99 protein-coding genes, 8 tRNA genes, 1 other RNA gene and 4 pseudogenes (2 of these 112 running past the window's edge) are annotated in these 111,810 nt (G+C 72.1%); 59 read left to right on the forward strand and 53 right to left on the reverse strand.

Going from position 1 to position 111,810, the window contains the following annotated elements; all coding sequences use genetic code 11:
- Positions 1–1,228 carry the 5' portion of an amidophosphoribosyltransferase gene (gene purF / locus ACIPPS_RS19100; RefSeq protein ID WP_401433263.1) on the reverse strand. Its footprint begins 299 nt before the window's first position, so the window shows 1,228 of its 1,527 coding nt (coding positions 1–1,228); the start codon lies at positions 1,226–1,228; its stop codon lies beyond the left edge, outside the window.
- 423 nt (positions 1,229–1,651) lie between these two features.
- Here purF and ACIPPS_RS19105 point away from each other — a divergent pair, with 423 nt between their 5' ends.
- Both ACIPPS_RS19105 and ACIPPS_RS19110 read left to right on the forward strand, forming a co-directional pair.
- Complete coding sequence (locus ACIPPS_RS19105; protein ID WP_385143774.1) at positions 1,652–1,744, forward strand: putative leader peptide; 93 nt, start codon at positions 1,652–1,654, stop codon at positions 1,742–1,744.
- A 169-nt stretch (positions 1,745–1,913) separates the two neighbouring features.
- The gene (locus ACIPPS_RS19110; RefSeq protein ID WP_401433266.1) at positions 1,914–3,356 is read left to right on the forward strand and encodes a sulfatase; all 1,443 of its coding nucleotides are present in this window, start codon (positions 1,914–1,916) and stop codon (positions 3,354–3,356) included.
- Between the two features lie 33 nt (positions 3,357–3,389).
- Here ACIPPS_RS19110 and ACIPPS_RS19115 read toward each other — a convergent pair whose 3' ends face one another.
- Positions 3,390–4,247, reverse strand: a complete 858-nt coding sequence (locus ACIPPS_RS19115; protein WP_401433268.1) for an META domain-containing protein — start codon at positions 4,245–4,247, stop codon at positions 3,390–3,392.
- Between the two features lie 74 nt (positions 4,248–4,321).
- The gene (locus ACIPPS_RS19120; RefSeq protein ID WP_401433271.1) at positions 4,322–5,110 is read right to left on the reverse strand and encodes a sterol carrier family protein; all 789 of its coding nucleotides are present in this window, start codon (positions 5,108–5,110) and stop codon (positions 4,322–4,324) included.
- Between the two features lie 72 nt (positions 5,111–5,182).
- On the opposite strand from ACIPPS_RS19120, the gene ACIPPS_RS19125 reads away from it, so the two are divergent.
- Complete coding sequence (locus tag ACIPPS_RS19125; protein ID WP_401433273.1) at positions 5,183–5,587, forward strand: nuclear transport factor 2 family protein; 405 nt, start codon at positions 5,183–5,185, stop codon at positions 5,585–5,587.
- On the opposite strand, the gene ACIPPS_RS19130 is transcribed toward ACIPPS_RS19125, so the two are convergent.
- The 5 genes and pseudogenes from ACIPPS_RS19130 to purS form a co-directional block, all read right to left on the reverse strand.
- A complete protein-coding gene (locus ACIPPS_RS19130) occupies positions 5,575–6,054 on the reverse strand; it encodes a hypothetical protein (RefSeq protein WP_401434595.1) in 480 nt (159 codons plus the stop codon). The two genes, ACIPPS_RS19125 and ACIPPS_RS19130, sit on opposite strands and share 13 nt — an antisense overlap.
- 31 nt (positions 6,055–6,085) lie before the next feature.
- A pseudogene (locus ACIPPS_RS19135) lies at positions 6,086–6,367 on the reverse strand (ArsR/SmtB family transcription factor); the annotation flags it as partial.
- Positions 6,368–6,436: 69 nt separating this feature from the next.
- Positions 6,437–8,686, reverse strand: coding sequence for a phosphoribosylformylglycinamidine synthase subunit PurL (gene purL / locus ACIPPS_RS19140; RefSeq protein ID WP_401433275.1), 2,250 nt, complete (start codon positions 8,684–8,686; stop codon positions 6,437–6,439).
- Complete coding sequence (gene purQ / locus ACIPPS_RS19145) at positions 8,686–9,393, reverse strand: phosphoribosylformylglycinamidine synthase subunit PurQ (protein WP_401433277.1); 708 nt, start codon at positions 9,391–9,393, stop codon at positions 8,686–8,688. The genes purL and purQ overlap by 1 nt, the downstream gene beginning before the upstream one ends.
- 23 nt (positions 9,394–9,416) lie before the next feature.
- Positions 9,417–9,686: a phosphoribosylformylglycinamidine synthase subunit PurS gene (purS, locus tag ACIPPS_RS19150; RefSeq protein WP_260230829.1), complete on the reverse strand. Its 270-nt coding sequence runs from the start codon at positions 9,684–9,686 to the stop codon at positions 9,417–9,419.
- Positions 9,687–10,008: 322 nt separating this feature from the next.
- Here purS and ACIPPS_RS19155 point away from each other — a divergent pair, with 322 nt between their 5' ends.
- The 8 genes from ACIPPS_RS19155 (at position 10,009) to ACIPPS_RS19190 (ending at position 14,768) form a co-directional block, all read left to right on the forward strand.
- Positions 10,009–10,362, forward strand: a complete 354-nt coding sequence (locus tag ACIPPS_RS19155) for an Lsr2 family protein (protein WP_401433280.1) — start codon at positions 10,009–10,011, stop codon at positions 10,360–10,362.
- 112 nt (positions 10,363–10,474) lie between these two features.
- Positions 10,475–10,546, forward strand: a tRNA-Gly gene (locus ACIPPS_RS19160).
- 80 nt (positions 10,547–10,626) lie between these two features.
- Positions 10,627–10,699 (forward strand) — tRNA-Gly (locus ACIPPS_RS19165).
- A 140-nt stretch (positions 10,700–10,839) separates the two neighbouring features.
- Complete coding sequence (locus tag ACIPPS_RS19170) at positions 10,840–11,907, forward strand: ABC transporter ATP-binding protein (RefSeq protein ID WP_401433283.1); 1,068 nt, start codon at positions 10,840–10,842, stop codon at positions 11,905–11,907.
- The gene (locus ACIPPS_RS19175) at positions 11,904–12,668 is read left to right on the forward strand and encodes an ABC transporter permease (protein WP_401433286.1); all 765 of its coding nucleotides are present in this window, start codon (positions 11,904–11,906) and stop codon (positions 12,666–12,668) included. The genes ACIPPS_RS19170 and ACIPPS_RS19175 overlap by 4 nt, the downstream gene beginning before the upstream one ends.
- A gap of 17 nt (positions 12,669–12,685) precedes the next feature.
- Positions 12,686–13,918: a sensor histidine kinase gene (locus tag ACIPPS_RS19180; protein WP_401433289.1), complete on the forward strand. Its 1,233-nt coding sequence runs from the start codon at positions 12,686–12,688 to the stop codon at positions 13,916–13,918.
- A gap of 155 nt (positions 13,919–14,073) precedes the next feature.
- Positions 14,074–14,670, forward strand: a complete 597-nt coding sequence (locus ACIPPS_RS19185) for a response regulator (protein ID WP_401433291.1) — start codon at positions 14,074–14,076, stop codon at positions 14,668–14,670.
- Positions 14,671–14,692: 22 nt separating this feature from the next.
- Positions 14,693–14,768 (forward strand) — tRNA-Gly (locus ACIPPS_RS19190).
- A 56-nt stretch (positions 14,769–14,824) separates the two neighbouring features.
- On the opposite strand, the gene ACIPPS_RS19195 is transcribed toward ACIPPS_RS19190, so the two are convergent.
- From ACIPPS_RS19195 to ffs, 6 genes are all read right to left on the reverse strand, one after another.
- Positions 14,825–15,736, reverse strand: coding sequence for a phosphoribosylaminoimidazolesuccinocarboxamide synthase (locus ACIPPS_RS19195; RefSeq protein WP_401433294.1), 912 nt, complete (start codon positions 15,734–15,736; stop codon positions 14,825–14,827).
- A gap of 106 nt (positions 15,737–15,842) precedes the next feature.
- The gene (locus tag ACIPPS_RS19200; protein WP_401433296.1) at positions 15,843–17,303 is read right to left on the reverse strand and encodes a N,N-dimethylformamidase beta subunit family domain-containing protein; all 1,461 of its coding nucleotides are present in this window, start codon (positions 17,301–17,303) and stop codon (positions 15,843–15,845) included.
- A gap of 262 nt (positions 17,304–17,565) precedes the next feature.
- The gene (locus ACIPPS_RS19205) at positions 17,566–19,689 is read right to left on the reverse strand and encodes a hypothetical protein (RefSeq protein ID WP_401433298.1); all 2,124 of its coding nucleotides are present in this window, start codon (positions 19,687–19,689) and stop codon (positions 17,566–17,568) included.
- 217 nt (positions 19,690–19,906) lie between these two features.
- Entirely contained in the window at positions 19,907–21,157 is a 1,251-nt protein-coding gene (gene purD / locus ACIPPS_RS19210; protein WP_401433301.1) for a phosphoribosylamine--glycine ligase, read from the reverse strand.
- A gap of 61 nt (positions 21,158–21,218) precedes the next feature.
- A complete protein-coding gene (locus ACIPPS_RS19215) occupies positions 21,219–23,450 on the reverse strand; it encodes a DNA polymerase III subunit gamma and tau (RefSeq protein WP_401433303.1) in 2,232 nt (743 codons plus the stop codon).
- Between the two features lie 36 nt (positions 23,451–23,486).
- Positions 23,487–23,585, reverse strand: an RNA gene (ffs, locus tag ACIPPS_RS19220) — signal recognition particle sRNA small type.
- Positions 23,586–23,693: 108 nt separating this feature from the next.
- Here ffs and ACIPPS_RS19225 point away from each other — a divergent pair.
- Positions 23,694–23,781, forward strand: a tRNA-Ser gene (locus tag ACIPPS_RS19225).
- Between the two features lie 339 nt (positions 23,782–24,120).
- Here the strand turns inward: ACIPPS_RS19225 and ACIPPS_RS19230 are convergent.
- On the reverse strand, positions 24,121–24,666 hold the full coding sequence (locus tag ACIPPS_RS19230; protein WP_401433306.1) for a hypothetical protein: 546 nt from the start codon (positions 24,664–24,666) through the stop codon (positions 24,121–24,123).
- On the opposite strand from ACIPPS_RS19230, the gene ACIPPS_RS19235 reads away from it, so the two are divergent.
- The 4 genes from ACIPPS_RS19235 to ACIPPS_RS19250 all read left to right on the forward strand — a co-directional run bounded on the left by ACIPPS_RS19235 (position 24,641) and on the right by ACIPPS_RS19250 (position 28,548).
- Positions 24,641–24,961 carry a hypothetical protein gene (locus tag ACIPPS_RS19235; protein ID WP_401433309.1) on the forward strand — a complete coding sequence of 107 codons (321 nt, stop codon included), beginning with the start codon at positions 24,641–24,643 and terminating at the stop codon, positions 24,959–24,961. The two genes, ACIPPS_RS19230 and ACIPPS_RS19235, sit on opposite strands and share 26 nt — an antisense overlap.
- A gap of 206 nt (positions 24,962–25,167) precedes the next feature.
- Positions 25,168–25,581, forward strand: coding sequence for a hypothetical protein (locus ACIPPS_RS19240; RefSeq protein WP_401433313.1), 414 nt, complete (start codon positions 25,168–25,170; stop codon positions 25,579–25,581).
- A gap of 37 nt (positions 25,582–25,618) precedes the next feature.
- On the forward strand, positions 25,619–26,278 hold the full coding sequence (locus ACIPPS_RS19245) for an ABC transporter ATP-binding protein (protein ID WP_401433316.1): 660 nt from the start codon (positions 25,619–25,621) through the stop codon (positions 26,276–26,278).
- A 68-nt stretch (positions 26,279–26,346) separates the two neighbouring features.
- On the forward strand, positions 26,347–28,548 hold the full coding sequence (locus ACIPPS_RS19250) for an FtsX-like permease family protein (RefSeq protein WP_401433319.1): 2,202 nt from the start codon (positions 26,347–26,349) through the stop codon (positions 28,546–28,548).
- A gap of 11 nt (positions 28,549–28,559) precedes the next feature.
- Here ACIPPS_RS19250 and ACIPPS_RS19255 read toward each other — a convergent pair whose 3' ends face one another.
- Positions 28,560–29,756 carry an MFS transporter gene (locus ACIPPS_RS19255; RefSeq protein WP_401433322.1) on the reverse strand — a complete coding sequence of 399 codons (1,197 nt, stop codon included), beginning with the start codon at positions 29,754–29,756 and terminating at the stop codon, positions 28,560–28,562.
- A 99-nt stretch (positions 29,757–29,855) separates the two neighbouring features.
- On the opposite strand from ACIPPS_RS19255, the gene ACIPPS_RS19260 reads away from it, so the two are divergent.
- The 5 genes from ACIPPS_RS19260 to ACIPPS_RS19280 all read left to right on the forward strand — a co-directional run bounded on the left by ACIPPS_RS19260 (position 29,856) and on the right by ACIPPS_RS19280 (position 35,218).
- Positions 29,856–30,890, forward strand: coding sequence for a DUF5937 family protein (locus tag ACIPPS_RS19260; protein WP_401433326.1), 1,035 nt, complete (start codon positions 29,856–29,858; stop codon positions 30,888–30,890).
- Positions 30,891–31,071: 181 nt separating this feature from the next.
- Positions 31,072–31,809 carry a VOC family protein gene (locus ACIPPS_RS19265; RefSeq protein ID WP_401433329.1) on the forward strand — a complete coding sequence of 246 codons (738 nt, stop codon included), beginning with the start codon at positions 31,072–31,074 and terminating at the stop codon, positions 31,807–31,809.
- A 75-nt stretch (positions 31,810–31,884) separates the two neighbouring features.
- Positions 31,885–33,081 (forward strand): winged helix DNA-binding domain-containing protein, encoded by a 1,197-nt coding sequence (locus tag ACIPPS_RS19270; protein ID WP_401433331.1) that lies wholly within the window; start codon positions 31,885–31,887, stop codon positions 33,079–33,081.
- Between the two features lie 292 nt (positions 33,082–33,373).
- Positions 33,374–33,799, forward strand: a complete 426-nt coding sequence (locus tag ACIPPS_RS19275) for a YciI family protein (protein WP_401433333.1) — start codon at positions 33,374–33,376, stop codon at positions 33,797–33,799.
- A 210-nt stretch (positions 33,800–34,009) separates the two neighbouring features.
- Positions 34,010–35,218 (forward strand): RNA polymerase sigma factor, encoded by a 1,209-nt coding sequence (locus tag ACIPPS_RS19280; protein WP_401433336.1) that lies wholly within the window; start codon positions 34,010–34,012, stop codon positions 35,216–35,218.
- Between the two features lie 204 nt (positions 35,219–35,422).
- Here the strand turns inward: ACIPPS_RS19280 and wrbA are convergent, their stop codons facing one another.
- The 3 genes and pseudogenes from wrbA to ACIPPS_RS19295 form a co-directional block, all read right to left on the reverse strand.
- A complete protein-coding gene (gene wrbA, locus ACIPPS_RS19285; protein WP_401433339.1) occupies positions 35,423–36,034 on the reverse strand; it encodes an NAD(P)H:quinone oxidoreductase in 612 nt (203 codons plus the stop codon).
- A gap of 152 nt (positions 36,035–36,186) precedes the next feature.
- Positions 36,187–37,068, reverse strand: a pseudogene (locus tag ACIPPS_RS19290) (RNA polymerase sigma-70 factor); the annotation flags it as partial.
- 374 nt (positions 37,069–37,442) lie between these two features.
- A complete protein-coding gene (locus ACIPPS_RS19295; protein ID WP_401433342.1) occupies positions 37,443–38,642 on the reverse strand; it encodes an NAD(P)/FAD-dependent oxidoreductase in 1,200 nt (399 codons plus the stop codon).
- Positions 38,643–38,868: 226 nt separating this feature from the next.
- Here ACIPPS_RS19295 and ACIPPS_RS19300 point away from each other — a divergent pair, with 226 nt between their 5' ends.
- Complete coding sequence (locus ACIPPS_RS19300) at positions 38,869–39,498, forward strand: TetR/AcrR family transcriptional regulator (protein WP_401433344.1); 630 nt, start codon at positions 38,869–38,871, stop codon at positions 39,496–39,498.
- A 145-nt stretch (positions 39,499–39,643) separates the two neighbouring features.
- Here the strand turns inward: ACIPPS_RS19300 and ACIPPS_RS19305 are convergent, their stop codons facing one another.
- Positions 39,644–40,429: a TetR/AcrR family transcriptional regulator C-terminal domain-containing protein gene (locus ACIPPS_RS19305; protein WP_401433346.1), complete on the reverse strand. Its 786-nt coding sequence runs from the start codon at positions 40,427–40,429 to the stop codon at positions 39,644–39,646.
- 98 nt (positions 40,430–40,527) lie between these two features.
- On the opposite strand from ACIPPS_RS19305, the gene ACIPPS_RS19310 reads away from it, so the two are divergent.
- The 5 genes from ACIPPS_RS19310 to ACIPPS_RS19330 all read left to right on the forward strand — a co-directional run bounded on the left by ACIPPS_RS19310 (position 40,528) and on the right by ACIPPS_RS19330 (position 47,291).
- A complete protein-coding gene (locus tag ACIPPS_RS19310) occupies positions 40,528–42,798 on the forward strand; it encodes an ATP-binding cassette domain-containing protein (RefSeq protein ID WP_401433349.1) in 2,271 nt (756 codons plus the stop codon).
- Positions 42,799–43,111: 313 nt separating this feature from the next.
- Positions 43,112–43,690 carry an RBBP9/YdeN family alpha/beta hydrolase gene (locus ACIPPS_RS19315; RefSeq protein ID WP_401433351.1) on the forward strand — a complete coding sequence of 193 codons (579 nt, stop codon included), beginning with the start codon at positions 43,112–43,114 and terminating at the stop codon, positions 43,688–43,690.
- A gap of 10 nt (positions 43,691–43,700) precedes the next feature.
- Entirely contained in the window at positions 43,701–44,636 is a 936-nt protein-coding gene (gene pip / locus ACIPPS_RS19320; protein ID WP_401433354.1) for a prolyl aminopeptidase, read from the forward strand.
- A gap of 159 nt (positions 44,637–44,795) precedes the next feature.
- Positions 44,796–45,407, forward strand: a complete 612-nt coding sequence (locus ACIPPS_RS19325) for an HhH-GPD-type base excision DNA repair protein (protein ID WP_401433357.1) — start codon at positions 44,796–44,798, stop codon at positions 45,405–45,407.
- A 321-nt stretch (positions 45,408–45,728) separates the two neighbouring features.
- A complete protein-coding gene (locus tag ACIPPS_RS19330) occupies positions 45,729–47,291 on the forward strand; it encodes a M28 family metallopeptidase (protein WP_401433359.1) in 1,563 nt (520 codons plus the stop codon).
- 140 nt (positions 47,292–47,431) lie between these two features.
- On the opposite strand, the gene ACIPPS_RS19335 is transcribed toward ACIPPS_RS19330, so the two are convergent.
- Complete coding sequence (locus tag ACIPPS_RS19335; RefSeq protein ID WP_401433362.1) at positions 47,432–49,009, reverse strand: helicase HerA-like domain-containing protein; 1,578 nt, start codon at positions 49,007–49,009, stop codon at positions 47,432–47,434.
- 97 nt (positions 49,010–49,106) lie between these two features.
- On the opposite strand from ACIPPS_RS19335, the gene ACIPPS_RS19340 reads away from it, so the two are divergent.
- Both ACIPPS_RS19340 and ACIPPS_RS19345 read left to right on the forward strand, forming a co-directional pair.
- Positions 49,107–49,403, forward strand: coding sequence for a type II toxin-antitoxin system VapB family antitoxin (locus ACIPPS_RS19340; RefSeq protein ID WP_009067182.1), 297 nt, complete (start codon positions 49,107–49,109; stop codon positions 49,401–49,403).
- Positions 49,404–49,648: 245 nt separating this feature from the next.
- Positions 49,649–50,287, forward strand: coding sequence for a LytR C-terminal domain-containing protein (locus ACIPPS_RS19345; RefSeq protein ID WP_401433365.1), 639 nt, complete (start codon positions 49,649–49,651; stop codon positions 50,285–50,287).
- 18 nt (positions 50,288–50,305) lie between these two features.
- Here ACIPPS_RS19345 and upp read toward each other — a convergent pair whose 3' ends face one another.
- The gene (gene upp, locus ACIPPS_RS19350; protein WP_401433368.1) at positions 50,306–50,941 is read right to left on the reverse strand and encodes a uracil phosphoribosyltransferase; all 636 of its coding nucleotides are present in this window, start codon (positions 50,939–50,941) and stop codon (positions 50,306–50,308) included.
- 83 nt (positions 50,942–51,024) lie between these two features.
- Here upp and ACIPPS_RS19355 point away from each other — a divergent pair, with 83 nt between their 5' ends.
- From ACIPPS_RS19355 to ACIPPS_RS19395, 9 genes are all read left to right on the forward strand, one after another.
- Positions 51,025–51,222, forward strand: coding sequence for a hypothetical protein (locus ACIPPS_RS19355; protein ID WP_401433370.1), 198 nt, complete (start codon positions 51,025–51,027; stop codon positions 51,220–51,222).
- 228 nt (positions 51,223–51,450) lie between these two features.
- Positions 51,451–51,984 (forward strand): hypothetical protein, encoded by a 534-nt coding sequence (locus tag ACIPPS_RS19360; RefSeq protein ID WP_401433372.1) that lies wholly within the window; start codon positions 51,451–51,453, stop codon positions 51,982–51,984.
- A gap of 155 nt (positions 51,985–52,139) precedes the next feature.
- Entirely contained in the window at positions 52,140–52,568 is a 429-nt protein-coding gene (gene tadA, locus ACIPPS_RS19365; RefSeq protein WP_401434598.1) for a tRNA adenosine(34) deaminase TadA, read from the forward strand.
- Between the two features lie 56 nt (positions 52,569–52,624).
- Positions 52,625–52,709: transfer RNA gene (locus ACIPPS_RS19370), tRNA-Ser, on the forward strand.
- 418 nt (positions 52,710–53,127) lie between these two features.
- Entirely contained in the window at positions 53,128–53,292 is a 165-nt protein-coding gene (locus ACIPPS_RS19375) for a hypothetical protein (RefSeq protein ID WP_355110869.1), read from the forward strand.
- Between the two features lie 23 nt (positions 53,293–53,315).
- Entirely contained in the window at positions 53,316–53,609 is a 294-nt protein-coding gene (locus ACIPPS_RS19380; RefSeq protein ID WP_401433375.1) for a Dabb family protein, read from the forward strand.
- A gap of 210 nt (positions 53,610–53,819) precedes the next feature.
- The gene (locus ACIPPS_RS19385; protein WP_401434601.1) at positions 53,820–54,851 is read left to right on the forward strand and encodes an RNA polymerase sigma factor SigF; all 1,032 of its coding nucleotides are present in this window, start codon (positions 53,820–53,822) and stop codon (positions 54,849–54,851) included.
- A gap of 235 nt (positions 54,852–55,086) precedes the next feature.
- Positions 55,087–56,019, forward strand: a complete 933-nt coding sequence (locus tag ACIPPS_RS19390; protein WP_401433378.1) for an RNA polymerase sigma factor SigF — start codon at positions 55,087–55,089, stop codon at positions 56,017–56,019.
- Positions 56,020–56,584: 565 nt separating this feature from the next.
- Positions 56,585–56,821 (forward strand): hypothetical protein, encoded by a 237-nt coding sequence (locus tag ACIPPS_RS19395; protein ID WP_401433381.1) that lies wholly within the window; start codon positions 56,585–56,587, stop codon positions 56,819–56,821.
- Here the strand turns inward: ACIPPS_RS19395 and ACIPPS_RS19400 are convergent.
- Complete coding sequence (locus ACIPPS_RS19400; RefSeq protein ID WP_401433383.1) at positions 56,802–57,191, reverse strand: hypothetical protein; 390 nt, start codon at positions 57,189–57,191, stop codon at positions 56,802–56,804. The genes ACIPPS_RS19395 and ACIPPS_RS19400 overlap by 20 nt on opposite strands.
- Before the next feature lie 118 nt (positions 57,192–57,309).
- Between ACIPPS_RS19400 and ACIPPS_RS19405 the strand changes: the two genes are divergently transcribed.
- From ACIPPS_RS19405 to ACIPPS_RS19420, 4 genes and pseudogenes are all read left to right on the forward strand, one after another.
- Complete coding sequence (locus ACIPPS_RS19405; protein WP_401433386.1) at positions 57,310–58,251, forward strand: Scr1 family TA system antitoxin-like transcriptional regulator; 942 nt, start codon at positions 57,310–57,312, stop codon at positions 58,249–58,251.
- A pseudogene (locus ACIPPS_RS19410) lies at positions 58,220–58,324 on the forward strand (DUF397 domain-containing protein); the annotation flags it as partial. The gene ACIPPS_RS19405 and the pseudogene ACIPPS_RS19410, both read left to right, overlap by 32 nt.
- A gap of 18 nt (positions 58,325–58,342) precedes the next feature.
- Positions 58,343–58,531, forward strand: a complete 189-nt coding sequence (locus tag ACIPPS_RS19415; RefSeq protein WP_401433388.1) for a DUF397 domain-containing protein — start codon at positions 58,343–58,345, stop codon at positions 58,529–58,531.
- Positions 58,528–58,926: a hypothetical protein gene (locus ACIPPS_RS19420; protein ID WP_401433391.1), complete on the forward strand. Its 399-nt coding sequence runs from the start codon at positions 58,528–58,530 to the stop codon at positions 58,924–58,926. Before ACIPPS_RS19415 ends, ACIPPS_RS19420 begins: the two co-directional genes overlap by 4 nt.
- Positions 58,927–58,934: 8 nt before the next feature.
- Here ACIPPS_RS19420 and ACIPPS_RS19425 read toward each other — a convergent pair whose 3' ends face one another.
- On the reverse strand, positions 58,935–59,273 hold the full coding sequence (locus ACIPPS_RS19425; RefSeq protein WP_401433394.1) for a DoxX family protein: 339 nt from the start codon (positions 59,271–59,273) through the stop codon (positions 58,935–58,937).
- A 266-nt stretch (positions 59,274–59,539) separates the two neighbouring features.
- Positions 59,540–59,842: a heavy metal-binding domain-containing protein gene (locus ACIPPS_RS19430; RefSeq protein ID WP_401433396.1), complete on the reverse strand. Its 303-nt coding sequence runs from the start codon at positions 59,840–59,842 to the stop codon at positions 59,540–59,542.
- 111 nt (positions 59,843–59,953) lie between these two features.
- On the opposite strand from ACIPPS_RS19430, the gene ACIPPS_RS19435 reads away from it, so the two are divergent.
- Positions 59,954–60,622 (forward strand): class I SAM-dependent methyltransferase, encoded by a 669-nt coding sequence (locus tag ACIPPS_RS19435; protein WP_401433399.1) that lies wholly within the window; start codon positions 59,954–59,956, stop codon positions 60,620–60,622.
- 1,121 nt (positions 60,623–61,743) lie between these two features.
- On the opposite strand, the gene ACIPPS_RS19440 is transcribed toward ACIPPS_RS19435, so the two are convergent.
- Positions 61,744–61,974 (reverse strand): hypothetical protein, encoded by a 231-nt coding sequence (locus ACIPPS_RS19440; protein ID WP_393487827.1) that lies wholly within the window; start codon positions 61,972–61,974, stop codon positions 61,744–61,746.
- A gap of 495 nt (positions 61,975–62,469) precedes the next feature.
- Between ACIPPS_RS19440 and ACIPPS_RS19445 the strand changes: the two genes are divergently transcribed.
- The 3 genes from ACIPPS_RS19445 to ACIPPS_RS19455 all read left to right on the forward strand — a co-directional run bounded on the left by ACIPPS_RS19445 (position 62,470) and on the right by ACIPPS_RS19455 (position 66,382).
- Complete coding sequence (locus ACIPPS_RS19445; protein WP_401433402.1) at positions 62,470–62,931, forward strand: MarR family winged helix-turn-helix transcriptional regulator; 462 nt, start codon at positions 62,470–62,472, stop codon at positions 62,929–62,931.
- 15 nt (positions 62,932–62,946) lie between these two features.
- A complete protein-coding gene (locus ACIPPS_RS19450; RefSeq protein ID WP_401433404.1) occupies positions 62,947–65,475 on the forward strand; it encodes a DHA2 family efflux MFS transporter permease subunit in 2,529 nt (842 codons plus the stop codon).
- 103 nt (positions 65,476–65,578) lie between these two features.
- The gene (locus ACIPPS_RS19455; RefSeq protein WP_401433407.1) at positions 65,579–66,382 is read left to right on the forward strand and encodes a YceI family protein; all 804 of its coding nucleotides are present in this window, start codon (positions 65,579–65,581) and stop codon (positions 66,380–66,382) included.
- A gap of 114 nt (positions 66,383–66,496) precedes the next feature.
- Here ACIPPS_RS19455 and ACIPPS_RS19460 read toward each other — a convergent pair whose 3' ends face one another.
- The 4 genes from ACIPPS_RS19460 to ACIPPS_RS19475 all read right to left on the reverse strand — a co-directional run bounded on the left by ACIPPS_RS19460 (position 66,497) and on the right by ACIPPS_RS19475 (position 72,745).
- Positions 66,497–67,285 (reverse strand): TetR/AcrR family transcriptional regulator, encoded by a 789-nt coding sequence (locus ACIPPS_RS19460; protein WP_401434603.1) that lies wholly within the window; start codon positions 67,283–67,285, stop codon positions 66,497–66,499.
- Positions 67,286–67,330: 45 nt separating this feature from the next.
- Positions 67,331–68,983 (reverse strand): MFS transporter, encoded by a 1,653-nt coding sequence (locus ACIPPS_RS19465; RefSeq protein ID WP_401433410.1) that lies wholly within the window; start codon positions 68,981–68,983, stop codon positions 67,331–67,333.
- A 76-nt stretch (positions 68,984–69,059) separates the two neighbouring features.
- Positions 69,060–71,381, reverse strand: coding sequence for an ArnT family glycosyltransferase (locus ACIPPS_RS19470; protein WP_401433412.1), 2,322 nt, complete (start codon positions 71,379–71,381; stop codon positions 69,060–69,062).
- Positions 71,378–72,745: a glycosyltransferase gene (locus ACIPPS_RS19475; RefSeq protein WP_401433414.1), complete on the reverse strand. Its 1,368-nt coding sequence runs from the start codon at positions 72,743–72,745 to the stop codon at positions 71,378–71,380. The genes ACIPPS_RS19470 and ACIPPS_RS19475 overlap by 4 nt, the downstream gene beginning before the upstream one ends.
- A 62-nt stretch (positions 72,746–72,807) precedes the next feature.
- Between ACIPPS_RS19475 and ACIPPS_RS19480 the strand changes: the two genes are divergently transcribed.
- Positions 72,808–72,933 carry a hypothetical protein gene (locus ACIPPS_RS19480; RefSeq protein WP_401433416.1) on the forward strand — a complete coding sequence of 42 codons (126 nt, stop codon included), beginning with the start codon at positions 72,808–72,810 and terminating at the stop codon, positions 72,931–72,933.
- Positions 72,934–72,984: 51 nt separating this feature from the next.
- On the opposite strand, the gene ACIPPS_RS19485 is transcribed toward ACIPPS_RS19480, so the two are convergent.
- The 4 genes from ACIPPS_RS19485 to ACIPPS_RS19500 all read right to left on the reverse strand — a co-directional run bounded on the left by ACIPPS_RS19485 (position 72,985) and on the right by ACIPPS_RS19500 (position 77,579).
- On the reverse strand, positions 72,985–74,625 hold the full coding sequence (locus ACIPPS_RS19485; protein WP_401433419.1) for a sensor histidine kinase: 1,641 nt from the start codon (positions 74,623–74,625) through the stop codon (positions 72,985–72,987).
- A 9-nt stretch (positions 74,626–74,634) separates the two neighbouring features.
- Positions 74,635–75,372: a response regulator transcription factor gene (locus tag ACIPPS_RS19490; protein ID WP_401433421.1), complete on the reverse strand. Its 738-nt coding sequence runs from the start codon at positions 75,370–75,372 to the stop codon at positions 74,635–74,637.
- A gap of 151 nt (positions 75,373–75,523) precedes the next feature.
- Positions 75,524–76,423, reverse strand: a complete 900-nt coding sequence (locus ACIPPS_RS19495) for an amidohydrolase family protein (RefSeq protein WP_401433424.1) — start codon at positions 76,421–76,423, stop codon at positions 75,524–75,526.
- Positions 76,424–76,490: 67 nt separating this feature from the next.
- Complete coding sequence (locus tag ACIPPS_RS19500) at positions 76,491–77,579, reverse strand: DUF2797 domain-containing protein (RefSeq protein WP_401433426.1); 1,089 nt, start codon at positions 77,577–77,579, stop codon at positions 76,491–76,493.
- 52 nt (positions 77,580–77,631) lie between these two features.
- On the opposite strand from ACIPPS_RS19500, the gene ACIPPS_RS19505 reads away from it, so the two are divergent.
- Positions 77,632–78,021, forward strand: coding sequence for a hypothetical protein (locus tag ACIPPS_RS19505; protein WP_401433427.1), 390 nt, complete (start codon positions 77,632–77,634; stop codon positions 78,019–78,021).
- 70 nt (positions 78,022–78,091) lie between these two features.
- Here ACIPPS_RS19505 and ACIPPS_RS19510 read toward each other — a convergent pair whose 3' ends face one another.
- The 5 genes from ACIPPS_RS19510 to ACIPPS_RS19530 all read right to left on the reverse strand — a co-directional run bounded on the left by ACIPPS_RS19510 (position 78,092) and on the right by ACIPPS_RS19530 (position 81,872).
- A complete protein-coding gene (locus tag ACIPPS_RS19510; RefSeq protein WP_401433430.1) occupies positions 78,092–78,973 on the reverse strand; it encodes a Bro-N domain-containing protein in 882 nt (293 codons plus the stop codon).
- 119 nt (positions 78,974–79,092) lie between these two features.
- Positions 79,093–80,568: a serine/threonine-protein kinase gene (locus ACIPPS_RS19515; protein WP_401433433.1), complete on the reverse strand. Its 1,476-nt coding sequence runs from the start codon at positions 80,566–80,568 to the stop codon at positions 79,093–79,095.
- 32 nt (positions 80,569–80,600) lie between these two features.
- A complete protein-coding gene (locus ACIPPS_RS19520; protein ID WP_401433435.1) occupies positions 80,601–81,008 on the reverse strand; it encodes a hypothetical protein in 408 nt (135 codons plus the stop codon).
- 460 nt (positions 81,009–81,468) lie between these two features.
- A tRNA-Arg gene (locus tag ACIPPS_RS19525) sits at positions 81,469–81,541 on the reverse strand.
- 240 nt (positions 81,542–81,781) lie between these two features.
- Positions 81,782–81,872: transfer RNA gene (locus tag ACIPPS_RS19530), tRNA-Ser, on the reverse strand.
- Positions 81,873–82,111: 239 nt separating this feature from the next.
- Here ACIPPS_RS19530 and ACIPPS_RS19535 point away from each other — a divergent pair.
- Both ACIPPS_RS19535 and ACIPPS_RS19540 read left to right on the forward strand, forming a co-directional pair.
- Complete coding sequence (locus ACIPPS_RS19535; RefSeq protein WP_401433437.1) at positions 82,112–82,549, forward strand: SSI family serine proteinase inhibitor; 438 nt, start codon at positions 82,112–82,114, stop codon at positions 82,547–82,549.
- A 161-nt stretch (positions 82,550–82,710) separates the two neighbouring features.
- Entirely contained in the window at positions 82,711–86,745 is a 4,035-nt protein-coding gene (locus tag ACIPPS_RS19540; protein WP_401433440.1) for a PAS domain-containing protein, read from the forward strand.
- Positions 86,746–86,897: 152 nt separating this feature from the next.
- Here the strand turns inward: ACIPPS_RS19540 and ACIPPS_RS19545 are convergent, their stop codons facing one another.
- From ACIPPS_RS19545 to ACIPPS_RS19580, 8 genes and pseudogenes are all read right to left on the reverse strand, one after another.
- Positions 86,898–88,544, reverse strand: a complete 1,647-nt coding sequence (locus tag ACIPPS_RS19545; RefSeq protein WP_401433443.1) for a long-chain fatty acid--CoA ligase — start codon at positions 88,542–88,544, stop codon at positions 86,898–86,900.
- A gap of 272 nt (positions 88,545–88,816) precedes the next feature.
- Positions 88,817–89,485 carry a SigE family RNA polymerase sigma factor gene (locus ACIPPS_RS19550; protein ID WP_401433445.1) on the reverse strand — a complete coding sequence of 223 codons (669 nt, stop codon included), beginning with the start codon at positions 89,483–89,485 and terminating at the stop codon, positions 88,817–88,819.
- Between the two features lie 205 nt (positions 89,486–89,690).
- A complete protein-coding gene (locus tag ACIPPS_RS19555; RefSeq protein ID WP_401433448.1) occupies positions 89,691–90,857 on the reverse strand; it encodes a lipid-transfer protein in 1,167 nt (388 codons plus the stop codon).
- A gap of 185 nt (positions 90,858–91,042) precedes the next feature.
- Positions 91,043–91,429 (reverse strand): annotated as a pseudogene (locus ACIPPS_RS19560) (MaoC family dehydratase); the annotation flags it as partial.
- Positions 91,426–92,562 (reverse strand): acyl-CoA dehydrogenase family protein, encoded by a 1,137-nt coding sequence (locus tag ACIPPS_RS19565; protein ID WP_401433451.1) that lies wholly within the window; start codon positions 92,560–92,562, stop codon positions 91,426–91,428. The pseudogene ACIPPS_RS19560 and the gene ACIPPS_RS19565, both read right to left, overlap by 4 nt.
- A 1-nt stretch (position 92,563) precedes the next feature.
- The gene (locus tag ACIPPS_RS19570; protein WP_401433454.1) at positions 92,564–93,808 is read right to left on the reverse strand and encodes a bifunctional MaoC family dehydratase N-terminal/OB-fold nucleic acid binding domain-containing protein; all 1,245 of its coding nucleotides are present in this window, start codon (positions 93,806–93,808) and stop codon (positions 92,564–92,566) included.
- Entirely contained in the window at positions 93,805–95,112 is a 1,308-nt protein-coding gene (locus ACIPPS_RS19575) for an acyl-CoA dehydrogenase family protein (protein ID WP_401433457.1), read from the reverse strand. The genes ACIPPS_RS19570 and ACIPPS_RS19575 overlap by 4 nt, the downstream gene beginning before the upstream one ends.
- 361 nt (positions 95,113–95,473) lie before the next feature.
- Positions 95,474–95,782 (reverse strand): hypothetical protein, encoded by a 309-nt coding sequence (locus ACIPPS_RS19580; protein WP_401433460.1) that lies wholly within the window; start codon positions 95,780–95,782, stop codon positions 95,474–95,476.
- Between the two features lie 383 nt (positions 95,783–96,165).
- On the opposite strand from ACIPPS_RS19580, the gene ACIPPS_RS19585 reads away from it, so the two are divergent.
- Entirely contained in the window at positions 96,166–97,161 is a 996-nt protein-coding gene (locus ACIPPS_RS19585; protein WP_401433463.1) for a bifunctional DNA primase/polymerase, read from the forward strand.
- 43 nt (positions 97,162–97,204) lie between these two features.
- Here ACIPPS_RS19585 and ACIPPS_RS19590 read toward each other — a convergent pair whose 3' ends face one another.
- The 4 genes from ACIPPS_RS19590 to ACIPPS_RS19605 all read right to left on the reverse strand — a co-directional run bounded on the left by ACIPPS_RS19590 (position 97,205) and on the right by ACIPPS_RS19605 (position 99,624).
- Positions 97,205–97,531, reverse strand: a complete 327-nt coding sequence (locus ACIPPS_RS19590) for a DUF6422 family protein (protein WP_401433466.1) — start codon at positions 97,529–97,531, stop codon at positions 97,205–97,207.
- Between the two features lie 115 nt (positions 97,532–97,646).
- Positions 97,647–97,889, reverse strand: coding sequence for a hypothetical protein (locus tag ACIPPS_RS19595; RefSeq protein ID WP_401433468.1), 243 nt, complete (start codon positions 97,887–97,889; stop codon positions 97,647–97,649).
- Between the two features lie 221 nt (positions 97,890–98,110).
- Positions 98,111–98,195 (reverse strand) — tRNA-Ser (locus ACIPPS_RS19600).
- A 46-nt stretch (positions 98,196–98,241) separates the two neighbouring features.
- Positions 98,242–99,624, reverse strand: a complete 1,383-nt coding sequence (locus tag ACIPPS_RS19605; RefSeq protein WP_401433471.1) for a S1C family serine protease — start codon at positions 99,622–99,624, stop codon at positions 98,242–98,244.
- A 177-nt stretch (positions 99,625–99,801) separates the two neighbouring features.
- Between ACIPPS_RS19605 and ACIPPS_RS19610 the strand changes: the two genes are divergently transcribed.
- The 3 genes from ACIPPS_RS19610 (at position 99,802) to ACIPPS_RS19620 (ending at position 102,882) form a co-directional block, all read left to right on the forward strand.
- A complete protein-coding gene (locus ACIPPS_RS19610) occupies positions 99,802–100,635 on the forward strand; it encodes a glycerophosphodiester phosphodiesterase (RefSeq protein ID WP_401433474.1) in 834 nt (277 codons plus the stop codon).
- Positions 100,636–100,819: 184 nt separating this feature from the next.
- Complete coding sequence (locus tag ACIPPS_RS19615; RefSeq protein ID WP_401433477.1) at positions 100,820–101,422, forward strand: ATP-binding protein; 603 nt, start codon at positions 100,820–100,822, stop codon at positions 101,420–101,422.
- Positions 101,423–101,913: 491 nt separating this feature from the next.
- Complete coding sequence (locus ACIPPS_RS19620; RefSeq protein WP_401433480.1) at positions 101,914–102,882, forward strand: DUF5926 family protein; 969 nt, start codon at positions 101,914–101,916, stop codon at positions 102,880–102,882.
- Positions 102,883–104,318: 1,436 nt separating this feature from the next.
- On the opposite strand, the gene ACIPPS_RS19625 is transcribed toward ACIPPS_RS19620, so the two are convergent.
- Complete coding sequence (locus tag ACIPPS_RS19625) at positions 104,319–104,999, reverse strand: bifunctional DNA primase/polymerase (protein ID WP_401433483.1); 681 nt, start codon at positions 104,997–104,999, stop codon at positions 104,319–104,321.
- A 381-nt stretch (positions 105,000–105,380) separates the two neighbouring features.
- Between ACIPPS_RS19625 and ACIPPS_RS19630 the strand changes: the two genes are divergently transcribed.
- Both ACIPPS_RS19630 and ACIPPS_RS19635 read left to right on the forward strand, forming a co-directional pair.
- Entirely contained in the window at positions 105,381–107,054 is a 1,674-nt protein-coding gene (locus tag ACIPPS_RS19630; protein ID WP_401433486.1) for a PP2C family protein-serine/threonine phosphatase, read from the forward strand.
- A gap of 234 nt (positions 107,055–107,288) precedes the next feature.
- Positions 107,289–108,746 (forward strand): aminopeptidase P family protein, encoded by a 1,458-nt coding sequence (locus ACIPPS_RS19635; protein WP_401433489.1) that lies wholly within the window; start codon positions 107,289–107,291, stop codon positions 108,744–108,746.
- A gap of 189 nt (positions 108,747–108,935) precedes the next feature.
- On the opposite strand, the gene ACIPPS_RS19640 is transcribed toward ACIPPS_RS19635, so the two are convergent.
- Positions 108,936–109,400: an ATP-binding protein gene (locus ACIPPS_RS19640; protein WP_401433491.1), complete on the reverse strand. Its 465-nt coding sequence runs from the start codon at positions 109,398–109,400 to the stop codon at positions 108,936–108,938.
- Between the two features lie 220 nt (positions 109,401–109,620).
- On the opposite strand from ACIPPS_RS19640, the gene ACIPPS_RS19645 reads away from it, so the two are divergent.
- The 3 genes from ACIPPS_RS19645 to ACIPPS_RS19655 form a co-directional block, all read left to right on the forward strand.
- Positions 109,621–110,424, forward strand: a complete 804-nt coding sequence (locus ACIPPS_RS19645) for a hypothetical protein (RefSeq protein ID WP_401433493.1) — start codon at positions 109,621–109,623, stop codon at positions 110,422–110,424.
- Between the two features lie 494 nt (positions 110,425–110,918).
- Positions 110,919–111,686, forward strand: coding sequence for a YcnI family protein (locus ACIPPS_RS19650; protein WP_401433496.1), 768 nt, complete (start codon positions 110,919–110,921; stop codon positions 111,684–111,686).
- A gap of 45 nt (positions 111,687–111,731) precedes the next feature.
- Positions 111,732–111,810, forward strand: partial view of an SCO family protein gene (locus ACIPPS_RS19655; RefSeq protein WP_401433499.1) — the start only. The gene runs 650 nt beyond the window's last position; 79 of the gene's 729 nt are visible here — the first part of the coding sequence; the start codon lies at positions 111,732–111,734; its stop codon lies off the right edge, out of view.

The raw sequence follows: 111,810 nt of genomic DNA on the forward strand, positions 1-111,810 counted from the left end.
CGGGCGGGGAGGAGATCCGGATGTGGACCTCGGCGGCGCCCGCCTCGCGGAGCATCCGGACGAGGGCGCGCTGGGTGTTGCCGCGGACGATCGAGTCGTCGACGACCACGAGCTTCTTCCCCTTGATGACTTCCTTGAGGGGGTTCAGCTTCAGCCGGATGCCCAGCTGGCGGATGGTCTGGGACGGCTGGATGAAGGTACGGCCCACATAGGCGTTCTTCACCAGGCCGGCGCCGAAGGGGATACCGGAGGCCTCGGCGTAGCCGATCGCGGCCGGCGTGCCGGACTCCGGCGTCGCTATGACCAGATCGGCCTCGACGGGCGCCTCCTTGGCGAGGCGGCGGCCCATCTCGACGCGCGAGAGGTAGACGTTGCGGCCGGCGATGTCCGTGTCCGGGCGGGCCAGGTACACGTACTCGAAGACGCAGCCCTTGGGCTTCGCTTCCGCGAAGCGCGAGGTGCGGATGCCGTTCTCGTCGATCGCGATCAGCTCGCCCGGCTCGACCTCGCGGACGTAGCTGGCGCCGCAGATGTCGAGGGCGGCGGACTCCGACGCGACGACCCAGCCGCGCTCCAGTCGGCCGAGGACCAGCGGGCGGATGCCCTGCGGGTCGCGGGCCGCGTAGAGGGTGTGTTCGTCCATGAAGACGAGGGAGAAGGCACCCCGGACCTCGGGGAGGATCTTCGCGGCGCCCTGCTCGATGGTGAGCGGCTTGCCGTCCTCGTCGACCTGCGCGGCGAGGAGCGCCGTGAGCAGGTCGGTGTCGTTGGTGGCCGCGACGCGGGTGGTGCGGCCTTCCTGCTTGGGAAGGTCGGCGACCATCTCGGCGAGACGGGCCGTGTTCACCAGGTTGCCGTTGTGGCCGAGCGCGATCGAGCCGTGGGCGGTGGCCCGGAACGTCGGCTGCGCGTTCTCCCACACGGAGGCGCCGGTGGTCGAGTAGCGGGCGTGACCGACCGCGATATGACCCTGGAGGGAACCGAGAGAGGTCTCGTCGAAGACCTGGGACACCAGGCCCATGTCCTTGAAGACGAGGATCTGGGAGCCGTTGCTGACCGCGATACCCGCGGATTCCTGGCCCCGATGCTGGAGGGCGTAGAGCCCGAAGTACGTGAGCTTTGCGACCTCTTCACCCGGAGCCCAGACACCGAAGACGCCGCAAGCGTCCTGGGGGCCCTTCTCGCCGGGAAGCAGATCGTGATTGAGTCGACCGTCACCACGTGGCACGTTCCCGAGTGTAGGGGAGGTCGACCACTGGTCCGAATTGGGGAATTGCGAGGGGTCTCGTATTCGTGTGATCGTACGAGATGATCCACAACCCCTCGTCGGGACGTCCGTGAGGTGCCCGGGACCCAAGGGGGAGACGGGCTCCGGGGGATCGACGCCGACGCCCGGGCGAGGGCCTACCAGCGGGTAGGGAGGGGCCGGGAAGGCTCTGGATGTGACGGAGTTCGCAGGGATTGGGCCTCCGGGGAGCGCCGAAGCGGCGCGAAGGGGGCGGTGGGGACGCATGCGGGACGGACGCCGGGCGGGTGCGTCCGGACGTGCGTCCGGACGTGCGTCCGGAACTGCGGGCCCGCTCGCGGTCCGCGTCCACGGGGCGGGACGGGCGTTGACAGGGGCATGAGCCTTCGGCCAGCATCCAGCCTCATGCAGCCTGTGCGTGACCGCTCGGTCACCCTCGTGGCGCGCCGACACGTCGACCTGGTCCGTGTCGCCGGCGCGCTCTGTCGCTGCGCCTAGCCACACCACCGGTCCGACCCTCCGCGCCCGCCGCCCCTGATCACCGGGGTACGGGCGCCCCTTCCCGAGCCACGGCCCGGCCCCTGCGCGGGCCGCACCGCCCCACTGCCGTGCGCCCTCGCGCGCCCGCTCGGCCTTCACGCACCCCCGCACCTTCCGAGGAGCCCCCATGCCCACGCCCAAGATCCCCCTGTCCCGACGCGCCTTCGGCGGGGCCGCCGTCGGGGCGGCCGCCGTCACCTCGCTCGGCTCCGGAACGCCGGCCGCGCAGGCGGCGACCGCGCACGCCGAGGCCGGGCAGCCCGGAGAGCGGCCGTTCCGCGCCGCCCACGGCCGGAGCTCCCGGCGGCCGAACATCCTGTTCATCCTCGGCGACGACCTCGGCTGGGCCGATCTATCCTCGTACGGCTCGACCCACATCCGTACCCCGAACCTCGACCGGCTCGCCCGCGACGGCGTCCGCTTCACCGACGCCTACTCCGGCTCGGCCACCTGCTCGCCGACCCGGTTCAGTCTCTACACCGGCCGCTTCCCCGGCCGTACGAAGGGCGGGCTCGCCGAGCCGATCGCCGACAAGTCGGTCGGCCTGGACCCCACGCACCCCACGCTCGCCTCACGGCTGCGCGAGGTCGGCTACGCCACCGCGCTCATCGGCAAGTGGCACTGCGGCTACCTGCCCGACTACTCGCCCACCCGGTCCGGCTGGGACGAGTTCTTCGGCAACTTCGGCGGCGCCCTGGAGTACTACTCCAAGCTCGGCCTCGGCGGCGAGTACGACCTCTACGAGGGTGACGCGCCCTACAAGGACCTCCGCTACTACACCCGCATCCTGACCGAGCGGGCGAGCGAGTACGTGTCCCGGGACCACGACCGGCCCTGGCTGCTCAACCTGAACTTCACCACCCCGCACTGGCCGTGGATAGCCGACGGCGACGAGGAGACGAGCGCCGAGATCGTCCGGCGGATCAAGGCCGGCGACCGGAGCGCGCTCTGGCACCAGGACGGCGGCTCCATCGAGAAGTACAAGGAGATGGTCGAGGACCTCGACCGTTCGGTCGGCAAGGTCCTCACCGCGCTGAAGCGGTCCGGGCGGGAGCGCGACACCCTCGTCTTCTTCGCCAGCGACAACGGCGGCGAGCGCTTCTCCTACAACTGGCCGCTGGCCGGCAACAAGGGCTCGCTCCAGGAGGGCGGCATCCGCGTCCCGTCGATCCTGCGCTGGCCGGCCCGGATCGACGGCGGCCAGGTCAGCGACCTGCCCGTCTACACGCCCGACTGGACCGCGACCCTCCTCGAACTGGCCGGCGCCCGCCCCCACCCTGCGTACCCGCTGGACGGCACCAGCCTCGCCGGGCACCTGCTGCGGGGCGAGGAGGTCGCCGAGCGGGACCTCTTCTGGCGGGTGCGGGGCGAGCGGGCGCTGCGCCGCGGCGAGTGGAAGTACTACCGCGGCACCAGCGGCCGCGACCAGCTCTTCCACCTCACCGAGGACGTCCGCGAACAGGCCGACCGGGCGCCGTTCGAGCGGGAGCGGCTGGCCGAACTGCGGGCCGCCTGGGAACGGACGGACGCGGGGCTGCTGCCGTACGGGAGCCAGGGCCGGACGCCCTAGCTTCGGGGCGGTGGGGGCGCCGGATCGGAAGCCCTAGGGCTTCGGGGCGGTGGGCGTCTCCTGCGGCTTCGCGGTCGCGGTGGCCGCGAAGCCCTCGCCGTCGGCGCCCGTGAGGGTGAGGGAGCGGTGACCGAGTTCGTACGAGAGCGGTCCGTCGAGGAGCTCGTGCAGCTTGGTCTCCAGCTGCATCTGCGGGGACGAGCAGATCATCCGCGTGGTCACGACCGGGCCGGTGACGGTGAGGGTCGTGGGGGTGACCTTCGCCGTGGCCGTGAACCGGTTGCAGCCCAGGTTGCCGCGGACCTTGCCGTCCTTGTCGACCACGAAGGTGGCCTTGCCCTCGCTGCCCTTGGGCAGGGAGGCGGCCGTCTGGTCGGAGAGCAGGGAGTCGACGGTCCAGGTGGTGCCCTGGAGGGGCGCGGGCGGTTCGGAGGTCAGCGCGACGACGTTCTTGCCGTCGGGCGAGGTGAGGGTGAGGCGGTCGCCCTCGACCTTGGCCTTCATCGCGCCGGCGAGGGCCTTCTGGAGCACCGCCTCGAAGGCGCCGCGCTCACCGGGGCACGCCATCTCGGTGCCCTGGCCCTGCTTCACGGTCACCGTGTCCCCCTGGACCGACACCTCGGCCCCGAAGCCGTTGCAGCCGCTGTTCCCCGACGCCCTGCCGCTCGCGGCGATCTCGATGTGGGCGCCGTCGGGCGCCCGGCTCTCCTTGCCCGCCACCGTCACGGTCTCGAAGTTCCAGTGCACTCCGGTGACGGGCACGTCGGGGGCGACGGTTCCGGCGCCGGACCCGGAACCGGGGTCGGCGCCGGACTTCTGCGTGCCGCACGCCGAGAGCACGACGAGCGAGGCCAGGACGGCGGTGGCTGCGGTGGTGCGTGTCTTCAGCATGGGGATGGGACGTGCGAACGGTACGGACGGTTCCGCCCCTCCCCCGGGGCACGGACCGAACTCCGCCGCGCCGCTCAGCCCATCAGCGGCAGCAGGGCGGCGAGATCGGCCCGCTCGCCGCTCGCCCCGACGCGCGCGGCCTGCAGCTCCTCGGCCCAGCGCGTCCGGCCGGTCGCGAGCCGGAGCCAGGTCAGCGGGTCGGTCTCCACGACGTTGGGCGGGGTGCCCCGGGTGTGCCGTGGCCCCTCCACGCACTGGACGACCGCGAAGGGCGGGACCCGCACCTCGACCGCCCCGCCCGGCGCCTTCACCGCGAGCGCGTCCGCCAGCAGCCGCGTACAGGCGGCCAGCGCCTGGCGGTCGTACGGGATGTCCAGGCCGGTCGCCGCGTTCAGGTCGTCGGTGTGGACGACGAGTTCGACGGTCCGGGTGACGAGGAAGTCGGCCAGCCGCATGGCGCCGAAGCTGACCGGAAGCAGCCGCTCGTCGGAGGCGTCGGCGATCCGCTCCTCGTACACCTCCAGGGTCCGGGCGTACAGGCCCGGCAGGTCGGAGGCCTCGATCCCGCGGGTGTGCTCGTCGATCCGCCCGGCCCCGGACGCGGTCACGAACGGCCAGTCGAGCAGGGCCAGTTCCTGCTTGGCCGGCTCGGGCTCGGCCAGCAGCCGCGGGACGGAGTCGGCCATCCAGGCGATGTGCGCGGCCAGCTCCCGTACGGTCCACTCCCCCAGCCGCGTCGGCCCGTCGAGCTGCTCCGGGCCGAGCCCCGCCACCGCCTCTCGTACGTTCCGGAACTGGGCGAGCACGGCCGCCCTGATCTTGGCGGAGTCGTAGCTGCGCGTGCGCTTCTTGGCCGGTGGCATGGGGGCGAGGGTAGTCGGAGACTGGAGGGGACGACCATCACCGACCGCACGGACGAGAAGGGCGGAACGACCATGGCCATGCACCCCGACGCGGCCGTGGTGCGCCAGGGCTACGAAGCGTTCGGCAAGGGAGATCTGGCGACCCTCGCCGAGATGATGACGGCCGACTGCACGCACCACGCACCGGGCGAGAGCCAGGTGTCCGGACACTTCAAGGGCCGGGAGAACATCCTGGCCATGTACCAACAGCTGTCCGACCTGTCCCACGGGACCATGCGGGTGGAGCTGGAGGGCGTCGCCGTGGACGGACGCGGACACGCCATGTCCACGCACACCTACTTCGCCGACCGCGGAGACCGCGGCCTGGAGATGAAGGGCGGTCTCTTCTTCACGATCATCGGCGGCAAGATCTCCGACATCGACGAGTGCGTCGCGGACATCGACGAGGCGGACGCCTTCTGGGGTCAGCCGGAGTAGGCGCCGGTGTCTCCCGCGAGGAACGTCTCGCCGTTCTTCGGCACCCCCACGCCCCGCCAGCTGAACGGCACGCCCCGGGCCGTGTCGAGGTCGGGGCCGTCCATCAGCTGGAAGTGCACGTGCGGTTCGGTGGAGTTGCCGGAGTTGCCGCACCGGGCGAGGAGTTGGCCCGCCGTCTGGCCGTACTGGTGCGTTCCGTGGCTGGGTGTCCGGTCCGCCGGGCTGTTCAGCGCCGACCAGCGGCCGGTGACCGGCGGACCCACCTCGACCGGGGGCCGCGAGCCCGCCGCGTCACGCCTGCGGCCCGTCCCGGCCAGCGTGACGCCGACCGCCATCGCGGCGAGCGCGGGCAGCCAGCCCGCCCAGTACGGATAGGGCAGGTCGACGAGGACCGAGGCGAGCGCCTGCACGGCGAACACCAGCCACAGTCCGCGATGGAGCACCGTCGCCGCCTTGCGCGCCATGATCACTTCCCCCTGGACGTCGTGGATGTCGTGGTCAACCACGGGCCGCGGTGAGGACCACCAGGAGCGGGACGACCCGGGCTCCCGGCACCGCGTAGCGGCCGCGTCCCGTGGTGTGGAGCCAGCCCGCGCCGGTCAGTCGGCGCAGGTGGTGGTAGATCTGGCCGGTCGTGCCCAGGTCCGCCGGCTCCGCCAGTTCGGCCGCGGTGCGCCGGCCGCCGAGGATCTCCCGCAGCAGCCGGAGCCGTACGGGATGGCCGAGCGCGGCGAGGGAGTCGGCGGTCTCGGCCCAGTCCGCGTCGAGCAGCCGCTCGGTCGAAGAAGAACGAGAAAACCCCCGCCCGGACCCGAAGGTCCGGACGGGGGCTCCCGTGCTGCTCCGTAATCAGGCCAGCAGGGCCGGGATCGTCGCCTCGTGGGCGGTGCGCAGCTCGCTCAGCGCGATGGCGAACTCGCCCTGCACGTCGATCTCCTCGCCGTCCACGACACCGATCCGCGTCGCCGGGAGACCCCGCGCGCCGCACATGTCGGTGAAGCGGAGCTCCTCGCTGCGCGGGACGGCCACGACCGCGCGCCCGGCCGACTCGCTGAAGAGGAACGTGAACGCGTCCAGACCCTCCGGGACGACCAGCCGCGCGCCGGTGCCGCCCCGCAGGCAGGACTCGACGACCGCCTGGACCAGACCGCCGTCGGACAGGTCGTGCGCCGCGTCGATCATGCCGTCGCGGGAGGCGGAGATCAGGATCTCGCCGAGCAGCTTCTCCCGGTCGAGGTCCACGGCCGGCGGCAGGCCGCCGAGGTGCTGGTGGATCACCTCGGACCAGGCGGAGCCGCCGAACTCCTCACGCGTGTCGCCCAGCAGGTAGAGGAGCTGGCCCTCTTCCGCGAAGGCGATCGGCGTACGGCGGTTGACGTCGTCGATCACACCGAGCACGGCCACGACCGGCGTCGGGTGGATGGCGACCTCGCCGGTCTGGTTGTACAGCGAGACGTTGCCGCCGGTCACCGGGGTGCCGAGCTGGAGGCAGCCGTCCGCGAGACCACGGGTGGCCTCGGCGAACTGCCACATCACGGCCGGGTCCTCGGGCGACCCGAAGTTCAGGCAGTCCGAGATCGCCAGCGGCTTGGCACCGGAGGCGGCGACGTTGCGGTACGCCTCCGCCAGCGCGAGCTGCGCACCCGCGTACGGGTCGAGCTTCGCGTACCGGCCGTTGCCGTCGGTCGCCATGGCGACGCCGAGGTTGGTCTCGTCGTCGATCCGGACCATGCCCGCGTCCTCGGGCTGCGCGAGCACCGTGTTGCCCTGCACGAACCGGTCGTACTGGTCCGTGATCCAGGACTTCGACGCCTGGTTCGGGGACGAGACCAGCTTCAGGACCTGGTCCTTGAGCTCCGCGCCGTCCTGCGGCCGGGGCAGCTTGTTCGCGTCGTCGGCCTGGAGCGCGTCCTGCCACGCGGGGCGCGCGTACGGCCGGTGGTAGACCGGGCCCTCGTGCGCGACCGTGCGCGGCGGCACGTCGACGATCTGCTCGCCGTGCCAGAAGATCTCCAGACGCTCGCCCTCGGTCACCTCACCGATGACGGTGGCGATGACGTCCCACTTCTCGCAGATCTCCAGGAAGCGGTCGACGTGCTCGGGCTCGACGATCGCGCACATGCGCTCCTGCGACTCGCTCATGAGGATCTCCTCGGGCGAGAGCGTCGCGTCGCGCAGGTGGACCCGGTCGAGCTCGACGCGCATGCCGCCGGAGCCGGCGCTCGCCAGCTCGGAGGTGGCGCAGGAGAGACCGGCGCCACCCAGGTCCTGGATGCCCGCGACCAGCTTCTCCTGGAAGATCTCCAGGGTGCACTCGATGAGGAGCTTCTCCTGGAACGGGTCGCCGACCTGGACCGCCGGGCGCTTCGTCGGCTTCGTGTCGTCGAAGGTCTCGGACGCGAGGACCGAGACGCCGCCGATGCCGTCGCCGCCGGTACGGGCGCCGTAGAGGATCACCTTGTTGCCGGGGCCGGAGGCCTTGGCCAGGTGGATGTCCTCGTGCTTCATGACACCGATGCAACCGGCGTTGACCAGCGGGTTGCCCTGGTAGCACGCGTCGAAGACGACCTCGCCGCCGATGTTCGGCAGGCCCAGGCAGTTGCCGTAGCCGCCGATGCCGGCGACGACACCGGGAAGCACGCGCTTGGTGTCGGGGTGGTCGGCCGCGCCGAAGCGCAGCGGGTCGACGACCGCGACCGGGCGGGCCCCCATGGCGAGGATGTCGCGGACGATGCCGCCGACGCCGGTGGCCGCGCCCTGGTAGGGCTCGATGTACGAGGGGTGGTTGTGCGACTCGACCTTGAAGGTGACCGCGTAGCCCTGGCCGACGTCGACGACGCCCGCGTTCTCGCCGATCCCGACGAGCATGGCGTCGTTCTCCGGGACCTTCTCGCCGAACTGCTTCAGGTGGACCTTGCTGCTCTTGTACGAGCAGTGCTCGGACCACATGACGGAGTACATGGCGAGCTCGGCACCCGTGGGGCGGCGGCCGAGGATCTCGCGGATACGCGCGTACTCGTCCTCCTTGAGGCCGAGCTCCTTCCAGGGCTGCTCGCTGTCCGGGGTCCCGGTGGCGTGCTTGACGGTGTCGAGGCTCATCAGGCGTTGACCAGCTTCTTGAGGATCGAGGTGAAGAAACCGAGCCCGTCGGTACGGCCCGTACCGATCAGCGGCTCGACGGCGTGCTCGGGGTGCGGCATGAGGCCGACGACGTTCCCGGCGGCGTTGGTGATGCCCGCGATGTCACGGAGCGAGCCGTTGGGGTTGACGTCGAGGTAGCGGAAGGCCACCCGTCCCTCGGCCTCCAGCTCGTCGAGCACCCGCGCGTCGGCGACGTACCGGCCGTCCATGTTCTTGAGCGGGACCTGGATCTCCTGACCCTGCTCGTAGTCGGACGTCCAGGCGGTGTCCGCGTTCTCCACCCGCAGCTTCTGGTCGCGGCAGATGAAGTGCAGGTGGTTGTTGCGCAGCATCGCGCCCGGCAGCAGGTGGGCCTCGGTGAGGATCTGGAAGCCGTTGCAGATGCCGAGGACGGGCATGCCCGCCTTCGCCTGCTCGATGAGCGGCTCCATCACCGGCGAGAAACGGGAGATGGCTCCGGCCCGCAGGTAGTCGCCGTAGGAGAAGCCACCCGCCAGGACCACGGCGTCGACCTGCTTGAGGTCCCTGTCGCGGTGCCAGAGCGAGACGGGCTCGGCGCCCGCCAGGCGGACGGCGCGCAGCGCGTCCTGGTCGTCCAGCGTTCCGGGGAACGTGACGACGCCGATTCGAGTGTTTCCGCGGCCCGAAGGGCCTCCGTCACGCATGGTGGTGGGTGACGGGCGGGCGGTCACGAGGAAGCCCCGGCGGTCTCCGTGGACTCGACCTTGACGGTGAAGTCCTCGATGACGGTGTTGGCGAGAAAGGTTTCGGCCATCTCATGGATGCGGGCGAGGGCGGCCTCGTCGACCGGTCCCTCCACCTCCAGCTCGAAGCGCTTTCCCTGGCGGACGTCGGCGATTCCCTCGAATCCGAGGCGGGGCAGTGCACGCTGCACGGCCTGGCCCTGGGGGTCGAGGATCTCCGGCTTGAGCATGACGTCGACTACGACGCGTGCCACTGGCACTCCCGGTGGTGTGTTGCGTGGGCGGTTCCCTCAGCGTACCTGTCTCCAAATTCTACGCGAGTAGACAACTGGAGGACCCTACAAAGGCACCCGGAGATCCCCACGGAAAATTCAAGTGAAATATTGCGCGGCCCATTGCGGGAGACACGCTGATGTAATTGGCTGGGCTTCACAATGCGAGGCCTACCGCTGTACAAAGGAATACAGAGGAAAGCAGCATTGCCCCGGGGTAGCCGTAAAGCCGGTGTCGCCGCACGTCAGAGCCGCTTCACACGCCGAGACGATCATGGCACACCGCAGGAAAGGACCGATATCCGTGGCTCAGCGAGTAGTGGTCACTCTCTCCGATGACATCGACGGAGGAGAAGCGGCGGAAACGGTGGCGTTCGGCCTGGACGGGAAGACGTACGAGATCGACCTGAATCCCGCCAATGCAAAGAAACTGCGCAAGGCGCTGGCGCCCTACCTCGCGGCCGGTCGGAAGCTGACGGGTAAGGCCGCCACCGCCCGGGCCGGCGGAGCTCCCGCCACGGTGGCTTCGTACAAGCACACCGCCCTGGCCCCCGACCCGGCGGCGGTCCGCGCCTGGGCGCAGTCCAACAAGATGGACGTGCCCGCCCGCGGCCGCATCCCGAAGCGGGTCTACGAGGCGTTCCGCGAGGCCAGTTGAACCGGCGGCCCGGACGCGCGTCGGCTACCGAGTTGCACTGCACCCCTGTTGATCGGCTAGAGTCTGGATCACGCCGAGGGGCAAGGCCGCAGGGCCGAACCTCACGCAGCGTGCGGGTGTAGTTCAGTAGTAGAACATCCCCCTTCCAGGGGGAAGGCGCAGTGTGCAATTCCTGTCACCCGCTCTGCATCGCATTACCGAGCACTCCGGTGCATCGGGTACAGTGGTGCTCGCACCGCCCAGTGAGAGCTGAGCGGCAGCAATGCGGACGTGGCTCAGTTGGTAGAGCATCACCTTGCCAAGGTGAGGGTCGCGAGTTCGAATCTCGTCGTCCGCTCGTTGATCGAAGGCCCCGGTTCTCACGAACCGGGGCCTTCGTCGTGTCCGCCCATGGCGGGGCCCCGTACTGACATTTGTCATGTGCGGTGATGACAGCACGCACTGCCGACCGCCCCCGTCCGGCGGAAGGCTGAAGCCATGACCAACGTGATCGAGGCCGACGACCTCCGCCGGACCTACTCCGGTGGATTCGCCGCCGTAAACGGGATCTCCCTCGCCGTCCCCCGAGGCGAGATCTTCGCCCTCCTCGGGACCAACGGAGCCGGCAAGACCTCCACGGTCGAGCTCCTGGAGGGCCTCGCCGCGCCCAGCGGCGGCACGGTACGCGTCCTCGGCCACGACCCGTACCGGGAACGGACCGCCGTCCGTCCCCGGATCGGGGTGATGCTCCAGGAGGGCGGCTTCCCGTCCGACCTGACCGTGGCCGAAACCGTACGGATGTGGGCCGGCTGCACCACCGGCGCACGGCCGACCGGCGAAGCCCTCGCGGCCGTCGGGCTCGGCTCGCGCGAGAAGGTGCGGATCAAGCAGCTGTCCGGCGGCGAACGGCGTCGCCTCGACCTCGCTCTCGCGCTCCTCGGCCGTCCCGAGGTCCTCTTCCTCGACGAGCCGACCACGGGACTCGACGCCGAGGGCCGGCGCGACACCTGGGAGCTGGTGCGGGCGCTCCGCGACGAGGGGACGACGGTCGTCCTCACCACGCACTACCTGGAGGAGGCCGAGTCCCTCGCGGACCGGCTCGCGATCATGCACCAGGGGCGCATCGTGCTCTCCGGGACGCCCGCCGAGGTCACCGCGGCCCGACCCTCCCGGATCCGCTTCACCCTCCCCGAGGGCGTCGAGCCGGGCCGGCTCCCGCTCACGTTGAAGGCCGCCGCGCAGGGGCGGCGCGTGGAGATCCGTACGCACGCCCTCCAGGACGCGCTCGGCGAACTCCTCGACTGGGCCCGGGAGACCGACGTACGGCTCGGCGGGCTCGACGCCCGCTCGGCCACTCTCGAAGAGGCCTTCCTCGAGATCGCCTCCCGCACCGACGCCCAGGGCCTGGGCCATGACCTGGGCCTCGACCTGAACACCGGCCTCAACACCGGCCCGAGCACCCGCCTGAACACCGGCCCGAGCACCGGCCCGAGCACCGGCCTGAACACCGACCCGAACGCGGACCCGAACGCGGACCCGAACGTGGACCTGGAGAACGCCCGATGAACGCGACCGCACGCCGGATGACCTCGCTCGGACGGGCCGAACTCACCCTCCTCGGGCGCAACAAGAACAACCTCTTCATCGCGCTCCTCATGCCGCTGCTGATGATCTTCGTGCTGCGGTCCTCGCTCGGGCAGATGAGTACGGACGATCTGCCCGGCGGCATGGCGGGAACCACCCTCATCGGCGGCACCGGGATGGTCCTCGTCCTCGTCGTCTACATGGGCCTGGTCTCCGCCCTCGTCGCCCGGCGCGAAGAACTCGTCCTCAAACGGCTGCGCACCGGCGAGGCGACCGACCTGGAGATCCTCGGCGGCGCCGCGCTCCCGTCCGCCGCCATCGCGCTGGCCCAGTGCGCCGTCCTCACCGTCGGCGGCGCCCTCGCCCTCGACGTACCCGCGCCGCGCAGGCCCGACCTGCTCGTGCTCGGCCTGGTCGCCGCCGTCCTGCTGCTCGCCGGCCTCGCCGCCGCGACCACCGCCCTCACCCGGAACGTGGAGAGCGCCGGCCTCACCACCCTGCCGTTCTTCCTGATCTCCGCCATGGGCTCGGGGCTGATGGTGCCCCGCGACGTCCTGCCGGACCTGGCGGCGAGCCTCACCCAACTGCTGCCGTTCAGCGGGGTCATGGAGTTCGTGCGGGCCGGCTGGCTCGGCGTCGGGGACACCAGGGAGCTGGTGACCGCCGCACTGACCACGCTGGCCTGGGGCGTTCTCACCGTGTTTGCTGTGCGGAAGTGGTTCCGCTGGGAGCCGCGACGCTAGAGAGGGGGCCGGGGCACATGTCCAGGCTGACGGGGTGGTGGAGCGGGCGCGGGAGCGCCGCCAAGGTCGAGCTGTACACCCGGTGGAGCTTCCACTTCTTCATGGTGATCGAGATCGGCGCCATCGGTCTGGTGCCGATCGCGGACTCCGGCCACAACCCGCTCGGCTCCTCCCTCGGCCTCGCCCTGACGCTGCTGGTCTGCGCACACGCCGTGCTGAACGCCGTGCTCTCCTCACGCGCGCTGGACTGGGCCCTGGACCGGCGCGACCGGCCGGTCCGGCTCGCGACCGCCATGGTCGTGCTGACGACGGCGGGTTCGCTCGCCGTGATCGCGCTGCGGGCCACGGGCGCCGTCGAGGACCCGGCGACCGCCGCCGCCCTCGTCACCGGCCTGGTCACCTTCGCCCTCGGCGGCGTGGTGCTCTGCGTACGGCGGCGCCGACGCATGCTGTACATCGTCCCGGCCACCGCGCTCGCGATCGGCGCCGCCGTCGTCGCGACGGGCGCGCACCCCGGCGAGGGCGCCGGCTACGCGGTCGCGATCACCCTGGGCGGGGGCGGCCTCGCCGCCGCCTGCGGGTTCTCCGCCTGGTTGATGAAGATCGTCTGGGAGCTGGAGCGCTCCCGCGACCTGAAGGCCCGGCTCGCCGTCGCCGAGGAGCGGCTCCGCTTCGGCCGCGACCTGCACGACGTCATGGGCCGCAACCTGTCGGTGATCGCCCTCAAGAGCGAGCTCGCCGTTCAGCTCGCGCGGCGCGAACGGCCCGAGGCCGTGGACCAGATGATCGAGGTGCAGCGCATCGCGCAGGAGTCCCAGCGGGAGGTGCGGGACGTGGTGCGGGGATACCGGGAGGCGGACCTGCGCGTCGAGCTGGAGGGCGCGCGCGGGGTGCTCGGGGCCGCAGGCATCGACTGCGCGGTCGACCTGGTGCCGCTGGAACTCCCGGCCGGCGTCCAGTCGGTGCTCGGCTGGGTGGTGCGGGAGACGACGACCAACGTGCTGCGGCACGGGGACGCGCGGAGTTGCGCGATCTCGCTGCGTGAGAAGGACGGTTCGGTGCTGCTGACGGTACGGAACGACGGTGTACGGGAAGGGGCGGTGATGGGGCGTGGTTCGGGCCTCGCGGGACTGCGGGAGCGGCTCGCGACGGTGGACGGGACCCTGGAGGCGGGGCCGGACGACGGCGGTACGTTCCAGGTGACGGCGCTCGTACCGGTCGCGGCGGCGGAGCGGGGGCGGGTGGGATGACCGTACCCGTACCGCCCGAACCGTCCGAACCGCCCGTACCGTCCGAACCGCCGGCACCATCCGAACTGCCCGTTCCATCCGTCACATCTGTTCCATCCGTTACATCTGTTCCATCCGTTCCATCTGTTCCGCCGGAATCACCCCCTTCCGTACGGGTGCTGCTCGCCGACGACGAGCATCTGATCCGGGGCGCGCTCGCCGCGCTGCTCGCGTTGGAGGACGATCTCGTGGTCGTCGCCGAGGCCGCCACCGGGCCGGAGGCGCTCGCCATGGCCCGCGCCCACCGGCCCGATGTCGCCGTCCTCGATCTGCAGATGCCGGGCCTCGACGGTGTGAGGGTCGCCACAGCGCTGCGGGACGAACTGCCCGGCTGCCGCACCATGATCGTGACCAGCCATGGCCGCCCCGGGCACCTCAAGCGGGCCCTCTCGGCCGGCGTGCGGGGCTTCGTGCCGAAGACCGTCAGCGCCCAGCGACTGGCCGAGCTGATCCGTACCGTGCACGCCGGAAACCGGTACGTGGACCCGGAGTTGGCCGCCGACGCGATCGCCGCCGGGGACTCCCCGCTGACCGCGCGCGAGGCCGAGGTGCTGGAAATCGCGGCCGACGGCGCGCCGGTCGCGGAGATCGCCGAGCGGGCCTCGCTCTCGCAGGGGACCGTCCGGAACTACCTCTCCTCGGCCGCCGCGAAGCTCGGTGCCGAGAACCGTCACACGGCGGTGCGTCTCGCCCGCGAGAAAGGTTGGGTATAGTTGGCCCCGCGCTACGGCGCATGCGGACGTGGCTCAGTTGGTAGAGCATCACCTTGCCAAGGTGAGGGTCGCGAGTTCGAATCTCGTCGTCCGCTCCATGAAAGAAGCCCCCAGTCTCTCGGACCGGGGGCTTCTTCGTGTCGTCGGGACCGTCCTACTGCCAGGTGTTGCCGGTCAGCAGCTCGTACGCCTCGATGTACTTGGCGCGGGTCGCGGCCACGATCTCCTGCGGGAGCGCGGGCGGCGGCTGCTCGCTCGCGCGGTCCCAGCCGGAGGCCGGGGAGGTCAGCCAGTCGCGGACGAACTGCTTGTCGTACGAGGGCTGGGCGCGGCCCGGCTCCCACTGCTCGGCCGGCCAGAAGCGGGACGAGTCCGGGGTGAGGACCTCGTCGGCGAGGATCAGCCGCTCACCGTCCTCGGTCGACACGAAGCCGAACTCGAACTTGGTGTCGGCGAGGATGATCCCGCGCTCGCGGGCGATGTCCCGGGCCCGGCCGTAGACGGCGAGGGTCGTCTGGCGCAGCAGCGCGGCGGTCTCCGCGCCGACCTGGCGGGCGACCTCCTCGTACGACACGTTCTCGTCGTGGTCGCCGACGGCGGCCTTGGTGGCCGGGGTGAAGATCGGCGCGGGCAGCTCGGAGCCGTCGCTGAGCCCCTCGGGAAGCCCGATGCCGCAGACCGTGCGGGACTCGTTGTACTCGACCAGGCCGGAGCCGGTCAGATAGCCGCGGGCCACGCACTCGACCGGGACCATCGCCAGGGACTGGCAGACGAGGGTGCGGCCCGCCCAGTCGGCGGGGGCGCCGGCCGGGACGTCGGTGGAGATGACGTGGTTGGGGGCGAGGTCGGCGAGCCGGTCGAACCACCACAGGGAGAGCTGGGTGAGCACCCGCCCCTTGTCGGGGATCTCGGTCGGCAGGACCCAGTCGTACGCGGACATGCGGTCACTGGCCACCATCACGAGGTCGCCGGCCTCGTTCTGGTAGAGGTCACGCACCTTGCCCGTGTGGAGGTGGGTCAGGCCCGGGACCTGGACAGGCTCGGGCTTTTCTACGAATCCGGACACGGTTCCTCCGCGTAGGTTGATCCAGGAACGCTTCGATTCTCTCGCACGCGAGCGGATGCGCGACGCGCGGCCCCTCGAACGCCCTGGTCAGTTCCGCTTCCGGCGGTCAGTCCCTCTTACAGATGCGGTCCAGGAGGTTCGCGGTGGCGCGCTGGATCCGGGGGTCGACATGGCCCGGCCGGTCCAGGGCGGGGGACCAGGCGAAGGTGCCCGACGCGAAGACCCACGCCCCGGACGGGGCCCGGTAGAGCGAGGTCTCCTGGTGGCGCAGGGCGCCCTCGCTGTCCCGGTAGGGCGAGTGGGCGAGCAGGATCCTGGCCTCGTGCTCGGGGAGCGCGGTGCGCGGGAAGTAGCGGTCGGCCTCGCCCGCGACCAGCCCGGGGATCTCGTCCCCGTCCCCGGCGCCGGTGGCCTCCCAGAGCCAGTGGTCCGCGTTCCGTACGACCAGCGGGTGCGGCTCGGGCACCCGGCCCGCGTACTGGATGCCGAGCAGCTGCTGCTCCGGGCGGTCGACCTCGCGCCAGAGGGCCGGACGGCCGGGGCCCCGGCGCTTGCGGCAGGTGAGGAGCCGGTCGGGCACCCCGGACGGGGAGGGGCCCAGCTCCACCTGCCAGTACATGGTGTTGGCGGAGAGGAAGACGAGGGAGGTGCCCTGCTCGCGGGCGAGTTCGACGGTCCGGCGCATGGGGACGGACCAGTACTCGTCGTGACCGGGGAAGACCAGGCCCCGGTAGCGGGTCGGGTCGACGCGGCCGGCGTGCAGGTCGCGGGTCTCGGCGTAGGCGAGGTCGTAGCCGTACCGCTCGGCCCAGCGGATGAAGTCGTAGGCGTGGCCCACGTGCAGGGGGAGACCCGCGCCCGCGTAGGGGCGGTCGAAGGAGACCGTGATCGCCGCGTCCTCCTCGCCGAGGAGCCGGCCCTGCTCGTCCCACGCGTGGTAGAGGCTGGCGCCCGTCCGGCCGTCCTCCGGGTAGAGGTTGTACGCCTGCCAGGTGATGTCCGGGAGGACGAGGAGGAGGTCGGCGGGGTGGTCGTCCCGGACGGTGAAGGGGATGTGGGAGCGGTAGCCGTCGGCGGTGGTGAGCACGGCGACGTACGCGCCGATGGACCAGTGCGCCGGGATCTGCAGCCGCCAGGACTGCCACCAGTGGTGGCAGGAGACCGTGCGGTCGGCGGTGAGCGGGGCGGGCTGGACGATGCCGGCGAGGCGGGGGCTGGTGGTGATCTTGGTGGCGCCCTCGCCCGCGTAGTGACCGATCCGGTAGATGTCGACCGAGAACTGCTGCGGCGGGTCCACCGTGATGTGGAAATCGATCGCCTCGCCGGGGGCCACGGCCCCGTTGGAGACGAAGCCCTTGATCTGGCTCCGTACGTCGTCCGCGGTGCGCGGACCTCCGCTGCCGCCGCGGGCCAGCGTCTCGTCGGCGTACCAGGGGACGACCTGGCCGGTGTCGTCGAAGTAGTTCTCCGACCCGCGCAGCCAGGGCAGGGGCCCTTGGCCGAACGGGTCCGTGACGGCGTGGGCGAGCGCGCCCGATTCCCACCGCCTGATCTGATCCGCCCCCATGCCGCGCCCCTCCCTCGACTCCCCCGCGTGCCGTCTTCCGTCGTCCGCACATGAAGCTGTCGTGCGCTGTCATGTGCTGCTGTCAGTGCCGGTCTCCAGCACATCACATAACGCACGCACTCCGTCACCGTTCGTCGCGAATTGACGTGAACGGAAGGCGGGGTTCCGGGGGTTGGGGGGCTGGGGGCGGGCTCCCGGGGGCGCCTCGCTCCCGGGGGGACTGGCTGCCGGGGGCGCCTTGCTCCCGAGAAACCCGTCCCCCTCAGACGAGGCGGACGGGTTTCTCGGGGCGTACGCCGGTCTCCGCGAGCCAGGCGCGGAGGGGGTCGGGGTCGCCGTCCTCGACGAGGGCGAGGACGCGGGCGGTCAGGTCCGTGCTCCGTACGCCGCCGACGAGAAGCGCGGGTCCGTCGAGCCAGTCGAGGCCGGGGGCGGCACCCGCGGTGTCCACGGCCGCGCAGCAGACCATCGCCGTGACGTGGTCGGCGAGCAGATCGCGCCCGGTCCGGGGCGGCTGCAACGGGAAGAGCGGCAGCGCGTCGTCGGCGAGGGCGGCGGTGTGCGGCGCCGGGACGGGCGCGACGGGCCGGGCAGCCTCCTCGCGCGCCACACGGGCGGTGAGAGCGGCAGCGAGGGTATCGGCGACGGGGTTGGCGGCGAGAGGCCGCTCACCGTCGCCGAGGACCCCGAGGTCGGCGTCGGAGGCGGGGGGCTGGGGGGTGGGGGCGGCCGGGGCGGGGGGCTCCGGGGTGGGGGCGGCCGGCTCGGGGGTGGGGGCAGCCGATGACGGGGCCACCGGGCCAGGGGTGGCCGGCTCGGGGGGCGTCGCGGCGTGGGCGTCCGACCCGGGTGTCTCCGGGGGCGCCGTCGCCGTCGTGTCCGCCGTCGCCGGGGCGGCCGGCTCGGGGGTCGCCGCGCCGTGGGCGTCCGACCCTGGCGGCCCCGAAGCGGGGGCAGCCGATGCCGGGGCCACCGTGCCAGCGGCGGCCTGCTCGGGGGGCGTCGCGGCGTGGGCGTCCGACCCTGGTGTCTCCGGGGGCGCCGTCGCCGTCGTGTCCGCCGTCGCCGGGGCGGCCGGGGTGGACAGGTGGGTCAGGATTCGGGTCAGGGTCGGGCCGTTGGTGGGCGGGAGCTCCGGGCGGGCGGCGGATCGCAGCTCGTCGGCCGCCGTGCTCGTCGGGCGGACGCCCAGGTCGTCGAGGACCTCGTGGAGGCGGGCCGCGTCGCTGCGCCACTTCCGGTCCACGACCTCCTCCGGGTACTGGCTCCAGTCCACCGGGGACCAGTCCGGGCCGGGCTCCGCCGGGCCGCCGTGGAAGAGCCGGGCGGCGAGCAGCGAGGCGGCCTCGTCCACGGTGCCGGGCTCTTCGAGCAGGTCGCAGGCCGGGCGCTCGGCGAGCCGGGAGGTGAAGCTCTCGGCCAGGCGGTCCCGGCGGGAGAGCTCGGTGAGGGCCGCGACCACGCCGACGTCGAGGCTGGCCGGCCAGCGACCCATGCGCCACGCGGGCAGCGCGACCCGGGTGAGCAGCCGGTCCCAGCCCGCGTAGGCGAGGCCGACCTGCTCCTGGGCGACGATCCGGATGCCGTAGTCCACGGCCTGTGCGCGCTCCGAGCCGGCCGCGGCGACACCGCGCTCCATCTCGGCGGCGTGCCCCCGGCACAGCCGCAGCAGGACCCGGGCGACCCGGGCGATCCCCCGCGCGCCCAGCCGGCTGACCGGGTCCAGCCCGGGGGTGCGGGGAGCCGCGACGGCCGCGTCGAGGCCCTGCACGAAACGGCGGGCCGCCGCTATGTCGGGGTGCGCCGCCGGAGCCGTACCGGCGACGACGGGGGCGAGGACGGCGCGCAGCTCGCCGACGCGCATCCACCACAGGAAGGGCGAGCCTATGACCAGGACCGGCGCGTCGGTGGAGCGCCGCAGACCGGGCGGACGGCCGGAGGCGGGCGGGGCGTGCGCCGGATGCGTACGGTCCTCCAGCCAGCTGTCGCAGTCCGGGGTCAGGGCTATCGCGGAGGGCGCGGGGACTCCGAGCCGGTCGGCCAGGTCCCGCACCATCCGGTACAGATCGGGGGCGGCCCGCTCGGAGAGCTCGACCGTCGGCGTGACGGCGGGCCGGGAGCGGGCGATCACCACGGCGACCGCCGCCGCCGCGAGGAGCACGACCACCGCCGGCACGGTCGTGACCCAGCGGGCCGCGTCCCAGCCGGGCCCGGTCATGTGACCCGTGGCCCCGCCCGCGTAAAGGATCACGGCCGCGGCCGCGGGGAGCAGCGCGAGGCCCAGTGCCCTGCCGCGGACACGGAGCACGGCGAGGGCCCGGGCGCGCGCGGCGCGCGCACCCATCTCCTCGCCGACAACGGAACCGGTACCGGACACGCCGTACATCACCCCCTCCTGCCCTCGTCGGGACTGCCTGTGGCGGTGTTGCTCACTCCCCCACTGTGGCACCCGCCACTGACATCGCAATGCCGGTGGGCCAAGTGCCGGAACGCCTGCGCCGCACCCTAGTTGGGGCTTCGGCGGGCGTCATCCGGATGGCTCAGTCGTCACTCGATGGAATGGCTTTGGGTAAAGGTGATGACGGGTCGGGGCGGTTAGGGGTTCACTCCCCCGCGGCCTTGCGTGCGATGTCCGTACGGTGTTGCGAACCGTCCAGACGGATCCGCCCGACCGCCTTGTACGCCCTCTCGCGGGCCCCCGCCAGATCCTTTCCGGTCGCGGTGACCGACAGGACACGGCCGCCGGCGCTGACGATCGCGTCGCCGTCCCGCCTGGTCCCGGCGTGCAGGACGTACGCGTGCGGGGCATCCTGCGCCGCGACCTCGTCCAGACCCTCGATCGGGTCGCCCGTCCGCGGGGTGGCCGGGTAGTCGTGCGAGGCGATGACGACGGTCACGGCCGCGTCCTCGTGCCAGTTCAGCGGCGGCTCGCTGTCGAGGGTGCCGTTGGCGGCGTTCAGCAGGACGCCGGCCAGCGGGGTCCGCAGCCGGGCCAGGACGACCTGGGTCTCCGGGTCGCCGAAGCGGGCGTTGAACTCGATGACCCGTACGCCACGGCTGGTGATCGCCAGACCCGCGTACAGCAGGCCCTGGAAGGGGGTGCCCCGGCGGCGCAGCTCGTCGACCGTCGGCTGGAGGACGGTGTCCATGACCTCGTCGACCAGCTTGGGGTCGGCCCAGGGCAGCGGCGAGTAGGCACCCATGCCGCCGGTGTTCGGGCCCTCGTCGCCGTCGAGCGCGCGCTTGAAGTCCTGCGCGGGGGTGAGCGGGAGGACGGTGACGCCGTCGGTGATCGCGAAGAGGGAGACCTCGGGACCGTCGAGGTACTCCTCGATGACGACCCGACCGCAGGCCAGCGCGTGGGCGCGGGCCTCCGCGAGGTCGTCGGTGACGACGACGCCCTTGCCGGCCGCGAGACCGTCGTCCTTGACGACGTACGGAGCGCCGAAGGCGTCGAGCGCCTCGTCGATCTCCTCGGCGGTGGTGCACACATAGCTGCGGGCGGTCGGGACGCCGGCGCCGGCCATGACGTCCTTGGCGAACGCCTTGGAGCCCTCCAGCTGCGCCGCCTGCTCGGACGGGCCGAAGCAGGGGATGCCGACCGCGCGGACGGCGTCGGCGACACCCGCGACGAGCGGGGCCTCCGGGCCGACGACGACCAGGTCTGCCTGGAGGTCGGCGGCCAGCCGCGCGACGGCGTCGCCGTCCAGCTGGTCGACGGGGTGCAGCTCGGCGACCTCCGCGATTCCGGCGTTGCCGGGCGCGCAGTGCAGAGCGGTGACGTCGGGATCGAGGGAGAGAGAGCGGCACAGGGCGTGTTCGCGGGCGCCGCCGCCGATGACGAGGACCTTCACGCCAGCCAGGGTAGCCCGCGTGGCCGGATGCCCCTTGTGCGGGCCACCGAGCGAGACGTCCCTACTCGTTCGTGTATTCCTCCAGCACGGTCGCCCCGAGCTCGCGCACGATCAGGTCGTGGCCCGACAGGGCGGAGTCGACCAGGTCCGGGTCGTCCTCCTCGGGCACGTCGTCCTCGGGCGCGACGGGCGGCGGGGCGTGGTGCACGGGCGCCTGGGGCCGCGCCTGCGGCGCGGGGGAGGGCGCCTGCTGGACGGGCGGGGCGGACGGGCCCTGGTGACCGGGGGTGCTCTGGTGGCCCTGCGGCGCCTGCTGCCCCGGCGGGGGCTGCTGCGCGGGGGCCCACGGCTGCTGGGGCGGAGCCGAGGCCTGGCCGGCCGGGCGGCCGCCGCCGAAGCCGGTCGCGGCGGGCGGCGGACTGGCGCCGCCCGACGGGTCGATGATCGCCTCGATCTTCCACTGCACCTGGAACTGGTCGGCGAGGACCTGGCGCAGGACGTCCTCGCTGCCGCTGCTGGCGAAGTTGTCGCGCGCGCCCGCGTTGAGGAAGCCGAGCTGGAGGGTGGTGCCGTCGAACCCGGCGACCTGGGCGTTCTGGCTGAGCAGGATCCAGGTGAAGCGGCGCCGGTTCTTGACGGCGTCGAGGATCGACGGCCACATGTTCCGCACCTGGGCGGCGCCTTGGGCGGCGTCCCCGCTGGGAGCGGGCGCGCCGGCCTGCGGGCCGGGGCTGGACGTGGGCGAGGGCGCGGCGGGGGCTGCCGGGGCGGCCGGGGAAGAGGCACCGGGCCAGGCACCGGGGGCGGGAGCACCGGCGGGAGCACCGGGCGTCGCGGCACCGGGCCAGGCACCGGGCCGGGGCGCACTCTCGGCCTGTACGGGTGCGGGCGCGGGCTCCTGGGCGGGTGCCGGGGCGTGAGTCGGCGCCTGAGCGGGGGCCGGCGCCTGGGCGGGGGCCGGCGCCTGAGCGTGACTCGGCGCCTGAGCGTGAGTGGGCGCCTGCTGAACCGGATGCTGCTGGGGCGACGGCGGGAGCGGGGGCGGGGCCATCGGCGTATGGGCGTCGGGCCCGGGGACGTACCCCATGGCGGGCGCGGGCGAACCGGCCGTGAAGACGGCCGGGGGCGCGGCGGCGGCGCCGCGCTCGAGGCGGTCGATCCGGGCCTGGAGCGACCGCTCGTCGTCGAAGGCGGCGGGCAGCAGCACGCGCGCGCAGATCAGCTCCAGCTGGAGCCGCGGCGAGGTGGCGCCGCGCATCTCGGTCAGCCCCGTGTTGACGAGGTCGGCCGCGCGGCTGAGCTCGGCGGCGCCGAACACGGACGCCTGCGCCTGCATGCGCTCCACCACGTCGACGGGGGCGTCGATGAGCCCCTTCTCGGCGGCGTCCGGCACGGCGGCGAGGATCACGAGGTCGCGCAGCCGCTCCAGGAGGTCGGCGACGAAGCGCCGCGGGTCGTTGCCGCCCTCGATGACCCGGTCCACGACCTCGAAGGCGGCGGCGCCGTCTCCGGAGGCGAAGGCGTCGACGACGGAGTCGAGCAGGGACCCGTCCGTATAGCCGAGAAGAGAGGTCGCCATGGCGTATGTCACACCGTCTTCGGCGGCACCGGCGAGCAACTGGTCCATCACGGACATCGAGTCACGCACCGACCCGGCGCCCGCGCGCACGACGAGCGGCAGCACGCCGTCCTCGACGGGGATCCCCTCGTGCCCGCAGACCTCGCCCAGGTACTCCCGCAGGGTGCCGGGCGGCACGAGCCGGAAAGGATAGTGGTGCGTACGCGACCGGATCGTCCCGATGACCTTCTCGGGCTCGGTGGTGGCGAAGATGAACTTGAGGTGCTCCGGCGGCTCCTCGACCACCTTCAGCAGGGCGTTGAAGCCCGCCGAGGTGACCATGTGGGCCTCGTCGATGATGTAGATCTTGTACCGGCTGGAGGCGGGCCCGAAGAAGGCCTTCTCCCGCAGGTCACGGGCGTCGTCCACACCACCGTGGGAAGCGGCGTCGATCTCGATGACGTCGATGGATCCCGGCCCGTTCCGCGCCAGGTCACGGCAGGACTGGCAGGTGCCGCAGGGGGTCGGGGTGGGACCCTGCTCACAGTTCAGACAGCGGGCGAGGATGCGCGCACTGGTCGTCTTGCCACAGCCCCGGGGCCCGCTGAACAGGTACGCGTGATTGACCCGGTTGTTGCGCAGGGCCTGCTGCAACGGGTCGGTCACATGCTCCTGCCCGATGACCTCGGCGAAGGACTCGGGGCGATAGCGGCGGTACAGCGCGAGAGACGACACGTATACGAGGTTATAGGCGCCCACCGACAACCCGGGAACGCAAGCGCCCCTCACGCACCCGCCAGAGCCGACCTACCCTTGCTGCCTTCCGGCCCTGGGGGAGTTCAGTCAGATAGCGCCACGTGAGGGGCTCCGCCAAGGGTACCCGATCCCGGACCCCCCGCGGTCCCCCGATCCCGATCACGCGAAGCCGTTCTGGATCACGTTCGCGAGCACCCCTCAGCGTCTTGTATTGTTTGCGGCGGAGGATTCGCCTAGTGGCCTAGGGCGCACGCTTGGAAAGCGTGTTGGGGGCAACCCCTCACGAGTTCGAATCTCGTATCCTCCGCCAGTGCCTCACCGGGCACGATGTCGAAGGGCCCCACCGCTTGCGGTGGGGCCCTTCTTCGTTCTCGGGTTCAGCAGGCCGGGAGGGTCCGTACGTAACCGTCGGCGTCTCGTCGTCCGTGCCGAGGACCGTCTCGCCGCTGCCGGCGCGGGGGGCGTCGCCGGGGGTCTGGGGGGGGCGTGGGGGACGTCGGGGGCGGGGGGGCACTCCACCGCTTCGATCTTGTAGTGCGGGAAGGTTCCGAGGACGGTCGGGGGCGGGGCGAGGGTGACGCGGACGCGGCTCGCCGACGAGACCGTCACGCGGCCCGCGTCGGTGAGCGCCGAGTCGAAGGGGCCGTCGTCACCGGCGTCCGCCGCCGAACTCACGACGATGCGACCCGCGTCGGTCACAGAGAGGTCGGAGATGTGCCGCGTGCCGCCGTCGACCGGGTACGGCGCCCGGTAGGCCCGGGTCGTCACGGCGCCGAACAGGGGCTGCCCCCAGGCGGCGAAGGTGAGGGGCGCCGCGTACGGGGTGGCGGGGCGGTCCGGGCCCGTTCCGCGGTCCGCGGTCCGCCCAGAGGGCGGCGAGCTTCCCGTTCTGCGCGACGAGCGCGAAGCTCTCGAAGTCGTCGCCTTCGTCGATCGCCGGGAGCGGGGCGTAGTCGACGACGGTCGCCCGAGTGCCGACGACGGCGAGGCGGTAGACAAGGCCCCGCGCGGCCAGCGCCACGTACTCCCCCGGCGTCCCGGGCACGGCCTCGATCGCCTCCAGGTCGACGGGTTCCGCTCCGTCCCAGGTGAGCGGGGTGACGGCGTCGGTGCCGTCGTCGTGGTGGGTGATACGGGAGAGCCGTGGCTGGCCGGGGCCGCTTGTGGTCGTGAACGGCCAGCAGGCTGACGCCACTCCCGTCCGCCGTACGCCCTTCGTACGCCGACCCGCTGACACCGCCACGGGCGTCGCGGCCGAACCTCTGCCACCCCCCGCCCGCACCCGCCGCCGGGCCACCGTCCGGACCGACGTCCGCGCCACCGTCGGCACCGACGCCCGCACCGGCCGCCGGGCCGCCGCCCAGCACGGCCAGGAGGGCGACCGCCGCCGCAAGCGAGGAGGCGGTGCGCCGCACCATCGGGAGCTCCACTGGTCGCTCATCTTCGGTCCGATCAGACGCGCGCTCCCGCGCCGGACGTCAGGCTATTGATCATGTCCGCCCCGGCCCCAGCGGCACGCGCCGCCTGGATCAGCGCTACCGGCGCGTGAATTTCGGCGGACGTCCCCACTCGTGTGCTGATGTCACCGGATCGGGGGGTCCATGCCGGGAGTGACGTTCCGCCCGCGCGTGCGGTGTGTAATCACTGGAACACTTTCAGCTACACCCAGTCGGGGTGCTCTCAAGCTGGAGGAAACGTGCGGAAGTTGGCGACGGTCGCGATGGCGGCGGGGTTGTTCCTGGGTGGGATGGGGGTGGCGGTCGCGGACGCGTGGCACTACCCGGAGCGGCTCGAGACCACGGGAGCGTGGCTCTCCGACTGGTCGTACACCTGGGAGCCCAGGGGGCGGAACCACGGTGGCTTCCACTTCAAGGGAGACCTGATCGACAGGAATCACCGGGACGGACACAACGTGTACGTGCAGGCGAGGGTCGAGGGCTACAGCTGGAATCGCTTCAACGGCGTCCAGATGAAGACTGTCCGACTGGACAAGATCGTCTACGACGGCGCCGCCCAGTACACGAGCACGGCGGACATTCGCGTCTGCCGCGATCGCGGCTCCCTGCGCCCGGACAACTGCTCGTTCACGAAGCCGTTCAAGCGTCGCTAGTAGTCCCACAGCCACCCCCTCAGGGAGCAGAAGCAGAATGAACGCCATCCTCCGCGCCGACAGCGTGGATCTCTTCTACGGGACGCACCAAGCCGTCAGCGGTGTGGACTTCTCGCTGAGGCGCGGGGAGGTGGCGGCCATTATGGGGACCAGCGGGTCCGGGAAGTCGTCGCTCCTCTACTGCCTGGCCGGGGTGCTTCCACCGACCCGCGGCGCGGTCACCTTCGACGGACTCAAGTTGCCGTCCATGAGTGACGACGAACTGAGTGCCCTGCGACGCGAGCGGTTCGGTTTCGTCTTTCAGTACGGGGAGTTGTTGCCCGAGCTGACGGTCCAGGAGAACGCGGCGCTCCCTCTGCGCCTCGCCGGCCAGCGGAAGGCGCCCGCGCACGCGGCGGCCGGTGAGGTTCTCGGGCGGCTCGGCATGACCGAGCTGCTCCAGCGCAGAACCTCACAGCTGTCCGGTGGGCAGAGCCAGCGGGTGGCCGTCGCCCGGGCGCTCGTCCACCGGCCCGACGTGGTGTTCGCGGACGAGCCCACCGGCGCGCTGGACAGCGTCAACGCCTCGGCCGTGCTGGAGGAGTTCCTACGGCTCGCGCGCGACCAGGGCACCGCCGTGGTCATGGTCACCCACGACGCGTCGGTGGCCGAGCACGCCGACAGTCGGTACACGATGACGGACGGGATTCTGAAGTGAACCCTTTCCTTCTGGGAGTACGGCTGCTGTGGCGTGGTGGGCGTAGGAATCGGGTCCGCTTCCTCTTGATGACGATGGGCTGCGCCGTCGGCGTGGCCTGTTTGGCCGCAGTGCTGTCGATTCCCACGATCCTCGATGCTCACGACGCCCGATCGGCGGCTCGTGAACCTGAGACCGAACTAGAGCTGAAGGACGGCTGGTCCACCTCCGACACCATCGAGCACACCTACGAGGATGCATACGGGTCGCAGCCGTTGCGTCGTGTATTCGTTGCGAGGTCCCTTTCGGGCCCCGCGCCGGTGCCGCCCGGCATCGAAGGGTTGCCGGCCGCAGGTGAAGTGATCGTCTCGCCGCGACTGCGCGAGGTGCTGACTGAGGAGCCGGGAGTCGCCGGGCTGCTCCCCGGCAAAGTGACCGGCACGATCGCACCGGAGGGGTTGGCCGGCCCCGACGAGTTGTACGCGTACATCGGCAGCTCCCATGCGCAGGTTCCGGACCCTCAGCGTGTGGACCGCTTCGGCTCCTGGTACTCCCGGTTCGAGGTCGTCGACGAATCGACTCTCGGCATCCTGCGGTTCACATTGGGATCCGTGGTCCTGCTTCCCCTTGCCGTTTTCCTCTCGGTGTGTGCACGCCTGTCTGCCGAGTCTCGGGCTCGTCGGCTCGCATCACTGCGGCTCGTCGGGCTCAGCGTGAGGGACACTCTGCGAGTCAGCGCAGGCGAGACTGTGACTGCGGCTTCCCTTGGGGCTCTCTTCGGCATCGGCGGATACCTCGTCGTCAACGAGATCATGGCAAGGATTGGACTACCGGGGCTCCACTGGTACCCCGCCGACGGACGTCCGGAGGCAACGACACTCATCGCCTGCCTGGTCGTGTGCCCGACGCTCGCCTGGGTGGTCGGACGGCGGGGGGCACAGGCAGCCGCACTCACCCCCCTCAACGTCCGCCGCTCAGCGGAACGCAAGCCTCCCAGGCTGTACGGGACGCTGCTGCTGATTCCCGGCCTCGGGGTCATCGGCGGCTACTGCGTGCTCAGTGTGTTGGGCAGGGACCCCTCCGGTGGTTCCGCCAACAACCTCCTGATCCCCGCTGCCGTTCTCCTGACGGGGGCCGGGTTGGTCTTCGGACTTCCGCCGATCACCATGTGGCTCGCCCGCCGCCTCGCTGGAACCGCCCGGTCACTACCGCTGGCGCTCGCGATGCGCCGTGCAGAAGTCGAGCCGGGCGCCTCCTTGCGAGTGGTCACCGGTCTCGTCCTCTTGATCTTCGCTACGTCTCTCACTCAGGGCGTTCTGATCGAACTCGACCAGGTCAGCCGCCGCACCGCGCCCGTACAGGAGTACCAGGTGCCGCGCGACGGACTCACAGCACTACAGGTCGAAGACCTGAAGAAAACCGAAGGCGTGCTGGCGCACGCCACCACCATGACGTCTGCGCGCAACTCCGCTGACGATGGCACGGCTTCATCCGTCTTTGCCGTCGTCGCTACGTGCGATCAACTCATCGCTTTCGTGACGTCGTCGAGCGGCTGCAAGGACGGCAAGGTCCTCCGCCTGCGCAACGACGAGCTCATGGGGAGCGTCCACGCGAAGCCCGCACGCAGCGTTTCCTTCCACCTCAGGAGCCGGGACCTCATGGTGACCCTCCCGAACGAGCAGGTTCAGGTCCGAGGATTCGATCCTTCCGCCTTTGGTGCGGACGTGCTGATCCCGCCCTCACTCGTTCCTGCCGACGAACTGCCGGACGACTCCGAGCTCGTCCTCGTCAGCAAGTCCGACCCCCAGACCGTCCGCACCGTCCTGGACGGGATCGGGGCCATTGCTCCCACCGCCGAGGTCGAGCCCGTCGGGATTGTCGTCTCGTCGCTTGCTCAGTTGACCGTCATCCGTAGTCTGCTCGCCGCCGGGATGGTCCTCGGGCTCGTCATCAGTGTCGCCGCGTTCGTCGTGTCCGTGGCCGATCGGGCCATGGAGCGGCGGGGGCAGGTCGCCGCGCTTGTGTTGTTGGGGGCTCGGGCCGGGACCTTGCGGGTCGTGCAGTGCGTGCAGGTGGTGCTGCCGCTCGCGGTGGGGTTGGCCGCCGCCGTCGTGACCGGGTGGCTTGCCGAGTCGAGTTATCTGATCACCGGCGGCGGGGCCGTGCACTGGGACTGGAGTGGGTTGCCGCTGCTGCTCGCCTGCTGTCTCGGAGTCCTCCTCGCCGCCGGAGTCTCCGCGCTGCCCCTCGTGCGCCGGCACGTCGACCCCGAGCACATCCGGCGCGACTAGCCCGGCCCGCCCTACGCCGCCAGCCCGTGCGTCGTGCGGCGTTCCACCCGGTCGCGGAGCGCCCACGTGCCCGCCGCCGCCAGGACGCCGCCGACCAGGGCCGTGCCCCACAGGAGCGCCGGGCCGACGGCCGTGTACACGGTCACGCCCAGAGTGAGTGCCCCGAAGCGGGCCAGGCCCCAGGTCCAGCCGAACGCGCCCTGGTAGCGGCCGCGCGCGTGGGGCGGGGCCAGGTTGGCGACGATCGCGGCCGCGATGCCCGCGACGACCACCTCACCCAGCGACCAGACGACCACCGACACCGCGTACCCGACCACCCCGTCCGCCAGGCCCGTCAGCGCCACCCCCACCGCGATCAGCACCCCGCCCGCCGACTGGACCGCGAGCTGCGGCAGCTTCGCGAGCCTGGCCGTGACCAGCGGCTGGAACGCGACCACCAGGATCGCGTTGACCGCCGCCATCCCGCCGTACACCGCCGGGGACAGACCGCTGTCCCGGATCGCGAGGGGCAGCGCCACCTCGGTGAGCGAGTAGACGAAGAGCTGGACGCCCAGGAGCGGGAGCAGCACCATCGCCAACCGGTCCCGGAACACCACCCCGTACCCGACGCCGTCCTTCGAACGAGCCCCCGCCGGCGCCCTCTCCACCCGCGGCTCGCTCAGCCGCGTCGCCACGATCGTCGCGTAGACCAGCATCGTCCCGGCGTCCACCGCGAACAGCAGCCAGTACCCCTGCGCCGCCAGGAACCCGCCGAGCACGCCCGCCACCGCCGTACCGATGTTCACGCCCCAGCCGAACAGCGCGTACGCCCGCTGTCTGCGCTCCGCGTCCACCGAATCGGCCATCAGCGCGTACGCCGCCGGGCCGACCATCGCGCCCGTCGCGCTGATCAGCAGCGCCGCCGCCGCCATCGTCCACACCCCCGGGGCCACGAACAGCGCGCCGTGCGCCGCCGCCGCGCCGAGCAGCCCGATCAGCATCGTCGGGCGGCGGCCGATGCGGTCGGCGAGGACGCCTCCGAGCGCCGGGCCGAGCAGGTTGCCCGCCCCGAGGGCACCGAGGACGTACGAGGTGTCGGTCCCCGTGACCCCGCGCGCGGCCAGGAAGAAGACGAGGAAGGGCGTGACCAGGTACCCGAGCCGATTGACGATCGTCCCGGCGAAGAGGGTCCAGACGGTGGGCGGCAGGCCGCGGAAGGAGGAGAGCATGCGAGGAGACTCGCCCCCGCCGACCCCGGTCAGCCATTGATTAAGCTCAGGCTTAATCCGTCACGGCTTGATCCGTCACGTTGTTCTTAGGGGTGGAATGTGGAATCCGGGCTCAGTTTCTCCGCCGCCGACCTCGCCCAGACCCGGTTCGCCGTCTCCCCCATGTGGGAGGTCGTCACCAGTTTCCGGCTGCTCCGCGAGGCCACCGACCCGCCCCTGCACCGGCGTTGGGCCGCGCAGGTACGGCCCCGGCTCAGCGGTGCCGGTCTCGACAGCGGCTGGCTCGCCGAGCTGATCCCCGGCCACGGCTTCCTCGCCGACTTCCTCAACCCGACCCCCGCCACCCCCTTCCCCACCCTCGCCGCCGAACTCCACGCCATCCGCGCGACCCCGCACGAGCAGGTCATCCACGACCTCGACATCCTCGCCGCCAAGGAGCCGGGCGACCGACGGCCCTCTCCCTCTCCCTCCCCCGACCGGGCGCAGCTCCGGCTACGCCTGCTGCGCGAAGCGCCCGACGTCGCCCTGGAGAAGGTCACCGACGAGATCGAGGCCTACTGGGAGATCGCCCTCGCCCCCTACTGGGCCCGGATCCGCCGACTCCTCGAAGCCGACGTCTTCCACCGCGCCCGGCAGGTCGCCGAGCACGGTTCGGCACGGGTCCTCAGCGAACTGCACGAGACCGTACGGTGGGACGACGGCACCCTGCGCCTGGTCCGGCGGCACTGCGCGCTGACCCGGGACGAGGTCGGCTCGGGGTTGCTCCTCGTCCCCTCCGCCTTCGCCTGGCCCCGCGTCCTGACCCGCGCCGTCGCCCCCGACCCGCCCCAACTCGCCTATCCGGCGCGCGGGATCGGCTCCCTCTGGGAGCCGCGCACCAGCTCCGCCACCGACGCCGTCGCCGCCGTCATCGGGCGCTCCCGCACCCTGCTTCTCGCCGAACTCGACACCCCCACCTCCACCACCGAACTCGCCGCCCACTGCGGCCTGTCCGCCGCCGGTGTCTCCCAGCACCTCACCGCGCTGCGCAACGCCGGCCTCGTCACCGCCCACCGCGCCGGGCGCTCGGTCCTCTACGCCCGTACCTCCGTGGCGGACGCCCTGCTCACGCCGCCGGGAGGGGAGGGTGGGTAGGGAGCGGGTGGGCGCGTAGGGAGGGGAGGGAGGGAGGGTAGTTAGGTAGGTAGGTAGGTAGGTAGGTAGGTAGGGAGCGGGTGGCGCGTAGGGCGAGTGGCACGTAGGGCGGCGTGCGGCGAGTAGGCCCGGGTGCGGCAGGAGCGCCCCCCGGTCCGCGGCAGCTTCTAGGATTTGTGGCATGGCTACGCGACTTGTGCAGATCAACATGAAAGCTCTGGACGACTCCGTGCTCGGCCGGTTCTGGGCGGAGGCGCTCGGCTGGGGTGTCGACAGCGAGGGGCCCGGCGTGACCAACCTCGAACCCCTGGGCTTCGCCTACCCCGACCCCGTGGCCGTCTGCATCGACCTCGTCGCCCGCCCGGAACCCAAAACGGTGAAGAACCGGGTGCACCTTGATCTGGCCACCACCTCGACCGCCCACCAGGCGGAGTTGGTCGCGCGCCTGAAGGACCTCGGCGCGACGCTCGCCGACGTGGGTCAGGGCGACGTCCCCTGGACCGTCATGGCCGACCCGGAGGGCAACGAGTTCTGCGTCCTGGAGCCCCGTCCGGTCCACCAGGACACCGGGCCGGTCGCCGCGGTGGTGGTCGACTGCACCGACCCTCGAAGGATGGCCCGGTTCTGGGGCGAGGCGATGGACTGGACCCTGCACGAGGTCACCGACGACCACGCGACCATGCGATCCGCCCAAGGCGTCGGCCCCTACCTGGAGTTCCTCCGCACCCCCGACACCAAGAGCGTGTGGAACCGCGTCCACCTCGACGTCTGCCCCTACCCCGGCGACGACCTGAAAGCAGAGGAAGCCCGCCTGCGCGCCCTGGGCGCCACCGACCCGGGTATCGATCAGTCCACCATCTCCTGGTCGATCCTGGCCGACCCGGAAGGCAACGAGTTCTGCCTCCTCACCCCACGCTGACCTCGCGCGACAGCTCCGGCCGGACCGCGAGGACGTAGCCGACCCCCGGCAGGCGGCGTGCGCCATCCTTGGCCCATGGGGAACACGGCTCACCGCCGCATCGAGGCGGACGAACGCAGGGCCCGGCTGGGCGTACGGCACCGGCTTGCCGGGGCGGCGCGGGCGACGAGTGCGGAGGAGGTCGCCGGGGCGCTCGTGGCGCTGCACGCGACCGACCCGGCGACGGTCTTTCTCGCCGTCGGCGCCCGACTGGCCGGGGCGCGGGGCGTCGAGGGGCCGGTCGCGGGGCTTGAACGGGCCCTGTACGAGGAGCGGACGCTGACCCGGATGCACGGCATGCGGCACACCCTCTTCGTCTTCCCGACCGACCTCGTCCCCACCGTCCACGCCTCCACCACCCGCGACGTCGCCACCCGCGAACGCGCCCTGCTGCTCAAGGACCTGGCCAAGGGCAGCGAGTACGACGAGGCCTGGCTCGCCGAGACCGAGCGGCTCGTCCTGGCCGAGCTCACGCGACGGGGCGAGGCCACCGGGGCCGAGCTGAGCACGGCCGTGCCACGGCTGCGCGCGCAGTACGTGTACGGGGTCGGCACCCGCCAGGAGGGGCCCCAGGCGCTCTCCAGCCGGCTCCTGCGGATCCTCGGCATGGAGAGCCGGATCGCACGCGGACGCCCTCAGGGGGCCTGGACCTCCAGCCGTTTCCGCTGGGCCGCGACGCCCGAACAGCCCGACCCCTCCGGCGAGTTCGCCCACGCCGATCTCGTACGGCAGTGGCTCGCGACCTTCGGTCCTGCGACCGAGGCGGACCTGAAGTGGTGGACCGGGTGGAAGGTCACCGACGTACGGAAGGCCCTCGCGTCGATCGGCGCGGTGCCGGTGGAACTGGCCGAGGGCAGGGGTCACGTCCTGCCGGACGACCTCGAACCCGTACGGGCCGACCCCGAGCCGTGGGCGGCGCTGCTGCCCGCGCTCGACCCGACGGCGATGGGCTGGCAGTACCGCGACTGGTACACCGATCCCGCGCACAAGGCCGCGCTCTACGACCGCAGCGGCAACATCGGTCCGACGGTCTGGTGGAACGGCCGCGTCGTCGGCGGCTGGGCCCAGCGTCCGGACGGGGAGATCGCGCTCCGGTTCCTGAGCGACGACGGTGGCACGGAGGCACGGGCGGCCGTCGAGGCGGAGGCGGAGCGGTTGCGCGGCTGGGTGGGGGACGTACGGGTCACGCCGCGTTTCCGTACGCCGCTGGAGCGGGAGCTCGCGGGAGGCTGAGCCTCCGGAGCCCCTACGGGTTCCTCGGGTCCTGGTTTCCCCGGGCCCTGGTTCGCCCGAGCCCCGGTTTCCTCGGGCCCTGGTTCCCCAGGCCTTGGTTCCCCCGGGCCCCGGTTTCCCCCGGCCCTGGTTCCCCCCGGTCCTGGCTCCCCCTCGTCCTGGTTCCCCTGGGTGGAATCTCGAAGAAATCCTCACCGGGCCCCGGCGAGGTGTCGAGAATCGGAAGGCCGCTCCGACGTCCCCTGTGAAAGGCAGCACGAAGCCCGAGGCACAGACACCGAAGGAGATCGTCATGAAGTACCTCGTCATGGTGCAGGGATCCCAGGCCGACTACGACACCATGTCCGGCAAGGCCGGCGGGCAGGGCCCGGCCTGGAGCGAGAAGGACCTCCAGGCGATGTTCGAGCACATGGGGTCGATCAACAACGACCTCGCCGAGTCCGGCGAGCTGGTCGACGCACAAGGGCTCGTCGAGCCCGGGCGGACCCGGCACGTGAGCGTCGACAAGGCCGGGCAGCCGGTGATCACCGACGGCCCGTACAGCGAGACCAAGGAGTTGCTGGCCGGCTACTGGGTGCTCGACTGCGCGAGCCTGGACCGCGTCACCGAGATCGCGGCGCGCGTCGCCCGCTGCCCCCAGCCCGCCGGGGCGCCGGAGTACCCGGTCGTGATCCGGCAGATCGACGAGCGCTCCGAGTCCGAGCTGTTCAACGACTGAGTCGAGCGTGTAGCCGGGGGCCCAGAGCCGAGCCGAGCGTGAAGCCCGAGCCGAGCGTGAAGCCCGAGCCGAGCGTGAAGCCGGGGGCCCAGAGCCGAGCCGAGCGTGAAGCCCGAGTCGAGCGTGAAGCCCGAGCCGAGCGTGAAGCCCGAGTCGAGCGTGTAGCCGGGGCCCAGAGCCGAGCCGAGCTGGAGTGAGGGCGGAACGGGAATGAGCGAGGAGGAGAGCGTCGAAGGCCTGCTGCGCCGACACGCGCCGCAGGTCCTCGGCGCGCTCGTACGCCGGTACGGGCACTTCGACGCCGCCGAGGACGCCGTGCAGGAGGCCCTGGTGGCCGCCGCCCGGCAGTGGCCCGAGTCCGGTACGCCCGCCAATCCGCGCGGCTGGCTCATCCGGGTCGCCTCGCGGCGGCTCACGGACCAGCTGCGGGCGGAGGAGGCGCGGCTCCGACGGGAGGAGACGGCCGCGCGTCTCGAACCCCGCGAGGCACGGGCCGCCCCCTCCGACGACGACACGCTGACGCTGCTCTTCCTCTGCTGCGACCCGTCGCTCGCGCCCGCCACCCGGGTCGCGTTGACGCTGCGCGCGGTCGGCGGTCTGACGACGGCGGAGATCGCCCGGGCCCATCTCGTACCGGAGGCGACGATGGCGCAGCGGATCAGCCGGGCGAAGGCGAAGCTGCGGGACCACCGCTTCCGGCCGCCGGGTCCTGGCGACCGGGACGCCCGGCTCGCCGCCGTCCTCCAGGTGCTGTACCTGATCTTCAACGAGGGGTACACCGCGACCTCGGGCCCCGCGCTGCACCGCGCCGACCTGGCCCGCGAGGCGATCCGGCTGACCCGGGCCGTGCGCAGGCTGCTGCCGAGCGAGGCCACGGTGACCGGGCTGCTCGCGCTGATGCTGCTCACCGAGGCCCGCAGCGCCGCCCGTACCGGCCCGCACGGCGAACTGATCCCGCTCGACGAACAGGACCGGACGCGCTGGGACCGGGCCGCGATCGCCGAGGGCACGGCGCTGGTGGAGGAGGCCCTGACGGGGGGCCCGCCGGGCCCGTACCCACTCCAGGCGGCGATCGCCGCGCTGCACGACGAGGCCGGTCGGGCCGAGGACACGGACTGGCCGCAGATCCTCGCCCTGTACGACGTCCTGGTCGCCGACTGGCCCGACCCGATGGCCGAGCTGGGCCGCGTCGTCGCGGTCGCGATGGTCCACGGCCCCGAAGCGGGGCTCGCCGAACTCGCCGCCCTGGAGCCCCGGCTGAAGGGCCACCACCGCCTGTCGGCGGTCCGCGCGCACCTCCTGGAACGCACCGGTGACCGCGCGGCGGCCCGCGAGGCCTACTACCAGGCGGCCCGCCGCACCCTCAGCGTCCCGGAGCGCCACTACCTCCGCATAAAGGCGGCGCGCCTGGCGCCGTGAAGGCCCCGCGGCCCCGGCGGCGTGGGCCGCCCGGGCCGCGGGCTGGGCCGCCCGGCCGGCGTCGTCAAGGCCGCGCGCCTGCGCCGGGAAGGCCGCGCACCTGCGCCGGGAAGGCCGCGCGCCTGCGCCGTGTGCGGCGCCGCACCAGCCCTACGCCCCGTACGGGGCCGCCCTCGGCCCTGCGCCCCGCCCTCGGCTCGCCGGTCAGGACTCCGCGAGGCCCTTCAGGCGCTTGGTGATTTTGGTGAGGCGGGCGCCCTGGTAGCGGGCGGCCTGGAGGATGTTCTCCTCCGGGGCACCGGTCCCGCCGGCGTGCGAGGTCCCGTAGGGGTTGCCGCCCGCCGCGTAGACGACACCGTCGGTGAAACCGGGGGAGACGATGACCGAGCCCCAGTGGTGGAAGGTGTTGTAGAGCGCCAGCAGGGTCGACTCGTTACCGCCGTGCACGTTGTGGGCGCTGGTGAAGGCCGTGGCGGGCTTGTCCCAGAAGACGCCGCGCTGCCACAGACCGCCGGTGGTGTCGATGAACTGCTTCAGCTGGGCGGCCACGTTGCCGTACCGCGTCGGCGAGCCGAACGCGTAGGCGTCGGCCCACTCCAGGTCGTCCAGCGTGGCGACCTCGACGTCCGCCGCCGTGGCGTCCACGTGGGCGCGCCAGGCCGGGTTGCCGTCGATGGCCGCGTCGGGGGCGAGTTCGGTCACGCGCCGCAGACGTACCTCCGCACCGGCCTTCTCGGCTCCTTCGGCGACGGCCTGGGCGATCTGGTGCACGTTTCCGGTGGCGGAGTAGTAGATGACAGCGACGTTCACGGACATGGCGAGCTCCCCTTGAGCGGATTCCGTTCCGTTTCATCCGACTCGGCCGAGACTAAACGGATAGTCATCCACTTCGCAAGGGGAGCCCGCCGGTCGCGGGCCCGTGTCACCTCAGGGGTCGCCTAAGGTCGCCTCAGGGGTCGCCTTAGAGGTCACCTCAGGGTGAGCGTCGTCTCCGACTCCACGCGGGTCAGCTTCTCGGGGTTGCGGACGTAGTAGAGGCCGGTGATCTTCGCGTCCTCAAGGCGCACGGCCATCACGCCGTCGATCTCTCCGTCCAGGTGGATGACCAGCGCCGGGCTGCCGTTGACCACCGTGAGGCCGACCGCGAGCTTGTTCTCGTGCCTGCCCGAGCCACCGATGATGAAGCGCGCGACCTTGTCCGAGCCGATGACCGGACGCCGTGCGGCCTGCTTGACGCCACCGCCGTCGCTCAGCAGGACCACCTCGGGGGCGAGGACGTCCAGCAGGCTCTGCAGGTCCCCGGTGGCCAGCGCGCGCTGGAACGACTCCAAAGCCGCCCGGGTCTCGGTCGCGGAGACCACCGCGCGGGGGCGGCGCGCGTCGACATGCCGGCGCGCGCGGTGCGCGATCTGGCGCACGGCCGCCGGGGTCTTGTCGACCGCGGCCGCGATCTCGTCGTAACCGACGTCGAAGACCTCGCGCAGCACGAACACCGCGCGCTCCGTCGGCGACAGCGTCTCCAGCACGAGCATCAGCGCCATCGACACGCTCTCGGCGAGCTCGGCGTCCAGGGCCACGTCGGGCGCGGTGAGCAGTGGCTCGGGCAGCCAGGGTCCGACGTACGCCTCCTTGCGACGCGACATCGTGCGCAGCCGGTTGAGCGCCTGCCGGGTGGTGATCCTGACCAGGTACGCGCGCTGCTCCCGCACCTCCGACAGGTCGACCTCGACCCACCGCATCCAGGTCTCCTGGAGCACGTCCTCGGCGTCGGCCGCCGAGCCGAGCATCTCGTACGCGACCGTGAAAAGCAGGTTGCGATGCGCGACGAAGCTGTCCGTCGCGGGGTCCGTCGAGGTGGAGGGGGCGGTGGGCGAGGTGGCCGCGGGGGTGGTGGGTGAGGTGGTCGCGGGGGTGGTGGGTGAGGTGGTCGCGGGGGTGGTCGGTGAGGTGGTCGCGGGCGCGGCGGGCGGCGCCGAGTCCGCCGACGCGGAGCCCGCCGACGCCGAGTCCGCCGACGCCGAGTCCGCCGACGCGGAGTCCGCCGACGCGGAGTCCGCCGTCGGGGCGCCCGCCGTCGGGGCCGGTCTGCTGTGCTCGGTCATGCCCCGGCTCCTCGTCCGGGCCCCCGGCCCCATCGGCCGGAGGCGTTCACACGTGCGTCCACAGCTCGGTCCCTTCTTGCCGGTCGGCGACCGACGATCAACTTTGTCGCGCAGGGCCCAAGTTAAGCCGCCTGCTCGGCGACCGCAGGGACTTCCGCGCGCTCGGTCGCCAGCAGCCGCTCCCGGTCGGCGTCCTTGCCCCACCACTGGCGCGCGCCGGGCTTGCGGGCCTCGTAGCCCAGCTGCCACGGGATGCCCTTGCAGATGAGCTCCTTGATCAGCGCGCCCGCGCGCCCGCCGACGTAGGTCTTCTTCGCCGTGTCGTTCTTCTCGGTGAGCTGGAAGACACCCGCGCTCCGGCCGAGGCTGAGGCACTGCGCGACGAACCCGACCTCGGCCGCCGCGGGCTGCTCGCCCGCGATCCGGCTCAGGACCGTCCGGGCCGCCTGCGGGCCGAGCTGGACCGCGGCCTGGCAGCTCATCCGGTACGGAAGGCCCGACGGCGCCGCCGCGTCACCCGCCGCCACGACCCGCTCGTCGTCCACGCTGGTGAGCGACTCGTCCGTGAGCAGCCGGCCCAGGGAGTCGGTGCTCAGACCGCTGCGCGCCGCCAGGTCCGGCACGGTGAACCCGGCCGTCCACACGGTCACCGCGCTCGCCACCTCGCGCCCGTCCGCCAGCAGCACGGCGTCCCGGGTCACCTCCGCGACCCTCGCGCCCGGGCCCTCGACGACCGTCACCCCGAGCTTGGCCAGCCGCTTGGCGACCGCGCGCCGCCCCTTCGGGTGCAGGGTCGGGGCGAGGACGTCGCCGCAGACCAGGGTCACCTTCCGGCCCACCTCCGCCAGTTCGGCGGCGGTCTCGATCCCGGTCGCCCCGCCACCCACGACCGTCAGCGCGGCCGACACGGGCGCGGCCTCGACCGCGTCCCGCAGGCGCTGCGCCTCCTCCCAGCCGCCGATCGGGTAGGCGAACTCCGCCGCTCCCGGCACCCGCGACTCGGCGCTCGCGCTGCCCACCGCGTAGACGAGGTAGTCGTACGCGACGGTGTCACCGGACGCCAGGGCCAGGCTCCGCCCGGCCACATCGATCTCCGCCACGGTGTCCACCACCAGCCGCACCCCCGCGGCCAGCACCTTGCCGTACTCCACGACCCCGTCGTGCGAGCCGCCCACGAACTGGTGCAGCCGGATCCGGTCGACGAACGACGCCCGCGGGTTGACCAGCGTCACCGCCACGCCCTCGCGCAGCGTCAGGCGGTTGGCCGCCATGACTCCGGCGTACCCGCCACCGATGACGACCACCGCGGTGTTCCCGGTCATGATGTCTCCCTCGTCCGTCGCTTCGGTGAGCTTCGAAGCCTCGACGCCCCGGGGCTTCCTTCGCCCCAAAGCCTTGTTCGCCCTCTAGACACCGCGGGGCCCCCGGTTGTGACATACGTGAGCCAGATCACGTGACGCCGCGCACCGCCTCGGTAACCGGATAGCGCTCCGTTATGCTCGTGAGCAGGACGGACCGAGGGGGGCCGGCACGAAAGGGCAGGCGGAGATGGACAGCGCGAAGGACCCCGGGTCGGCCGACCTCACCCTGCTGCCCACCGCCGGGCGCGTCGTGCCCGAGCGCGCCGACGCCGCGCGCAACCGGCGGAAGATCCTCGACGCCGCCGCCCGGATCGTCGCCGAGGCCGGGCCCGCGGGCGTCACCATGAACCAGGTCGCCCACGCCAGCGGCATCGGCGTCGGCACGGTCTACCGCCGCTTCGGCGACGTCTCCCAGCTCCTGTGGGCGCTCCTCGACGACCGGGAAGTGCAGTTCCAGGAGGCGTACATGGGCGGCCCGCCGCCCCTCGGCCCCGGCGCCCCCGCCGACGAGCGGCTGCACGCCTTCCTCGACGCGCTCGTGGACCGGGTCATCGAACAGCGCGAGCTCCTGCTCGCCGCCCAGGCCGCCGCCCCCAGCGCGACGTACGCCAGCGGCGCGTACCTGGCCATGCACACGCACGTCACCATGCTGCTCGGCCGGCTCCGGCCGGCCGGGACCGACAGCGCGCTGCTCGCCCATCTCCTCCTCGCGCCGTTCACCCCCAGCCTGGTGAACCACCTCACCACCGAGCGGGACTTCGACGCCGACGCCCTCAAGGCAGGGGTCGACGCGCTGCTCAACCTCGGCAACCCGTAGGGCCGGACGGCACGGACGGCACGGACGGCACGGACGGCACTGAAGGACCGGAGAGCCCGGAAGGACCGGAGAGCCCGTAAGGGCCGTAAGGACCCGGAAGGGCCGTAAGGGCCGTCCGTCCCTGAGTGTGGCGCCGGACAAGCCCCTAGATGTCCGCGCCCGGGCGAGCCAGTGCCGCCAGGCCGTCCAGGACGCGCGCCAGGCCGAACCCGTAGGCGTACTCCGGGCTGTACATCCCCTGGTACGCCACCGCCGCCGCCTCCCCGACCCGGGCCGCCAGCGGGTATCGGGCCGCGTCGAACATCCGGTCCAGCAGCGGCGCGTGCGCGTCCCACCACTCGTGGTCCGACATCGCGCTCTCCCGGTCCACGGCCCGCGCGTCCAGTTCCGTACGGGCCGCGGACTGCACGAACCCCAGGACGTGCGCCAGGGCCGAGTCCATGGCCACGTCGTCCAGGCCCATGGACTCGAAGGCGCCCAGCTCGTACTCGTACTTCGCCATCACCCCCGGCCCGAGCGGCGGCCGGTGGATCCGCAGCTCCGCGAGCCACGGGTGGCCGAGGTACAGCGCCCGGTTGGCGTCGGCCACCGCCGTCACCCGCTCCCGCCACGACGCGCCGGGCGCGAACGGCACCCGCTCCATCCGCAGCAGGACGGAGTCCAGCATCAGGTCGAGCAGCTCGGCCTTCCCGGGGACGTAGGTGTAGAGCGTCATCGGGGTGACCCCGAGGCGCTGCGCCACCGCGCGCATGGTCAGCGCGTCCAGGCCGCCCGCGTCCGCGAGGGCCACGGCCGCCTCCACCACCGCGTCCACGGTCAGCCCCTGGCGCGGGCCGCGACGGTTCTCGCCGACGCGCCCCGCCGCGTCCCGCCACAGCAGCTCCAGCGTCCGCGCCGGATCCCCCGCCCCGCTGCTCCGCTCCTTCGTCATGGCACCCATTCTCGCAGGTCAGGATCGTTTCTCATTACTTTGTACGCTGTATAGAGTAACGTGTCCTGGGTACGGGACCACTATCGGAGGGCGCACCCATGACCACCCCCGCCGCAGCGGACAACCACCACGTCATCCAGGTCCGCGGGGCCCGCGAGAACAACCTGCGGAACGTCGACGTCGACCTCCCCAAGCGCCGCCTCACCGTCTTCACCGGCGTCTCCGGCTCGGGCAAGTCCTCGCTCGTCTTCGGCACCATCGCCGCCGAGTCGCAGCGCCTGATCAACGAGACGTACAGCGCCTTCCTCCAGTCCTTCATGCCGGCGCTCGGCCGCCCCGACGTCGACGGACTGCACAACCTCAGCGCCGCGATCGTCGTCGACCAGGAGCGGATGGGCGCCAACTCCCGTTCCACCGTGGGCACGGCGACCGACGCGTACACGATGCTCCGCATCGTCTTCAGCCGCCTCGGCACCCCGCACGTCGGCACCTCCGGCGCCTTCAGCTTCAACCTGCCCGAGGGCATGTGCCCGCGTTGCGAGGGCGTCGGCCAGATCTCCGACATCGACGTGGACGAGCTCGTCGACCGCACGAAGTCCCTCAACGAGGGCGCCATCACCGTGCCGGGCTACGCCGTCGACTCCTGGATGTGGCAGGTCATGGCCGGCTCCGGGTTCTACGACCCCGACAAGAAGCTCGCAGACTTCACCGAGCAGGAGTGGGAGGACTTCCTCCACAAGCCGTCCTGCAAGGTGAAGGTCGGCAGCAACAACTTCACCTACGAGGGCCTCGTGGTGAAGCTCCAGCGGACCGTCCTGGTCAAGGACCGGGACGCCATGCAGGCCCACATCCGCGCCTTCGTCGACCGGGCCGTCGTCTTCCGTACCTGCCCCGAGTGCGCGGGCACCCGCCTCACCCAGGCCGCGCTGTCCTCCCGTATCGACGGGGTCAACATCGCCGAGTGCTCCGCCATGCAAATCAGCGATCTCGCCGACTTCCTCCGGCGGATCGACGACCCTTCCGTCGCCCCGCTCCTCGCCGGCCTGCGCGAACTGCTCGACTCCCTCGTCGAGATCGGCCTCGGCTACCTGAGCCTGGACCGCGCCTCCGGAACCCTCTCCGGTGGCGAGGCGCAGCGCGTGAAGATGGTGCGCCACCTCGGCTCCTCTCTCACCGACGTCACGTACGTCTTCGACGAGCCGACCATCGGCCTGCACCCGCACGACATCCGCCGCATGAACGATTTGCTGCTGCGGCTGCGCGACAAGGGCAACACCGTGCTCGTCGTGGAGCACAAGCCGGAGGTCATCGAGATCGCCGACCACGTCGTCGACCTCGGCCCGCGCGCCGGTACGAACGGCGGCGAGATCTGCTACTCCGGTGACGTGCCGGGCCTGCGCGCCTCGGGGACGCTGACCGGCGAGCACCTCTCCCACCGCGCGAAGCTCCGCGCCGACGTACGGCCCCGGACGGGCGCGCTCTCCATCACCGGGGCGACGCAGCACAACCTCCGCAACGTGAGCGTCGAGATCCCGACCGGCGTCCTGACCGTCGTCACGGGCGTGGCCGGCTCCGGCAAGTCGTCCCTCATCCACGGCAACCTGCCGGACCGCGAGGGGGTCGTCGTCGCCGACCAGTCCCCGATCCGCGGCTCCCGGCGCTCGAACCCGGCGACGTACACGGGTCTGCTGAACCCGATCCGGACCGCCTTCGCCAAGGCCAACGGCGTCAAGGCGGCGCTCTTCAGCGCCAATTCGGAGGGCGCCTGCCCGAAGTGCAACGGCCTGGGGCTCGTCTACACCGACCTGGCGATGATGGCGGGCGTCGCGTCGGTCTGCGAGGAGTGCGAGGGGAAGCGGTTCACCGCCGAGGTGCTCTCCTACACGCTCGACGGCAAGAACATCCACGAGGTCCTGTCGATGTCGATCGAGGAGGCGTACGACTTCTTCACGGCGAAGGGCCAGGCGCGGACGATCCTCGGCCGGCTGAAGGACGTCGGGCTCGGCTACCTCCGGCTCGGCCAGCCGCTCAACACCCTCTCCGGCGGTGAGCGCCAGCGCCTGAAGCTGGCGATCCACATGGCGGAGAAGGGCGCGGTCTACGTCCTGGACGAGCCGACGACCGGCCTCCACCTGGCCGACGTGGACCAGCTCCTCGCCCTTCTGGACCGCCTGGTCGAGGCGGGCAACACGGTCGTCGTCATCGAGCACCACCAGGCCGTGATGGCCCACGCCGACTGGCTGATCGACCTCGGCCCGGGCGCGGGCCACGACGGCGGCCGGATCGTCTTCGAGGGGACACCGTCCGACCTGGTCGAGAAGGGCGAGACGCTGACGGCACGGCATCTGCGGGAGTACGTGGGGGCGTGAGCCGGGGGCGGGGGCGCCGGAACCCCGAGGAACGCCCGGGGCCGGAAACCCGGGGGCGCCAAGACCCCTAGGGAACGGCCGGGCGGAACCCCGGGGGCCCGGGACCCCGAGGAACGCCCGGGGCCGGAAACCCGGGGGCGCCGAGACCCCTAGGGAACGGCCGGGCGGAACCCCGGGGGCCCGGGACCCCGAGGACCGCCCGGCGCCGAGACCCCGAGGCGGAAGCTCGCCGTAGCGGCCCCCGCCGCCCACAGCCGTCCATCCTCTGGAAACGTCTGGACCTGCACCTCCTCCGCCCCGCACCATCACCCCCATGGCGACCTTTCTCCTTCTCCACGGCTTCCAGAACCACCGACCGCCCGGCCACTGGCACCACTGGCTGGCCGGGCAGCTCGCCGAGCGCGGGCACGAGGTGCGCTACCCGCAGCTCCCCACGCCGGACGCCCCCGTGGTGGAGGAGTGGCTGGACGCCCTACGGGAGAACCTGCACCGGCCCGCCGGCGGCGGCGAGTTCGTCGTCGTCGCGCACAGCCTGTCCGTACTCCTCTGGCTGCGGGCCGCGGCGCTCGACCCGGAGGGGCTCGACGTCGACCGGGTTCTCCTCGTCGCCCCGCCGTCGCCCGCCGTGACGGCCTCGATCCCGGAGATCGCCGCGTTCGCGGAGGGGCTCGACCTCGCAGCCGTACGGCTCAAGGCGCCGGCCCGGCTCGTGTACGCCGCCGGGGACGCGTACTGCCCCGAGGGCGCCGACGTCCCGTACGGGATCCCGCTCGGGCTCGACATGGACGTCGTCCCGGGAGGCGGGCACCTGACTCCGGACTCGGGGTACGGGGAGTGGCCCGCGGTGCTCGGGTGGTGCGAGGACCCGGCGACGCGGCTCGGCCCCCGGTAGGGTCGACCGGATGTTCCCGGAGATCGAAGCGTACGAAGAGGGTCTGCTCGACGTGGGCGACGGCAACCGCGTCCATTACTCGGTCGCCGGGAACCCGCAGGGGAAGCCCGCCCTGTACGTGCACGGCGGGCCGGGCTCGGGGGCCCGGCCGAGCGCCCGACGCGTCTTCGACCCGGAGAAGTACCGGATCGTCCTCTTCGACCAGCGCGGCTGCGGCCGTTCGCTGCCGCACGCGAGTGACCCGGCCGCCGACATGGCCGTGAACACCACCGCACACCTGGTCGCGGACATGGAGCGGCTGCGCGAGCACCTCGGCGTGGACCGGTGGCTGCTCCACGGCGGTTCCTGGGGCTCCACGCTGATCCTTGCGTACGCCGAGGCCTTCCCTGAGCGCGTCTGCGAGATCGTGATCGCGGCGGTGACGACGACCCGCCGCTCCGAGACGGCCTGGCTGTACGAGGGTGTCGGCGCGTTCTTCCCCGAGGCGCACGAGCGGTTCCGCGCCGGGGCGGACGGGGCGGCCGACCTGGTGCGGGCGTACGCCCGCCGGATGGAACATCCGGACCGTTCCGTACGGGAGAAGGCGGCGGCGGACTGGTGCGCCTGGGAGGACGCGGTGCTGTCCCTGGAGGGCATGGGCACCCCGTACACCGACCGGGTCGACAACACCCGACTCGCCTTCGTCCGGATCTGCGCCCACTACTTCGCCCACGGCGCCTGGCTGGCGGAGGGCGCCCTGATCCGCGACGCCCACCGGCTCGCCGGCATTCCGGGCGTCCTGATCCACGGCCGCCGCGACATGGGCGGCCCGCTGACGACCGCCTGGGAACTGGCCCACGCCTGGCCGGACGCGGAGCTCCACGTGATCGAACGCGCCGGCCACCTCGGCGACGAGGAGACCCGCGCCCTGGTCCTGACCTCTCTCGCCCGCTTCGCGGACTCGTAGCGGATCCCCGCGGCCGTAGCGGATCCCCGTGACCCGTAACGGATCCCCGTGACCGTGAGGATCCCCGTGACAGCGAGGATCCCCGTGACCGTGAGGATCCCGTGACCGTAACGGGTGACCGGCCGTGCGGGGCGTGGTGGTGGACGGGATCATCGGACCATGACGACCAAGATCCACCTCGCCCAGCAGCCCGAGGCCGACGAACTGCTCGGCCGTTCCCCGCTCGCCGCGCTCGTCGGGATGCTGCTCGACCAGCAGGTGCCCATGGAGTGGGCGTTCTCCGGGCCCTACACGATCGCGCAGCGGCTCGGGGCGGACGATCTCGACGCGGGGCAGATCGCCGCGTACGACCCGGAGGCCTTCGGGGCGCTGCTCTCGGACAAGCCGGCCGTGCACCGCTACCCGGGGTCGATGGCCAAGCGGATCCAGCAGCTGTGCCAGTTCCTCGTCGACGAGTACGGCGGTGACGCCGAGGCCGTCTGGGCGGACGCGGGGAGCGGCAAGGAGCTGCTCGCCCGGCTGAAGGCGCTGCCCGGTTTCGGGGCGCAGAAGGCGCAGATCTTCCTGGCTCTCCTCGGCAAGCAGTACGGCGTACGGCCCGAGGGCTGGCGGGAGGCGGCGGGCGCGTACGGCGAGCAGGGCTCGTACCGTTCGGCCGCCGACATCACCGGACCGGAGTCGCTGGTGAAGGTGCGGGCCTTCAAGCAGGAGGCCAAGCGCGCGGCCAAGGAGGCGAAGGCCGGCAAGGAGACGAAGGCCGGCGAGGAGTAGGGGGTGGCGGACCGGGAGATGGCGGACCGGGAGACGGCGGACCGGGAGATCGAAGGCCGGGGGATGGCGGGCCGCGAGATCGAAGGCCGGGAGATGGCGGACCGGGAGATCGAAGGCCGGGAGATGGCGGCCCGGGAGATCGAGGGCTGTCGAGGAGCCGCAGGGCGCCAAAGCCGCGAACGGCCGCAAAACCTTCGGGAATTGATCGTTCCGGATGTCAATCCTGCTAAATCCGACATGAATTGTGCCGAAGCTGTTCACAGGAGGCAGCAGAGATCGCTAACTTCCCCTTCAACCTTGTTCGCACCGGGAAGGACCTCTGTGAACGCATCCTCTCGCAGAGCCGCGGCCACCCTGGCCGCAGCCGCACTCGCCACCCCGCTCCTGCTGGCAGCCGCCTCTCCCGCCACCGCCAAGCCGGACCCCGCGGCGAAGCCCGCGCGTGACGCCGCGCAGCTGGCGAAGAAACTGGTTCGCGAGACGTCCGCACAGGGCGCCTACCAGCACCTGCAGAAGTTCCAGGACATAGCCGACTCGGCCGGCGGTCACCGCGCGGCCGGCTCGCTCGGGCACGACGCCTCGGCGGCGTACGTGTACCAGCAGCTGAAGAAGGCCGGCTACAACGTCTCGTACCAGCAGTTCAGCTTCATCTACACGCAGACGCTGGCCGAGAAGGCTTCCGTGCTCTCCCCGGCCCCCCGCGACCTCGCCATCGCCGCCATGACGTACACGAAGTCGACGCCGGTCGGCGGCATCAAGGCCGACCTCGTCGCCGCGCCGGTCGACGCGGACGGCACGCACGGCTGTGAGCCGGGCGACTTCGCGGCGGGCGCCTTCACCGGCAAGATCGCGCTGATCCAGCGCGGCGCCTGCGCCTTCGCCGTGAAGCAGCAGAACGCCGCCGCGGCCGGCGCTGCGGGCGCGATCATCTACAACAACACCGAGGGGACGCTCTCCGGCACCCTCGGCGACCAGGCCTCCGCCAAGATCCCGACCGGCGGCATCACCCAGGCCGAGGGCCAGAAGCTGGCCGCGGACCTGGCCAAGGGCCCGGTCAAGCTCTCCTTCGAGATCCGTCAGCTCCAGGAGAACCGCTCCACCAACAACGTCATCGCCGAGACCAAGGGCGGCAACGCGGCCAACACCGTGATGCTCGGCTCGCACCTCGACTCGGTGACGGCGGGCCCCGGCATCAACGACAACGGCTCCGGCTCCGCCGGCCTCCTGCAGGCCGCCCTGGAGCTCGCCAAGTCGAAGGAGAAGGTCCGCAACAAGGTCCGCTTCGCCTGGTGGTCGGCCGAGGAGAACGGGCTGCTCGGCTCCGAGCACTACGTGGCGAACATGAGCGAGCTCGACAAGAAGGAAGTCAAGCTCTACCTCAACTTCGACATGATCGCGTCGCCGAACTACGGGCTGTTCGTCTACGACGGCGACGACTCCGACAACGTCGGCGCCGGCGCGGGCCCGGCGGGCTCCGCCCAACTGGAGCGGGACATCACCGACTTCATGGACAAGCGCGGCCTCCCGCACGAGGGCACCGACTTCACGGGGCGCTCGGACTACGGCCCGTTCATCGAGATCGGCATCCCCTCGGGCGGCACGTTCACCGGCGCCGAGGGCATCAAGACGGCCGCGCAGGCGGCGAAGTTCGGCGGTACGGCCGGAGTCGCGTACGACGTGAACTACCACGCGGCCGGTGACGACCTGTCGAACATCAACATGAAGGCCTTCGACGCCAACATCGACGTCATCGCCAACGCCGTGGGCACCTACGCCCACGACATCAGCTCCCTCAAGCGCCCGGTCACCACCGTCCCCACGGAGGGCGACGCCGGCAGCGGCGGCGGCCTCCACGACGGCCACGACCACGAGGTGACGGAGTAGCCACGCCGCTCCCCGATCCTTAGATCCCGGGATCCCCGGATCCCCGGATCCTCCGAAGGCCCGGATCCCCCGATCCCCCGAAGGCCCGCCCCGCCGACTCCGGCGGGGCGGGCCTTCGGCGTACGATCCCCGCGGCGGCCCTACCGCTTCCGCCGCGACGTCCCGAAGATCGACCGCGAGATCTCCCGCCCCAGCTGCGTACCGACCGACCGGGCAAGCGAGGTGAAGATCCCGCTCCCCACCACCTGCTCCGCGAGCGACCGGTCCTCCTTCGAGGCCTTCTTCGGCGCCGTCTTCGGGGCCGTGCGCGCCGCCTTCGCCGCTTCCGCCTCCTCCGCCGCACGGAGCGCCGCCGCCTCGGCCGCCTGCTGCTCCGCCGTCAGCTTCTCGTACGCCGACTCCCGGTCCACCGCCTCCGCGTACCGTCCCCACAGCGGCGACCCCTTCACCGCCGCCTCCAGCGCGCCCGCCTCGACCGGCCCCATCAGGGACTCCGGCGCCCGCAGCCGGGTCGCGGCCACCGGCGTCGGCGCGCCCGTCTCGCTCAGTACGGTGACCACCGCCTCGCCCGTCCCCAGCCCCGTCAGGACCTCCTCCAGGTCGTACGCCGAGTTCGGGAACGTCCGTACCGTCGCCTTCAGCGCCTTCGCGTCGTCCGGGGTGAACGCCCGCAGCGCGTGCTGCACCCGGTTGCCCAGCTGCGCGAGCACGTCCCCCGGCACGTCCTTCGGCGTCTGGGTGACGAAGAAGATCCCCACGCCCTTCGACCGGATCAGCCGCACGGTCTGCGTGATCGACTCCAGGAACGCCTTCGAGGCCCCGCTGAACAGCAGATGCGCCTCGTCGAAGAAGAACACCAGCTTCGGCTTCTCCAGGTCCCCGACCTCCGGCAGGTCCCCGAACAGATCCGCCAGCATCCACATCAGGAACGTCGAGAAGAGCTGCGGCTTGTCCTGCACCGCCGGCAGCTCCAGTACGGAGACCATGCCGCGCCCGTCCGCCGCCGTCCGCAGGAACTCGCTCGTGTCGAACTCCGGCTCCCCGAAGAAGCCGCCCGCGCCCGCCTGCTCGAACGCGGTGATCGCCCGCAGGATCACCCCGGCCGTCACCGTCGAGAGCCCGCCGATCCCCTTCAGCTCCGGCTTCCCCACGTCCGACACGAGAAAGGCCACCACCGCCCGCAGGTCCTTCAGGTCCACCAGCTCCAGACCCTTCTGGTCCGCGTAGTGGAAGATCAGCCCGAGCGACTGCTCCTGCGTCTGGTTGAGCCGGAGCACCTTGGAGAGCAGGAGGGGCCCGAAGCTGGTCACCGTGGCCCGTACGGGAATCCCCGGACCGACGCCGCCGAGCCCGTAGAACTCGCACGGGAAGCCGGTCGCCTCCCACTCCTGCCCCACCTGCCCCGCCCGCTCCCGGACCTTCGCGGAGTCGGCGCCCGGCGCCGCAATCCCCGAGACGTCCCCCTTGATGTCGGCGAGGAAGACCGGCACCCCGCTCGCGGACAGCTGCTCGGCGATGAGCTGGAGCGTCTTCGTCTTGCCCGTTCCGGTCGCCCCCGCGACCAGACCGTGCCGGTTGAGCATCGGCAGAGGGATCCGGATGCGCGCGTCCGGGTGACATTCCCCGTCCCACAGCAGGGCGCCCAGTTCCAGCGCGGGCCCGGAGAAGGCGTACCCCGCCGCGATCTCGCCGGTCGGAGACTGCTCGCTCACGCTCATGACAGGACCCCTAGTCCGGAATCGTGACGGTTTGCCCCAGCATCCCATCGGCTCCGCGTGGCTGCGCCGGCAGCCGCTGGCCCGGTAGGCTTTCCGTGTGATCTTCAAGCGCATCGGAAACGGCCGGCCGTATCCCGACCACGGCCGGGAAAGCACCCGGCAGTGGGCGGACGTCGCCCCGCGCCCGGTCCGCCTCGACCAGCTGGTGACCACCAAGGGCCAGCTGGATCTGGAGACTCTGCTCGCCGAGGACTCGACCTTCTACGGCGACCTCTTCGCGCACGTCGTGAAGTGGCGGGGCGACCTCTACCTCGAGGACGGACTGCACCGCGCCGTGCGCGCGGCGCTCCAGCAGCGTCAGGTGCTGCACGCCCGCGTCCTGGAGATGGACTGACCCGTCGCGCGGACGGATCACCCCGTCGCGCGGACGGACCGCCCCGTCCTGGAGATGGACTGCCCGTCCTCGACGTGGACCGACGTGGACCGACGTGGACCGACCCGTCCTGGACGGGGACCGACGCCCGCCCGGCCACCCCGCACGCCGCCCACTGACCCTTTCGGGGGCTCTTCCCGCCCATCCGGACGCGATCACATGATCATCCAGTAGGCATCCTTGGGCAGCGGCATTACGCTGCGTCCATGAGCATGCTCACTCCCCCCGGAATGGGCGGAAAGTACCGCATCACGGGGGACACGTACCCGCGCATGCGCCGCCCCCGCCGTCGCAGGATCGTTCTGGCGGCCGGAGCCGCCGTGGTTCTGCTCGGCGCCGCCGGGTGGGGCACGTACCAACTGGTCGACGTCTTCTCCGGCGGCAGCGGCGACGACACCCGGACCACCGCCGGTCGGGGCGCCGACTGCAAGCCGGCCCCCAAGGCCACAGCCACCCCCGCCGCCACCGCCACCCTGCCCAAACCCGGACAGATCACGGTGAACGTCTACAACGCGACCCCGCGCAGCGGCCTCGCGAAGACCACCGCCGACGAGCTCAAGAAGCGCGGCTTCGTCATCGGCAAGATCGGCAACGCCCCCGCCGCGTACGACAAGAAGGTCCCCGGCGCCGGGATGCTGCTCGGCGCCACGGGGGCGGCGAAGGGCGCCTTCCCGGTCCTCGGGACGCAGTTGAAGGGCGCCACCACGAAGACGGACACCCGCGGCACGGCGGACGTGGACCTGATCATCGGTACGGCGTTCAAGGCCCTGGACCCGAAAGCAACGGCGGACGCGGCCCTGGTGGCTCTGAACAAGCCCAAGCCCGCGCCCGCCGCGAAGTGCTGACGATCCTCTGAGGCTCGGCTACTCGGCCGAGCCGTACATCCGGTCGCCCGCGTCCCCGAGGCCCGGCACGATGTAGCCGTGCTCGTTGAGGCGCTCGTCGACCGACGCCGTCACGACGGTCACCGGCGTGCCCGCCAGCTCGCGCTCCATGATCTCGACGCCCTCCGGGGCGGCGAGCAGCACGACGGCCGTGACATCGTCGGCGCCGCGCCTGATCAGCTCACGGATCGCCGCGACGAGCGTGCCGCCGGTCGCCAGCATCGGGTCGAGGACGTACACCTGGCGGCCCGAGAGGTCCTCCGGCATCCGCGTCGCGTAGGTCGACGCCTCCAGCGTCTCCTCGTTGCGGATCATGCCGAGGAAACCGACCTCGGCCGTCGGGAGCAGCCGGACCATGCCGTCGAGCATGCCGAGACCGGCACGGAGGATCGGGACCACGAGCGGCCGCGGATACGACAGCTTCACGCCGGTCGTCGGCGTGACGGGGGTCTCGATGTCGACCTGCTCGGTGCGCACGTCCCTGGTGGCCTCGTAGGCGAGCAGGGTGACCAGCTCGTCGGCGAGCCGGCGGAAGGTCGGGGAGTCCGTGCGCTTGTCGCGCAGCGTGGTGAGCTTGTGGGCGACCAGCGGGTGATCGACGACGTGGAGACGCATGGACCCACAGTAGCCCGCACTGGCATCAACCCATGCCGTGGAGGGAAGGTGGGGGCAAGGACCCAGTCGTGGGGTGGTGACCCATGCCCGATCCGGAAGACCCGGCGAACATACGGGACGGCCCGAGGCCGCCCGAGACGGACGCGGAGCGCCGCAGGCGCCGCGCCCAGTTCCTGCGTGAGCTGCACGAGGCGAAGGCGCTGCGCGACCGCGTGCAGCCCCGGCGCGCGCGGGCGGCCCGGATGCGTCAGCAGATGCGGATGCGGACCTTCCGCTGGTGACGGCGGCGGCGCCCGACACCACGCGCGCGCCGCCCGCGCGCCGGTGCCGCGCGCCGGGTGAGTGCGCCGGGGTCGTACGCCCACCGTCGGCGTGTCGATCAGACTGATGCACGACGCAAGAGCCGAAGACCTCTCCTGAAGCCGCTGTTTCTGCCACGATGCCGATTGGGCGGGGCATCAGGAGCGCGCCGCCGGATCGTCACACCTCTGATCAGTGGGAGAGTCACGGTGTACTTCGCCGCACTGCTCGCGCGCACCGAAGACGGGTGGGAAGCGAGCGACACAGAGCTCGACGATGTGGAGACCCTGTCGGATCTGATCGACCTGGCCCGCGAGGCCTCGGTCGACGACGACACGGTGATCGTCTTCATCGAACAGGAGGACGCCTGGTTCGGCGTGCTCCGGGTCGAAGGCGAGGACGACCCTCGCATCTACGTGTCGGACGGGGCGGCCGCCGCCCGCTCCTCGTACGGGGAGATCCTCACCAAGGAGATCCTCGGGGACGACCTGGACGAGGCCGACACCCTGGAAGACCTGAACCTCGACGGCACCGAGGACGGCGAGCCGCTCGACCGGGAGGACGACGAGGAGGAGGAGACCGGTGCGTCCGCCGACTCCGTCCCCGCCGCGCCCGTCGGCGACCGGGTGATCCTCGCGGACCTCGGCATGTCCGAGAGCCAGCTGCAGGCACTCGACAGCGACGCGCTGGCGGAGATCGCGGACGCGCTGGGCGCCGCGGAGGTTCTGGAGACCGTTCGCTAGTGACCGACGCAGTACCCGATCCCGTACCCGACTCCGTATCCGTACCTGATCCCGTACCCGTACCCGATCCCGTGCCCGTACCTGATCCCGTGCCCGTATCCGACCCCGACCCCGACTCCGACCCCGATCCCGTACGGGATCCCTGGCGGGAGTCCATGCGGCTCGCGCTCGCGGAGGCCGACCGGGCCGCGCTGGCCGGTGACGTACCGGTCGGCGCGGTCGTGCTGTCCCCGGACGGCGCGGTGCTCGCCGTCGGCCACAACGAGCGCGAGGCGACCGGCGACCCGACCGCCCACGCCGAGGTCCTGGCCCTGCGCCGGGCCGCGGCCGCGGTCGGGGAGTGGCGGCTGACCGGCTGCACGCTCGTGGTGACCCTGGAGCCCTGCGTGATGTGCGCCGGTGCACTCGTGCAGTCCAGGGTCGAGCGGGTGGTCTTCGGCGCGCTCGACGAGAAGGCGGGCGCTGTCGGCTCCCTCTGGGACCTCGTCCGGGACCGCCGGCTGAACCACCGTCCCGAGGTGATCCAGGGCGTCCTCGGCGAGGCCTGCTCGGCGCAGCTCACGGCCTTCTTCCGAACGCGCTGACCTGCGGCGGGACAAGGATTTCATCGCGAGGGCCTCTTTGGGCTAAGCTCTCTCTCGGTAGCGTGTCCGAGCGGCCGAAGGAGCTCGCCTCGAAAGCGAGTGTGGCGCAAGTCACCGAGGGTTCAAATCCCTCCGCTACCGCTTCGATCGAAGGGCCCGGTGCATCGCACCGGGCCCTTCGGCGTATCCGGAGGAACGACAGAAGGCCCCGGCCGTGCCAGTGCGCACGGCCGGGGCCTTCCTTCGTTGGACGGGGGGAGCGGCATCGGGGGGACAAGCCGCTCCCCCCGATGAGAACCGGTCCTGCAAGTCCGCGCCGCGGTCAGGGGGGAAGCTCGCGGCGCGGACCCCGCAGTGAGGGCCGGTTCCTCGGCCCGTCGGATTCCTGCCAGATCCTCCGGGCTCGACATCCATCCTGCTCTGCCGTCACCCTTCCGGGGTGCGGCAAAAGGCCCCGATCTCCGGGCCCTTGGTCCATAAAGACCCGGTGAAGTGGCTGAAGTGGCTCGGTTAGACTCACGCGTCCACGCAGGGGTGCAGACAGGGGAGGGCGCGGCAGATGGCGCAAGCGAAGAAGGTCGCGCTGTACGCGGTGGTGGTCTTTGTGCTGTACACGATCATCAATTCCCCGGACAGGGCCGCCGATCTCGTCCAGGTAGGGTTCGAGGGCATATCGTCCGCCGCACAGGGCGTCGGCGAGTTCATGACCGAACTCGTCAACTAGAACCACCGACGAGGAGTCCTGCTGTGATCCGCCATCTGGTCCTGTTCAAGCTCAACGACGGCATCGCGAAGGACGACCCGCGTGCCCTGGCCGCCGCCGAGGCGTTCGACGGGCTGGAGAAGGAGATCCCGGAGCTGGCGTTCTGGGAGTGCGGCTGGAACGTCAGCGAGCGCCCGATCGCGTACGACTTCGCCATCAACTCGGCCGTCGCGGACAGCGATGCGCTGAAGGTCTACCTGGAGCACCCCGCCCACCAGGCGGGCGTCGCCCTGTGGCGTGAGATCGCCACGTGGGTGATCGCGGACTACCCGTACTAGGGACGTACCGGAGGCGCATCCCCGCGCGCCCCGATCCACTTTCCGAAAGGCCCCCCGCCGTCATGGCGGGGGGCCTTTCGGGTGTGGGTGGCCGGCGCGACGCCGTCAACACGTGGTTATGCGGTGCTTGCACACAGTGGACATGTCTTGTGATGCTATGACCGCTTTTGACGGATGAGTTGACCGTAGTTGACCAGCAAAAGGGGTGGCGTGAACGTGCCGGCCAGTACAGCGCCTCAAGTCCCGCCCCAGAACGAGGCCGGCGGGCAGGAATCCGCGCGCGCACGGCCACAGAACGAGCCGCGGCGGAACGAGCAGGCCCGGGGCCCACAGCCGCAGAGCCCGCAGGGGCAGAGCCCACAGCCGCCGAACCAAGAGCCCCAGCAGTCACAGCAGGCCCAGCAGTCACAGCAGGCCCAGCAGCCCACGCGGCACCAGCCCCAGCCCCACCGGCCGCAGTCCACCCGACCGCCGTCCACCCGGGGCGCCGACACCCGCGCGCTGACGCAGGTGCTCTTCGGGCAGCTCAAGGAGCTTGAGCCGGGCACCCCCGAACACGACCGCGTGCGCGGCGCGCTGATCGAGGCGAACCTCCCGCTCGTGCGGTACGCGGCGGCCCGCTTCCGCTCCCGTAACGAGCCGATGGAGGACGTCGTCCAGGTCGGCACCATCGGGCTCATCAACGCCATCGACCGCTTCGACCCGGACCGGGGCGTCCAGTTCCCTACCTTCGCGATGCCCACGGTCGTCGGCGAGATCAAGCGGTACTTCCGCGACAACGTCCGCACCGTGCACGTGCCGCGCCGGCTCCACGAGCTGTGGGTCCAGGTCAACGGCGCCACCGAGGACCTCACCACCGCCCACGGGCGCTCCCCGACCACCGCCGAGATCGCCGAACGCCTGAAGATCGGCGAGGACGAGGTCCTGGCCTGCATCGAGGCCGGCCGCTCGTACCACGCGACCTCCCTGGAGGCCGCTCAGGAGGGCGACGGACTACCCGGACTGCTCGACCGGCTCGGCTACGAGGACCCGGCCCTCGCCGGTGTCGAACACCGCGATCTCGTACGGCATCTGCTCGTCCAGCTGCCCGAGCGCGAGCAGCGCATCCTGATGCTCCGCTACTACAGCAACCTGACCCAGTCCCAGATCAGCCAGGAACTCGGCGTCTCGCAGATGCATGTGTCAAGGCTCCTCGCCCGGAGCTTCGCCCGTTTGAGATCCGCAAATCGGATCGAGGCGTAGCTGAAACGGGTAGACCGGTTCGGAGTAGTTCTCCGGCGGCCCAAAAGCCGTACACCCCTTGTTTCCTGCGGATATTCACCCCTGCCATGTCGACAAGTCACTACAGCGTGTTGCCGACATGTGACATTCTGCTGGAACCGCGTTTGCCGCAGCCCCGCCTCCGGTATTCAGGTGGAGGCTGCGTTCCTCCGATGGTCGTGGCCGCCGCGACCGTCCGCGACCTCAAGGGGGTGGCATGTCCGCAGAACAGGGCAGCTCGAAGGTGCTCACGCTCACGCCCGCGGCGACGCCGGTACCGATGACGCTCTCCGACTCGGTGCCCGTGTCGATGCCCGTCCAGCCGTCGGCCGAGATCGTCGAGGCCCCCGCGCCGGTCGTCGTCTCGCCGGAAGCCATCGACACCCGCACGCTCTCCCGCTCCCTCTTCCTCCGACTGCGCGCCCTGGACGACCAGGGCGTCGCCGCGGACAGCCCCGACCGCACGTACGTCCGTGACACCCTCATCGAGCTCAACCTGCCGCTCGTGCGGTACGCGGCGGCCCGCTTCCGCTCCCGGAACGAGCCGATGGAGGACATCGTCCAGGTCGGCACCATCGGCCTGATCAAGGCGATCGACCGCTTCGACTGCGAACGCGGCGTGGAGTTCCCGACGTTCGCGATGCCGACGGTCGTCGGCGAGATCAAGCGCTTCTTCCGCGACACCTCATGGTCGGTGCGCGTCCCGCGCCGTCTCCAGGAGCTGCGTCTGGCGCTCACGAAGGCCAGCGACGAACTCGCCCAGAAGCTCGACCGCTCGCCGACCGTCCCCGAACTCGCGGCCGTGCTCGGGGTGTCGGAGGAGGACGTCGTCGACGGCCTCGCGGTCGGCAACGCGTACACCGCCTCCTCGCTCGACTCGCCCTCCCCGGAGGACGACGGCGGCGAGGGCTCCCTCGCGGACCGCCTCGGCTACGAGGACACGGCTCTGGAGGGCGTCGAGTACCGCGAGTCGCTCAAGCCCCTGCTGGCCAAACTCCCGCCCCGGGAGCGGCAGATCATCATGCTGCGGTTCTTCGCCAACATGACCCAGTCGCAGATCGGCGAGGAGGTCGGCATCTCGCAGATGCACGTCTCGCGCCTGCTGACCCGCACGCTGGCGCAGCTGCGCCAGGGCCTGATCGCGGACTGAGGCCCCGCCCCAGGCAAAGTTCGCCACCGACATTCACAACTGACGTGTCGTCAGGAAGACTTGCCCCATGCGGCGACAGAGGTCACTTCTGACAGTGGTCGCGCTCTGCCTCGGCGGAGCGCTGACCGCGTGCGGCAGCGGCGACGACGGGGAGGGCTACGCGGCGGTCGGCGCGGGCTCCTCCCCGAGGGGCGCGATACCTCCGACGGGATCGGTCACCCTGGTCCCCCTGGACACCCCCGGCCCCTCCGCGAGCGGCACGACATCGAGCACCTCCTCCCCGTCCCCGAGCCCACCGGGCACGACACCGTCGCCGACCGATACGGGTACGGCACGGACGGGCGGCCCCTCACGCACGACACCAGGAACCACGCCGACCACGCCCCCCTCCCGCCCCGGCGGCACCACCCCACCCCCCACGGCGACCGCGCCCGCCCCGGGCACGACAACACCAGCCCCGCCCGCACGCCCCACCACTGCAACCCCTCCGGCCGCCCCCGCCACGCTGACGCTCTCGGCGCCGGTCCTCACGGACGCGGAGACCCGCTGGTGCGAACGGGTCACGGTGACGTTCCGCAACACCGGTGGCACGGCGGCCACTTCGGGCACGGTCACCTTCGCCACGCACATCATCGGCGCGCTGGGCGTCGACTGGGCGACGATCGAGTCCGCCCAGCCCCTCCCGGCGCCGATCCCCGCGGGGGCGACCACGTCCCGTACGTACACGGTCTGCGTGGAGTCCTGGCGGGTCCCGCTCGGCATGCGCGTCGACACCCAGAAGGTCACGGCGACGTGGAAGTGACCGACGGATGACGCTCGGCCCGGTGCCAGCGCAGCAGCACGTTGGCATCGGTCTCGGCACTCCAGTCGAACCGCCCCCGCGCCGCCGCCCGCCCGGCGGCCAGCTCCGCACACTCCCCGCACCCCGGCACGGGCGCGGGCGGCCTCCGCGTCTCGTACTCCGCCCCCGCCCACCGATTGGCCGCCCCGACCTCGGCGCTCAGCCGCTCGGCGGGCGTGGCGGGCCGTACGAGCGCCGGATCCGCCTGCCACTCCCGCCCGCCACCGACGGGCCGCAACATGGCGTACGGCCCCGCCTCGCCCCGGTACTCCCCGACTCTGCGCGCCTCGGGGTCGTAGACGAACCCGCCGCACTCCCTGTGCCCTGCCATTCCTCAGCTCCTCACCCGATCGGGCGACTACTCTGCGTGCTCCCAGCGTTGCTCAATGGGAGATACGCCCACAACGCCCGACGCGTGCCAAGGGCCCACTGTCACAAGGGGGTACGGAGTGAGCCGACGCAACGCCACCGGGAGCACGGCCGCCACGACGGCCGGAGTCTTCGGCGAACTGCTCCGCCACTACCGCGAGGCCGCCGACCTGACCCAGGAGGCCCTGGCCCGCCAGATCCCGTGCGACCGCTCGCACATCGCGCGCGTGGAGGCGGGCACGAGGGTCCCGCAGGACACGTTCGCGAAGACGTGCGACACGTTGCTGGGGACGGGAGGGGTGCTGTTCCGGCTGTGGTCGAAGATCGACTGGTACCCGGAGGTCCAGCACCCGGACTGGTTCGAGCGCCGGGCGGAGATGGACGCGGAGGTCGTGGTGCTGCGGGAGTACCAGATGCACGTCGTGCCAGGTCTGCTCCAGACACCGGAGTACGCCCACGCCCTGTTCGCCCGCGCCACGAGCGGCGCGGAACTGGAAGAGCGGGTCCGCGCCCGCTTGAGCCGCCAGCAGCGTTTCCTGCTGCCGGACGGTCCCCTTTACTCGGTCGTACTCGACGAGAGTTGCTTCCGTACCGTCCTCGGGGACTCCGCCGTCATGCGCGGGCAGTACGCCCACCTGCTCAAAGTGGGCAAGCTGCCCAATGTCTTCGTACAGATCGCGCCTTCCGGCGATGCTGACCTGCACCGCCCCAACACGTCGATGTCGCTGATCAGGCTGCCCGATGGGCACGAATGGGTCTACTCGGAATCGCTCGACAGCGGCCACTTCAGCGACGATCCGTCCATCTTGTTACGGCACGCCCAGACCTATGATGGGTTAAGGGCAGACGCACTGTCGGCTCGCGAATCCGCCGCTCTGATAAGCGACTTGATCGAAGGGTACGGGCATGGAGAGGCACGACCTGGGCGCGGCGACATGGATCAAGAGCAGCTACAGCGGCGACAACGGAGGCAACTGCCTCGAAGTCGCCCCCGGGTTCCCCGACCTCGTCCCCGTACGTGACAGCAAGGCGCCCGCAGGGCCCACCCTCGTCTTCGAGCGGCGGGCCTGGAACACGTTCGTGCACTCCCTCTGACCGAAGGGAAGGTCCGCCGTGCGGCAGCACGATCCGATCCCGCCCACCTGGATCAAGAGCAGCTACAGCGGCGACGACGGAGGCAACTGCCTCGAAGTCGCCCCCGGGTTCCCCGACCTCGTCCCCGTACGTGACAGCAAGGCGCCCGCAGGGCCCACCCTCGTCTTCGAACGGCGGGCCTGGAACACGTTCGTGGGGTCCCTGTGACCGTGAAGCCGCTCCCGAAGAGCACGAAGGTCCTGTCCATCGGTCTGCACCCCCGTGCGCTCGACTTCAGCAAGCTGCCCGGCCTCGACATGGACGCGTTCACCGCGCGGCTGCAAGCGGGGCACGCCGCGCTGGAGGCGGCGGGGATCGAGGTGGTCGCCTGTCTCATCGACGCCGACCCTGACGGCGCCGAGGCCGCCGTCAGGGAGGAGCTCAGGGGCGCGTCGTTCGGGCTGGCGATGATCGGTGGGGGCGTACGCATGATGCCGGAGCACACCCTGCTGTTCGAGCGGCTCGTGAACGTGCTCACCGAGAGCGTGCCCGGCATCCGGCTCTGCTTCAACTCCTCGCCGGAGACCACGATCGACGCGCTGCGCCGGTGGATCGAGCCGTAGCCTCGCGCTCAGGCGAGGACGAGCGCGGCGACCGCCGGGGCCGCGTACATCAGCGGCCACGCGACGTGCGGGTACTGGCGGGCGCGGATCACGGTGACGACGGCGCCGGTGAAGTAGAGGACCACCCCGATGCCGGCCGCGAGGGCGATCGCGGGGACCCACAGGCCGACGACGAGGCCCACCGCGCCGGCCGCCTTTGCCAGACCGAGCCAGGTCCACCAGGAGCGGGGGACGCCGTACTCGGTGAGGGGCTGGACGACCCACGGCGCCTTGATGAAGACCGACAGAGCCGAGAAGCCGACCATGAACGCGGCGACAGCGGTGACGACGGTGTAGGTGGTGGACATGACGGGCTCCTCGGCTCGGCGGCGGCGAGCGTCTCTCGCTCGCACACCCCACTGACGGAGCACCCGGCACCCGTGTGACAGGTCCCGCAGATTTTTCTGCGCCCGCCCCCGCCCGCCTCTGGTGGCGGCCGTCCTCTCTCCGAGCGTGGCGGGTTCCACCGCCGCCTCAAGGGCGCTCCTCCGCCGCGTCGGCTCCGCCGATTCCGCTGCGTTTCGGGAGCACAGCGCCCGCCGGACGGGGTCGGGTGATCGCCGCGCACGTCCGTCTATTCGGGTTGCGTCCATTGGACGGCAGTACCGTATGCGACGTAGTTCGTGCTGTAGTAACCGACGTACGGAGCGATCGACACACCCAGCACACCGTCGGCGCCAAGCTTTTGAGCCTCGCTCTGCATGCTCGTCACCGCTTGCATCACCGTCGGCTGCGAGTATCCGGCGACGATGCCGATGGCGGTGTGCGGGTCGGGCGGTGCAGGCACAGTCACGCTGTAGAAGCCTCGACTGGCTTCGCGGGCAGCCCACTCCCGCTGCTGATTCTCCTCAAGCTGCTTCTTCTGTTTTCTGTCCATCGCGCCATCCTCTCGCGTCCGAACGGTCGGGCCGGAACCGGCATCGTCCCGCGCCCGGTTGGTGTGACGGTTGGGTTCTCGGTGGCGGCGGGGGCGCCTAGGGTCGACCTCGTGCCCGACCTCTCTCACCTCGCCGCCGTCCGGGAGTCGTACGACACCGTGGCCGCCGCCTACGTCGACCTGGTCCCGGCGCCGGCGGCACTGGATCCGATGTCGCGCGGGATGCTGGACGCCTTCGCCGAGGCCGTGCGAACGACCGAGCTCGGCGCCGTGGCGGACGTCCGGTGCGGGCCGGGGAAGGTGACCGCGTACCTGGCCGAGCGCGGCGTTCCCGACGTCTTCGGCGTGGACCTCTCACCCGCGATGGTCGCCCTGGCCCGCGAGGCGTACCCGCAGCTGCCCTTCCTCGTCGGCTCGATGACCGCGCTGCCGGTCGGGACCGGCACGCTGGGTGGCGTACTCGCCTACTACTCCACGCACCACACGCCCCCGGAGGCGCTGCCGTTCGTCTTCGGGGAGTTCTACCGCGCACTCGCGCCCGGCGGCCACCTGATGCTCGCCGGCCACGTGGGAGAGGGACAGCACCTCCGCCCGACCGAGGCGTACGGCGGTCTCCCGGTGTCGTACGCGTCCTACCTGCTGCCGCCCGATCGGATGGCCGAACTCCTGGTCGGCGCCCGCCTCGTCGTCACCGCCCAGCTGACCGAGGCACCCGCCGAAGGTTCGACCAGAGGCTTCGCGACCTTTCTCGCCCAGAAGCCCGCCCCCGAGCGAACATAACTGCGCCGTACTCGCGGTAACTCGCTGTAGGCGGTGGATATATGCCGCATATCGTCCGGCTGGCTCGAGTTCGGGGCAGTTCGGTCACCGACCGACCAGTTGCTGCCAGCGACCGCCGGCACCCAACCACCCGCCGTCGCTCGCCGTCGCTCGCGCCAGCAGCTCGCCGCCCGCCGCCGACCGTCCGTCGATAGCCGCCAGCCGTCCGTCGCCCGTCGCCCGTCGCCCGCCGCCCGCCGCCCGCCGCCCGCCAGGAACGGGACCTCGGGACTGCCGCCCCACCACCCACCGGGCCGCCCGCCGCCCGCCGCCCGCCGCCCGCCGCCCGCCGCCCGCCGCCCGCCAAGAGCGGAACCTTCGGACTGCCGCCCCACCACCCACCGGGCAGTGACCAGCGGGGCATGACGCTCGGCCGCCCCACGACCGTCAGCCGCTAAGCGCCGCCGGGCCGCCCCATTCCACTGCCGCGCCATCCCACCGTGCGACCGCAGGCGCCGATCTCGGCCCAGGTACCCACCCGGCTCCCGCGTGGCCACGCCCCCCGGCCGCCCTCCGAGTGTGCAAAGGCGACCGGAGGCGGTGGGTCAAGGGTGGAGCGCAGCGGAATCGGCGAAGCCGACGCGACGCAGGAGCGCCCTTGACGCACCGCCTCCGGTCGCCACACTCGGAACGAGGGCGGCCGAGCCAGAAGCCCGCGAGAGCCCCGAGCCCGACCGCCTCGGAAACCAGAAGCCGCGACCGCCCCGGAAGCCGGCAGCCTCCGAAACCAGAAGCCGCGACCGCCCGGGGACCGGCAGCCCGAAAACCAGAGGCTGCGACCGCCCGGGAACCGGCAGCCCGAAAACCAGAAGCCGCGACCGCCCGCCCGGAAGCCGGTAGCCCGGAACCCGAACCCCAGCAGCCAAAGCCCCGCAGCCCATCAGCCCGGAAGCCGGAGACCCGCAGCCCAAAGCAGCCCGGAAGCCGGAGACCCGCAGCCCATCAGCCCGGAAGCCGGAGACCCGCCGCCCAGCAGCCGGAGATCCTCCGTCCAGCAGCCGAACCTCAGCAGCCGGAGAGCCTCCGCCCAGCAGCCGGCCCCCCGGCCGCCCGACAGCCGGCCCCCGCAGCCCGAACGCCTCTCAGCCCAGCGCCAGCCAGGCCACCGCCCCCAGGACGACGATCGCGGCGATCACGCCCACGATGAGGCCCACGCGGGGGCCCGAGGACTGGGGGGTCACGGCGGCCTGTCGGCCTCCGCCCTGGGGGCCCTCGTCGACGAAGGCGCGGAACATCTGGGTGCTGCCGGCGGGGTCGTAGTTGCCCTCGGGGCCCGGGCCCTGGCCGTACGGTGCTTGGGGGTTGTGTGCCATGAGTCTGGACCCTAGCGAACCCTGGGTTGACCGCCCAAGCCCCGGCCGCCCAGCGACCGGTTCCGACACCGATCCGGCACCGATCGGCCACTGATCCCCCAGCCCACCTCCTCCGGCACCGATCGGCCACTGCTCCCCAGCCCACCTCCTCCGGCACCGATCGGCCACTGATCCGCAGCCCACCTCCTCCGGCACCGATCGACCACTGATCCCCAGCCCGCCTCCTCCGGAGGCGGCAGCAGCACCTCAGCAGCCAACCCAGACCTCCCCCCTCCCCGGCACCCCGCACCCCTCTCCCGGCACCCCGCACCCCCCCCCCACCCCCCACACCCCACCCCGCCCCGCCCCGCACCCCGCACCCCGCACCCCCCACCCACCCCACCCCCGCTTTGCCGATTCTTTAGCGCCGTTTGACCGATTTAGTTTGCCTGGAGCAACCATCCATCTCTATGGTTGCCCTAAGCAACAAGATGTGTGACGTCATGGGGTCGTGTGGTGGACAAGCCGAATCAGGTGGACAAGCCGAACCGGTACGAGAGCCTCGCCCGACAGGTCAGCGCCATCGGCGCCGTCAAGCGCGGCATGGCCCGCTCCCTGCCCGCCGACTGCCCCAGCGGCACGGCCATCGTCCTTGCCCTGCTCAAGCACGAGGGGGACATGAGGATGAGCCGGATCGCGGAACGGATGGCCGTCGACATGTCGGTCAGCAGCCGTCATGTCTCCCACTCCGTCGACCGCGGTTGGGTCGAGCGGCTGCCCGACCCCGCCGACAGGCGCTCCCGCATCCTGCACCTCACCGCAGAGGGCAGGGAGAAGCTCGACGAGCTCGACCGTCGCCTGACGGCCATGCTCACCCGCAACCTCGCGGACTGGTCCGACGAAGACGTCGACCTGCTCACCACCCTGCTCGCCCGACTCCGCGACTCCTTCGGGGACTGCCGGGCCCACCACGCGTAACAGCAAAGGAAGTTCATGGCCACGACAACACCCGCCCCGCCAACGCAGGCGGGCGGCCACCACACCTCCGACGGCGCGCCCATGACGCACCGTCAGATCATGGAGGCGCTTTCCGGACTGCTGCTGGGCATGTTCGTCGCGATCCTGTCCTCGACGATCGTCTCGAACGCCCTCCCCCAGATCATCACGGACCTGGGCGGCGGCCAGTCCGCCTACACCTGGGTCGTCACGGCCGCTCTGCTGTCGATGACCGCGACCACCCCCCTGTGGGGCAAGCTCGCGGACCTCTTCTCCAAGAAGCTGCTCGTCCAGATAGCCCTGCTCATCTACGTCGGGGGCTCGGTCGTCGCCGGCCTCTCCCAGAACACCGGCATGCTCATCGCCTGCCGTGTCGTCCAGGGCATCGGCGTCGGCGGTCTGACCGCGCTCTCCCAGATCATCCTCGCCGCGATGATCGCCCCGCGTGAGCGCGGCCGGTACAGCGGCTACCTCGGCGCCACCTTCGCCGTCGCCACCGTCGGCGGCCCGCTGCTCGGCGGCGTCATCACCGACACCGACTGGCTCGGCTGGCGCTGGTGCTTCTACGTCGGCGTGCCCTTCGCGCTGATCGCGCTCCTCGTCCTGCAGAAGACGCTGAAGCTCCCGGTCGTCAAGCGCAAGGTCAAGGTCGACTGGACCGGTGCCTTCGTCATCAGCGCCGCCGTCTCCCTCCTCCTGCTCTGGGTGACGTTCGCGGGCGACAAGTACGACTGGATGTCCTGGCAGACGGCCGCCATGGTCGGCGGCTCCGTCGTCCTCGGCGCGCTCTTCGTCCTCGTCGAGTCCCGCGCCGACGAGCCGATCATCCCGCTGCGCCTCTTCCGCAACCGCACCATCAGCCTGGCCTCGCTCGCCTCGCTCTTCGTGGGCGTCGCGATGTTCGCCGGCACGGTCTTCTTCAGCCAGTACTTCCAGCTGGCCCGCAACGAGTCGCCGACGATGTCCGGCGTCCTCACCATCCCGATGATCGCCGGTCTCTTCGTCTCCTCGACCGTCTCGGGCCAGATCATCACCAAGACCGGCCGCTGGAAGGCCTGGCTGGTCGCCGGCGGCGCCCTGACGGCCGGCGGGCTCGGCCTGCTCGGCACGATCCGTTACGACACCGAGTACTGGCACATCGCGCTCTTCATGGGCGTCATGGGTCTCGGCCTCGGCATGATGATGCAGAACCTGGTGCTGTGCACGCAGAACCAGGTGGCCCCCGCGGACCTCGGCTCCGCCTCCTCCGTGGTCACCTTCTTCCGCTCGCTCGGCGGTGCGGTCGGCGTCTCGGCGCTCGGCGCGGTGATGGCCCACCGGGTCACCCACTACGCCGAGGAGGGCATCGCCGCGCTCGGCCCGAAGGCCGCGGGCCTGGCCGGCGGCGGCTCCGGCGGCGGCATCCCGGACATGGACAAGCTGCCCGCCCCGATCCGTACGGTCATGGAGTCCGCGTACGGCCACGGCGTCGCGGACATCTTCCTCTACGCCGCTCCGTTCGCCCTGCTCGCCTTCGTGGTGACGCTGTTCATCAAGGAGGTCGCGCTGAAGAGCGGTTCGAGCAGTGCGAACAGTCCTGCCGATTCGAGCGGTTCGAACGGTTCGAGCGGTTCGAGCGGTTCGCGCACGCGGACGGACGAGACGGCAACAACGATGGCGACAGCGGCATCGACGGCGACCACGGCTTCCCCGGCTTCCCCGGCTTCCCACGCCGAACCCGTCACAGCGGGCGAGACCGTCACCCCCACCCCCCTCTCCACCGGCCTGACCATCAGCGGCACCGTCCGCACGGCCGAAGGCGCGGACCTCTCCGGAGCGACGCTCACGCTGATCTCGCTCGGCGGGCAGCAGCTCGGCCGCGCCGTGGTCGGCAGGGAGGGGCGGTACGCCGTCGACGCTCCGGCCGCCGGTTCGTACGTCCTGATCGCCTCCGCCGACGGCTTCCAGCCGCAGGCCTCCACGATCGTCGTGAACGACGGTCCGCTCGGCCACGACGTGCTCCTGACCGGCACCAGCGGCCTCGCGGGCTCGGTGACGTCCGCCGAGGACGGCGCGCCCGTGGACGGTGCGATGGTCGTGATCACGGACGTACGGGGCGAGGTGCTGGCCACCGGGAAGACCGGCGCGAACGGCTCCTTCTCCTTCGGCGAGCTGGTGCCGGGCGCGGTCACGGTGGCGGTCACCGCCGCCGGTCACCGCCCGCAGGCGCTGCCCGTCGAGATCGGCGGTCACGGCGTGACCCGGCTCGACGTGGCCCTGGTGGGCGGAGCGGTCGTCCACGGCACGGTCCGCGCGGGGCTCGACCACCGGCCGCTGGCCGACGCGCGGGTGACCCTGGTCGACGCCGCCGGGAACGTACGGGCGTCGGCGACGACGGACGCGGACGGCGCGTACGCCTTCGCGGACCTGGACAGCGGCGAGTACACGCTCATCGCGACCGGTTACCCGCCGGTGGCGGGGCGGCTCACCGTGAGCGGCGCCGGCGTCGACGGCCACGACATCGAACTCGCCCACCCGGGCGAGTGACCGACCCCCGGTCACGCCTTCGAGCGGAGGCGCGGCCGGGTACGGGGCGGCAGGCAGGGGACGGCCTGCCGCCCCGCTGTTTTCCGAAGAGTTGAGGGTACGGATGGGACTGAACGCACAGGTACGGACCCGTGACGGGTGGCCGGTCGAGCACGCGGTGGTGACCGTGACGGACGGTTCGGGCGGCCAGGCCCTGCGGGCGGTGGCGGACGGCGACGGCGTCGTCCGGGCGGACGCCCCGCTGGCTCCGGGGGCGTACACGGTGGTGGTGACGGCGCTCGGCTACGCGCCGGACGCGCGTACGGCGCTGGTGGGCGGGACCGGTCGCGCGGAGGTGGGGACGGTCGTCCTGGCCCGCGCGGGCGGGACGGAGCTGCCGCCGCCGGGGGCGTGGACGGTGGACGCGGCGCACTCCTCGGTGGGGGCGGTGGCGCAGCACCTGGGGATCTCCAGCGTGCACGGGCGGTTCACCGAGTTCACCGGCCGGATCGACATCGCGCCGGACCTCTTGGCGTCGCGCGTGGAAGCGGTCATCGCGGCCGGCTCCGTCGACACGGGGAACGGCCTGCGGGACAAGCACCTGCGGTCCGCGGACTTCCTCGACGTCGACCGCTTCCCGGAGATCACGTACCGCAGCACGGCGCTGCGGGCGGCGGGCCCGGACCGCTGGACCGTGGAGGGCGAGCTGTCCCTGCGGGGCGTGACCCGGACGGTACCGCTGGACCTCACGTACCTGGGGACGGGCGCGGACCCGTGGGGCGGAGTGCGGGCGGCGTTCCGCGCGGAGGCGGAACTGCGGCGCGAGGACTTCGCGATGAACTACAACCAGGTGGTGTCGGCGGGCATCGCGGCGATCGGCGCGACGCTACGGGTGACGCTGGACATCCAGGCGGTACGGGAGGGCTGAGGGCCTTCTCCCGGGGACGGCACCGGAACGGACGGACGGACGGGCGGGCGGGCGCCGGCATTTCACGATGCCGCGCCCGCCCGCCCGCCCGTGCTCGTCCCTGTGCCCCTGCCCCTAGGGCTTCTGGGCCTGAGCCGGCCCGCCCTCGCGCGCGACCATCGCCTCGATGCCCGCGATCAGCACCTCCAGGGCGTACTCGAAGTCGCGGTCCCAGATCTCGGTCACGCTGCCGTGCGAGGCCCTCTCGTCGAGGATGTCCGTCATCGGTTCGAGCGCCTCCACGAACTGGGGGTCGTCGCGGAAGGCCTTGATCGACTCGCCGTAGAAGTCGTCCTGCGACATGCCGGCCTCGGTCGCCCGCCGCCCGAACTGGGCCTCGATCGTCCCGTACCCGTACACGAACTGGAAGATGGCCGACATCGCGCTCGGCTGCCGCTGCATCGGCAGGCCGGTGTCCCTGACCGCCTCCTGGATCTTGGCGCCCACGGCGATCGCCTGCGGGCCGATGTTCAGGTACTGGCCCGCGCAGGGCGACATCCACGGGTGGCGCACCAGCATCCGCCGGTAGTCCCAGGCGAGCACGCGGACCCGTTCCTGCCAGCCGCCGGCGGCGTCGACCGCGGCGAGGTCGACCTCCCCGTACGCGGTGTCGATGGCGAATTCGAGGATGTCGTCCTTGGTGTCCACGTACCAGTAGAGGGACATCGCCGTGACCCCCAGTTCGGCGGCGAGCTTGCGCATCGAGAGGCCGGCCAGGCCCTCCTCGTCCAGCATCCGGATCGAGGACGTCACGATCCGTTCGCGGTCGAGTCCGGCCGGGCCGCCTCCGCTGCGCGGGGTGCGCTGCTCCAGCCACACACTGGAACGCGCCGGGTTCTTGGCCCGGTCGGCGGCCTTGACCATCGCGTTCCTCCGTGTGCTCACGTTCAGCGGTCCGTCACCACCATGCTATTCAGCCGCCGCCTTCTTCTCCGACTCGACCGAGGCAGGGTCCACTGAGGAAGGCTCCACCGGGGCAGGGTCCACCGAGGAAGGCGCCACCGACCCCCCCGACCCCTCCGCCGCACGCTGCTCCGACCGCTCCGACCGCTCCGACCGCTCCGACCGCTCCGACCGATCCGCCCGCTGGAGGAGGGCCGCCGCCAGCAGACCGCCGACGAAGACGGAGATCGCGCCGACGAGTTGGCTGGTCTGGAGCCCGGAGGCGAAGGCGTCGGAGATCTCCACCCGTTCCGCGTCGCTGCCGGCCGCCGCCAGGGCCGCGGGCAGCGAGGCCGCGGTGACGGAGACGAGCGCCGCGAACCGGGCGTTGAGGACGGCGCCGAGGACCGCGACACCCAGACCGTTGCCGAACTCGGCGAGGGTGCCGTTGATTCCGGCGCCCACGCCGGCCTTCTCCGGCGGGATGGCGCTCATGATCGCGTTGGCCATGGCCGGGGAGGCGACCGCGATGCCCGCGCCCATCAGGACGAGGCCGAGCAGCATGCCCCAGTAGCTGCCGTCCGTGCCGCCGCCGAGCACGGCGATCGACAGGAGACCGCCGGAGACCAGGGTCATACCGATCAGGACCGCCGCCGGCGTACCGATCTTGACGACCAGGCGCGGGCCGATGCCGGTCAGGTTGAGGCCGACGATCGTCAGCGCCAGCGGCGCCATCCGCAGGCCGGCCTCCAGCGGCTCGTAGCCGAGGACGAACTGCAGGTGCTGGGTGAGGAGGAAGAGCGAGCCGCCCATGCCGAAGACGACGAGCAGCGAACCGCCGATGGCACCGATGAACTTCTGGTTCCGGAAGAAGTGCATGTCGAGCATCGGGTACGGGATGCGCAGCTCCCACAGCGCGAAGGCGCCGAGGACGACGACGCCGATGGCCGCCGGGACCAGCACCTCGGCGGAGGTCCAGCCGTGCTCGGGGCCGGTGATGATCGCGTACACGACCGAGGCCATACCGATCGTGGAGAGCAGCGCGCCGAGCAGGTCGGGGCGCTCGCCCTGCGGGTTCTTCGACTCCGGTACGAGCTTGAGGACGGCGACCAGGCCGATGAGCGCGACCGGGATGTTGATGAGGAAGATCATTCCCCACCAGTAGTGGTTGAGGATCACGCCGCCGATCAGCGGTCCGGCGGCGAAGCCGAGCGAGCTGACGGTGGACCAGAGCGCGATGGCCTTGACCCGCTCGGAGTCGTCGAAGATCTGCATGACGACGGCGAGCGTGGTGGTCATGAGCAGCGCGCCGCCGACGCCCATGCCGGCCCGGGCGGCGATCAGCTGGCCGGTGGACTCGGCGAGTCCGGCGGCGAGCGAGCCGAGGCCGAAGAGCGCGAGACCGGCCGCGAGCAGCTTCTTGCGGCCGTAGCGGTCGGCCGCGTTTCCGGCGGTGAGCAGCAGGCCGGACTGGACGAGCGAGTAGGCGTTGATCATCCACTGGATGTCGCTGGTGGTGGCGTTGAGCTCCGAGGTCAGCGAGGGGATGGCGACGCCGAGGACGGTGTTGTCGAGCAGCACGGTGAGCTGGGCCAGGCAGATGACGCCGAGGATCAGCCAGCGCTGCGGGTGGCCGCCGGTGGCGGCCGGGGGTGAGGACGCGGTGGTCGTCGCCGTCATGGACAGCACTCCTTGTACGGTGTACGGGACTGAAGCTCGTACACCGTACAAGGGACCCCCATACGCTGTATAGCGATTATTTCCTCGGGGCCGTCAGGTCGTAGAGGGTGGCGCCGCCGACGGTGACTTCATCGAAGGTGGACGCGACCCAACTGGCGATCTCCGAGCCACCGCCCATTCCGCCGCCCCCACCCGTTCCGCCGCCCCCGCCGACGAAGTAGTGGATCTTTCCCTGGGCGACGTACTGCTTGAACTGCGCGAGGGTCGGGGACGGGTCGCTGCCGTTGAAGCCGCCGATGGCCATCACCGGCTTCTCGGTGGCGAGCTGGTAGCTGGCGGCGTTCTGCGCACCGATGGCGGCCGCGACCCAGGTGTAGTCGTCGGCGTCGGCGAGCAGGGCGGCCTTGGCCTCGGAGCCGACGGAGGCTCCGTTGAGGAGCCCGCCCATCCCGCCATCGCCCCCGCCACCGTCACCGCCGGGGGCACCACGGCCTGGGGTGCCGGCCTCCGCCCCCTGGGGCAGGGTGCCGCCGGGCAGCTGGCCTCGGACGCCGGAGCCCGCGCCACCCGGGCCCGTGCCCTGCTGCCCCTGGCCCTGCCCGGTCCCCTGGCCCTGGCCCTGCCCGGCTCCCTGGCCCTGGCCGGTCCCCTGGGGTGGGGTACCGCCGCCGTCCCTCCGCATGCCGCCGTCGTCACCGCCCGGCGGACGGCCGCCCATGCCGCCAGCCATGCCGCCCCCCATTCCGCCCATCCCGCGACCACCGGCCGACGACGGTCCGGCCGTCACGATCGAGCCCTGGTGACCGGAGCTCAGCGTCTGCAGCGTGTACGCGAACGGCCCCGCGAGCCCCGCCGCGAGACCGAGGCCCGCGAGGCCGAGTCCGATGCGCCGGTCGAGCCGACCGGCGAGCAGCAGCCCGAGCGCGGCGGCCGAACCGGCCACCAGGACCGTCCAGCGCAGCCACGGCAGCCAGTCGGGGGTCCGGCCGAGCAGGACGTACGCCCAGACCGCCGTCGCCGCGACCGTCACGGCGAGGCCCGCCGAGGCGAGGAAGCGGCCCCGCTCCTCCCACAGGACGCTCGCGCCCATGCCGACGAGCGCGGCGACGTAGGGGGCGAGGGCCACCGTGTAGTACTCGTGGAAGATGCCGGCCATGAAGCTGAACACGGCCAGCGTGATCAGCAGCGAACCACCCCAGACCAGGAACGCCGCACGTGCCGTGTCGGTCCTGCGGGCCCGCCAGGTGATCACCAGACCGGCCACGAGCAGGATCAGCGCGGCGGGCAGCAGCCAGGAGATCTGACCGCCGACGGCGTCGTTGAACATCCGCCCGATGCCCGTCTCACCCCAGCGCCCACCCCCGCCACCACCAGGAGCCCCACCGGGCCCGCCCGCACCGCCAGCGCCATCGCCACCACCCGCACCACCGGCACCACCGCCGCCCACGCTCCCCGTCTCGTTGCCGTTGATCCGGCCGAGTCCGTTGTAGCCGAAGGTCAGCTCGAGGAAGCTGTTGTTCTGCGAGCCACCGATGTACGGGCGGGAGGCGGTCGGCCAGAGCTCGACCAGGGCCACCCACCAACCGGCCGAGACGATCATCGCCAGTCCACCGAGCGCCAGTTGGCCGAACCTGCGGCCGAGCCCGCCCGGCGCGCACACCGCGTACACGAGCGCGAGCGGCGGCAGGATCAGGAACGCCTGGAGCGTCTTGGCGAGGAACGCGAGCCCGAAGGCGACCCCGGCCCACACCAGCCACGTCGTACCGCCCCTCACGTCCTCCAGGGCCCGCAGGACGCAGTACACGGCGACGGTCATCAGCAGCGCGAGCAGGGCGTCCGGGTTGTTGAAGCGGAACATCAGCGCCGCGACCGGGGTCAGCGCGAGGGCCGTGCCCGCGATCAGCCCGGCCCCCGCGCCGAACCGGCGCCGTACCGCCGCGTACAGGACGGCGACCGTTCCCACCCCCATCAGCACCTCGGGCAGCAGGATCTGCCAGGAGCCGAGCCCGAAGAGGCGCACGGACAGGGCCATCGGCCAGAGCGCGGCGGGCGGCTTGTCGACGGTGATGGCGTTGGCTGAGTCGAGGGAGCCGAAGAAGAAGGCCTTCCAGCTCTCGCTGCCGGCCTGGACGGCGGCGGAGTAGAAGGAGTTGGCGTAGCCGGAGGCGCTGAGGTTCCAGACGTAGAGCGCGGTGGTGACGAGGAGGAGGGCGAGGAAGGCCGGTCGTACCCAGCGCGCGTCCTCGGCCCGCCCGCGCCAGAGGCAGGCGGGGCGGGGGAGGCGGGGGAGGCGGGGGAGGCGACGGATTCCACTGCCCGCACCCGTACCCGAAGCCGAAGCGGCGGGCGGCGGATCGTTCGGCGTGGGAGCCGTGCCGGAGGGGGTGGTGGCGCTCATCGGGTGGTCCTTGAGGGGGAGGCCTCCGGGAAGACCCAGAGCCGGAGGAGGAGGAAGCGCAGAACGGTCGCGGCGAGGTTGGCGGCGACGAGGACGGCGAGTTCGGTGGAGTGGGACGGATGGCCGGTGGCCGCGCCGAGCGCGGCGAGGGAGCCGCTGGTGAGCGCGAGGCCGATGCCGAAGACGACGAGCCCCTGCGCCTGATGGCGGACGGCCCGGTCCCGGCCGCGCACCCCGAAGGTGAGGCGGCGGTTGGCGGCCGTGTTGGCGACGGCGGATACGAGGAGGGCGGCGGCGTTGGCGAGTTGGGAGCCGACGCCGAGCCGGAAGGCCGAGTAGAGGGCCAGGTAGAAGAGGGTGGAGAGCACACCGACGACACAGAAGCCGACCAGCTGGCGCGCCAGACCACCGGGGACGCCCGCCAGTTGACGGTCGCGCGGATCGTCGCCGAAGGGGCGGGCGAGCCGGTCGAGGGGCAGCGAACCGGTGGCGAGCGCGCGGCCGACCCGCCACACACCCTTCAGGTCGTCGGTCGCGGTCCGCACGATGTGGACGGTCGAGTCCGGGTCGTCGACCCAGTCCACCGGCACCTCGTGGATCCGCAGGCCCGCGCGCTCGGCGAGGACGAGCATCTCGGTGTCGAAGAACCAGCCGGTGTCCTCGACCATCGGCAGCAGCCGCTCGGCGACCTCGCCCCGTATGGCCTTGAACCCGCACTGCGCGTCGGAGAACCGCGCGGCGAGCGAGCCGCGCAGGATCAGGTTGTAGGCGCGCGAGATGAGCTCCCGCTTCGGCCCCCGCACGACCCGCGAGGAGCGGGCGAGGCGGGAGCCGATCGCCAGGTCGGAGTGGCCGGAGATGAGCGGCGCGACGAGCGGGAGGAGGGCGTTGAGGTCGGTGGACAGGTCCACGTCCATGTAGGCGAGGACGGGTGCGTCCGAGTGCGACCAGACCGTACGCAGCGCCCGGCCGCGCCCCTTCTGCTCCAGCCGCACGGACCGCACCTCCGGCAGCCTCTCGGCGAGAGCGGCCGCGACTTCGGGGGTCCGATCGGTGGAGGCGTTGTCGGCGATCGTGACGCGGAAGCCGTACGGGAAGGTCCGGGTGAGGTGGTCGTGGAGCCGCAGGACGCAGGGCTCCAGGTCCTGCTCCTCGTTGTAGACGGGGATCACGACGTCGAGGAGGAGGGGGAGACGCTCCCGGGCGGGGAGGGAGTCTCCGGCGGGGAGGTGCTCCCGGGCGGGGAGGGGACCTCCGGCGAGGAGATGGTCCCGGGCGGGGAGGGGACCTCCGGCGAGGAGATGGTCCAGGGCGGGGAGGGCGTCCGCACCGGAGGCGGGGCCCGCGATGGTTGGGGTTCGCATGGCACAGACCCTCGCCAGATCGGCTGTCACGGCTGTGTGATGCGGCTGTGGCCAGGCTGTGAGTGCGGACGGCCGGCCTGACCGACCCGACCGACCCGACCGACCCGACCGACCCGACCGACCCGACCGACCCGACCCAGCTGACCGACCCGACCCAGCTGACCGACCTGACCAGCTACCCGACCTGACCAGCTACGCGACCTGACCAGCTACCGACCTGACCGACCTCGCGACCGGCCCTAGCCCGCCTCGCGCGGCAACCGTACGACGAAGAGCGTCCGCCCCGGACGGCTGCTGACCTCGACGTCTCCGCCGTGCGCCACCGCGACCGCGCGGACGATGGCGAGGCCGAGACCGGTGCTGCTCGTGCCGCCGGTATGGCGGGTACGGGAAGCGTCGCCGCGCGCGAACCGCTCGAAGACGGACGGCAGCAACTCGGCCGGGATACCGGGCCCGTCGTCCTCGATCTCGACGAGGGCGCGGTCGCCCTCGGCGCGGACGCGGGCGGTGACGGTCGTGCCGGGCGGGGTGTGGGTACGGGCGTTGCCGAGGAGGTTGAGCAGGACTTGGTGGAGGCGGGCGGCGTCCCCCCGTACCGTCACCGCCGTCTGCCGCCCGTCCGCGCCCGAACTCCCGCCGGGGCCGCCCCCGGTCTCGTACCCCGGACCGTCCCCGGTCCCGCCCCCGGCACCGCCTTCGATCTCGTACCCGGCACTGCCCCCGCTCTCGCCCCCGCTCTCGCCCCCGCTCTCGCCCCCGGCCCCTCCCCCTGGCAGTTCGAGTCGCCACTTGTGGTCCTGGCCCGCCGCGCGGGCGTCGGAGAGGGCGTCCACGAGCAGCGGGGCGAGATCAGTGCTCTCGTACGAGAGCGGGCGTCCCGCGTCCAGTCGGGCGAGCAGCAGCAAGTCCTCCACGAGCCCGGTCATCCGGGTCGCCTCCGACTCGATCCGCCCGAGCGCGTGCCGGGTGTCGGGCCCGCACTCCTCGCGGCCACGCCGGGTCAGCTCCGCGTAGCCGCGGATCGAGGCCAGCGGGGTGCGCAGCTCGTGACTGGCGTCGGCGACGAACTGCCGTACCCGCGTCTCACTCTGCTGACGCGCGTGGAGCGCGGAGTGGACGTGGTCGAGCATCCGGTTGATGGCCGCGCCGACCTGACCGACCTCGGTGCGCGGATCGGTCTCGGGAACGCGGTGGTGGAGGGCCGGTTCGCCGCTGTGCAGGCGCAGTGCGGAGACCTGGGTGGCGGTCGCGGCGACCCGGCGGAGCGGGCGCAGCGCGATACCGACGACGGCGCCCCCGGCGAGCGACGCGGCGACGAGACCGGCGCCGGTGACGCTCACCGTGACGAGGATGAGGGTGGAGAGGGAGCCCTGAAGCTGGTCGAGCGGCAGGCCGACGAGGACGTCGGAGGAGCGGCCGGAGACGTACGCGACGCGGTAGTCGCCGAATCCCGGCAGTTCGACGGTGTGCGGCCGGCCGTCGCGAGGCGCGGTGGCGAGCGCCGCGCGCTGCCGCGCGTCGAGCGGGCTGCTGGTGGCCTTCGGCCCGTACCCGGCCTGCTCGACCTCGACGGAACGGTGGGCGTCCTCCAGCGTCCCGCCGGCCCCGACCACGGCGCCGACCGTGCCGAGCGGGGCGCCGGGTCCGAGGACGAAGGCGAGCGGATCGCGGCCCGGGTCGCCGGTGGCGCGCGCGGAGGGCGGCGGCCCCTGGGCGCGGTTGGCGATGTTCTGCAACTGCGCGTCGGCCTGGTCGTACAGGTACGACCGGAACGCGATCGTCGTCACCGTCCCGATGACGGCGGCGACGATCGCGATGAGGGTGACGGCGGAGACGACGAGCCGCGTACGGAGCGACCACGTCCGGGGCGACCGGAACATCGGGGGTGCCTACTCCCCCGGCTTGATCAGGTACCCGGCCCCGCGCCGGGTGTGGATCATGGGGGCCCGCCCGGCGTCGATCTTGCGGCGGAGGTAGGAGATGTACAGCTCGACGACGTTGGCCTGGCCGCCGAAGTCGTACGACCACACCCGGTCGAGGATCTGCGCCTTGCTGAGCACCCGGCGCGGGTTGCGCATCAGGTAGCGGAGCAGCTCGAACTCGGTCGCGGTGAGGTGGATGGACGCGCCGCCGCGCGTGACCTCGTGGCTGTCCTCGTCCAGGGTCAGGTCGCCGACGACGAGCACCGACTCGCTGCGCGCGTGCGCGGCGCCGGACCGCCGGATCAGACCGCGCAGCCGCGCCACGACCTCCTCCAGGCTGAACGGCTTGGTGACGTAGTCGTCGCCGCCGGCCGTGAGCCCGGCGATCCGGTCCTCGACGGCGTCCTTGGCCGTCAGGAAGAGCACCGGCACCTCGGGCAGTTCGCGCCGGATCCGGCCGAGGAGGGAGAGCCCGTCGATGTCGGGGAGCATCACGTCGAGCACGACCGCGTCGGGCCGGAACGTCCGGGCCACGCGCAGGGCCCCGGCGCCGTCACCGGCGCTGTCGACCTGCCAGCCTTCGTAGCGAAGGGCCATCGAGAGCAGTTCGGCGAGCGGCGCCTCGTCGTCCACGACGAGGACGCGGACGGCGGAACCGTCGGGCCGGAGCAGGTCGGTACGCCCCTGGGGCTTGGTCGCGGTCATACGGACACGCTGGAGGGGCGTACTGAGATCTCCCTTGCTGTTCCCTGTGAATTCCCTGAGAAAGCCGCGACTGCCACCGGATGGCGTCAGGAGAAAGTCAGGGAAAGCCAGGGGACGGTCAGGGGACGGCCAGGGAATGGTCAGGGGACGGTCAGGGGACGGTCAGGGGAAGGAGCGCGGCCCCGTTCTCGTACAGGACGCGGCGCAGCCAGTCGTCGCCGAGGCCGAGGCGTTCGAGGGCGTGGAGCTGGTGGACGTACGGGTAGGGGATGTTGGGGAAGTCGGAGCCGAGGAGGATGCGGTCGCTCAGCGCGTCCAGGCGGGGCAGCTCGGCGACGGGAAAGGGCGCGAGGCGCTCGCTGAAGTCGGTGAAGGCCATGGTGGTGTCCAGGTGGACGCCCTCGTACCGCTCGACGAGGTCGAGGAAGTCGGCGTACTCGGGCATCCCCATGTGGGCGATGACCAGCCGCAGCCGGGGGTGCCGGGCGAGGAGCTGCCCGACGGGCCCGGGGCCGGTGAACTTGCCGGGGACGGGCCCGGAGCCGCAGTGGATGACGACGGGCAGGCGGGCGTCGGCGAGGATTCCCCAACTGTCGTCGAGGACCGCGTCGTTGGGATCGAACGCGCCGACCTGTAGGTGCACCTTGAAGACGCGGGCGCCGGAGTCGACCGCCCGGCGGACGTATCCGCCGGCGCCCTGCTCGGCGTAGAGCGTGGCGGTGTGCAGGCAGCCGGGCGTACGGGCGGCGAAGTCGGCGGCCCAGCTGTTGAGCCACTCGGCCATGCCGGCCTTGTGCGGATAGAGCATCGAGGTGAAGGCGAGGACCCCGAACTCCCGTAGGAGCGCGACCCGTCGGTCCTCCTGCTCGCGGTAGGTGATGGGCCACTCCATGCCGGTGAGGGGGCCGACGGCGTCGAAGTAGGCCCAGACCTTGTCGAGGACGTTCTGGGGCATGAAGTGGGTGTGGACGTCGACGAGCCCGGGGATCCCGAGCCGCGCGGCGAACTCCCGCGGGGTCTCGGCCACGGTCGAGGGGGTGGGGGTGGTCATGTGGATCACCCTCCGACGGGCGGGGCGGGCGTGTCCAGACGGGGACCAGGTCTTTACGACCACGCCTCTACCGCGGGAACAGCCCCTCCTGGACGTCGTGGCCGACGTACCTCACGCTGCTGACCGGCACGGTGACGGACGGCGTTCCGTCGTTCGCGGTCGAGGAGGACGGCGTCCCGTCGTCCGCGGTCGAGGAGGACGGCGTTCCGTCGTCCTCGGTCGAGGACGAGAGCGTCCCCTCGTCTCCCGTCGAGGAGGACAGCGTCCCGTCGTCCGCGGTCGAGGACGACCGCGTCCCCTCGTCTCCGGTCGAGGACGTCGTTCCACCGCCCTCGACCGCGACCAACCGCCACCCGCGCACGACACGGGTGTCGAGGGCGAGACAGCGCCCGTCGGCGTCGAGGAGGTGCAGGTCGGGGCCGGCGGCGGCGAGCAGGCGCCCGGCGACGACACCGTCGTCGACGAGCTCGGTGACGGTGCCGGAGAGCGGGGGCAGCCCGGCGAGCCCGAAGGCCTCGCCATGGTCGTACGCGCGAAAGTCCAGCAGCTCCAGGGTGTCGGTCCACCGAGCGAGCGCGGCGGCCCGCTCGTACAGCTCCCCGATCTCCCGGCGCCGGGCATCGGGGGCGGGCAGGGCGTGCCGGACGGCGCGCTTGCGGTCGTACGGGATCCGGTCGGGCACCTTCAGGGCGTGCCGCAGCACCTCCTCCGTACGCCGGGCGGCCATGAGCGGCCCGCGCCCGAGCCAGCCGAAGGCGACGGCCCCCTGTTCCAGGAGCCGGGCGTCGCCGCGCTCCTCTGCCGTGATCCCGACCTTGGTCATGCCGGGCCCGAACCAGGCGAGGTACACGCGGTACGGCCGGGGGTCGTCGGCGATGGTGTCGGCGGCCACGGAGTGGGCGCGGTCGAGGCGGGCGCACTCGGGGCACCGGCCACCGGTGGCGCGGCCGGGGACGGTCGCGGCGAGCGGGCAGGGGTTGCCGCGGGCGCCGGGACAGAGGCGCGTGCCGACGGCACGGAAGGCGAGCCGCTGCCCGTAGGTGAGCCGGGAGACGCGGCCGCCCTCCCAGCGCAGCCCGGGAACGCCCTCGTCCCACCGCATCCCGGCACACCGCCACACCACGCGAACCGCTCCGCCCTGCTCTCGTCGGGCCACGCGAACCGCTCCGCCCTGCTCTCGTCGGGCCGCCGGCCCCTACCCTCGTCCGGTGTCCAGTCTCCTCTACGTCCGCTTCCAGTCCCCGACCCGCAGCCCACGAGGTCACTTCCCCGGCGTCTTCGCCCTCGCGAACGGGCTGGCGCGGGAGGGCAGGCTGTCGGGGCCGGAACACGCGGTGTGGCGGGCGTCGAACGACTGGTACGACACGCACGTCACGGACCCGTCGACGGTCGACCCGAGGGTCTACGACGCGACCCTGAACCCGGGGGCGGCGGCCTGGTTCCGTGCCACGGCGACGGGCCTGCTGACGCGGGTGCTCCCGTACCTGGAGATCCTGTCGGCGCACGAAGTCCCCTGCGTACGGCTGGAGTCGTCGGCGCCGGGCCGGATCGTCTACGCGGACGCGGACCAGGTGGTGGCGGTCCCCGCCGCCCCCTAGGGAGTATCCGGAAAGTATGGCCGTCCGCCCGCAGGGCGGGGCGAGCCAGGCCAGACTTTCCGGACACGACCTAAGGGAGCAGGTAGATCCGGGCCCCGTCGGCGGCGACGGCGCTCTCCCGGACGCACCCGCGCTCGACGAGCAGCCCGACGCAGTCGCGAACGCGCTCGACGGTGAGCCCGGTGCGCCCGGCGATGTCCTCCAGCCGGCACCGGGCGCCGCCGCGCACGAGGGCGGGGGCGAGACAGGCGGCGACGGCGTGCAGGTCACCGTCACCATCACCATCACCATCACCATCACCGTCACCGCCTCCGGAGACGGCGGCGAGACGGTCGGCCTGCCAGGAGGCGAGGAGCTCGTCGGGCGAGAGAGTGGGGTGGGCGCGCTGGAGGGGGACGGTGGCGGACGGGGGGCGAGGCACGACGGAGCCGCCCGGCACGGACACGAAACCGGGCGCCAGGCTGGGTTCCGGCTGCCCGAGGGCCTCCGCCTCCAGTCGTACGACGATGTCGACGATCTCGGGAGGGAGGACGTACCCCCAGTGGACGGGGGAGGGTTCGAGCCCGTACGACCCGTCGCGCTGGACGGTGGCGACGACCTCGGACACCCAGGCCTTGAAGGGCGCGCAGGCGGGCTTCGTACCGGCGGTGACGAGCTGGACGAGCCCCTGGAGGTCCATCATCTTCACGGTCCTGCGAAGCCCGCGCCCGGCGAGCACGCGCGCGACCTCGGCTCCGCAGATCCCCCGCACGAGCTCCCCGAGCACCCGTTGCCGCGCCCCCTCCACGTGCGTGCGGACCGCCTGCCGGGCGTTGCCGTACCCCAACAGCCTGGCGGCCTCGACGGCAGGGAACCAGTGCGTCCCGTCCGGCATCGTCAGCCTGCGCACGCGCGTGCCTGTCGCGGCGAACACGAAGTCGCCGATGTCGATAGCGTCCCGCTGCTCGTCCATCGAGCATCACCTCCACGAGGGAAGCTAGGCCGATGGCATATTCAAACGTCATGGAACGAGGGGCCGTTCACCCGAAAGAAGCGACTGACGCGCCCCTGGTGACCGACCCGACCTCGGGGTTAACCCTGGTGGGTCGGAACCTCGTCGAGCGAGATCCCGTACCGAGCCGCGTACGCGCGCACACCGTCCGGGAGTGACCCACTGGACTTGCTGGGAACGAGCGCCTCCCCCTGGATGCGCAGGACGCCGTCCCTGCCGTGGAGCAACCACTTCGGACGCGGGGAGAACCGGGGCGGGGGCCGTCCCGCGACGAGCCGAATGGTCAGTTGGACGCCCTTGTCGTGGTGGGCGAGTCCGAGGGACTCGATGTGCCGCCACTGCACGACGGTGAGATGGCCCAGGTAGCCGACCCCGATGCCGAGCGCGTTGAGGACCAGGCCGTTGGTGGTCCCCAGCATGGCGATGAAGCGGCAGAACATGAGGAACGAGGCGAACACGGCCGCGCCGACGACCCCGCCCTCCCACTGGAGACGATCGGCGATCACGGCCGTCGCGACGCACGCCCCCAACCCCAGCCCGTTGCGCCCCGCGGTGGCCCACCGGGCGCGAGCGCGACGCCGGTGGGCGGAGACGGCCAGCGGGGCGACGGCGCGGGTAGACGGTTTGGGAACGGACTGGGGATCGGGAACAGACCCAGGATCCGGAACGAACCGGGGATCCGAAACGGACCGAGGATCCGAAACGGACCGAGGATCCGAAACGGACCGAGGATCGGGAACGGACCGAGGATCCGAAACGGACCGAGGTCGAGCGCAAAGCTCGGCCGCGCACCACGTCAGCACCTCCCACGGGGCCGGCCGGGCCAAGGGGTCCTTGAGCAGGCAGGCGGCGGCGACGGGGCCCAGGGCGGGCGGGAGGGCGGTGAGGTCTTCGGCCTCGTGGACGGCGCGGAACATGAGGCCGATGCCGCCGCCCTCGCCGAAGGCGCTGCCGCCCGCCGCCGCGACGAGGACGGCACCGAGGGCGAAGACGTCGGCGGCGCCGGTGACCGGGAGGCCCTGGGCCTGCTCGGGGGCGAGGAAGCCGGCGGTGCCGAGGACCATGCCGTGCGTCGTGTGCCGGGTGCCTTCCAGGGCGCTGGCGATCCCGAAGTCGAGGACGCGGGGGCCGTCTTCGGCGAGCACGATGTTGCCGGGCTTGAGGTCGCGGTGGACGAGGCCGCAGGCGTGGATCGCGACGAGCGCCTCGGCCAGGGCCGCGCCGAGCGCCCACAGCCGCTGCTCGTCGAGCGGACCGCGCCGCTCGACCTCCTCGGCGAGGGTGGGCCCCCTGACGTAGGCGCTCGCCATCCAGGGTTGGGGCGCGTCGGGGTCGGCGTCGACCACGGCGGCCGTGTGGAACCCGCCGACCCTGCGGGCCGCCAGGACCTCCTGGCGGAAGCGGTCGCGGAAACGCGGGTCGTCGGCGTACTCGGACCTGATGACCTTGATCGCGACGGGCCGCCCGGACGGCGAGCGCGCGAGATGGACGGCCCCCATCCCACCGCTGCCCAGCAACCGCTCGACGACGTAGTCGCCGATCCGCTCTCCCACCACCGCGCGGGCCCTCCTTCCGTCCGGCAGGGGCTCTACCTGTACGCGAACCAGGCCCGACTCTCGGGCTGATGGGGGCGGACGACGGCGAGGATCGCCGGCACGAGCCAGATCACGCCGAGAACGGGTACGAGGTTGAAGAACAGCAGGGTGAAGGGGAGCGCCGTCCACCCGTAGGCGGCGGCCGAGACCCTCAGACCGGGGTGGCGGGTGGGGAACTTGAGAGCAGTGCCGACGCCCCACGCGGCCACGGCGAGGACGAGCACCCCGCCGAAGACGACGATCCCGGCATTGGCCTCACCCGGCGTGGTGCAACACGGCGTCGAAGCGTCCCCTTCGCCCCAGATGGCGGTGGCGACGGCGACGCTGTTGGTCAGCAGAGCAACTGCGAGAACGGCCTGCAGGCCACCCAGAACCATCATGAGCACGCGAAGCTGCCTCACCACATCAGGCATCCCTCCAGAGGCCCCCGCCCCAGCCCAACCGACCCCACCGGGGTGCCTACCGAACCCGCCAGGCGGCCCCCCAGGCGGCCCCCCAGACGGCCCACCGAACCCACCGGTCGACCCACCAGACCCAGGCGGCCCGAACGCCCCGCCGCCCCCGGAGTCCCCCCGAGCCCGCGAACGCTCCCAAGGCCGCCGCCCGCCCGAGCCGTCCGCACCGCCCGCAGCGCCCGAGCCGTCCGCACCGCCCGAGCCGTCCCCCACGTCACCCAAGCCCATCCCGACGGCCCTCCCCCGAGTACGCCAGCACCTGCGCGCCATGGTCCGGACCCCCAGGAGACCTGTACAGCCCCATTCCGGCCAAGCCCGTCACCACAGCGGACACCCAGCCCAGGGGGCGGACGAACCCGGAAACGCGAGAGGCCCCGGACTCTCGTCCGGGGCCTCTCGCTTGCTGTGCACTCGGCAGGATTCGAACCTGCAACCTTCTGATCCGTAGTCAGATGCTCTATCCGTTAAGCTACGAGTGCTTGTGCTTCTCGGCTTTTTTCTTGCCGGTCGGCGTTGCGTGGACAACATTACATGACCTGCGGCGTAGCGCGAAATCCATTAGCCAGACCCCCTCTGACCTGCGGAAACGCCATCCTGGGGGCTTCTGTGGCGCGGGGCGGTACCGCCGGACGGGTGAGCTCACAGGGGGCGTCTTCAGGTTCCGGGCGGCCGGGAACGGCCGAAGCCCCGGCCGTGTGGGCCGGGGCTTCGGGGTGGTGCGGAGGCGGAGGGATTTGAACCCTCGATGGGCTTTAAGACCCAAACCGCATTAGCAGTGCGGCGCCATAGACCGGACTAGGCGACGCCTCCATCCGCACCTTCGCGCGGGCGCGAGTGGTGCGTGCAGATGATGACACAGCCAGCGCTGGTGTCACCAATCGCTTCTCACCGTACTAGGCCTCCGGGGCGGAGAGCAAAGCCCGTCGGCGCACCCCGCTTGCGCAACGAACGGCAGTGCGGAGCGTTAGGAGCGTGAGAGGTGGACGGGTCCCCCACCCAGCCCCATCTCGCCCCGACCCAACCCGCGCCACCTCGCCCCTGGAGTTCGCATGCTGCGACGTCTCGTTCTCGCCTCCCTCGTCACCTCCGCCGCCGGCGTCGGTGCGCTCGGGCCGCTGCCGCCCCTGCCCCTGCTCTCCCCGGCGCCCGACGTGCTCACCGTGACCGTCTCCGAGAGCGGGAACCGGAACGCCGACGGCACCTTCAAGCTGGAGTGCGGCGACAAGCCGGGCGGGGACCACCCCGCCGCCGTCCGGGCCTGCGAGCGGCTCGACGGGTACGCCACGGCCGGGAAGGACCCGTTCGCGCCGGTCGGGAAGGACCAGATCTGCTCCCTCCAATACGGCGGGCGCGCCGTCGCCCACATCACCGGCGAGTGGCAGGGCCGTACCGTCGACGCCCGTTTCTCCCGGGTCAACGGCTGCGAGATCGACCGCTGGGAAAACCTGAAGCCCCTGCTGCCTCACCTCTCCCACGTGCGGGGATGACGTGAGGATGCCGTTGGGATGTTGCCGCGGGCACGCGACCGCCCCGCGCTCCCGCCGGAGCAGCCCTTAGACTCCCCTCAGTGACAGGCTGCGGCCCGGAGGGCAAGATGGGGCGGGCCGGCCAGCCGGGCAAGGTAGTGGGTCAGGGAGGAAGCGTCGTCGTGAGCAGCAGGCCATCCCGAGGCGCTGCTCGCCTCGCAGCCATACTTGACGCCCTTCCCGACGGCCTCGTGCTCGTCAACTGCAACGGCACGGTCGTCAACGCCAACACCATCGCCCTCGGCATGTTCGAGACCCCCGGCACCGCGCTCGTCGGACGCGGGTTGCTCGATCTGCTGCCGAGCTTCGACTCGCGGCTGATCCCCGGCTCCATGCGGCGCCCCGAAGGCGCCGACGAACGCGGCCGCACGAAGCCCACCCGGATGATCGCCCGCCGCACCGACGGCAGCGAGTTCGCCGTCGAGGTGACCAGCGCCAGCCTGGAGGACGGCCGCGAGGCCTACGACTCGTACACCTCCTACACCGGCGACGAGCTGCTCATGCTCGTCGTCCGCGATCTCACCGGCACGCTCGACACCGAGGCCGAACTCGCCCGCTCCCAGCGCCAGACCGAGATGATCCTGCGCGCCGCCTCCGAGGGCGTCGTCGGCACGGACACCGACGGCCGGGTCGTCCTCGTCAATCCCGCCGCCGCACAGATCCTCGGCTACCGCGCCAGCGATCTCGGCGGCAAGGAGCTGCACCCGCTGATCCTGCACTCGCGGGCGGACGGCGAACCGTTCCCGTACGAGGGCTCGCCGCTCGCCGACACCCTCAAGTCCGGGCGCAAGCACCGGGTCCGCGGGCAGGTCCTGTGGTCGAAGAACGGCTCCCAGGTCCCGGTCGACCTCACCACCGCTCCGGTACGGGACGGGGACCAGCTCGTCGGCGCGGTGATGACCTTCACCGACCGCCGGCCGTACGAGCAGCTCACCGACGAGCACACCGCCGAGCTCACCGCGCTCGCCGACCAGCACGCCGCCGAACTCGCCGAGCTGAGGCGGAGCCAGGAGGAGCGGGCCACGGAGGAGAAGGAGCGGTACGCCTCTCTCGCCGCCCGGCACGAGCAGCTGACGGCCGTCCTCGGTGAGTCGCTGCGCGGGCCGCTGGAGGAGCTGCGCAACGAGCTCTCCACCCTCGCCGCCGACGACGCCGGGCAGCTGTGGCCCGAGGCCAACCAGCTCCTGCACCACCTGGCCGCCGGCTACGCCCGGATGACCACGCTCGTCGACAACGTCCTCGGCTACCAGCGGTTGAACGCCGGGACCGAGGCGCTCGCCACGTCCGTCGTCCTGCTCGACGGGGTCGTCACGGCGGGTGTCGACGGAGCGGTGGAGCTCATCGGGCCCGGCCGGGCGCAGTTCGCCGTGCACGCCCCGCCGATCGAGGCCGAGGTGGACGCCGGCCGCCTCGCGACCGCGCTCGCGCACCTCGTCGCGGACGTGGCCGGAGTCGACTCGACCGGCAAGGCACGCGTCGTACCGGGCGCGGGGTACGCCGACTCGACGATCGTGGTGGCCGCGGCGCAGCGCGGTGAGGTCGTACGGATCGAGGTCCGGGGCCCTTACGCCGGGGGCGACCCCGTCCACCAGCCCATCGTGCGGGGCATCGTGGCGGCGCACGGCGGTGTCGTGCAGACGCACGAGGTACCGGGGATGAGCGGCAGCGCGTACGTCCTCGAGGTGCCGCTCGGCACCGGGAGGGGCACGATCGCGCCTCCGCCGGTGGTGGAACCGGAGACCCCGCCCTCGTCGCCCGGAGGGACGGCCCTCGCCCTGCCCGCGCAGGCCTCGGACACGAACGGAGGCGGCCGACGACGCGCCCGGCGCGCGTCCACCGACGCCTTCCTGGACAGCCCGATGGGCGGGGGTGCGGACTCCGGTGGCGGTACGGGTGCCGGTGCCGGTACGGGTTCGGCGGTCGTCGGCGCCGGTACCGGTACGGCGGGTGCCGGTGCGGCCGTCGAGCCGACCGGGCGGCGCCGTGGGCGTACGGAGGAGGCCCAGGCCGGGCCCGCCGAGCTGATCCCCGCCCAGAACTCCGGACCGACCGGTGCGGGCCTTGGCGCTCCTGGTGCTCCTGGTGCTTCTAGCGCTGCCGGTGCTTCCAGTGCTCCTGGTGCTTCTAGTGCTTCTAGTGCTCCTGGTGCTGCTGGGATTCCTGGGATTCCTGGGGCTGCTGACGCCACTGGTGCGCCTGGTGGCGTCGAGCCGACCGGGCGTCGGCGTGGGCGGCCCGCCGAGGGTTCCGTCGTGACCGCCGCCGAGGGTGCGCAGGGCCGGGCCGCGCTCGGCGACGCCGTGCCTCCGGGGGGTGTGCCCGTACCTGCCCAGGGCGCCCACGGCGACTCCCACGCCCTCGCTCGCGCCCTGCCCGCCGCATCGGGCGGCGAGGACGCGGAGCGCCGGCCGAGCGGACGGCGGTCTCGCCGTGCGCTGGCGGCGCAGGAGCGGAACGCGGCCGCCGAGGCCGGGCCGCGTACACCCTTCGCGCTGCCGCCGGCCGACGCCGACCGTGGCCCGGAAGGTCCCTCCCCCCTGCCCACGCCGACCCCGATGGCCATGCCCATGCCGGTGTCGGTGCCCATGCCCATGCCGATGACCGTGGACGACGAGGGTCGGCACGACGCCGTACGGTCCGCGCCGGACGCCGACCACACACCGCCGCAGCCGCACCCGCTCCCCGAGCCGACCGGCCGCCGCCGCAACCCGGGCGGGCCGCAGGAGACCACCAGCGGGACGGGCACGGGTCCGGTTACTGGTCCGGGTATGGGTGCGGGTCCGGGTACGGGGATGAACTCCGGCGCCGGCGCCGGCGCCCGTACCGGCACGGACACCGGCCCCCGTACCGGCTCGGTACCGCTGCCGCCGGAGATGCCCGCACCGGCGACGCCCCCCGCTGCGCCCACCGCCCCCGCGCCGAAGGACGGTTCGCTGGGCGGGCGCGCGTTCAGCGTGCGGACGCTCGGACAGGGCGTGCCCTTCGCCCAGCAGGCCGGGCAGATCCAGCAGAACGCTCAGACCGGGCAGACCGGGCAGACCGGCCAGCCCCAACAGGGGGGCCGGACCGGTCACTCCGGACACGCGCATCACGCCGGGCAGGGCCTGCACCCGGGCACCGGACAGACCGCCGCCACCAACGGTTCCGGGCGGCGGCGCAAGCTCGCCACCCCGCCCGAGGGTGACCGTCCGGCCCCCGCGTCCGCGACGCCCACAGGGCCACTCGCCACGCCCGGCGCCCCTGCGGCGCCGGCCGAGTCCGCCGCCAAGCCGCACCCGCAGACCAAGCTGAACCCGGCCTCCCCCGAAGGGCGCGCGTACGCGATAGGAGCACCCGCCGAGGGCTCCGCCGAAGGCCCCGAGCCGCTCGACGGTCCTGGCGGTGCCGTCGAGGTGGCCAACCAGCCGCCGCCCCGGCCCGTCGACGACGAGCTGCCCCCGGAGCCCCTGGACAACCCGCGTCGGCTCCTCGTCTGGCCCGCGCCGGACGTCTCGACCCAGCAGGCGCTGAGCGACCGGGGCTACCGTCCGGTGATCGTCCACTCCCGCGAGGAGGTCGACGCCCAGATCGCCGCCTTCCCGGCCGCGCTCTTCGTCGACCCGCTGACCGGGCCCATCACCCGTACCGCGCTCCAGTCGCTCCGCCAGGCCGCCGTCGCCGCCGAGGTGCCGGTGCTGCTCGCGGCCGGGCTCGGGCAGGCGACCCGGGAAGCGGCGTACGGCGCCGATCCCGCCGTACTCCTCAAGGCGCTGGCACCCCGGGACAGCGAGCAACACCCGTCGCGCGTGCTGCTCATCGAGGAGAACGAGGACATCGCGCAGGCGCTCGCCGCGACCCTGGAGCGGCGCGGGATGCAGGTGGCGCGGGCGGCGGCCGACAGCGACGCCGTCACGCTGGCCGCCCAGATCCGGCCGAACCTGGTGGTGATGGACCTGATGCAGGTGCGTCGCCGCCGGGCCGGGATCATCGACTGGCTGCGCGCGAACGGGCAGCTCAACCGCACCCCGCTCGTCGTCTACACCTCCGCGGGGCTCGACGAGGAGGAGCTGCCGACGCTGTCGTCGGGCGAGACGGTCCTCTTCCTGGCCGAACGGTCGACCAGCCCCGAGGTCCAGCAGCGCATCGTCGACCTGCTCGCGAAGATCGGCACGAACTAGGCAGCCGTAGCGATCTGGGCGGCCTTAGGGTCGTCCGTCCGGGTCTCGCCGACCCGTAGGGGCCGTGCGGGAGTCGCCCGGACCGCCCCGCGCGGACGAGCCCGGGGTTCGTAGGGGAAGCCCGGGCTCGTTCATGGTCTCTGCGGGCGGCGTCAGACCTCCGTGACGTCCAGCTCGCCCGCCGCGTACTGCTTGCGGATCACCTTCTTGTCGAACTTCCCGACGCTCGTCTTCGGCACCGCCTGCACGATCGCCCAGCGCTCCGGCAGCTGCCACTTGGCGATCGACTCGCCGAGGAACGCCTTCAGCGTCTCGTAGTCGGCCGTCGAGCCCTCCTTGAGGACGACGGTCGCCAGCGGGCGCTCGCCCCACTTCTCGTCCGGGACGGCCACGACGGCCGCCTCGGCGACCTCCGGGTGCGCCATGATCGCGTTCTCCAGCTCTACCGACGAGATCCACTCGCCGCCGGACTTGATGACGTCCTTGGCGCGGTCGGTGAGGGTGAGGTAGCCGTCCGGGCTGATCACGCCGACGTCGCCGGTCTTCAGCCAGCCGTCCTCGCTGAACTTGTCCGCCGGGCGAACCGGCTCGCCGTCGATGCCGCCGAAGTACGAGCCCGCGATCCAGGAGCCGCGTACCTCCAGCTCACCGGCCGACTCGCCGTCCCAGGGCAGCCGTTCGCCGGCGGGGCCGACCAGGCGGGCCTCGACGCCCGCCGGGAAGCGGCCCTGCGTGACGCGGTACGGCCACTCCTCCTCGCCCGACAGACCCGCCGGCGGGTGGGCCATGGTGCCGAGCGGGGAGGTCTCCGTCATGCCCCAGGCGTGGCAGAGGCGTACGCCGAGACGGTCGTACGCCTCCATGAGGGAGGGCGGGCAGGCGGCGCCGCCGATGGTGACCTGGCGCATGGAGGAGAGGTCGCGGGGGTGGGCGGTGACCTCGGCGAGCAGGCCCTGCCAGATGGTGGGGACGGCGGCGGCGTGACTCGGCTTCTCGCGCTCGATCATCTCGGCGAGCGGCGCCGGCTGGAGGAAGCGGTCCGGCATGAGCATGTTGATGCCGGTCATGAAGGTGGCGTGGGGCAGGCCCCAGGCGTTGACGTGGAACTGCGGGACGACGACCAGGGTCGTGTCGCGGTCGGTGAGGCCCATCGACTCGGCCATGTTCACCTGCATGGAGTGCAGGTAGATCGACCGGTGGGAGTACACGACGCCCTTGGGGTCGCCCGTGGTCCCGGAGGTGTAGCACATGGCCGCGGCCGAACGCTCGTCCAGCTCGGGCCAGTCGAAGGTGGTGGGACGGCCCGCGATCAGCTCCTCGTAGTCGTGCACGCGGGGCGTCACGCCGTCGAGGACGGAACGGTCGCCAGGGCCCGCGACCACGATGTGCTCGATGGTCGGCAGGTGCGGGAGGAGCGGGGCGAGGAGGGGCAGCAGCGAACCGTTGACCAGGACCACGCGGTCGGCGGCGTGGTTGACGATGAAGACCAGCTGCTCGGAGGGAAGCCGCAGGTTGAGGGTGTGGAGGACGGCGCCCATGGAGGGGATGGCGAAGTACGCCTCGACATGGAACGAGTTGTTCCACATGAGCGTGGCCACCCGCTCGTCGCCGGTCACTCCGAGTTCGTCGCGCAGGGCGTTCGCCAGCTGGGTCGCGCGGGCACCCGTCTCCGCGAAGGTCTGACGGTGCGGCTCGGACTCCCCGGTCCAGGTGGTGATGAGGGACTTCCCGTGGATCGTCGTCCCGTGGTTCAGGATGCGAGTCACAGTCAGCTGTACGTCCTGCATGGTGCTCAGCACGGCGTCCTCCCGGTGGGCGCTACGTGGCAGTAAGGGTGTGCAGATTCTGCGCACGTACCGCGCGGTATGTCACTACCCGGGAGTACGGAGATTGCCAGTGATCGCTGGCAAGGGCGATCGGACGACGGTCACGGAACCTGGGGAGGGACCCTGGGCCGTCCGTATTGCGCGGTCAGCGGACCAGGGTCGGGGTCAGCGGACCGGGGTCGGGGTCAGCGGACCGGGGTCGGGGTCAGCGGACCGGGGTCGGGGTCAGCGGACCGGGGTCGGGGTCAGCGGACCGGGGTCAGCTCCGGGTCCTCGCGGAGCTTGCCCAGTGCCCGCGACACCGCGCTCTTGACCGTACCGATCGACACGCCGAGCACCTCGGCCGTCTGCGCCTCACTGAGGTCCTCGTAGTACCGCAGGACGACCATCGCCCGCTGGCGTTCGGGGAGCTTCATCACCGCACGCCACATGGCGTCGTGCAGCACCTGCCGTTCGGCCGGGTCCGGCTCGGGCAGCCCGGTCGGCTCCGGCAGCTCCTCGCACGCGAACTCGTCGACCTTGCGCTTGCGCCACTGGGACGTACGGGTGTTCAGCAGCGCACGTCGTACGTAGCCGTCCAGGGCACGGTGGTCCTCGATCCGCTCCCACGCCACGAACGTCTTGGTCAGCGCTGTCTGCAGCAGGTCCTCGGCGTCCGACGGGTTCGCGGTCAGCGAGCGCGCGGTGCGCAGCAGCACGGGACCGCGGGCCCGCACGTAGGAGGAGAACGACGGGTAGCCGGCGGTGGGCGAGGGATGGCGAGCGGCGGTGGCCGACCCGTAGCCGGCGGTGGCGGTCGACGCGTAGCCGGCAGTGGCGGCGGCGGACGGGAAGCCGGCGGTGGCGGTCGACGCGTAGCCGGCGGCGGCCGTGGAGGCGCCGACGCAGACGGGGCCGGAAGGTGGCGGAGTCATGGCTCCACGCTAGGAGCGGGTACCCCGGCGGCGGATCGGCCCCAGGTCCCGAACCGCAGTCCCCCTCAGGTTGTAGGGGTGGGGACCGCTGGACCTCCTGAAGGTGGAGGGCGGACGGCCGCCGCGTCAGGGTCCTCCCGCGTCGGCCGTGTCCCCGCCCCAGGGCGTCGCCGCGTCCCGCCCCAGGGCGTCGCCGCGTCCCGCCTCAGCCCTCCGCCGCCAGGATCAGGCCGGACGTCGGGACTCCGGTTCCCGCCGTGATCAGGGTCCTGGCCGCGCCGGGTATCTGGTTCACGGACGTGCCCCGCACCTGGCGTACCGCCTCCGCGATGCCGTTCATCCCGTGCAGGTACGCCTCTCCCAGCTGGCCGCCGTGCGTGTTCAGCGGCAGCGCGTCCGCCGCGACGAAGTCGGCCGCCTCCCCAGGGCCGCAGAACCCGAACTCCTCCAGCTGCATGAGGACGAACGGGGTGAAGTGGTCGTAGAGGATGCCGACGTCGATGTCGCCGGGAGTGAGCCCGGAGGTCTGCCACAGCTGCCTGGCCACCACGCCCATCTCGGGCAGGCCGGTCAGGTCGTCGCGGTAGAAGCTGGTCATCGCCTCCTGGGCGCGGCCCGCTCCCTGCGCGGCGGCGACGATCACCGCGGGCGGATGGCGCAGGTCACGGGCGCGCTCGGGGGAGGTGACGACGATCGCCTGCCCGCCGTCGGTCTCCTGGCAGCAGTCGAGGAGCCGCAGCGGCTCGACGATCCAGCGCGACGCGGCGTGGTCGGCGAGCGTGATCGGTTTGCCGTGGAAGTACGCGGCGGGGTTGGTGGCGGCCCATCGGCGGTCGGTGACGGCGACGTGACCGAAGGCGTCCGGGGTGAGCCCGTAGGTGTGGAGGTACCGCTGGGCGATCATGGCGACCCAGGAGGCCGGCGTGAGCAGCCCGTAGGGGAGCTGCCAGCCGAGGGCGGCGCCCTCGGCGGAGGGCTCCCGCTGCTGGACGCCCGAGCCGAAGCGACGCCCGGAGCGTTCGTTGAACGCCCGGTAGCAGACGACGACGTCGGCGACCCCGGCTGCGACGGCGAGGGCGGCCTGCTGGACGGTGGCGCAGGCGGCCCCGCCCCCGTAGTGGACGCGGGAGAAGAAGGACAGCTCGCCGATGCCGGCCGCCTGGGCGACGGTGATCTCGGGGTTGGTGTCCATGGTGAAGGTGACCATGCCGTCGACGTCGGCCGGGGTCAGACCGGCGTCGTCGAGCGCCGCGCCCACCGCCTCCACGGCGAGCTTGAGCTCGCTGCGGCCGGAGTCCTTGGAGAACTCGGTCGCGCCGATCCCGGCGATGGCAGCGCGACCGCCGAGCCGATCGGCTGTCCGGATGCTCATGCTTCCGCTCCTTTCGGCGGCGTCGACACCGGAAGCGCCACTGGAAGCGCCACCGGGGGCGTTACCGGCATCGGAGTCGGGGTCGAGGTCGGAGACGGAGTCGGGGTCGGGGTCGGGGTCGGGGTCGGAGATGGAGTCGGGGTCGGAGACGGAGTCGAGGTCGGAGATGGAGTCGGGGTCGGAGACGGAGTCGACACTGTCACCGTGCCGGTGACGTGGTGACCGAGCCCGTTGGCGCCGACCACCCGGACCTGGACGGTGGCTCCGTCGACCTCGGTGACCGTCCCTGTCAACGTCATGGTGTCTCCCGGGTAGTTGGGCGCACCGAGCCGTATCGCCACCTTGCGCAGCACCGCGCCCGGGCCCAGTCGGTCGGTGATGTACCGCCCCACCAGGCCGTTGGTCGTCAGGATGTTCATGAAGATGTCGGGGGAGCCCTTCGCCCGCGCCAGCTCCGCGTCGTGGTGCACGTCCTGGTAGTCCCGGGAGGCGACGGCCCCCGCGACGATCAGTGTGCGGGTGATCGGGACGATCAGCGGCGCCAGTGCGTCCCCGGCCTCGACGGGCTTCATACGGGCTCTCCGTTCGCGAGCAGGTCGCCCAGTTCGGCGAGGAGTTCGGTGCCGCAGCCGAGATACGCGTCGAGCTGCCGGCCCCAGAGGAAGTGCCGGTGGACGGGGTGCTCCAGATCGGCCCCCATGCCGCCGTGCAGGTGCTGGCCCGCGTGAACGACCCGCTTCCCCGCCTCCGACGCCCACCAGGCGGCGGTCAGCGCGTGTTCGGCGACCGGCAGACCCTGGTCGTGCCGCCAGGCGGCCTCGTAGGCGGTCACCCTGATCGCCTCGGTGTCCATGTGGGCGTCGGCGGCCCGGAGCTGGACGGCCTGGTGGGTGGAGAGCGGGCGCCCGAACTGCTCCCGTACCGAGGTGTACGCCACGGCCCGGGCCAGCGACCCGGCGCAGACCCCGGCCTGAAGTCCCGCGAAGACGACCCGTGCCATGGCGAGGACGTCGGCGCACGGGTCCGGGTGACCTCCCTCGCCGCCACCGAGCCGCTCCCCGCGCGCCCCGTCGAGGACCAGCCGACCGGCGGCCCAGGGCGCGGTGAGCTCGACGGACTCGACGCGGACCGCGGGATCGACGCGGACCGCGGGATCGACGCGATCCACGGGACCCACGCGACCCAAGGGACCCCCGCGACCGACGGGCTCGGCAGCGGAGGCGTCCGCGATCGGGACGAGCCAGAGCGCTGCCTCCAGGTCCGGTACGAGGACGTGGGTGGCGTCCCTGAGCCAGGGCACCCACGCCACCGTGCCCGTGAGCAGGCCGTCCGCTCCCACCCGTACACGTCCGGTGGGCGGGAAGGCGCCGGTCACCACCGCCGTACCGTCGCGCAGGCCCGGCAGCAGCCGCTCCCGCTGCTCCTCCGTACCGTGCCGTGCGACGGCGAGGAGGCCGTAGACGCAGCTCGCGGCGAACGGCACCTGCGCCGTCGTACGCCCCTGCTCCTCCGCGAGCAACACCAGGCCGAGCAGCCCGATCTCCTCGACCGCGCCGGGCAGTCCGGCCGCGCACAGGGCCTTCCACAGCTCGGCGTCCGTGCCGGTGCCGACGGCCGCGAGCCGCTCGTGCGTGGCGAGATCGCCGAAGATCCGCGCCGCCAGCTCCTGGGCCGCGGCCTGCTCCTCCGTGGGCGTGAAGTCCATGTCAGCCCTCCCCGCCGTCCTGCGCCCGGAACACGGGCAGCTCCAGGTCCTCGTCCACGCGGAGGAACTCCAGCCGGACCGGCATGCCGATCCGGACCTTGTCGTACGGCACCCCGACCACGTTGCTGATCATCCGCACGCCTTCGGTCAGTTCGATCAGTGCGACGGCGTAGGGCGGGTCGAAGGCGGGGAAGGGCGGGTGGTGCATCACGACGTACGAGAAGACCGTCCCGGCGCCGTCCGCCTCGACGGTGTCCCACTCCTGCGCCCCGCACGCGCCGCACCCCGGCAGCCAGGGGAAGCGGAGGGTCGCGCAGCCGGTGCAGCGCTGGACGAGCAGCCGGTGCGCGCCGACACCCTCCCAGAACCCGGCGTTGTCCCGGTTGATCACCGGGCGGGGCCGCCGGGGCGCGGGGCTTGGGGCCGATGCGGGTGTGGCCGTCGGCTTCGCGGTCGGTGCCGCCGTCGCCGTCGCGGTCGGTGCCGCCGTCGCCGTCGCAGTCGGTGCCGCCGTCGCCGTCGCGGTCGGTGTGGCCGTCGGCTTCGCGGTCGGTTTGGCCGTCGGCTTCGCGGTCGGTGTAGCGGTCGGTTTGGCCGTCACCTTCGCGGTCGGTGTAGCCGTCGCCGTCGCACTCGGTGTGGCGGTCGATGCGTTCGTCCGCGTCGTCGCCGTCTGCCTCCTCGCCACCGGCTGCTTCGCCTCCACCGGTGCGTACTTGAGAATGCGGAAGCGGTGGGTCCCCGCCAGTTCGCCGTCGGCGTGGATGTCCATCCGGGTCGTGACGAAGTAGCCGGTCCCGAGCTTGGTGGCCTTGCGCGCCGACACCGATTCGATCACCGCGTCGAAGGTGATCGCGTCGCCCGGCCGCAGCGGCCGCAGGTACTCCTGCTCGCAGTCGGTGGCGACGACGGACGTGCAGCCGGCCTCGTCGAGGAGCGTGAGCAGCGCGTCGTACGCCCCGGAGCGGTCGGTGTGGCCGGAGAGGCCGCCCATCGTCCACGCCTGGAGCATGGTGGGCGGCGCGACCGCGTCCGGCCCCCGGTAGGCCGGGTCGGTGTCGCCCATGGCTTCGCACCAGTGCCGGATCATGGGCTCGTTGACGAGGTCCTTGCCGGCGGCAGCGGTGGCGGCGGGCTGCCCTTCGTACGCCTTCAGCCGCCGGTGCAGAACGTCCGCGCCGAGGCTGCCGCCGCGGCCTTCGTCGGGTACGGCGGCCGTGTCACCACGATGTCCGTACTCCGTCATCGCCGCCCCCTCCCCTTCATCCCGAGCCGCATCGTCGCGACGATCTCGCGCTGCACCTCGCTCACTCCGCCCCCGAAGGTGTTGATCTGCGCCGCGCGGTTCATCCGCTCCAGCTCACCGCCGTCGAACTCGCCCCGCGACCCGGCCCTCACCAGGCCCGCCGCGCCCGCGATCTCCTGGCAGATGCGGTACACCTCCACCGCCGACTCGGTGCCCGCGAACTTCACCCCGCTCGCGTCTCCGGGGGCGAGCCGGCCCGCCCCCACGTCCGCCACCAGACGCCAGTTGAGCAGGCGCGTCGCCGCGAGTCGGGCATGGGCCTCGGCGGCCCGGATCCGTATCCAGGGTTCGTCGATGCGCCGCCGCCCCGTGACCGGATCGGGGGTGTGCGCGCGGCGGAGCGCCGCCGCGTAGAAGTCCTCGGCCTGCATGCCGATCGCGGCGAGGGCGACCCGTTCGTGGTTGAGCTGGTTGGTGATGAGCCCCCAGCCGCCGTTCTCCTCCCCGACCAGGTTGCCGGCGGGGACGCGGATGCCGTCGTAGTACGTCGCCGTCGTCGTCAGCCCGCCGACCGTCTCGATCGGGGTCCACGAGAAGCCGGGGGCGTCCGTGGGGACCAGGAGGATGGAGATGCCGCGGTGGCGGGGGGCCTCGGGGTCGGTGCGGCAGGCGAGCCAGATCCAGTCGGCGTTCTGGGCGTTGGAGGTGAAGATCTTCTGCCCGTCGATGAGCCAGGAGCCACCGCCGCCTTCGGCCCGGTCCGGCGGGTCCGGCGGGTCCGGGGCGGGCTGTGCGGGCTGTTCGGGCTGTGCGGGCTGTGCGGGCTGTTCGGGCTGCGCGATCGGTGCGAGCCGCCCATCTCCCCCGCCCCGCCTGTCCCGTCCGTCGCGTACCGCCTTCGTACGGAGCGAGGCCAGGTCGGTACCGGCCTCCGGCTCGCTGTAGCCGATGGCGAAGACGGTCTCGCCGCGCAGGATCCGGGGCAGGAAGTACGCCTTCTGCTCCTCGGTTCCGTACTTCATCAGGGTCGGTCCGACGGTGTTGAGCGTGACCATGGAGACGGGCGCGCCGGCCCGGTAGGCCTCGTCGAAGAAGACGAACTGCTCGTCGGGGCCGCGGCCCTGGCCTCCGTACTCCTGCGGCCAGCCGAGCCCGAGCATGCCGTCCCTGCCGATCCTGCGGAGCAGGGCGCGCTGTGCGGCGGTGTCGGCGGAGGGCGGGGGGCCGTCGGGCATCACGTCGTGGAAGTACGCGCGGAGTTCGGCGCGCAGCCGGAGCTGCCGCTCGGTCGGGGCGAGGTGCACGGCGACGGCCTCCCGGGGGTACGACTAAGATTTCTGACTGTCCGTCAGAAAAGGGGAGCCTGTCAAGGTCACGGACCACCACCCCACTGCACCGCGCACACGCAGACGCCCACACCCACGCCCACCCGCCCACACAGACGCAGGCGTAGCGGTGGACGCCCACGCCCACCCGCGCACGCACACGCGGACGCCCACGCACACCCGCACACCCACGCACCCACACCCGCACACCCACGCACGCGGACGCCCACGCCCACGCCCACACGGAAGCGGCCCGCGCGGCGGCGCCGAAGCACCGTCACGCGGGCCGCCCTTCACCCCGCGGTCGTTCCCCCCGTCGGGCCGGTCCCCTACTGGGGGGCTAGAACCACCAGTGGTAGAAGTTCACCGTCGCGTTCGACTGCTCGATGTTGGTGAACGCGGATCCGTTCACGCTCGCGGTGTTGTTCTGGTTGGAGGCACCGGAGCCGGTGGCCACCTGCTGCGTGGTGGTCGAGTTGCCGTAGTTGTCGCCACCCACGCCGCTGCCGATGACGGAGGCGACGCTCGTGTTCGATCCGTCGTCCGCGAAGCCACCATTGTCGGCCTGGGCCACGCCGGTGAAGAGTGCGGCTGCCAGGGGCAGCGCGGCGGCGGCGGCGAGAACGCGGGCGGTACGGATGCTTGCCATGTCTTTTCCTCCGTGAGCTGAGCTGAGCTGAGCTGTGAAGCGCCGGAGCACCGAGGTGCGGAGGCACTGAAGTCTTGAAGTACGGCTGTGTCCAAGGCAGTTGGCCGACCGCCCCGGTCGTTGTGCTCGACGTCGCGACTCCAGAGTTGCCCACACAATCCCCGGCGAACCACCCCTCAGCGGCCGATTCCCCCTCAAGCGTGAGGACAAGTCGATAAACCACCTTCATGACCCCACAGGCGCAGCTCACCCCCATGAGGGCGTCCTCGGGCCACCGGAGCCGGGCCGCCGCACGGGGCGAAGCGTTCCGGCAGATTTTCAGCCAATCCTTCTCCGCACCTCGCCCCCTTCCCTTCTTCGAACAAGTGTACGAAGATGTTCGTATGGCCACCTCCGACCGGCGCTCCGCCACCCTGGCCCTCGCCCACGCGCTGTCCGCGGCAGAGCGGGGGCTTCCCGTCATCCCCCTGTCCGCCACCAAGCTCCCCGCCCTGCGCTCCCCCCACCGGGACGACCCGCACCCGGTCGCCTGCCACGGGGGGTGCGGCCGTCCCGGGCACGGGGTGCACGACGCGACCACCGACCTCGCGGGGGTGCGGGCACTGTTCGCGGCCGCCCCCTGGGCCACCGGTTACGGCATCGCGTGCGGGCGCCCGCCGCACCACCTGATCGGCGTCGACCTGGACGTCAAGCACGCGGGCGCGCCCGTGGACGTAGACGCGGACGTCACGGCGGAGCTGCGCCACCTCGCGCTGGAGCACCTCTTCACGCTGCCGCCGACGATCACCGTGCTCACCCCGAGCGGCGGGCGCCACCTGTGGCTGACCGGCCCGCCGGACGTGGTCGTCCCGAACTCGGCGAGCCGCCTCGCCCCCGGCATCGACATCCGTGGCGCCGGCGGCTACCTGGTGGGGCCGGGCTCGGTGACCGCCAGGGGCGCGTACCGACTGGCACCGGGCAGCGAACACCTGGACGCGGCCCCCTGCCCCCGCCCCCTCCTGGCCCTGATCGCAGCCCCGGCACCACGCCCCCGCCGGCAGCAGGACCCAGCGGACCCACACGCCCCAGGCGCCGGTCACGACGAAGACCTCGGCCACAGAAACGACCACAGCCACAACCCCCGCCACCACCGCACCCACGGTCGCGGCCTGGTCCACTTCGTCCGCACGGCCCACGAGGGCCAACGCAACACGCGCCTCTTCTGGGCGGCCTGTCGCGCCTACGAGAACGGCCTCGGCGACTCCCTCACCGAGGCCCTGACGACGGCGGCCGTCCACACCGGCCTCACCGAGCACGAAGCCCGCGCCACGATCCGGTCGGCGGCCCGTCTGACCCACCCCATCGAGAACCCGCCCCCGAACAGCGAACGCGCCCTCTGACGCGCCCTCACGTGTTCGGTCCGCCCACCCGCCTGGCGGCGCGTCAGAACGCTTCGTGGGCCGACCGCGGGTGCCCGCAGATGCGGATGATCGCGCCGGCGCCGATGTCGGGACCGGTGAAGTCCTGGTACTGGCTGAAACAGAAGTCGGGGTCGCCACGGAATCCCGGGCATCCGCAGGTTCGGGCCGGAGGACCCTTGGACTCCACCACGGTGCAGAAATCCAAGGAGCCGACGGCCACGACACGTGGGTCGATGCCGGAGCGGGCGAGCAGCTCGGCAGCTTTGTCGCGCGCTTGCTTGATCAGCTGCGCCGCTTCTCTGAGGGCGCGCACCTGCTCGTCGTCGAGACCGTCGTTCAGATGGGACATGGTCGGCTCCTGTCGATCGACACGGGCTGGCCCCCCGTACCACCGCCGCCGCCAACGCCACCCCCGCCGCCACGGCTCGCGAGGCGGGTGGACGAAGCGGGCTCGCCCCGTACGGTCACTGCTCGTCGACGCGCTCGCACACGACGAACCCGGGTTCGATCTCGGAGCACTCGAAGACTGGTTGCGTGGACCCCACCGTCAGCGTCGTATCCAGCTCCTCTGCACGACCCGCCGGGTGGTACGCGAGCGAGAAGTGCTGGACCGCTCGGGGGTACTTCTCGAGCAGCCCGCGGAACTCGGCGATCAGCCCGCCGAACTCCTCCGGGATGGTGCCCGTGCTGTTGCGCTGCTCCGTCATGACCGTCTCCTTGATCGTGAGTACGTCACACCTCGCCACCCACCGGCCCCACCCGCCCCCACACCCACCCACCAGCTTCAGTCTCGCGCGCCGACCGCACCTTCGCAGCACGTACCTCACGAAACCGGGGGACAGAGGGAACGCAGAAGGCGGGCCCCGGAATCCGGGACCCGCCCTCTGACCTGCTACTCGCCTGACCTGCTACTTCTCTGACCTGCAAGCGGTGGGTGTGGGATTTGAACCCACGGTGACTCGCGCCACGACGGTTTTCAAGACCGTTCCCTTAGGCCGCTCGGGCAACCCACCCCGCGCCGGATCCCGTTCGGAAAGGCGCGGGGGACAGCCTAGCCGGTCAGTTGTCGCCCGTGCGTTCGCCGAGGGTGACCGTCGTCGTCGCCGGCTTGCCGTCGCGTTCGTACGTGAGCTTGATCGTGTCGCCCGACGTGTGGGTCCAGATCTCGCTAATCAGCGTCGGACCGCTGTCGATCTGGCGGTCACCGAGGGAGGTGATCACGTCGCCCGGCTTCAGGCCCGCCTTCGCCGCCGGGCCGTTCGGCGTGATCGCCGGGGTGCCGCCCGCGCCCTCGGCGGCGATCGTGGCGCCGCCGCCCTTCTCGGTCATGTTCACCGTCGCGCCGATCACCGGGTAGACCGGCTTGCCCGTCTTGATCAGCTGCTCGGCCACGTTCTTGGCCTGGTTGACCGGGATGGCGAAGCCGAGGCCGATCGAGCCCGCCTGGGACTGACCGAAGCCGCTGCCGGTCGACTGGATCGCCGAGTTGATGCCGATCACCGCGCCACTCGCGTCGAGCAGCGGACCACCGGAGTTGCCCGGGTTGATCGAGGCGTCCGTCTGCAGGGCGCTCATGTACGAGTTGCTGCCGCCGGAGCCGTCACCCGAGGCCACCGGGCGGTTCTTGGCGCTGATGATGCCCGTCGTGACCGTGTTCGACAGGCCGAAAGGCGCCCCGATCGCGATCGTCGAGTCGCCGACGGCCACCTTGTCGGAGTTGCCGAGCGGCAGCGGAGCCAGTCCGTCCGGTGCCTTCTTCAGCTTCAGGACGGCCACGTCGTAGCCCTCCGCCCGGCCCACGACCTCCGCGTCGTACGTCTTGCCGTTCGAGAAGGTCGCCGAGAGCGTGCCGCCCTCCGCCGCCGACGCCACCACGTGGTTGTTGGTGACGATGTGGCCTTCCCTGTCGTAGACGAAGCCGGTCCCCGTGCCGCCCTCGCCCTCGGTCTCGCCGCCACCGCCCCCGGACTTCGCCTGGATGGTCACGACGCTCGGCAGCGCCTTGTTCGCCACCGCGGCGACCGTGCCCGGGTCGCGCTTGAAGGACGCCGGGGCCTCGCCCGCGGCGACCGTCGTGGAACTGACCCCGCCGTCACCGCGCTCGGCCGCCCAGTAGCCGATACCGCCGCCCACACCGCCGGCCACGAGGGCCGCCACGAGGACCGCCGCCACGAGACCGCCGGTCCGCTTCTTCGGCGCCTCCGGCGCGGGCGGCACGGGCACGCCCCAGGCCGGCACGGCCGGAGGCGGCGGCGGCCAGCCACCGGCATCACCCGGTGCCGCGCCTGTCCCCGCGCCCTCAGCCGTACCCGCGGCTGCGGGTTCAGGCGCAGCAGGCGGTACGGCAGGAGCAGGGGGCGTGGGAGGTGTGGGAGGGGCGGGAGGTGCGGACGGGGCACTCGGGTCCGCCGGAACCTCGGTGCCCTCGTTCTCGGTGCTCACGGCTCTCTCCTCGTTCACTGCGCGGGTGGATTCCCTCACTAGGGTGCTGCGGACAGCTTTTCCCACAGGACGTCAGGCCACTGTAAGGCGGAGCTGTGCATCCGCACCCCATTCTTTATTTACGGACAGAACGGACGCGATCCGGTACGTCCGCCCCGCCAATGGCACCATGACGCGGTGACCCACGCACGGCAGCACCCCCGGCCGCACCCGAACCCCACCCCCGTCCAGGTGGTCGCCCACCGCGGAGCCTCCGAGGAAGCCCCCGAGCACACGCTCGCCGCCTATGTGAAGGCCATCGAGTACGGCGCCGACGCCCTGGAGTGCGATGTCCGGCTCACCGCCGACGGCCACCTCGTCTGCGTCCACGACCGGCGCGTCAACCGCACCTCCAACGGACGCGGCGCCGTCTCCGCCCTGGAACTCACCGACCTCGCCGCCCTGGACTTCGGCACCTGGAAGGGGCGCGATGAGGCGGGCGAGAGCCCGGACTGGAAGGACCAGGGACTCACCTCCGTACTGACCCTGGAACGCCTCCTGGAGCTGGTCTCCGATTCCGGACGCCGCGTCGAGCTGGCCATCGAGACCAAGCACCCCACGCGCTGGGCGGGCCAGGTCGAGGAGCGGCTGCTCCACCTGCTCAAGCGGTTCGGCCTCGCGGAGCCGGCGACCCCTGAGGACTCTCCCGTACGGGTCATGAGCTTCTCCGCGCGGTCCCTGCACCGGATCGCGGCCGCCGCGCCGACGCTCCCCACCGTCTCGCTCTCCCAGTTCGTCACCCCGCGTCTGCGCGACGGCAGGCTCCCGGCGGGCGCGCGGATCGCCGGTCCGTCGATCCGGATCGTCCGCCACCACCCGGCCGTGATCCTGCGGCTCCAGAAGGCCGGACACCGGGTGCACGTATGGACGGTGGACGACCCGGAGGACGTCGAACTCTGCGTCCGGCTCGGCGTCGACGCCATCATCACCAACCGGCCCCAGCAGGTGTTGTCCCAGTTGGGCCGCCTTTGACCCGCTCCCGCACTCCTCTCTGACTCCTCTCTGACTACTCGCTGACTCCTCCCTGACTCCTCCCTGACCCGTACGTGGTCTCCCCACGACTCCCCCATGGCCCCTTCCCGTCCCCTCCGCCCCACCCGTCACTGGGTTAACAGGGAGTGCACCGGCGCGTTCGGTCCGTACTCGATCGTCACGAGTGCGTCACCGCACGCTCAGGGGGCGGTTTCCGGTCCAGGCCATTGGGGCATTCACACCGTGGCGTGGGGCAAAGGAGGTCTCGGGGGTGGCGTTTGTGGTGGCACAGGAGGTGCCCACGTCGTCGAGCATGGCCGTACCCCATGGCCCTGCGGGCGTGGGTGAAGCGCGACACCGTATGCGGGAGCAGTTGCTCCGTAGCGGAATGTCCGAATCGGTCGTCGACGACGCGGTACTGATCCTTTCCGAGCTGCTCAGCAACGCCTGTCGACACGGCAGGCCGCTGGGGCGGGCGGAGGTCGGCGACGGGGACGTCCGTGCGGCCTGGAGCGTCGATCCGTCGGGTGGTCTGACGGTCGAGGTGACGGACGGCGGTGGCCCGACACGGCCGATTCCGTCGACGCCCTCGGTCACCGCGCGCGGTGGCCGCGGGCTGAACATCATCAGCGCCCTGGCCCAGGACTGGGGCGTACGGGACAGCGCGTCCGGCGAGGTGACGGTCTGGGTGGTCGTCACCGAGGGCCATCGCCGCGAGGACTTCGCCGCCCGCGTCGGCGGCGGCTCGGGCTTCGACTTCCTGGACGCGTACGACGATCTGGAGTGACGCGCGTAGCGAGCCCGCCGGGGCCGCGGTGAGCAGCGCGGAGGGCGGCGCGGAGGACGGGCAGCCCCGAGGACGGGCGGCGCGGAGGACGGGCAGCCCCGAGGACGGGCGGCGCGGAGGACGGGCAGCGAACCTCAGGCGGGATGGTCGGCGAACCTCAGGCGGGATGGTCGGCGGCTAAGTCCGGGCGCGCGTGAAGCGGCACGGCAGGCGTGACGGGCCGGCACGGCGGGCACGATGGGTCGGCAAGGCGGGCACGATGGGCCGGCACGGCAGGCACGATGGGCCGGCACGGCAGGCACGATGGGCCGGCACGGCAGGCACGATGGGTCGGCACGGCGGGCACCCCCACCCCCGCACTGCCCCGGCCCGGTGAACGTCCCCGCCTGAGTCCCTCGGCGCTCCCGTGCGGCTAGGCTCGCCCGACACAGAGTCGTGCACCACGTGCGGCCCTGCACCACAGCACTGCCGCTATCGGGAGAAGCCACACCATGGCCAAGAAGCGCCCCCAGACGAAGGCCTCCAAGGCACAGGTCACGAACGGGGAGATCCCGGTCGTCGGTGCGCGCGAGCCGTGCCCCTGCGGGTCGGGCCGCCGTTACAAGGCGTGCCACGGCCGGGCCGCCGCGCACGCCGTGACCGAGCTGGTCCAGCGTCCCTTCGAGGGACTGCCCGGTGAGTGCGACTGGGTCGCGCTGCGCGAGCTGGTGCCCGCCGCCACCGTCCCGCTCACGCTGAAGGACGGGCTCCCCGAGGGCGTCCCCTCCGTGACACTCGCGACCGTGCTGCCCATGGCATGGCCCGCGCTCCGCCGCGACGACGGCTCCGTCCTCCTGGCCCTCCAGAACGACTCGTCCTCCGGCGACCTCGCCCGCGACCTCGCCGACACCCTCCAGCGCGCCCTGGAGACGGAGCCGGGCTCCCCGGTCACCCCGCGTCGCGTACCGGCCGAAGGCCCGCGCCTGCAGGATCTGCTCGACCCGAAGGGCGATTTCGCGCCGGTCGTGCACACGGGCTTCGAATTCTGGATTCCGGAGTCCGCCGACAACTCCAACCCCGAGGTCACCGCCTCCCTGGAGCGCGCGAACGCCGCCGCGATCCCCACCGTCAAGCTGACCGGTGTGGACTCGTCGTACTGGTGCGAGACCCCGGACAAGAACCACCTGCGCTGGGTCATGCCGCACCCCGAGGAGAAGCTCCTCGACGCGCTGGCCCGCCTGCACGCCGCCGGTACGTCCTCCCTCGGCGAGAACACCCGCCTGGTCGGCTCCTTCCGGGCCCACGGCCTGATGGTCCCGGTCTGGGACCTGCCGACGACGATGAGCGCCGAGGACTGCGAGAAGCCCGCCGCCGAGTTCGCCGAGCGGCTCGCCACGGCGCTGGCCACCGACGCCCCGCTCACCCCCGAGGAGCGTCGGGCGCGCGGCGGCCTCACCAACCGTCAGGTCACGCTCAGCTGACACCCGTGAGGCCCGGGGTGACGGTGTGGACTGACAGACCGACCAGTCGGTGACATCCGCCACAACTCCCCGTGCGGTCAGGTAAATCCCTGTCCGAATAACCGAGATCGAATTTGCGAACCGCAGATCTCTTGTTACCGTTCTAGAAGCCCGGTCGCTGGTGCATCCCCCGTCGCCAGCGACCGGGCCTTCTCATACCCGGACGGAACTCGCCCGGAAGCTCAACTTCCGCCTGCACCGGCCGTGTTGCTCCCGGCCCGCAGCAGCAGCGGCGTACTGGATCCCTCTCCCGCACCGGCGAATTCCGCGACAGCCGAATATGCCGAGACAGCACCCCGCGCGCGCTCCCTGGGCGTTTCGCACGCCCCCGGTTCATCCCGCGCGACAACCGCACAACGCACTTGTACGGTTCGCCCCGCGGGGCCCATCAAGGTGAGCACGGCGTCGAGCCGCTGGCCGCCTGCGTTGCGGTAGTACGTACGCGCCCAGGTGTCCGGCCCCTCCGTGAGCACGCAGGTCTGTGCCTCGATCCCGTCGGGGGAGGTCAGCTCCGGACCGCAGTACGAGCTGCGGGCGGGAACGCCCGAGGCGGGCCCGGGTACGGAGGACGTCCCGGGGGAGCCCTCGGGGGAGCTCGGGGGCGCGGTCGGGGGCGCGGGCTTCGCAGCGCGCTCCGATCCGCCGAGGCCGAGACCGGGCAGCAGTCCTCCGTCCGCTCGGGGCTTGGCGTCGCGGTCGCCTTCGCCTTCGCCGTGACCACGGCGGGGGCCGCCCGAGTCGGCAGCCTGTGCGGCGTCTGGGCCGGAGCGGGGGCCGGAGGCTGAGTCGGAGCTGTCCGTCCCGGGGCCCGGCCCGGACGCCTGGCTCGCGAGGGCGACGATCGGCAGGAGCGTGGCGCACACCACGGCGGCCCCGAGCCCGATCATGCGGAGATTCATGGGACCCACCTGTCCGACTGGCTGCGACGACTGGTTACGCCTCGTGAACGGTCCGCCGAAGATATCGGCGCACCGGCGACCCGTGGCGCGCCGCGCGCCCGTTTCCCGTACAAGTCGGGCAGCCTCACACCCGTATGGGTGAGGAAGTCAGCCCACGAGGGGCGCATCGCTCAGGCCCGCAAGGGCGTACCGCCCGGCGAGGAAGAGCGCGCCGCCCGGCCACGAAGAGCGCGCCGCCCGGCCGGAAAGAGCGCGCCGCCCCGCCACGAAGAGCGCACCGCCCGTCTACGTAGAGCGCGCCGCCCGGCCACGAAGAGCGCGCCGCCCGGCTGGAAAGAGCGCGCCGCCCCGCCACGCAGAGCGCGCCCGCCCCGCCACGAAGAGCGCACCGCCCATCTACGAAGAGCGCACCGCCCGTCCACGAAGAGCGCGCCGCCCCGCCACGCAGAGCTGCCCCCGGCCCCCGCGGGCGGGCGGCCCGCCGTCCTCGTCGGCCGCTCAATACGCCAGTCTGCTGCCGCCGCCCGGCGCGCCCGTGCTCGCCTCGACCAGGGCGTCCACGACCGCCTCCACGTCCGGCAGCCAGGGGCTGGCCGAGCCTGCCAGCGGGGCGCGTTCCCAGCGCACCTGGCCCGTCCCGGCGACCGACGGCGGCAGCAGCAGGTAGCCGCCCTCGCCGTGGAACCGCAGCGAACTGGGCACGCTGTCCTTCGCGTAGAGGAGTTCACCGAGCTGTTCGAGGCCGTACGGGGCGACCAGCAGCGACCAGCGCGTGGGCGTCGCCACCACCGGGCCGAGGCGCATGCCCATCGTGTCGAGGGCGGCCAGGGCGCGCGCTCCCGCGACGGCCGGCAGGCTCACCGCGCAGGGGGCGGCGCCCCCCGTGGCCAGGAGGACCGGGGCTTCCGGGCGCCGGGCCCACCACCAGCGGATCATGCGCTCGTCGGTGGTGGCGGCCAGCAGGCCGGGGTCGAAGGGGTGTGCGCCGGGGACGACACACCCCGGGTCGGGGCAGGCACAGCCGGCCCCTCTGGACGTGCGGGTCGTCGCCTTCAGCCCGACGCCGGGCAGGACGGGCCAGCCCCACTCGGTGGCGCAGACGAGCGCCGCGTCGAGCTGGACGGTCCTTTCCTTGCGCCGAAGCCGGAACCTGCGTCGCCTTCCGAGGATCTCGCGCATGTGCGCTCGTTCCTTTCCGTTGAACGCCGAATCCACATCACACCATGTGCGGATCACTTCACCGTGCGTAGCAGCGCGTACAAGGTCGGCGGGTCACCGCCCCGTGCGGTGGGGCGGGAGGGGCCGAGCTGAGGCTCGTCGTCCACTAGAGGGGCGCGGCCTGCGACGGTGAGGACGCCCAGGCACCCTGCCAGGTTCCGGGGCCGTTCCAACTACCCCTGGCCATCACCGATTACGTACCCATCACGTTCAAATCAACGCGCTTTCAAACGACGCCAGTCGACCGCAAATGGCGCTCCGAGGGGGCAATTTTCGGCCAACTTGGCCTGCAGTTCAACCCCTCTGCCAAACCCCACGGACACCACAAGTCCCGTGGGGACAATGCTGGACATCGCTCCTCTTGTGCGTGTACATGTGGATGCATTGCTAGCGGCGCAGATTGACATGGGGGTTTGCGATGCTATTGAGCGAAACGCACCAGCCGGAAAGCCGGCTGACATGAGCGCCCCACACCTGCCGAAAGTGGCCGGAATCGATTCCACGGTTCCCTCGCCCGCGCACACTACCGCGTCCGTTCCGCCCGTGAACCACTCCGCGGCGGCCCTTCCGAGCATCCCCGGCATGCTGATCCAGGACCGGCTGGCCGGCTGGGTCTCCGACCTCACCACCCTTCACGAATTCACCGAACGCCTGGTCAGGACCGCTTCGCTGGACGAAGCCCTGCGCGAGGTCCTGCGCGCCGGAGCCGCCCTCGTCGGCGCCCGCCGCGGCATGGCCGTCTTCGAACCGGCCGACGGCCGCGGCCCCGCCTCCACCGTCGGCCTTGGTCTCGCCCACGCCGACCTCGGCACCATCGAGACGGTGCCGCGCAGCGCCACCTCGTACGGCCGCATCCTCGACGGCCTCCCCGAACCGGCCGAGCCGCCGACGCGCACCCCCTCCTCGTCCGCCCCCGCTCCCGCCGCCGGACCCAGATCCGGACACGGGCCCGGGCCCGCTCCCGCCGCCGGACCCGGGCCGGTCGGCACCGCCGGCGCCTCCAGCCGCTCCGTGCCCTCCTCCGTCGCCCCTCGCATCCCCGACCCCATCGCCGTCCCCGACCTGTTCGGCGAGCCCGATCTCGACCCGCGGCAGCGCGAGGTCGCCGCCCGGCTCGGCTACGCCGCCAGCTACGCCCTTCCCCTGGCCACCGAGGCCGCCGGCAAACTCGGCGCCGTCGTCTGGCTCTACGACGAACCCGCCGCACCCGTCGAGCGCCAGCGCGATCTCGTCGGTCTCTACGGCCGGTACGCCACCGAGCACCTCGCCCGCCTCCTGGAGCTGGAGCGGGCCCGCGTCCAGGTCAGCACGGTCGCCGAGGAGTTGCTGCCCAGCCGCCTGCCCCGGGTCCCCGGCGTCCAGCTCGCCGCCCGCCACCGCACCGGCCCCCAGGGCGGCGGCGACTGGTACGACGCGCTGCCGCTGCCCGAGGGCGCCCTGGGCCTCGCCGTCGGCTCCGTCTCCGGGACCGGGCCGAGCGCGCTCGCCGCGATGGGGCGGCTGCGCGCCTCCCTGCGGGCGTACGCGGTCATGGAAGGCGAGGATCCGGTCGCCGTCCTCTCCGACCTCGAACTCCTGCTCCGCCTCACCGAACCCGCCCGCTCGGCCACCGCCCTCTTCGCGTACTGCGAGCCCGCGCAGCGCAAGCTCGTCCTGGCCGGGGCCGGTCACACGCCGCCGCTGATCATCGGCGAGCACCGCACCGAGTTCGTCGAGACCTCGCTGTCGGCGCCGCTCGGCATGCTGGCCTGCTGGGAGGCGCCGAGCGTCGAGATCGCCCCCGCGCCCGGAGAAACGCTGCTGCTCTACACCGACGGACTGCTCCGCAGGACGGGCGACCCGATGGACCGCGCGTTCGCCCGGCTGCACGCCGCCGCCGCGAGCGTCCCGAAGGCGGACCGAGGCGACCCCGGAGCCATCGCCGACCACGTCCTGCGCACCGTCCTGCCCGAGGGTCTCGACCTCGGTACCACCGACGGGGAGGACGTGGTCCTGCTCGCCGCCCTCTTCGAGTAGAGCCGCACCTGCTCGTTGGCCCTGAGCGGCGCATGCCCCGTCGCTGTGGGCGAACCGCGTTCCCGGTCGCTCCCCGTCGCTGTGAGCGGCGTATGCCCCGTCGCTGTGAGCAGCTCGTCACCGATGGCTGTGAGCGCCTCGTGACGCTGCGGTGACAGGTCTTCCGGCCCTGGGCGCCCTTCCGTACGACCGTACGATGGAGTGGGTTCAGTGTCGTACCAAAGGAGACCCCCCGTGGCAGACGAGCTCACTCCGGAAACCCCGGACGAGACCGAAGAGCCGATCAAGCAGCGCAAGAACGGCCTTTACCAGGGCGTGTCCGACGAGCTTGCCGAGAACATGAAGTCCGGCTGGGCCGACACCGAGCTGCACGACCTGCGGCCGATCGCCCAGGCCGCGCACACCGCCGCCCGCCGCGCCGCGCTGTCCGCGCGCTTCCCGGGCGAGCGCCTGGTGATCCCCGCGGGCAACCTGAAGACGCGCTCGAACGACACCGAGTACAGCTTCCGCGCCTCGACCGAGTACGCCTACCTCACCGGCGACCAGACCGAGGACGGCGTCCTCGTCCTGGAGCCGACGAAGACCGGCCACCGCGCGACGATCTACCTGCTGCCGCGCTCCAACCGTGAGAACGGCGAGTTCTGGCTCGACGGCCAGGGCGAGCTCTGGGTCGGCCGCCGCCACTCCCTGACCGAGGCCGAGCAGCTCCTCGGCGTCCCGGCCGAGGACGTCCGCGAGCTGGCCGACGCGCTCAAGGAGGCCACCGGCCCGGTTCGCGCGGTGCGCGGCCACGACGCCGGCATCGAGGCCGCGCTGGCCGACAAGGTCACCGCCGAGCGCGACGAAGAGCTGCGCGTCTTCCTCTCCGAGGCCCGTCTCGTCAAGGACGAGTTCGAGATCGCCGAGCTCCAGAAGGCCTGCGACTCGACCGCCCGCGGCTTCGAGGACGTCGTGAAGGTCCTCGACAAGGCCGAGGCGACCAGCGAGCGCTACATCGAAGGCACGTTCTTCCTGCGCGCCCGCGTCGAGGGCAACGACGTCGGCTACGGCTCCATCTGCGCCGCCGGCCCGCACGCCACCACCCTCCACTGGGTGCGCAACAACGGCCCGGTCCGCTCCGGCGACCTGCTCCTCCTCGACGCCGGTGTCGAGACCAACGAGCTCTACACCGCCGACGTGACCCGCACGCTGCCGATCAACGGCCGCTACACCGAGCTCCAGCGCAAGATCTACGACGCCGTGTACGAGGCGCAGGAGGCGGGCATCGCCGCGGTGAAGCCGGGCGCCGCCTACCGCGACTTCCACGACGCCGCGCAGCGCGTGCTCGCCGAGAAGCTCGTCGAGTGGGGCCTGGTCGAGGGGCCCGTCGACCGGGTCCTGGACCTCGGCCTCCAGCGCCGCTGGACCCTGCACGGCACCGGCCACATGCTCGGCATGGACGTCCACGACTGCGCCGCCGCGCGCACCGAGACGTACGTCGACACCACCCTTGAGCCGGGCATGTGCCTGACCGTCGAGCCGGGGCTCTACTTCCAGGCCGACGACCTGAGCGTGCCGGAGGAGTACCGGGGCATCGGCATCCGGATCGAGGACGACATCCTCGTCACGGACGACGGCAACCGGAACCTCTCCGCCGCGCTGCCGCGCCGCTCCGACGAGGTCGAGGCGTGGATGGCCGGCCTGAAGGGCTGACCTGGGACCGTCAAGGGACGTAGGCACAGAGGGAAGGGCCCTCTCCGACCACGGTTGGTCGGAGAGGGCCCTTCCCTTCCCTTACCGGCCCGGCCCGGCCCGGCGCTGCCCTGCCCGGCCTTCCTTGCCCTTCCCAGGCGCTGCCCTGCCCGGCCTTCCTTGCCTTTCCCTGCCCTGTCCGTACGCGCTTCAGGTCAGCGCCAGCGGCGCGTCCGCACGCCACTTCACGATCTTGTCGAAGCTGACGAGGGCTCCGCCCCGGCCCGTCCGGCCGAAGTGGACGTGGTCCGCCAGCTCCTCGATCAGCCGCAGCCCGCGCCCGCACTCCGCGTCCGGAGCGGCGGCGGGAGCGGGGCGCACCCCTCCGGGGAGACCCGGACCCTTGCCGAAGCCGGGTCCCGCGTCCGCCACCTCGATACGACAGGTCTCGCCGTCCAGATAGGCCGTGACCCGGTACGCCTCCGAAGCCGGGCCCGCGCCCGCGTCCCCGCCGTGCTCCACGGCGTTGGCGCACGCCTCGGTCAAGGCCACCGACAGGTCGTAGGAGACGTCGGGGTCGACCCCGGCCGTCTCCATCGTGCCGAGCAGCAACCGCCGGGCGAGTGGAACGCTCGCGGCCTCGCGCCTCAGATGGAGGGACCACCAGATGCTCATGCTTCAGCCTCCTGGCTGCGGCTCGACATGCTGCGGCGCGACATACCGTTACCTATTGCCACGACGGGAGCTCCGTAAGCCCCCCGGAGGCAGAACGGCCCTCGTTCGGCGGATGTGCGCACATCGTGCGCCGGTGTATGTCGCGCCCGAAGAGGCCGAAAAGTGATCTTACGGACCTGCCGCATGGAGGGCCGGGGCCTGGTGCGATGATGGGCCCGCCATGTCTGCCCCCGCGCTCGCGCCACGCCTGCTGAGGGCCGCGGTGTTCACCGCGGTCTGCGTCGTGCTGTCCGGGCTCGGGCACGCGATCGCCGCCTGCGCGGGGATCCCCCTGTGGACCCTCGTCGCCGGTTTCCTGGGCCTCTTCGGCGTCACCGTGCTCTTCGCCGGACGGGAGCGCTCGCTGCCCGTCATCGTCGCGGCCCTGGCCGGCGGGCAGCTCGGACTGCACGTCCTCTTCGGGCTCGGGCAACGTCCGATCACGGCCGGCTCCCTCGGTCCGGTCGCCGACGACGCGCTGATCCGGATGGCCGCCAAGATCGTCTGCGGCGCCGGCGCGGCCTCCCTGAGCGCCGCCGACGCCGCCCGGATCGTCACCGACGCCGGCCTCGACCCGACCGCGGCCGCCACCCACGCGCACCCCGGCCACGCCGCCCACCTGGCGACCGGGGCCGCGCAGGGCGGCGGCCTCCTGCCGGACCTGCCGATGGCGCTCGGCCACCTGCTGGCCGCGCTCGCCACCGGCTGGCTGCTGCGCCACGGCGACCTGGCCCTCGGCCGGCTCGCACGGCTCTCCACCCAGGGGGCGACCGGGCTCGCCGAAGCCGCCCTCGTGCGTTCCCTGCGCGCCGCGCTGACGCTCGTACGGGCCCTGCTCGCCGGCCTTCCCGGGCTCCCCGCGGCCGCGCCGCGCCGACCCGCCCGTGCCGGGCACCCCGCCTCACCGCCGACCCGCGCGGAGGCACTCCAGCACACGGTGATCCGGCGCGGGCCGCCGGTCGCCGACCTCGGCCTCGCGGCCTGACGCGCACCGCTCGCCGGAACGACGAGCCACCGCGCGACACCACGGCCGCCGTCGTACGCCGCGCCCGGAACCGGACCCCGCCCGTCCCGTACCACCGGCACCTCGGTACCAACGGCAGCCCGGTACCAACGGCACCTCGCCCCTGGCACCTCGCTACCAACGGCACCTCGGTACCAACGGCGCTCATTCCGTTTCGGGGCGCCGACGGAACCCGATCCACCGGCACCTCCGTACGACCGGCAACCCGCACCACCGGCATCCCGTACCACCGGAATCCGCACCACCGGTACCCGTACGTACCCCCGGATCTCACGGTCCGTCGGTCCGTGCGGTGTCCGCACCCGGATCACGCCGTTCCGAACGGCCGCCTCGCGTACCCGGATCTCACCGTCCGCCGTACGCGTACGAACGGCGTCCATACCCGGAGCGCGAGCTTCCGGAAGTCGGCGCGCCGGACCCCGAACCCTCTCTCCCGAGCTGGAGTGTCTTCTGCCATGAACGTCTCCCGTATCGCCGTCACCGGCTCCCTCGCCCTCTCCTCCGTCGTGCTGCTCTCCGGCACCGCCTTCGCGCACGTCGGGGTGCAGCCGCAGGGCGAGGCCGCGAAGGGCGGCTACGCGACCGTCAACGTCAAGGTCCCCAACGAGCGCGACAACGCCTCCACCATCAAGGTCGAGGTCAACTTCCCGACCGACCACCCGCTCGCCTCCGTGATGCCGCAGCCCGTCCCCGGGTGGAAGGCCGAGGTCACCAAGTCCAAGCTCGCCAAGCCGCTGGAGCTGCACGGCAAGACGATCAACGAGGCCGTCTCCAAGGTCACCTGGACCGCGGACGGTTCGAAGATCGGCCCCGGCCAGTTCCAGCAGTTCCCGCTCTCCCTCGGCCAGCTGCCTGAGGACGCCGACCAGCTCGTCCTCAAGGCGATCCAGACCTACGACAACGACGAGGTCGTCCGGTGGATCGAGGAGGCCAAGGAAGGCGCCGCCGAGCCCGAGCACCCCGCTCCGGTCCTGAAGCTCTCCGCGGCCTCCGACGACCACCACGGCGGCGGCGCGACGACCGACGCCAAGGCCGACGAGAAGGCGGACGAGAAGGCCGGCCACGGCCACAAGGCCGAGGACGAGAAGGGTCACACCGAGTCCGCCGCCTCCGCCTCCGACAGCAGCGACACCACCGCGCGCGTGCTCGGTGTCGTCGGCATCCTCGTCGGCGTCGCCGGCGTCGCCTTCGGTCTGCTCGCCGGCCGTCGCCGTTCGGCCTGACCCGCGAGCCCGAGAGAGTACGAGAGAGCACGAGAGAGCACGTCCATGCCAGTGCAGAAAACGGCCGACCAGGCCACCGACGAGCGGACCCGGCCCAGCCGCCGCGCACCTCTGATCGCCGCCG

Origin of the sequence: Streptomyces sp. NPDC090127 (assembly GCF_044746945.1) — a bacterium.
Lineage (GTDB): Bacteria > Actinomycetota > Actinomycetes > Streptomycetales > Streptomycetaceae > Streptomyces.

What these genes read in the sequence shown, in the direction of transcription:
- ACIPPS_RS19485 (WP_401433419.1), bottom strand. Translation starts at nt 74,625, where the DNA reads ATGTTCCGGTCGCCCCGGACGTGGTCGCTCCGTACGCGGCTCGTCGTC.
- purQ (WP_401433277.1), bottom strand. Translation starts at nt 9,393, where the DNA reads ATGCGTGACGGAGGCCCTTCGGGCCGCGGAAACACTCGAATCGGCGTC.
- ACIPPS_RS19570 (WP_401433454.1), bottom strand. Translation starts at nt 93,808, where the DNA reads ATGACGGAGTACGGACATCGTGGTGACACGGCCGCCGTACCCGACGAA.
- ACIPPS_RS19650 (WP_401433496.1), top strand. Translation starts at nt 110,919, where the DNA reads ATGAACGTCTCCCGTATCGCCGTCACCGGCTCCCTCGCCCTCTCCTCC.
- ACIPPS_RS19390 (WP_401433378.1), top strand. Translation starts at nt 55,087, where the DNA reads ATGTCCGCAGAACAGGGCAGCTCGAAGGTGCTCACGCTCACGCCCGCG.
- ACIPPS_RS19280 (WP_401433336.1), top strand. Translation starts at nt 34,010, where the DNA reads ATGAGCGAGGAGGAGAGCGTCGAAGGCCTGCTGCGCCGACACGCGCCG.
- ACIPPS_RS19315 (WP_401433351.1), top strand. Translation starts at nt 43,112, where the DNA reads ATGGCGACCTTTCTCCTTCTCCACGGCTTCCAGAACCACCGACCGCCC.
- ACIPPS_RS19490 (WP_401433421.1), bottom strand. Translation starts at nt 75,372, where the DNA reads ATGACCGCGACCAAGCCCCAGGGGCGTACCGACCTGCTCCGGCCCGAC.
- ACIPPS_RS19590 (WP_401433466.1), bottom strand. Translation starts at nt 97,531, where the DNA reads ATGTCCCATCTGAACGACGGTCTCGACGACGAGCAGGTGCGCGCCCTC.
- ACIPPS_RS19255 (WP_401433322.1), bottom strand. Translation starts at nt 29,756, where the DNA reads ATGCTCTCCTCCTTCCGCGGCCTGCCGCCCACCGTCTGGACCCTCTTC.
- ACIPPS_RS19470 (WP_401433412.1), bottom strand. Translation starts at nt 71,381, where the DNA reads ATGAGCGCCACCACCCCCTCCGGCACGGCTCCCACGCCGAACGATCCG.
- ACIPPS_RS19565 (WP_401433451.1), bottom strand. Translation starts at nt 92,562, where the DNA reads ATGGACTTCACGCCCACGGAGGAGCAGGCCGCGGCCCAGGAGCTGGCG.
- ACIPPS_RS19630 (WP_401433486.1), top strand. Translation starts at nt 105,381, where the DNA reads ATGCTGGACATCGCTCCTCTTGTGCGTGTACATGTGGATGCATTGCTA.
- ACIPPS_RS19620 (WP_401433480.1), top strand. Translation starts at nt 101,914, where the DNA reads ATGGCCAAGAAGCGCCCCCAGACGAAGGCCTCCAAGGCACAGGTCACG.
- ACIPPS_RS19110 (WP_401433266.1), top strand. Translation starts at nt 1,914, where the DNA reads ATGCCCACGCCCAAGATCCCCCTGTCCCGACGCGCCTTCGGCGGGGCC.
- ACIPPS_RS19375 (WP_355110869.1), top strand. Translation starts at nt 53,128, where the DNA reads ATGGCGCAAGCGAAGAAGGTCGCGCTGTACGCGGTGGTGGTCTTTGTG.
- ACIPPS_RS19455 (WP_401433407.1), top strand. Translation starts at nt 65,579, where the DNA reads ATGGGACTGAACGCACAGGTACGGACCCGTGACGGGTGGCCGGTCGAG.
- ACIPPS_RS19465 (WP_401433410.1), bottom strand. Translation starts at nt 68,983, where the DNA reads ATGACGGCGACGACCACCGCGTCCTCACCCCCGGCCGCCACCGGCGGC.
- ACIPPS_RS19305 (WP_401433346.1), bottom strand. Translation starts at nt 40,429, where the DNA reads ATGACGAAGGAGCGGAGCAGCGGGGCGGGGGATCCGGCGCGGACGCTG.
- pip (WP_401433354.1), top strand. Translation starts at nt 43,701, where the DNA reads ATGTTCCCGGAGATCGAAGCGTACGAAGAGGGTCTGCTCGACGTGGGC.
- ACIPPS_RS19585 (WP_401433463.1), top strand. Translation starts at nt 96,166, where the DNA reads ATGGCCACCTCCGACCGGCGCTCCGCCACCCTGGCCCTCGCCCACGCG.
- ACIPPS_RS19265 (WP_401433329.1), top strand. Translation starts at nt 31,072, where the DNA reads ATGGCTACGCGACTTGTGCAGATCAACATGAAAGCTCTGGACGACTCC.
- ACIPPS_RS19120 (WP_401433271.1), bottom strand. Translation starts at nt 5,110, where the DNA reads ATGCCACCGGCCAAGAAGCGCACGCGCAGCTACGACTCCGCCAAGATC.
- ACIPPS_RS19430 (WP_401433396.1), bottom strand. Translation starts at nt 59,842, where the DNA reads ATGGACAGAAAACAGAAGAAGCAGCTTGAGGAGAATCAGCAGCGGGAG.
- ACIPPS_RS19425 (WP_401433394.1), bottom strand. Translation starts at nt 59,273, where the DNA reads ATGTCCACCACCTACACCGTCGTCACCGCTGTCGCCGCGTTCATGGTC.
- ACIPPS_RS19300 (WP_401433344.1), top strand. Translation starts at nt 38,869, where the DNA reads ATGGACAGCGCGAAGGACCCCGGGTCGGCCGACCTCACCCTGCTGCCC.
- ACIPPS_RS19355 (WP_401433370.1), top strand. Translation starts at nt 51,025, where the DNA reads ATGCCCGATCCGGAAGACCCGGCGAACATACGGGACGGCCCGAGGCCG.
- ACIPPS_RS19645 (WP_401433493.1), top strand. Translation starts at nt 109,621, where the DNA reads ATGTCTGCCCCCGCGCTCGCGCCACGCCTGCTGAGGGCCGCGGTGTTC.
- ACIPPS_RS19250 (WP_401433319.1), top strand. Translation starts at nt 26,347, where the DNA reads ATGACGATGGGCTGCGCCGTCGGCGTGGCCTGTTTGGCCGCAGTGCTG.
- ACIPPS_RS19400 (WP_401433383.1), bottom strand. Translation starts at nt 57,191, where the DNA reads ATGGCAGGGCACAGGGAGTGCGGCGGGTTCGTCTACGACCCCGAGGCG.
- ACIPPS_RS19625 (WP_401433483.1), bottom strand. Translation starts at nt 104,999, where the DNA reads ATGCGCGAGATCCTCGGAAGGCGACGCAGGTTCCGGCTTCGGCGCAAG.
- ACIPPS_RS19270 (WP_401433331.1), top strand. Translation starts at nt 31,885, where the DNA reads ATGGGGAACACGGCTCACCGCCGCATCGAGGCGGACGAACGCAGGGCC.
- ACIPPS_RS19640 (WP_401433491.1), bottom strand. Translation starts at nt 109,400, where the DNA reads ATGAGCATCTGGTGGTCCCTCCATCTGAGGCGCGAGGCCGCGAGCGTT.
- ACIPPS_RS19310 (WP_401433349.1), top strand. Translation starts at nt 40,528, where the DNA reads ATGACCACCCCCGCCGCAGCGGACAACCACCACGTCATCCAGGTCCGC.
- ACIPPS_RS19275 (WP_401433333.1), top strand. Translation starts at nt 33,374, where the DNA reads ATGAAGTACCTCGTCATGGTGCAGGGATCCCAGGCCGACTACGACACC.
- ACIPPS_RS19115 (WP_401433268.1), bottom strand. Translation starts at nt 4,247, where the DNA reads ATGCTGAAGACACGCACCACCGCAGCCACCGCCGTCCTGGCCTCGCTC.
- ACIPPS_RS19580 (WP_401433460.1), bottom strand. Translation starts at nt 95,782, where the DNA reads ATGGCAAGCATCCGTACCGCCCGCGTTCTCGCCGCCGCCGCCGCGCTG.
- ACIPPS_RS19555 (WP_401433448.1), bottom strand. Translation starts at nt 90,857, where the DNA reads ATGAGCATCCGGACAGCCGATCGGCTCGGCGGTCGCGCTGCCATCGCC.
- ACIPPS_RS19325 (WP_401433357.1), top strand. Translation starts at nt 44,796, where the DNA reads ATGACGACCAAGATCCACCTCGCCCAGCAGCCCGAGGCCGACGAACTG.
- ACIPPS_RS19335 (WP_401433362.1), bottom strand. Translation starts at nt 49,009, where the DNA reads ATGAGCGTGAGCGAGCAGTCTCCGACCGGCGAGATCGCGGCGGGGTAC.
- upp (WP_401433368.1), bottom strand. Translation starts at nt 50,941, where the DNA reads ATGCGTCTCCACGTCGTCGATCACCCGCTGGTCGCCCACAAGCTCACC.
- ACIPPS_RS19495 (WP_401433424.1), bottom strand. Translation starts at nt 76,423, where the DNA reads ATGACCACCCCCACCCCCTCGACCGTGGCCGAGACCCCGCGGGAGTTC.
- ACIPPS_RS19175 (WP_401433286.1), top strand. Translation starts at nt 11,904, where the DNA reads ATGAACGCGACCGCACGCCGGATGACCTCGCTCGGACGGGCCGAACTC.
- tadA (WP_401434598.1), top strand. Translation starts at nt 52,140, where the DNA reads ATGCGGCTCGCGCTCGCGGAGGCCGACCGGGCCGCGCTGGCCGGTGAC.
- ACIPPS_RS19510 (WP_401433430.1), bottom strand. Translation starts at nt 78,973, where the DNA reads ATGGACGAGCAGCGGGACGCTATCGACATCGGCGACTTCGTGTTCGCC.
- ACIPPS_RS19245 (WP_401433316.1), top strand. Translation starts at nt 25,619, where the DNA reads ATGAACGCCATCCTCCGCGCCGACAGCGTGGATCTCTTCTACGGGACG.
- ACIPPS_RS19180 (WP_401433289.1), top strand. Translation starts at nt 12,686, where the DNA reads ATGTCCAGGCTGACGGGGTGGTGGAGCGGGCGCGGGAGCGCCGCCAAG.
- ACIPPS_RS19550 (WP_401433445.1), bottom strand. Translation starts at nt 89,485, where the DNA reads ATGACTCCGCCACCTTCCGGCCCCGTCTGCGTCGGCGCCTCCACGGCC.
- ACIPPS_RS19170 (WP_401433283.1), top strand. Translation starts at nt 10,840, where the DNA reads ATGACCAACGTGATCGAGGCCGACGACCTCCGCCGGACCTACTCCGGT.
- ACIPPS_RS19450 (WP_401433404.1), top strand. Translation starts at nt 62,947, where the DNA reads ATGGCCACGACAACACCCGCCCCGCCAACGCAGGCGGGCGGCCACCAC.
- wrbA (WP_401433339.1), bottom strand. Translation starts at nt 36,034, where the DNA reads ATGTCCGTGAACGTCGCTGTCATCTACTACTCCGCCACCGGAAACGTG.
- ACIPPS_RS19205 (WP_401433298.1), bottom strand. Translation starts at nt 19,689, where the DNA reads ATGTACGGCGTGTCCGGTACCGGTTCCGTTGTCGGCGAGGAGATGGGT.
- ACIPPS_RS19535 (WP_401433437.1), top strand. Translation starts at nt 82,112, where the DNA reads ATGCTGCGACGTCTCGTTCTCGCCTCCCTCGTCACCTCCGCCGCCGGC.
- ACIPPS_RS19200 (WP_401433296.1), bottom strand. Translation starts at nt 17,303, where the DNA reads ATGGGGGCGGATCAGATCAGGCGGTGGGAATCGGGCGCGCTCGCCCAC.
- ACIPPS_RS19440 (WP_393487827.1), bottom strand. Translation starts at nt 61,974, where the DNA reads ATGGCACACAACCCCCAAGCACCGTACGGCCAGGGCCCGGGCCCCGAG.
- ACIPPS_RS19105 (WP_385143774.1), top strand. Translation starts at nt 1,652, where the DNA reads ATGCAGCCTGTGCGTGACCGCTCGGTCACCCTCGTGGCGCGCCGACAC.
- purL (WP_401433275.1), bottom strand. Translation starts at nt 8,686, where the DNA reads ATGAGCCTCGACACCGTCAAGCACGCCACCGGGACCCCGGACAGCGAG.
- ACIPPS_RS19345 (WP_401433365.1), top strand. Translation starts at nt 49,649, where the DNA reads ATGAGCATGCTCACTCCCCCCGGAATGGGCGGAAAGTACCGCATCACG.
- ACIPPS_RS19295 (WP_401433342.1), bottom strand. Translation starts at nt 38,642, where the DNA reads ATGACCGGGAACACCGCGGTGGTCGTCATCGGTGGCGGGTACGCCGGA.
- ACIPPS_RS19125 (WP_401433273.1), top strand. Translation starts at nt 5,183, where the DNA reads ATGGCCATGCACCCCGACGCGGCCGTGGTGCGCCAGGGCTACGAAGCG.
- ACIPPS_RS19475 (WP_401433414.1), bottom strand. Translation starts at nt 72,745, where the DNA reads ATGCGAACCCCAACCATCGCGGGCCCCGCCTCCGGTGCGGACGCCCTC.
- ACIPPS_RS19460 (WP_401434603.1), bottom strand. Translation starts at nt 67,285, where the DNA reads ATGGTCAAGGCCGCCGACCGGGCCAAGAACCCGGCGCGTTCCAGTGTG.
- ACIPPS_RS19595 (WP_401433468.1), bottom strand. Translation starts at nt 97,889, where the DNA reads ATGACGGAGCAGCGCAACAGCACGGGCACCATCCCGGAGGAGTTCGGC.